This window comes from Undibacterium sp. GW821-FHT11B02 (assembly GCF_058808955.1).
In genome coordinates this window covers 112,869-217,180 of the sequence record NZ_JBXASD010000012.1, presented here as the reverse complement: position 1 = coordinate 217,180, position 104,312 = coordinate 112,869, and the positions used below count along the sequence as shown (strand labels likewise).

The following is a 104,312-nucleotide window of genomic DNA, read 5'->3' as shown; positions in this document are numbered from 1 at the left end:
GTAAGCGCACATCGTACGCAGGCGTGCAGCATGCTGCACGAAACCCCTGCTTTACCCTTGCCAGCCCACGTTATGAGACAAACGCATCTCACCCCTATTAATGAAATGAGTTCTAGAAACTGTGACGTATGCCGAAATTCAGGGCGCTGTCACCAGAACCTGCTTCAATCGCGCTACCTACCGTATAGCCAGCACCATTCTTGTTATCTATCTTTGCGTAGGCTGCGTACAGGTCAGTGCGCTTGGATAATGAATATATATAAGCCACGGCCAGTTGGCTGGCATCCTGGTTTTTCACTGTCTTGTCGTCTTTGCGGATATACGAAGCCAGCACCTTGCTGCTACCAAATGGTACGGTGACACCCAGCAGCAGATCGCTGGAATCTGTAGAAGCCGTTGGTGCAATCAGGCTGCCAAATGGGTTAGCGGTATTGCGCAGTGGTGAACTGTTCAGACCCTTGTTGACACCGTAAGCCAGATGCGCTTTGAGTACACCAAAATCATAGGTAGCGGCCAGCAGGGTGGTTTTGCCATCATCGGTATTTTTCAGTGTGGCAGTGTCATTGTTACGGTTGTGGTAGCCAAGACGAACTGCAAATGGGCCAGACGTATAGGCAATCGCAGCGCCAAGCTGACGACCGGCAGATGTGTCGCCTGCTGTCTCGCCGAAACCATATGCAAGCTCACCAGTGAGACCGTCAAATGAAGGTGTGACGTATTTCAAGGTATTGTCCATGCGGCTGGAACCCGCGCCTGAGTTAGGCATGATATTGGCGGCATCGCCAGCGAAGCCGGTGACGAAAGGATCGGCAAATGCCAGTGTCAGATATTCGGGTGTGTATTGGCGACCTGCAGTCAACGTACCAAAATCACCCTTTAAACCGACATACGCCTGGCGTCCAAACATTAGTCCACCCTGACCCAGCGAGCCAGCATCGACGTTGATGCCACTTTCCAGCAGGAAGAAGGCAGACAAGCCGCCACCCAGATCTTCAGTACCTTTAAAGCCCAGGCGCGAACCGGAACCAATACCGCTGGTCAGCTTGCTGACAGAACCAGCGCTGCCGCCATTTTCTATCGCGATACCAGTGTCCACTATACCGTAAATGGTGACGGAAGATTGTGCCGAAGCCGAGCCAGTAAAAGTGCCAATAGTGCCAAGTAAGGCAAGTGCAAGAAACGTCTTTTTCATTTGATTCTCTCAAAAATAAGTAAGGAACAATTTCGCTGTTAAAGAATCACCTGCTGCCGGGATGCCTCGTCGCATGGATGTGGCATCCATGATGCGATCTGCAAGCTATACCGGCGATATGGGCGATTACCGACTGGATTTCATGTCATTGCAGTCGGTAATTTATTATCGATGAAAAATAAGATGTTTACATATATATTATTTACAAATCGTTGATAAATAATTGATGAAACGTTGTTAAAAGGTTGAAATTGAGTTTGGAGAAGTAATTGAACGTCAGCAATGGGTGGGAATTATTTTGTCGTGCATGTTGAAAAAGAAATGGCCAGCGATCACTTCATCACTGGCCATTTCTTTTGATACATTCAATGCCAGTCACATTGCCTGCCATTGTGGCTGGCAATGTGCACAGCAGCGTACATCATGCTTTACCGTAACCACCCCCACCTGGTGTTTCAATCACAAAGATGTCGCCAGGCTGCATATCGGTACTGGCGACAAAACCCAGTTCCTCAGTCTTACCATCATTTCTGATGACGTAGTTTTTACCGCAAGCCCCATCTGCACCACCGGCAGCACCAAAAGGGGCATACACGCGATTATTCGACAGGATAGAGGCAGTCATGTTTTCCAGAAAGCGTATCTTCCTGACGCCCCCATTACCACCATGCCAGCGACCTACGCCACCTGAACCTGGCTTGATTTCATAGCTTTCCAGCCTGACCGGGTAACGCCATTCCAGAATCTCTGGATCGGTCAGACGTGAATTCGTCATATGGGTTTGCACTACGTCTGTGCCATTGAAGCCTTCCCCCGCACCAGAACCGCCAGAGATGGTTTCATAGTACTGATAATCATCATTACCAAAGGTGAAGTTATTCATGGTGCCGGGTGATGATGCGACTACACCCAGTGCACCATACAGCGCATTGGTAATGCAACTTGAGGTTTCCACGTTGCCGGACACCACTGCAGCCGGATAGCGCGGGTTCAGCATGGAGCCTTCAGGGATGATGACTTTCAGTGGCTTCAGGCAACCGGCATTGAGTGGGATATCGTCATCAATCAATGTGCGGAATACATACAGCACGGCAGCCATGCAAATCGCGCTGGGTGCATTAAAGTTATTGTTCAGTTGTGGCGAGGTACCGGTGAAGTCCACTTCAGCAGAACGCGAGGCATGATCAACCCGGATGGCAACCTTGATGATGGCACCGTTATCGAGTTTGTACTCGTAATGACTATCCTGCAAGGCCGTGATGACGCGTCTGACAGCTTCTTCTGCATTATCTTGCACATGGCTCATATAGGCCTGAACCACGTCCAGTCCATAGTGCTGCACCATTTTCAGTAATTCATCGACGCCTTTTTGATTGGCAGCAATCTGCGCCTGGAAGTCGGCCAGGTTTTGATGGATATTGCGGCAAGGATATTTGCCGGACGAGAGCAGGGCGATTGTTTCTTTCTCCAGGAACTTGCCGGCGCTGACCAGTTTGAAATTATTGATCAGCACGCCTTCTTCTTCTACTACCGTGCTGTCTGCGGGCATGGAACCAGGTGTGATGCCGCCTATGTCGGCATGGTGACCGCGCGAGCCAACATAGAAAAGTACTTCAGTTCCTTCGGCATTGAAGGCTGGGGTGATGACCGTGACATCCGGCAAGTGCGTGCCGCCGTTATACGGGTCGTTGAGCATATACACGTCGCCCGGTTTCATGCTACCTGCATTGGCGCGGATGATGGTCTTGATGCTGTCACCCATGGAGCCCAGATGTACAGGGATATGTGGTGCATTCGCAATCAGGTTGCCTTCGGCATCAAACAGCGCGCATGAAAAATCCAGTCGTTCTTTGATGTTGACCGAGAAAGCGGTATTTTGCAGGCGCAAGCCCATCTGTTCAGCAATACTCATGAACAAATTATTGAATACTTCCAGCATCACCGGGTCTGCCTTGGTACCGATAGCCTGGCGCTTCGGGCGTGCTTCCAGTCGGGTAAATACCAGGTGATCCAATGCCGTGACTTCGGCTCCCCAGCCTGGTTCGATAATATTGGTGGCATTTTTTTCGGCGATGATGGCAGGGCCCTTGATGTGATCGCCCGGGCGCATGTCTTCACGCGCATACAGGCCGGTATCGTGCCATTTGCCGCCCGAAAACAGCTGGACGATTTCTACCGGTTTCAATACCTGATTATTTTCTCTTGGTGGCAGGTATTCGACGCTTTCATTTCCTTCACCCGAATTACCTATGGCTTCTACCGAAATCGCCTCAATCACCAACTGCTTGTTCGGCATCAGGAAGGAATAACGTTTTTTATAGGCAGATTCAAATTGGTAAATCATGCCGGTGATATCCTGCATGCCAACCACAATGACGGAATCCGTTCCTTCATAGCGCAAATGCACACGCTGTTTGACGCTGAGATTTTCTATCAACACACCTTGCTCAAGCAAATCATTTTTAGCTGATGTCGACAAGCGGGCCAGATGTTTTTCCAGTGCGGGGAGGGAGGTTGGTGCCAGCGGCAACTCCATGGCTTGTTCGCGCATGGCGGTCTGGTCTGCAAGACCCATACCGTAAGCAGACAGTACACCAGAGAATGGATGGGCAAATACTTTTGTCATACCCAGTGCATCCGCCACCAGGCAGGCATGCTGACCACCCGCACCACCAAAGGTGGTCAGGGTATAGTCAGTCACGTCATGGCCGCGTTGTACCGAGATGAATTTGATGGCATTGGCCATATTGCCGACGGCAATTTCTATGAAGCCTTCAGCAACTTCTTCCGGTGACTTGCGTATGCCAGTAGCTTTTTCTATCTCTGCAGCCATGGTTGTGAATTTTTCCACCACTGCATCGCGGTCCAGCGACATGTTTGCTTTGGGACCAAACACTTTAGGGAAATAAGCTGGTTGGATTTTTCCCAGCATCACATTGCAATCGGTAACGGCCAGCTCGCCGCCGCGCCGATAGCTGGTCGGGCCAGGGTTTGCACCGGCACTGTCAGGGCCTACGCGATAGCGGGTACCATCGAAGTGCAGGATAGAGCCACCGCCAGCAGCGACCGTATGTATACTCATCATCGGTGCCCGCATCCTGACACCAGCGACCTGTGTTTCAAATTCCCGTTCAAATTCACCGGCGTAATGGGATACATCCGTCGATGTACCCCCCATGTCAAAGCCGATGATTTTATCGAAGCCTGCAGTCTGCGCTGTGCGTACCATGCCGACGATGCCGCCTGCCGGACCGGAGAGAATGGAATCCTTGCCCTGGAAGCGATGCGCATCCGTCAGGCCACCATTGCTTTGCATGAAGAACAGACGTACACCATCCATCTTGCTGGCGACCTGATCAACATAACGCCGCAGAATGGGGGACAGGTAAGCATCCACCACTGTAGTATCACCGCGTGAGATCAGCTTCATCATCGGGCTGACTTTATTGGAAATGGAAATCTGGGTAAAACCTGCTTCCGCCGCCAGTCTGCCTATGCAATCTTCATGCTGTGTATAGCGATAGCCATGCATCAGTACGATTGCCAGTGCACGGTAGCCATCCTTATATAAGGTAGCCAGCGCCGCTTTGACGGCTTCTTCATCCAGTGCCTGCAACACATTGCCCTGGGCGTCGATGCGTTCATCGACTTCCACCACCTTTTCATACAGCAGTTCTGGCAATACGATATGACGGTCAAACAGGCGTGGCCGGTTTTGGTAAGCGATACGTAAAGCATCCCGAAAACCGTTTGTGATCATCAGCGCCGTTGGATCACCCTTGCGTTCAAGCAGGGCGTTGGTGGCAACGGTAGTTCCCATTTTTACAGCAGATACCAGCACAGGTGAAATATTCTGTTCGGAGCTTAAACCCAACAGACTTTGTATACCAGCAACGGCTGCGTCTTTATATTGTTCCGGGTTTTCTGACAATAATTTATGTGTCAGCAGTTTTCCATCCGGACGGCGCGCCACGATATCGGTAAACGTACCACCACGATCTATCCAGAATTGCCAGCGTTGATCTTCAGGGAGGTCTTCGTGTGCTTGTTTCTGTTCGTTCATTTTGCAACCACCTTTCATAAAGAGATGTTGCCGTCCACCGGCAAAGTCTAATCTCGGTTTGATCCACCACCCCATCCTGTTCAGCAGTCCTTGTGTCAAAAATCAGACAGTTCCTGCATTTAACTATTGCTCGAAGGCAGCGAATGGAATGGATTTCCAGTACTAAAAAAACAAAAAACATCACTGTTCTTGTGCATCTCCGCCACAGCGTGGTGCAGTTTTTTAAAACAGATTCAGAGAAAGAAAAAAACTTTATAAACATCTTGTAGATTTTTCCTTTAATGATATTGTAGTGTTTATTGAGATTAAATATAATATATTTTATTGACGTTTTATCGATAAAACGTTTACGATATAAAACATCGAAAGGGTAAATGATGTCTGACTTAAAGCAAAATAAGCTGATCTTCTCCTCGTCATGTACCCATTTTCGAGAAGGTTTTAATAGATGTGCAGGACTGAAAGTAGTGGCGGCACTGTTGGCAGCAGCCTTGTCTGCTCCGATACAGGCGGCAGAAGTAGAGGTGCGTTTCGCTACCGCCTATGCGGCAGACAACTTTCAAACCGTGAACTTGCAACAGTTTGCCAAGGATGTTTTGGCAAGCACGGATGGGCGGGTGAAGATGAGTGTTTTTGCTGCCGGCAGCTTGTTAAAACCGGCAGAGATTTTTGCAGGTGTTATGAGTGAAAAAGCAGAGGCTGGGGAAGTCATCATGTCCAGTCTTGCAAAAGATATACCGGTATTTGGTGTGGATTCACTTCCATTTACTGTAAGAGGTTATGAAGATGCATATAACTTGTGGATGGCGTCAAAGTCTGAGGTCGAAAAAGCGCTGAACAAGCGGGGGTTGAAGTTGCTTTACTCAGTACCCTGGCCGCCACAGAATCTATACTCAAGAAAGCCTCTGAGTTCGCTGGCAGATTTCAAGGGGATGCGCATGCGCAGTTATAACCCGGCCAGTGAAAGGATCGCCGAACTGGCCCTGGCGACAGCAGTTCCGGTACAGGTAATTGATCTGGAAAAGGCGATTGCCAGTGACAAACTGGATTTGATGATTACCTCAAGCTGGACCGGGGTGGAAACCAAAGCGTGGAGCAAGATGCAGTATTACTACCGGGCGAATGCATGGATACCAAAGAATATGGTTTTCATCAGTCAAAAGATCTTTTCCAGGTTTGACCCGGATACGCAAAAGAAAATCATGGATGCAGCGCAGCATGCAGAAAAACGTGGCTGGAATATGAGCAGGGACAGCGATGCCGGTTATGAAAACCAGTTACGTAACAATAAAGTGAAAGTCGACCGGGTCGATGCACTATTAAGAAACAACCTTGACAGACTGGGTGAACAGTTCGTCCGGGAATGGTTGAAAACAGCAAGCAGTGACGAGGTATCCATATTATTGAAATACACGACTGAAAGGTCGATGAAGTAAATCTTTGACTGGCAGGTGCAGGCCAATACAGGCAAGGACAGAAGTAGCAGCATAGGAAACGGCTCTCATCAAGGCAGCAGCAGAGGGCTCACATTTAATTAAATTGGAGCGTTTAATAATGTTTACAAATACCATCAGGAAAATTGCCCGTGCCGGCGTACTGGCCAGCCTGGGTTTCGGCCTTAGCATCAGTTTTTGCTACTCTGCCTATGCACAGCAAGAGATCAAGATAGGCGTGATTTACCCCCTGTCTGGTGCAGCAGCATCGTCAGGCAGTGAAATGAAAAATGCGTTGGAACTGGCTGCCGATATCGTCAACAATGGTGCCAAAAATATCCCTAATCTGCCATTTTCTGCTGGCGGTGGTTTGCCTAACCTGAAAGGTGCCAAGATCAAGCTGGTGTTTGCTGATCATCAGGGTAATCCGCAAATTGGTGCGACCGAAACTGAAAGGCTGATTACCCAGGAAAAAGTGGTGGCCATTGTCGGTGCCTACTTCAGTAACGTGACGGCAACCTCCAGTCAGGTCGCAGAAAAATACAAGATTCCTTATGTTAATCCTGAGTCTTCTTCTTCCACGTTGACACAGCGCGGCTTCAAATGGTTCTTCCGTACTACGGCGCATGATGATTTGTTCGTCCATAATTTCTTTGATTTCTTTAAAGAACTGGAGGCAAAAAAAGGCATCAAGGTCAAGCAATTGGCGACCTTTAATGAAAACACTTTGTGGGGTAATGAAACCACCAAGCTGGAAACCAAATTGGCGGCAGAAAAAGGCTACAACCTGGTGAAGACCATCGTTTATCCAGCGAAAAGCACACAACTGACTTCTGAAGTACAGCAATTGAAATCATCCAGCCCGCAAGTGGTGATGCAGTCTTCTTATCTGGGTGACGCCATCATGTCGATGAAAACCTATAAGGAATTGGGTTTTTCACCTGACATGATCCTGGCGAATAACGCCGGATTTACCGATACTGAATTCCGTCGCACGCTGGGCAAGGATGCTGACTACGTTATCACCCGCGAAGTCTGGTCACCTGATCTGGCCAAGAATAATCCGTTGATCAAGCAAGTCAATGATTTATATAACAGTAAATACAAGGCTGATTTTACCGGTAATTCTTCCCGTACCTTTACTGGCCTGATGACGCTGGTCGACGCGATCAACCGTGCCGGTTCTACCGAACCAGAAGCGATTCGCAAAGCGCTGACTGAAACCAATATCCCTGCCAACAAACTGATCATGCCGTGGAAAGGTGTGAAGTTTGATGAACATGGTCAAAACGTTTTGGGTTCCGGCATTCTGGTACAGATCATTGACGGCAAATACAACACGGTCTGGCCTTTTGATCTGGCAACCAAAGACGTTGTTTGGCCTATGCCTAAGTGGGATCAACGCAAGTAAAACGTAAATAAGACATGAAACATACTTACCCGGCTCTGGTCGGGTAAGAAAAAAGATACTCGGTAAATTGTCTGACGAATACCTGACGTCGGTTTTACATATATAGGAAGTACGAGGAGAACTTATGTCCCTTGAAATTATTATTCAAACCCTGGCGTCAGGGATCTTGATTGGATTGATCTATGCGCTGGTCGCGATTGGTTTGACGCTGATCTTTGGCGTTATGGATATCGTCAATTTTTCTCATGGTGAATTTTTAATGTTCGGCATGTATTCCAGTTTCTGGATGTACTCGCTGTTTGCACTGGACCCCATATTTACTCTGCCATTAACAGCATTGTTTTTGTTTGCGCTTGGCGTAATTCTGTACAAGCTCATCATCAGAAAAATCACCAATGCACCCATGCTGTCGCAGATTTTTACGACCTTTGGTCTGATGATGTTGTTCCGTGGTCTGGCGCAATTTTTCTGGAAGCCAGATTTCAGAACAGTCGATCATTCTGTGGTATCTGGTGCGGTTCAGATATTCGGTATACAGGTGGGTATGCCCCAGGTGACGGCAGGCGTTGGTGCCATCCTGGTGACTATGGGGATTTACCTGTTCCTGACCAAAACCCGTGCCGGGGCAGCGCTGGAAGCTACTGCTGCTGATAAAGAAGCGGCTCAACTGATGGGTATCGATTCACAAAAAATGTTTGCCATGGCCTGGGGCATCGGGGCTGCATGTGCAGGTGTGGCAGGTGCTTTGTTATCGACCTTCTTTCCCATCTTCCCTGAAGTGGGGGCGAACTTCATCCTGATTGCTTTTGTGGTGGTCAACCTGGGTGGTTTCGGCAGCGTCATCGGGGCCTTGCTTGCAGGGATCATTGTCGGCGTCATCGAAGTCATGGGTGGTTTCCTGATTGGGCCGCAATACAAGCTGGCGCTGGTGCTTGGATTGTTTCTGGCGGTGCTGATGTTCCGCCCGCAAGGGCTGATGGGTAAGCAGTAAGGTGAAAAATAAGGCAAGAAATAAGGTGAAAATATGAACATACAAGAGAAAACCGTGACATCGGCGCATGAATTGCTGGCACCTGATTCCCATGGGAAATCCTCGGTTAAATACATACTGTTATCGCTATGTGTGATTTGTGCTTTGCTGGTACCCGTCATCGTCAAAGACCCGTCACATCAGAATCTGGCGATATTAATCCTGATGGCGGCGCAGTTGGGCGTCGCCTGGAATATCGTCGGTGGTTATGCCGGTCAGGTATCGTTAGGGCACGTCGCCTTTTATGGACTGGGCGCTTACACATCAACACTGCTGCTGACTCAATGGGGTATGAACGCATGGCTGGCGATGTTATGTGGCGGCGTACTGGCGGCACTGATTAGCCTGATCATAGGCTGGTCATGCTTTCGCCTGAACGGGCATTATTTTGGCATGGCGACCATTGCCGTTGCTGAAATTATCCAGATCATTTTCACCAACTGGGAATATGCAGGTGGTGCCGTGGGGCTGACCATACCCATGGATCAACAAGGCTGGGCCAGCATGATTTTCACTGACAAGGAACCCTATTATTACATCGCCCTTGGGCTCTTGTTGCTGACCTTGGCGGTGAATTATTGGATAGAACACAGTTATCTTGGCTACTACTTTCGTGCTATCAAGGATGAACCGGATGCGGCGCGCAGCCTGGGCATTAATCTGAGTCGATATAAACAGATTGCTTTTGCCGTCAGCAGTTTTTTTACCGCCATCGGTGGCAGCCTGTATGCGCAGAAGGAATTGTATATCGATCCGGGTTCAGTTCTGCACACCGGACTGTCAATCAAGATGGCACTGGTATCGATATTGGGCGGAGTTGGCACTTTGCTGGGACCGGTAATCGGTGCAGGCGTACTGACCTTCATTGAAGAGGGAACACGTGCCCTGTTCGGCGGCTCTGGCCGTGGTACTGATCTGGTGATTTATGCTGCATTGATCGTGGTGATTGCTGTCTACTATCCGACAGGTGTGATGGGTTGGATTAAGCAATTTTTTGCCCGTAGAAAAGCGGTCAAGGCACAACAGGTACGGGACGTACAAGACACCCAGGATGCACAAGGCAGCAAGGAGGCAGCATGAGCTTATTACGAGTAGAAAGTGTCAGCAAACGCTTCGGCGGTATTACCGCCAATCAGGATGTGTCGTTTGAAGTCGGCGCTGGCAAGATCGTTGGTCTGATAGGCCCGAACGGCGCTGGCAAGACCACCATGTTTAACTGCATCGCCGGCTATGCACCGCCGACTACCGGTGAAATCTGGATGAATGACATCAAGGTATCCGGTATGAGCCCAGAGCAATGTGCGCGAGCTGGCATAGGCAGGACCTTCCAGGTGGCGCGAACCTTCACCAGTATGACAGCGCTGGAAAACGTCATGGTTGGCGCATTCCTGATCAATAAGAATGTGGCTGACGCCAGACAAAGTGCCGCGAAACTGCTGAACTTTGTTAATCTTGGACAGTTTAAAGACAAGCCGGCTGGCAGCATGACCATCAGTGAGCAGCGGCGTCTGGCTGTGGCACGTGCACTGGCAGTCAGGCCACGCTTGTTGCTGATGGATGAAGTGATGGCGGGCCTGAACCCGACCGAAGTCAAAGAGACTGTGGATGTGGTCTTGAATATCCGTGAAGAAGGTATTTCCTGCCTGATCGTTGAACACGTGCTGGAAGGCATCATGCCGATTGCCGATGCAATAGTTGTGCTTGATTACGGCAAGAAAATAGCCGAAGGCAGTCCTGAACAAGTATCTAACGATCCCAAAGTGATCGCGGCTTATCTGGGAGATGAATGATGCTGCAAGTAAGAAATCTGAGAGTCAGTTATGACGGCGTGCTGGCCTTGTCGAAAGTCGATATCGATGTCGAGAAGGGCAAGATCGTTGCCCTGGTCGGCGGTAACGGTAATGGCAAGTCCACCACTTTGCGGGCCATCGCCGGTTTGAATGCAGCCGATGCCGGTCAAATAATTTTTGACGGCAAGCCATTGGAAAAAATACCTGCCAGCAAACGGGTAGGTCTGGGTCTGTCGCTGGTACCGGAAGGGCGGCGTATATTCGCCCGCCTGACGGTGGAAAGAAACCTGCAACTGGGAGCGTACACGCGCCGCGACGATGATGAAGTGGCCGAGTCCATAGACACTATGTACACGCTGTTTCCTATCCTGAAGGAGCGGCGCTATCAACTGGCCGGGACTATGAGCGGTGGCGAACAGCAGATGCTGGCGATTGCCCGTGGCCTGATGGCAAAGCCCAAATTGCTGTTGCTGGATGAGCCTTCCTGGGGGATCGCTCCCAAGTTCGTCACCAAGGTACTCGACACCATACAACTGATCAATGAACAGGGTATGTCGATACTGCTGGTAGAACAAAATTTGCACAAGGCACTGGCGATTGCCCATCATGGTTATGTAATACAGACAGGTCGTATCGTCATGCAGGGAACAGGGCAAGAACTGCTGAACAATGAAGATGTCAAGAAAGCCTATCTGGGCGTCTGATCGTCTGACATCGCGCAAAAAATAGCGGGCAAACCAATAGGCAAGGCTGGGCACTTGCCAGGGCCCCGCTTTGCCTGCGATTTTGGTGAAGACATGAGTTTTGTTTTTGATTACACCTTTGAGGACTCGCCATGCTGAACAAATACATCAAAAATTGGAAGATAGGTCATAGACTGGGTCTGGGTTTTGGTGTTGTAATTTTGTTGATGCTGGCACTGACGGTGACCGGATTCACGCAACTGGGGCGTGTCAACCAGGGTGTGAATCTGGTGGTCAAGGAAGTCTATCCAAAAACGGCGGTTGCTAACCACGTCAAATCTGACCTGGATCACATCGCCCGCAGTCTGAGAAGCCTTTTGCTGCTATCCACCCTGGACGAAAGAAAGCTGGAACAATCTGCCATAGACAAGGCGGCTAAACAGATTGACCTTGATCTGGAAAAGTTTGGCAAACTGGCCAATTCTGATGAAGAAAAAAAACGCTTGCAGGCAGTGCTGGCAGCAAAGCAGCGCTATCAACCTGTGCTGGAAAAATTTCTGAAACTGGTTGCCGAGAATGAAGCGGAGCAAGCCAAAGATCTGGTGTTGCCTGAAATTGCTCCCTTGCAGGATCAATATTTTTCAGCACTGGACCAACTGGTAGCCTGGCAAGCAGGATTGATGGAACGCAGTGGCAGTGATGCGGCAAGCGTATCCGGTGCAGCACAAGTGCTGATGATCATCTTGCTGGCTATTGCCGGGGTGGTGGCGATACTGATTGCCGTCGTCACCACGCGGACGATTACGTCATCACTGAATGCCGCCATCCTGGTGGCGGAATCAGTCGCTGGAGGTGATTTGCGGGCAGAAATTGAAGTCAGAACCAATGACGAAACAGGAAAACTGTTAGCGTCGCTGAATCAGATGAGCCAAAGTCTGATCAGTACAGTGGGGCAGGTCAGGCAGAGTTCAGAAAAAATCGGCTCTGCTTCGCGTGAAATAGCGAATGGCAATCTGGACCTATCCAACCGTACTGAGCAGCAGGCATCGGGCTTACAGGAAACGGCGGCCTCGATGGAACAGCTTACCGCTACCGTGGGGCAGAATGCAGAAAATGCTGCCCAGGCGCACCAGCTGGCTGACAAGGCTTTCCAGCATGCAGGCAAGGGCGGCAAGGTCATACAGCAGGTGGAGCAGACCATGGGGGCGATCAAATCCAGTTCCAACAAGATTGTTGACATTATCGGTGTGATTGATGGTATTGCATTTCAAACCAATATCCTGGCCCTGAATGCGGCAGTCGAGGCCGCCCGCGCCGGGGAAAATGGCAGGGGTTTTGCCGTGGTGGCAGCAGAAGTGCGCAATCTGTCGCAAAGATCAGCCAGTGCAGCGAAAGAAATCAAAACCCTGATCGTCGATTCGGTGGGCCAGGTGGATGCTGGCGGCAAATTGGTAAGTGAAGCCAGCGCCACTATGCAGGATATCGTAACATCTGTGCAGCATGTGGCCAATATCGTCAGCGAAATCAGCTCGGCCAGCCGTGAACAGAATACCGGCATTTTGCAGGTCAACCAGGCCATCAGCATGATGGATGAGATGACACAGCAAAACGCAGCGTTGGTGGAACAGGCCGCCGCCGCTGCCAAAAGCATGCAGGAAGAAGCCGAAATACTGGTGGATACCGTCGCAGTTTTCAAACTGGAAAAATCCCGGCAAGCCATGCCGGTGCTGACGCATAGCAGAACCAGGTTGGCTATATCCTGATTTTTGGCTGTTTCAGCAGAAAATGTGTGAGGAAAAAGATAGATTACTGATTATTTATTGATAAATTGATAGAAATTAGCTGCTAATTTTCTTAAAAAAGTTAAAATTAAAGGACGAATGTAGCCATCTTTTTATCAATTTATAACTTGAAGAATCATTATGTCCACTACAAAACCTGCAAAAAAAACCAGCCTGAGTCCACCAGCAACACCCAGAGTGCCGATTGTTTCTTCTTCTCACCTGGCGGAAGGCCGGAGTGCGGAATTGAGCGAATTTGAATTTGGCATGATCATCGCCAGCAATGCGTTCAATCGTTGGGCGGTCAGGTGTATGGCTGCTGTCGGCATGAAAGACATGACCATTACCGATGTATTGGTTCTGCACCACATCAACCACCGGGCCCGGGAAAAGAAACTGGCTGACATTGCCTTCATCCTCAATATTGAAGATACCCACATCGTCAATTATTCTCTGAAGAAATTGCAGGCGCTGTCACTGGTGCAGACAGAAAAGCGTGGTAAAGAAATACTGTATTCCACCAATGAAGCCGGTCGCGATGTTTGTCAGCGTTATTCCGCCGTGCGTGAACAGGTACTGGTATCTGCACTGACCGGTGATGGCACAGAAAGTTTTGAGCTGAGCGAGCTGGCGCGTTTTCTGCGTGTCTTGTCCGGGTTGTATGAGCAGGCTGCGAGGGCGGCCACCTCCTTATAAATCAGGGTTCTTGCTTTAGGTTAACATGCGCTATCTGTTTGGGCTGTTGTCGGTTTTTTTTCAGGCTGACAACCAGCAAGAGAATGAGCACTTTGAAGATCAGGAAGGTAATAAAGAGACTCAAAGCCAGGGGCAATATGGTCAGGGCAATGGCGACTGCCACACAGATCAGTAGCAGGTGTGGCAGTGGCAGGCCCATCAGCACTGCGAATACTTTCCGACAAAGATAAAAAAACTCATGCGCGCTTTGGCGCAAGAAAATCATCAACTGTTCGGTATTGGCAAATTTCATGGCGGCTCACTCGTCTCTGGTGTTTTTGATCGGGATTTGTTGACACCTGGCAGTGCCGATAAGTGCAGAATACATTGCCAACCTTGCCTGTGCAGCAGGTATGCGACGAAACGCCTGAATCGGGTCCTAAATGGCATTCAGTGGCAGTAAGTGGCAATGAGTGGCAATGAGTGGCAACAATTGATAAATCAAGTCAGCTGTTATTGTCCTGTCTACATGAAAAAGGGTTTCCCAAGGTACAATAAAAAATCGCCTGCATTTCGATTGCCATCATGACAGATCAAAAAAATACCGAATTTGCGTTTTTGGAAGCGTTTACTGCAGAACTGTCTGCAAAAAAACTGGTATTTCCGACTTCACTGGGTGCGACCATGAAGATTCGCAAGGCATTGAGCCAGGCGGATATCTCCACTGACATGGTGGCGCGGATTATTGGTACTGAGCCGGTCTTGTCAGCAAAAATTTTGCATATGAGCAATTCTGCCGCATTTAACCCTCAGGGTAAAAAGGTTGCCGACCTGCGGGCTGCTACCGTAATGTTAGGGTTTTCTGCTGTGCGCAATATAGCCATTTCCATTGGCATGAAGCAACTGGCTGAAAATAAGTACAACGGTAGCCTGTCAACCCAGATGGATGGCTTATGGCGACGCAGCCTGCGAGTGGCAGCCCTGTCCATGGTGATCGCCAGAACCTTTACGCGGCTAAGTGCAGACAAAGCCATGTTGGCTGGCCTGTTACATGATATAGGCAAGTTTTACATATTGAATCGCGCCAATCATTACCAGAACTTGTTCACATCCGAGCAAACGCTGTGGGAACTGATTGATCATTGGCATGCCAGCATCGGTTCGGCAATACTGGAAGATTGGGAAATTTCTGAAGATATACGCATAGCCGTCATGGATCATCGCGACCATCATCCTGGCGCTAACCATAAAGTTGGTTTGATTGATGTGGTGGCAGTGGCTGATTTTCTTGATGCCCATTTCGTCAACGAGACCATTGCTGAACTGGACTGGAACAAGGTTCCGGCTAGCTTCAAACTCTTGAATATCACTCCGGAAAATATTGATGAACTGATGCAAGCTACCCGGACGGAGCTGGCTCTGGTCTTGAAGGCCATCAACTGAAAATACGCTTTCGGCTAGCCCCGGCTTTCCAGGCAGGCCCTGATACGTTCATGCCCGGCGCGGCTGATCGGAATCTGCACCCCGGATTTGAGTATCGCTACGTGGCTGTCTTTGCTGGCACGCTCTATGTTGTTGAGCGCAGTGATATGCAATAAAAAAGAACGATGTATGCGCACGAATTTGCTGGTATCCAGTTGCGCTTCCAGTTCTGACAGGCTCTGGGTTTTCATGTATGATTTTTGCACGGCATGGATGATGATGTAATCGTCCTGCGCCTCCACATATTCTATGCTGTCCAGCGGCACATGATGTACCTGGCCACGGTCACGTATCAACAGGCGTTGCAGTTGATTACCTTGTTGTGCTACCAGTTTATCCAACTTTTCAGTGCTTTCCTGGACCAGCAATTTGCGCGCCTTTGCCAGTGCTTCGTCGAAGCGTTGCTGGGAAAAAGGTTTCAGCAAGTAATCGACAGCATGTAAATCAAAGGCTTTCAGCGCGTACTGGTCATAGGCCGTGGTGAAGATGACACCGCTGCGCCTGCCGGTCACTTCCAGCACTTCCAGGCCGGATAATTGCGGCATCTGTATGTCTAGCAGAATCAGCTCCGGGTCCAGCCTGCTGATGGCGTCCACGGCTTCCACGCCCGTTTCACATTCGCCAACGATCTCTATGTCAGTATGTGAACGCAGGTATTCGATTGACAGTCGGCGTGCCAGCTCTTCGTCATCCACGATCAATACCCGTAAGCGTTTATTCATGCCTGTCTGTCCTGTTCATATGGCAAAGCCATTTCAAGTAAAAATTCATTCTCTGTTTGCTGCCAGGTGACACGTGCCTGTTCGCCATAGATGGCGGCGAAACGCTGACGCAAATTTTGCAGACCCAGGTTATTACCTTTGCTGTTGCTGACTTCACTGCTGACCGGGTTTTTTACCGAGATATGCAGCCATTGATCACGCCTGAAAATGGTGAGAGTGATGACACCGCCTTGTGGCAGGTTGCGTATGCCATGCTTGATGGCGTTTTCCAGCAAGGGCTGTAAAATCATTGGCGGTATCAAAGCCTGTCCTGCATCGGCGCTGATCTCAAATGTGTTTCCCAGTTTTTTGCCGAAACGGATTTTTTCCACCGCCAGGAAATTTTCACACAAACGCAATTCGTCATTCAGGCTGATCTTTTCTTTTTCAGCAATCGACAGAGTCTGGCGAAAAAAATCGGCCAGTGCTATCGTCATGGTGCGGGCGCTGGCTGGATCAATCGCTGTCAGTGCACTGATGGAATTGAGGCTGTTGAAAAGAAAATGCGGGTCTATCTGCGAGCGCAGAACTTGTAGTTCGGCGTCCCTTGCCAGCAGGCGTGATGCAGCCTCACGCTGATCTGCCTCACGCATATTGTTAAAGGCGATATACAGATCGAAGGCCAACAGGGCCAGCATATACAAGGCAAATCCAGCCAGGAAAAACAGTGCCGACAGATGGGGTGTTATTTGAAGCTCAGCCCCATCTTCCAGCAGGAAGAACACTACCATGTTCCAACCATGGCTGATGCCCAGCCAACTCAATCCGGAAACCAGTGATGCGCTGCCAAATACCAGCACGGCAGTCACCATCCTTCGATGTGCAATGGGTAGAGAGCGGCAGACAAAATAGGCGGATGAAGCCAGAAAGCCGTTGATCAAGGCCAGCGGCAAGGAAAACAGCAGTGCGTAGGACATATTTGTCAGCTCCGCCACCACCAGCAACCTGGCAATACCGACACCCATCAGCAGGCAGGCGACGATATATAGCAGGAAGCGACGGAAATCTGACAATATGGGATGCATGCAAGTCTATACGCTTCAGTTTTTGATTTCGACGCCACCCATGACGGCATAGCCTTTGATATACAATTTTTTCGCATTCAGCATAGGCGGTACGGTTTTGTCGTCAAAGCCACCCAGTATCGGCGAGCCATGGCTGATGATTGTCCAGTCATTCGGCACTTTCAGTACTATGCCACCCCACATGGCGAAGACATTCAGGGTTGCTTCCGACTGTATGGACGCCTGACGCAAATCCAGCTCGACACCACCCATGACGGCATTGATTTCACCACCTTTGAAATCTTGCGAGCTGTTTTGCAACTTGTTACCACTCATGACCGCGACGATATTGCATACAGAATCCTGATTCACCTCTCCATTGCGGTAGAGATCCTTATCACCCAGTTTACCTTTGAAGATTACCATCAGGCCAGCGAAGATCAGAAAGACTGGCCACAAGTCACGCATGCGGAAGTGAATGATGCCCATGTACTGCAATGTCAGCATGCTACCCAGAACGATGAAGCCACCGCCAATAATATACCCTGCGGTACTGTCGCTTTTTGAAATTTTCAATACGCCGACGATGATGAATACCATGGGCCAGAAGTGGAAAATGTCGCGGGTGTGGAAAATATCCAGATTGTCCAGCAAGGCCAGCGTGCCAAAAATCAAGAGTATGGCACCAACCAAAATGCGTCCCTGCGCGTTATTGTTGTTCATGATGATAGTCCTTAGTTAAAATGTCTTTTTATTTGCGTGCAGCCAGCAAGCCACCAATGAAATGCTGCAATCCAAAGGCGATCAGCAGCAGTGGCCAACTGGTATAAAAACTCCAGCCCCACATATGTTCTATCGATACGTATAGCCAGAATGCGAATACCAGATTGAAGCAGCCTTTGGCAATATGCTGGGGTTTACCTGGGCTGATGACGTCAACCAGACCGCTTATGGCTATCATGGCTGGTAACAGAAACCAGTAGTCCATGGCATTGAGGATGTCCATATGATCCAGCAGGAACACACAACCGGCAACGATCAGTGTCAGTCCAAAGAAGAAATTACCTTTGCTGATATTTTGATTGTTCATTTCATTCGTCATACGACTTCCTTTCTTTAACTCGTTGCGGACCTGGCGAATGCTGTCGACCATTGTTTTGTCCGGTGAAGTCAAGATACGCAAGGGGGGCGTGTTTGTCGCGTCCAAGTCGGCGAATGGCGCAAATTGTCGGTAATTGGCGCTTGAGAGAAGGGCTTTGTTGGTTGACGAGGCGTGTTGTCAGCCTGTTTTGCCACTGCCTGGTTTTTTAGCTCAGTAACTGAATGAAATGCTCAGCAGTGCGCACGATGCGCTTGGATTCCGTACCAAACAGATCATGGGTTTCCTGCACGATATATTCATTGGAACCTTTGGTGCAGTACAGCAAACCACGAAAATTCGTACCCAGATAGACAAACGGGGCTACTTTGGTTTTGACAGGTACATCGCTGCCTATCAAAGCGCGTAATTTGCGTTCAACGTCATACAGGCTTTTTTCATCCAGGGTAACGGTGGTACCCTTGGGGGTAGGGAAGCTGCTTTGAAACGATGGATTTTGACCCATGGGATTTCTGAACGTGATTTTGATGCCCAGTTTCAAGAACTTGGATACTGCAAAGAAGTCATTTTCATCGTACATGGCGAAGTCCTGAAAAGCCGTGATGCCAACCAGGGCGACATCATCTCGTTTTTGAAGGCATGCGATTGTTGGAAGCCACATGTCTTTTGGGAAAGCTTGCCAGAATTCAGTCAGTTATACAACTTTTCTTCCATACAATTTGGTTTAAAACAACTGGCTGGCAATTGCTGTTGCTCGTTTCTGCAGCAAATATGAACGCACGGAAGGTAGATTTTGTATCTCTACATTGTCAGCCCGTAAAACCAGCACCTTTCGCCATCAGCACTGCACCCAGAATAATGACGACGACACCTGCCAATTCCAGATGCAAAACCCTGCGTATATTCTTGACCTGTGCCGGGCTTATCAGCGGTAACTGATTTTGCTTCAATGCAGGGGCCCAGCGCAGGAAGATCATGGTTGGATAGATGGATAGCAAACCGACGGCGATAAAGGCAGTCATCTTGAGCATGAAGGCATGATTGTGCAGATAATAAGCAGCACCTTTCTCAAAATAGATGACGCGCAATATGCCCATGACCAGGATGAGCATGGCACTTACGCCATAGATACCATCGAGAATACGCAGGCTTTTTGCAGATGACAGGCTTAAAGGCTGGCGTATCAACATCATTTCTGCGACCAGTGAACTGACCAGGGCGAATGCGGCGAGGTGGTGTAAAAAGGCGACTAGCAGATTCATTTGCTTGGCTCCTGGCAAGATAGATGGCAACAACTGCGAATGAAGAAAGTCTAAACTATCTGTCACCTGCTTGCCTTAAACCTAAGACCAATGCAGGTAAATTTGTCGCCAAGCCCTCATAAAACGGTGTGAAGCAGTTTTAAAGCTATTGCAGGCTTTCGCACAATGGCAGACTGACTGCCTGCAAGATGTTGCCTTGCCTGTCTTGCGCAAATGCCAGTAAGGACAGGTTTTTACGTTTGGCGCTGGCAGGTATGCCCAGTTGGGCAGCATAGCTTGCGGCCTTGCCTGCGCTTAGCTTGTAGGCTTCACCCCATTCTCTGGCAACGTAGTCATGCTGCAAGGTGGCACCTCGGTTTTCACCTGCCTGTATCTTGCTGACCAGGCCCTGTTCAACCAGACTGAAGTAAAGGCTGGCGTCCTGCATGCTATTACCTTGCAGATTGACATACAGTGTATTGTCGGCCAGTTTTTCTATACCCAGGCGCAGTTTGGCGGTCGCCGGTTTTTGATTGATGCGCTTGATGCCGTCAGTCAGACCATTGCGCCAACTGTGCACTTCCTTTCCTGCCAGAAAAATTTCCGGCGTATAGACTGAACGGCTGCCTGCCAGGTCTGCCAGACTATGTTGCCTTTCAGTGAAGAGCTGTTTGGCAAAGATATCTTTCCAGCCCAAATAATCCCAGTAATCCACATGCAGGGATACTGGTATCACCTGATCACTGTTCAGTCCCGTGCTTTGGTACAGGCGACTGATGGTTTTATCGGCAGGCGGGCAACTGTCGCAACCTTCGGAGGTATACAGTTCCAGCAGGGCGACGGTGTGACTGGGGCTGGTTTTGCTGCAGATGTCGGCGGCTAGCAAGGGGTTGCTGGTAACGCAGGCAAGCAAACTGATCAGGAATAGGGGTTTCACGGGTGCTCCTTATGACTAAGCTTCAGATTAGTCGAAAAAGCTTCGATTAACTTACAGTTGCTGCTGTGTTACCAACTTTTTCCAACCTGCATAGGTTTGGGGTACTTTGTCATCTGCCACCATGATGCTGCCGAGACTTTGTTTGAGTGCATGCAATTCTTCTTCTGGTTGCTTAAATGAGGTGCGGGGATCAAGACAGATCAGGCGCGCTGCCAGTTGCTCCAGTTGCAGAGGGGGATGTTTGTCGGCTTCCATCGGTATGGGTGTGGTATTACCCTTGACTGCAAAGACGATGAGGTTGTAGCTGTCTTCAGAGCGGCTCCACCAGACCTGGCGATTAAATACGTGGCGCAGGCGGCTCAGCATGCCGGCCAGTGCGCTGGGTTTGCCCCAGACATTGGCAACAAGGATGCCGTCGGCAGTCAACTGACGCTGGCAGGTGGCATAAAATTCTGCCGTGTTGAGCGCGACCACCAGACCGTCCTCATCATAGGCATCCAGCAGGATGACATCGGCTTTATAGGCATGTTCCTGCAAATGGCTGATGGCATCGCAGTGAATGATATGCAGGCGTTCGTCGTCTGCCGGCAACATGAACCGCTCGCGCATGGCGATCACGTCAGCATTGATTTCCAGCACAGTGATGCGGCAATCGGGCAGATGGTGATAACAGTATTTGACGAGGGAACCACCACCCAAACCTATCAGCAAAATATGCGAAGGTTTGGGATGAAACAGCAAAAATCCCATGACGGCGCGCGAATAGGCACAGACCAATTCGTCTGGTGCATCCAGTTTCATGACGCTCTGCATGCATTTGGGGTTAAGGTACATCATACGCAAATTGTCGTCATCGACATAAAAAGGTCGGCCCTGATGCGCTTGCTGCAAGGCTTCCAGGCGACGCATATGATCCAGTTCGGCCCCGGATGGCTTGTTCAAAAACAGGCTGGACAAACTTGCGCGCTTTTTTGCCATTCCCATATTTATACCCATACCCACGGTTTTGTGCGGTTGCTACTTGCTGGCTTTACTGATGATCAAGCAGCCAGTTGTTCTTTCAGGGCAGCGATCTGGCGTTGCAATTCACTATTTTCCATTTGCAGGCTCTGTACTTGCTGGCGCAGGGCACTGACTTCATCCTGGGTCTGTACCCTGGCGGTTTGATGATCTGCAGTGACGTTGGCAGCAGCGGCGGCAGCTTCGCTGACTTTGGGGGGCGCTTTGTGTTCGCGAGCCTTTTCCCTGATTTGTCTTGCTGCCTGTTGCAGTTCCTTGCGGCCACCTGCTACAGCGGCGACCTGTTCATCGCTGGGCAAAGAGGCAATGGCAGCAGCTGCGCTGATGGAAATAGTACCATCACGTACTGCCTGCACCAGTTCTGGCGCGGCTGCCCTTTGTATCTTTTCTATCTGCACCACGGCATTGCTGCTGATGCCGGCAACCCTGGCGATTTCCTGGCGGCTTTGGGTGGGCTTGATGACTGGGACTGCGACTTCGCTTTCCGGCGTATCCGGCGCTGGCTGTTCTTCCTGTGCCTTCATGCGGTTGGTGACGATTTCTTTCTTGCGCAGAGCCAACATGCCACGCTGGAAGTCAGAAACACTGCGGCGTGCCAGATGGTTGTCTATCATCCACAGTTGTACATCTTCAATATTGCTAAAATTATCATTTTGTACGGTTTTGTAGGGCAGATCATGGCGCTGGCAGATGGCGTAGCGATTATGGCCATCGATCAGGATGTCGCCCCAGCACACCAGTGCATCGCGGCAACCTTCTGTGAGGATGCTGCGCTCGAGCGCGGCGAATTCGTGCTCTGTCAGGGGATCGATATAGGCGCGCAGCGCCTCATGGATGACTATGCTCATACGTAACTCTTGTTGGATATTTCCTGAAAGGCGGCATTGTAGCCGAGATTTCACAGCTTACCGTTGTGAGCAGGCAGCACGTGTACAATACTTCTCCTTTGTGCAGACTTTATTGATGAAGCTGGAGTCGGCACAGCCCAAATACAATTGTGCCAAACGCAATGATTGTGTATTTGGCACAGCTTATGTATCTTTTTGGCTATTTTTGTACCCTTTTTTATATCCATTTGATGCGTTAACGCCAAGCACTTCATAACAGACAGGAAAAAATACGATGATGACCTATGAAGAATATCTGGATGAAGTCACCACTTTAATGACTGAACGATTTGATCTCAGCGATGATGAAGCCATCAAGCACGTGATGCGTGCCCAGGCGGCCGACTTTTTTACCCTGCATGACGATATTCCCGCCATGCGTACGCAAGAAAGGGCAGAGCTGGACGCCAAGGCAATCTACGACATGCGCAACAAGTCGCGTGGACATGCACCAGTCAAATTGGTGAAAACTGGCGGCAAGCCACGCAAGGCGTGAGCGGCCCCCAAGAATGAAAACACCAAAACGACTGCAGCCCTTGCAGGAAGAGGGCTTGCTCGATGAAGTCATGCGCCAGCTCATGAGCGGAAAAGAAGCGACCGTGTATGTAGTTCGCTGCGGCGAAGAAATTCGTTGTGCCAAGGTCTATAAAGAAGCCAGCCAGCGCAGTTTCAAGAATGCCGCTTCGTATCAGGAAGGACGCAAGGTCAAAAACAGCCGTCAGGCGCGCGCCATGGAAAAAGGTACACGCTATGGTCGCAAGATGCAGGAAGAAGTCTGGCAGAACGCCGAAGTGGATGCCCTGTACAAACTGGCAGCCGCTGGCGTCAAGGTGCCACGGCCATATATCTGTTTTGAAGGCGTGCTGCTGATGGACCTGGTCACCGATGCCGATGGCAATGCCGCACCACGTCTGAATGACATAGAACTGTCACCGGCATTGGCGCTGGATTATCACGCCCAGTTGCTGCATCAGGTCGTGCTGATGCTGTGCGCCGGCGTGATACATGGGGATTTGTCTGAATTCAATATTCTGGTCGATGCCGAAGGCCCGGTCATTATTGACTTGCCGCAGGCGATTGATGCTGCCAGCAATACCGAGGCTGCCGTCTTGCTGGAACGTGATGTACGCAATCTGGCGACTTATTTCGGTCAGTTTGCTCCTGAACTGCTGGGCACCCAATATGGCAAGGAAATCTGGAAGCTGTATGTCGCTGGCTTACTGACACCTGAAGCCGTGTTGACAGGCAAGGTTGCAATCGACAAGCGCCCGGTTGACGTGGGTGCCGTGCTGGAAGAAATCGAATCTGCCATCCTGGAAGAAAAAGAGCGGCAAAGGCGCCTGCTGGAAATGTAAGTCGCAGGAATTCTGGTGGGGAACTCTTGCCTTGATTGCATGTCCATACTTGTTCATTGGCTACCATACAGGACATTCGCATGGATGGCTTCAATCTCTTTGGATACTTGCAGAGGAGCATATGCATGATTAAAGGAAGCTGTTTTTACCTGCGCCATGTCAGAAAAGAAGATGTGGCAACACTGCTTGATTTGATGAATCATCCGGATGCCAAGGGCGATTATTTACCGCTGGATATCATGTTGCCGGGCGTCGCAGAAAAGAAATATGAGGACGAGTCGCGTTCCAAGGATATGTGCGAGACGTTTCTGATCATTGACGATGATGAGAAGATTATCGGGCGCGTCTTCCATTTCAAGACCGTACCCTATTTCAATGCCAGGGAAATCGGCTACGGCCTGTTTGTCAAAAACCTGCACGGCAAAGGTGTCATGACCGAGGCAGTGAAACTGTTGACTGATTACCTGTTCAAAACCCTGCTGATCAACCGCCTCGAAATCCACATGAGTGTGGGTAACCGCGCATCAGAAAAAGTGGCCATTAATTGCGGTTACACCAAAGAAGGCATTGCTCGCGGTGCGATTTTCTGTCGTGGCAAGCATGAAGATATTGCGATGTATGCCTTGTTGAGAAATGAGTGGGAAGTGCTTTGATACCAGCGCATCACCTTGCGAGGTGACGGCTGGTACTATTTCTTGCTCCGAAATACTTTCTGTATTGCTGCATTGATCTTCTGCATCTGTTCAGGCGGCACGTCTTTGCTACAGACGATATAGCGATTTAATCCTGCCGGCATGCCTGCCAAATCCATTTGCGTGGTCTGGTGCAGACTGTCTTCTTTATCTTTCAGGTATTCCCAGTCTTCGCGATCAATCAGCATATAGGATGCGCGGTTGGCACCCACCATACGTGCCATGATCATCGGTAAGGTGGTGCTGCGTTCTACCTTGTTTTTGCTGGATTTGATCATGGCGTCCAGTGCTGGCCCATAGGATACAGCATCCACCACGCCCAGAGTGAGGCTGCGATCAGCCATCAAGCTGGCAAGGCTGCGATGTGCAGACACTTGCTTAATGGCCGCAGGGCTGACTAACAAGGTGTGTGGTGGGTCAGTATGAAAGATGTCGGAAAACTGTACCAGCTGTTCACGTTCAGGGATCTTGTACCAACCGAATGAACAATAGTTTTTACTACCACTGGAAAAATTACTCCAGATACGTTTGGCCGGTTCTTCAACAAAGTGATGCGGGATTTGTGCTACGGTAAAAACCTGCTTGGCGCGTTCCAGCAAGATTCCTTTTTCTACTCCATTTTCAATATACTGGTGCGGCGGCTTGATACGCCATGCGACAGTAACAGTTTCATCTGCAGCCAAAACTGGGCTGAGCATCCAAAACGTCACCAGAATTGCGAGTGAAAGGAATTTCATTTTATTGTCGCAAAGTTTGATGCCTTATTTTACTGCGCAGTTGCCGGAATGTTGTCATATTTCAACGTCGATACCACCTAAATGTGGTTTTGCCGCAGGTATGTGTAAAAAGACCGCTGTTGTGCTTAAGCGCAACAGCGGTCTTTTCGTGGAATGAGTTCTGGGCTCGTTCCTATTAATGACATGAGTTCTATTGACGTACGCGCTTTTTGGCACCGGTCGCAGAACTGGATTTTGCTTTGTATGCCGGGGTTGCGGTATTCGGGAATGCGGGTGTGCCAGCTTTTGATTTTGGCACGACAGGGAAAGGAAACTTCACAGCAGATTTTTTCTCTGGTGCAGAACTGGCATCAACTGCTGCGGGAGCTGTTTCAACAGGGGCTACCGACGGTTTGGAGACGCTTTTTTTCGGGGACGCAGTGGTCGTAGCAGGTGTTGCTGCCGTGCTTGCGCTGTTTGGCAGGCTAGCTTTTTTCGAGATTTTCTTTTCAGCTGTTTTTTCTATCGCTGCTGGTTGCACCTTGGCCGCTGCTACGGGTTTGCTTATATTGATAGGAGCTGCTTTCTTGGCGCTCGCTTTTGCAACCGGCTTTATTTCTGGCTTGCCGGCAGTTTTTGCCTTGAATGCAGGCTTGGCTTCTGGTTCCGCCAGTAAAGGCAATTGTTTGATAGCAGCGATAGGTTTTGCCACAGCTGGTTTTTTGGGGGTAGTTTTTACTACCAGTGCAGCAACAGTGTTGTCAGTGCTGGTCGCAGCGGCCGGCACATGGGAACTGACAGCCTGCCACAATTCTGCCCGCGTATCGCTGGTGATGCTTGCCAGTTCGCGGCCATAGGACAGAATTTTGTCCAACTGTGGCTGACTATGCGCACGGCTAAAGGCCAGAATTTCTTGCGGCTCTTTGATGGCGAGCAGTTCATGCGTGACAGTATTTGCATTGTCGAATGACTGTTTTGCCAAATTGAAATTCAGGGCAATCAGTTTTTCCAGTCCACCAAATGCAGATTGCGAGAATGCCCGGAAAACCGCGATTTGTGTCGCAAACTGGTTCTGGGCAGCAGATGACAATTGTTCAGTAAGCAAAGACATGAAACTCTCCAGAGTGGATAAGGGTAGGTAAGTAATGCAATATACATTGCCATGTTGCATCAGATATTGACGCAATGCAGCATTTGTATATGGTCTTGCATTCTATCGCTTAAATGCTTAATTTGTAAGCACTATTTTTGCATTGCAATATCTAGATAGTTGCATCCTCTATGGAAAGAACAATTGTCAGTTGCGGTTGGGGCTTATATTAATATATGAGCATATTTTTGGGAGGGGCAAGAAGAGGTGTTTATGAGCTGTGGGTAAATTGATCGGGATTGGAAGTGGACTGGACTCATGGACGGGCATGCTTGCATCAGGATTACTGAGGAGTCGCGATTCACCCTCTACGACAGGGGGCGGTGGTGCTGGCAAAATGGGCCAATTTCTGTTCACTTTGTTCAAGTCGGGAATTGAAACGTCATTTCGCAGACCATGCGACATTTAGACGTGTCAAATTGATTATTTGTACGTACGCCCGATTCCATGTCCAACCAATATGGCGTGTCAGGCGCGATAACAAGTGCTTGCAAAACTTCCTGGATCGATGCAGGGCCAATTCCCCCGGAAAATCCGCAAAAAGGATGAGCGTGTAGAAGTTGTGGCCACATTGAGGGTTTGACTCCATTTCCAAAAGAGACGTCATATAACCAATCTACCCGGCCATCATTGGGAAATGCACCTTGAGACTGCAACGCGGGGCGTACGCCATGACGTGCTCCAAACAAATGACAGTTCTGAATTTCCTGTTCACTGCTTCCGGCGCGGCCATGGTTAATCTGTACGCGAGAATATCCTGAGAAATCAAAGCCAGGATCGCTGCCCTCTGCAATTGCCTGTGCCAGCTCACCGCAAACATGGGCAGAGAGCCGAAGACCGCTTGTTTGCATCGCCTGGCGGGTTTTTTTATCCGGAAACAGAGGAACCCCTTCCCGTGCCGGATCAATAAGTATTCCCCATTCAACTGAATATTGGCTTGAGATTGCTTGCATCTCGGGGATCAAATCTATTGTATCTGCACCTGTAAATGTCAGAAAGACGGGTTTTGAGTTGGATGAGGACATGTTGGAAAAATATTGGTTGATTTATTTAATATGGTACGTACCAATATATGAGTTGTCAAATTTTTTAAGATTTAGATTTAAAATGATTAATTTCTTATTTTAAACATTCATAAATTATTGAATACGGCTGCATAAAAATCGGCATTTTCTTTAGCGATTATTGAATAATGGTACATACCACTGTAATATTGAGTGATATAGTAAAATGTGGAGTTTCAGCATTGCTTATTGAAAAGGAAATGAGCTGCTTGCAAGTGAAGTGATGGCTGATGCGAGCAGTCGATGTTTGTGTGCAACATCACTTGTTGACTCCAGGTTGTATGGGTAACAGGCGCGGACCGGTTCTGGCAGTATGTCAATGAGCTGATGTCATTTCCAATAGCGCAGTGAATTCAGTTTAGGCAAGGAGAGTTAAATGCTGGAGAAAATGGGATTGCCGTCACCTCGTCGATGGGATATGTTGGCTTTTGGTGACCCCAATGTCGACCTGGTTTTTGCTGTTAATCATGCCCCCGGTGCTGACGAGAAGGTATTGGGCCGTCGGCTTGGACAATTTGCTGGTGGAACAGTCGCGAATGTCGCTTGTGCAGCAAGCAATCTGGGCTTGATGACGCAAGCCTATGGAAGAGTCGGTGATGACAGTGAAGGCGTGTTTTTGACACGTGAATTTTCCCGGTTCGGAGTCAGCGTTGAACAACTTAAGAAGGTTCCAGATACTGCCTCTTCACTTGCTATTATCATGGTGGAGAGCAGTGGTGAAAAAGCCCTGATTTATTCACCAATGCCAGGAACTGAGCAAATTGGAGCGCCTCTTTATCATGCCTTGACACAGAGTCGGTTGCTATATGCCATGCCCTACGACATGGAAGAATTTGTAACTGTTCAAAGCCTGGCGCGCCAGGCTGGAGTCATCGTCGCCATTGATGTAGAGGCGGCAATGATCAGTGACCGGGAGCATATGCGCAAGCTCATGGCGATGTGTGACATCGTATTCATGAATGAGGCGACTTATCTGAGTATTTTTGAAGAAGCGCCGCAGTTGAGGGCTATGCAGGATATTCTTCATACCAAGCAACAGATACTGGTCGTTACCTGTGGTTCTCGCGGGGCAATGGCGGTTAGTGGTGACCTTGCGGTTGAGGCGGCTGCATTTCATACGACCGTAATTGACAGTACTGGAGCGGGAGATTGTTTTAATGGGGCATTTCTGGTTGCCCTGTTTGACGGCTTGTCATTGGCAGCAGCTTTGCGATTTGCTTGCGCCGCTGGTAGCTTTGCGCTGGAGAAGACAGGGGCACGGTCTGCTTTGCCGACCAGAGCGCAGGTGGAAGCCAGACTTGCTTTGTGATCCAGCCCAGCTTTTTTGTGCCCCTGCTATCTCTCGCTACAGGGGAATTCGCTTAGCCATTACTCCATTTATTGATACGTGTTTTGTAGCGGTACGATGGCACATACTTCATTTCGCAATATTCAATGGGTTCACGTCTGTCCGAGAGCATGACGCGCTCACACACCAGCAGAGGAGTGCCAGGCCCGACACCTAATAGTGCGGCATCGTCTGCGGAGGCGGCAATTGCGCCGACGCTCTCAAGGCTTTCTGATGGTTCGATAGAAAACTTGTCTATCAGCAGGCGATAAAGAGAGCCGGCCCGCTCCAGCTCTTTGCGCTCCAGCCGTGCACCTTGTGGAAGATGTAAATAGGAATCTTGCAAACCTACCACCGTGTCATCCATCAAGCGCAAACGTTTGATGCGTAATAGCGGGACATGTGCCTCCACATGCAAAAGGCTGGCAATTGCCATATTGGCCGCTACGTTTTCCATGGACAGGATTTTTTGACCAGGCGTGCCACCTCGTTTGAGTGTGTCTTCCGAAAAGCTGTCTAAAAAACGGGACATTTGGCGTACTGCCGCAGGTGCCGCGAAAGTGCCTCGTCCGTGGTCACTATACAAGACACCACGTTCTTCCAAAAGGCGTATCGCCTTTCTGACGGTATCCCGGCTGACTTTAAAACTGATCGCAAGATCTCTTTCTGCGGGCAAGGGTTCATTTGGGGCAATCTTCCCGGACTCCATATGCAGTTGCAAAGTTTCAGCCAGTTGCCGATATAAGGGGGCAGACGGTTTGTCAGCCGGATTCTGGTTGGCGGGGATTGAATCGCTGCTTTGTCTCTTGGTACGCATAATCTCCTCTATTCCTTTCTATTTCTATAAAAGCGCTTCCTGATATGAACGCTTCCACTCTTGCATTTCCACGATCTCCGTTGTGGCTCTTCTTTTTAATAATTGAGGTATTGACTTGAGTTTATTGGAGTCTGGTTGCATTGGCTGTATTCAAGGTGCATACCAATTTTCACATATTTTTGCACTGATCAACATATTTTCCTTGGAATGAGCACGATTTTCGCACATTGGAGCGTACCAACTTTGAAAATCCTGCTGAAGATAAAAATGACATCCTTGAAATCTTTCTTAATATGATCATTTTTGGTGCGTAAATAAATGGTTTTATTTAAAAGGTACGTACCAATATAAAATATTTACAATGAAAATGTTAAGAGATTTCAATTGTCTATTTTTTAAAAAAATTAATATAAACCATTAAATATGCGGGTTAAAAGACAATTTATATGAAAAATGGAATATTTTTTCATTTTCTATTGATTAGTGGTACATACCAATATAAAATTAATTCAACGGTTATCCATTGTTCTTCTTTCCGTCGAAATTCAGATGCAAATTGAGTCAGCTTAAGAATCGAAAACTTTACATATTAATCGGGGGTATCATGTATCGTAGGATAGGAATGTTTGCGGCAGGTACGGTGGTGGCGTTTCAGTGGGGCGGTGCGGCCAGTGCGCAAGAAGCCGTTGCGACGCCAGCGGAGGGGGCGGTTACCGTTGTCGAGGTGACAGGAAAAGTGCTGGGCAAGGGCGAGGCCAGGGCGAATAGTGTCATTGATAAAGAAACGATTCAGCAGCAACCTGCTGGTCTTGATCCACTCAAATTGCTGACCAGGGTCCCGGGTTTGCAGGTTGGCTCAAGTGATGCATTGACCGGCAGTTTTTCAATGCGACTGTCTATGCGTGGATTCAACAAGGAGCAGATCGGTATATCGATAGACGGCATTCCCAATGGTTCAACCTTGTCGAATGGGGGAACCATGCCTAATCGCTTACTGGATACAGCGAATATCACACGGGTAGATGTTTCCCAGACCGCTGGCGATCTTGGTACGCCTTCCAATCAAGCCTTGGGTGGATATATCGATTTCAGAACGCGTGATCCAAGCAGGGAACGCGGCGGTGATGCAGAAATATCGGTCGGTAATTATGGTTATCAAAGAGAGTTTGTCCGATACGATACCGGTCGATTTGAAAATGGGATTAGTGCGTATGGTGACTTTTCGCATGAGTATGTAAGAACATGGCCAGGGGATCAGTCCGGTCGTAGCAAGCGTGATCATGCAGATATTCGCGTCTTGAAAGACCTGGGAAATGGGTCGAGTGTGCGTGCTACGGTCAGCTACAACAAGATGGCTGACAATGATTATGATGCCGTGGCTTTGCGTGCCGTCAGTGCGCCGTTCTATAAATCAAACTTCGAAACCAATTCCAGTACGGATGGGCTGACTGATCATTGGACGGGTAATCCGGCCATCGATCAAAATTACCGTGGAACACGCGGGATTGGCAGCACTGAAGTATTTTCCCACATTGACTGGATTCAAAAACTGGGCGACGCAACCAAGTTGACAGTCAAACCTTACTTCCATCATCAAGATGGTGATGGATGGTTCTATGTTCCCTATAAGCAAAGGCCTACCAATGGCGTCCTCTACAGTGCCGTGGCACCTGGTGGCTCGCCCGTGTCTACCGTGCAGGAATGTTATGCGAATCAATACCAAACCTCGGCTTCGGGTGGATTGATTCCGACATCCAGTGTGTTGCTTACAACGGATGCAAGCGCTTTACTGCTGGCTGGTGGATGTCCTGCTGCGGCTAAATATGCCATGAATCCAGCGAGCCAATGGGGTGCACGCGAGGCTACTACGCGGCGCGGTGGCTATGAGATGGATAGAAAAGGGACTTTGGTTGAATTGGCTACCAATCTGGATAGTGGTCACTCGCTCAGAGCCGGTGGTTGGTATGAGCATATCAGCCGTGCAAAGACGCGTAACTGGTACCTGGCGACAGATCCGACCGTCAGTGCAGCTTATTCTGACAGCAATTTATATTCGATTACGCAAGACCGCCACTACAATTCCAATGCAGGGATGATGTACGCGCAAGACAAGATGAACCTGCTGGATGACCGCTTGGAACTGGATGTCGGTGCGACTTACCAGCGCTTCAGCGAAACTTACAGCTCACCTGTCGAATTTAATGGTGAACGTCAGTTGACAGTTTCTTCAGGACTATTGCCAAAACTTGCTGCGTTGTACAGGATCAATGACGATTGGGAATTCTTTGTCAGTGGCTCTAAAAACTTTAGTGCGATTCCAGATAGTGTTTTCGAAGGCACTGCGGCGATTGATGCGAAAAATGGTATCAAGCCAGAAACTTCCGTTAATAAAGATGCGGGTATTCGTTGGCTGAAAGGTCCATATGGACTGGGCATGACAGTCTATGCGATTGATTATCGTGATCGGATTTCCATTCAAAATGGCAATCCCAACGGAGATATTTTTTCGCGAGATGCAAAAACAACTTTCCAAAATCTGGGTGGCATCAGCTCACGCGGTGTTGAACTGACAGCACGTGCCAGTTTTGAACATCTGGAGCTGTACGCTAATTATGCGTTCAATGACGCACACTATGTAGAAGATACGCTAGCGGAAGGTATCAAAGCCGGTGACCCAGTGCTGGGCGCTGCGCGGCATAATGCGTTCGCTGAAATTACATGGAAATCTTCTGCCGGCTGGCGTTTGACTGCCAATGCAAAGTATGTCGGACAAGCGGCAGGGACCTACAATGTTGTACCAAACACTGTGGTCAAAGGCGGTCCTGATTTTTACCCCAGAGAGTACATGCCCAATTACACGCTGATTGGTCTTTCTGGAAGTTACCGTTTGAATGGCAGTTTTTTGGGCAGTTTCACCAAGACAGAAATTGCTTTCAACATCGACAATCTGTTTAACAAACAATATCTTGCCGGTGTTGGCTCTGAGCTTACAACCTCGAATCCTTTGACGTCAGGGCGATATTTTTTGGGTAGTCCGAGAACTCTGTTTATAACGCTGCGTACTCATTTCTGATCTTCTGGTTTTTGATACTGTGTAAAGTTCTGGTAGTTTGGGGGAGGCGAAATGTCAGGTAGCCGACTGTTGATTTTATTGGCGATATGGAGTGATGTCACTGCCGGTGAAATCAACTGGTTGCATACCGATCCGCCGCCTGCAAATATAAGCAGTGCAGGTAATCTGTCCGGAGGATACATTGATGCCGTTGAGACCTTGATTCGTGGCGACATTCCAAATCTTGCGCATAAGACTGAGCTGGTTCCCCCGGCACGGATGAACATGCTGATGAAAGCAGGCGGTCCATATTGCGCGTTCACAGTGGTTGATGATGGAAAAGGGGCGGACTATATGCGTTATACGCCACCTTTGGGTTGGATACGAAGTGCTGGATTAATCATGCGTGCAGGATTTCTTCAACAGTTCAGTAAGTTGACAGACAAGTTGATAGATAAACCAGGACATCTGGATCTGATTCAATTAGCCAAAGAGTACAAGGTCCGGGTTGGGATCGTGAGGGGACGGAGCTACGGAGCCGACATTGACCGTTCTCTGCAAGCCATTGCACCCTTTAGTCAATCCGAGATGGCCGGTAGTTTTGAAGTCTTGATGCGGATGCTGGATGCAGGTAGGGTAGATATCGTTTTGGGTTATGAAGAAGAATTGATTTACTTCAAGAACTTGGGCAACTATGCTTTTATGCCGGTTACACAAGCAAGTATGTTGTTACCGGTTGTGATTGCATGTAGCAAAGCGTTGTCAGCGGATGATGCCTATGAAGCGGTCTTGTCTGCGCAGAGGAGCACAAAATTGTCGGCCGTTTTTCAGCAAGAATATGAACACTGGTTGAGTCCAGCGTATTTGATTGAATATCGGAGATCTATCCTGGATATGGCGGCGCGTCGTCAAAAGACCCCATGAAGTGTTGTTGCATGAGTACCCGATTCAAAAGTCACATGCATATTGAAGGATTTCAGCAATGCGGATAGTGAAAGAATTCTTATTTCAGGTGGCATGCTTTGCTGCAATTCTGGCATTGCTCTACCTGATACTTGCTGTGACCGGGAGTACTGATATCCGCAAGAGCGGCAATGCACAACTACGCGTTGCTCTATTCGTCAACGGAACCCTGGGTGATAAATCCTTCTTCGATTCTGCTGCGCGTGGCATGGATCAGGCCAGGAAAACATTGCCCGTATTTGCCAAAGTGATTGAAGGTGGCGTTGACCCGACTCGTTGGGAAGCTGCGTTGACGGATCTGGCAGATAGCGGTGAATATGATTTGATCGTTACCGGCACGTTTTCCATGGTGCCCTATGTACAAAAACTTGCCGGGGAATTTCCGGAAAGCCACTTCGTGGTATTTGATGCTGCAGTGGATTACCAGAAGTGTCGTTGCAAAAATGTGCACTCCATACTTTTCAGACAGAACGAAGGCGCTTATCTTGCCGGTTTTCTTGCGGAAAAGCTGATGCAGAATGGCTTGCCAGATGTCGCTGCCGGAAGCGGCCTGGGAGTGATAGGTGGCATGCAAATCTCTGTCATAGAAGATTTTTTCATCGGGTTTCGGGCAGGAGCAAAAGCCGCATCCCCGGACGCGCAGATTTTGAGCCAGTTCGCTAATTCTTTTTCTGACCCCGCCGCGGGCAAGGATATCGCCAAAGCGCAATATGCGCGGGGTGTGGGGCTTATTTTTCACGCAGCAGGTGCAACCGGGCAGGGTGTCAATGAGGCAGCTGCGGAGTCACGTCGTTATGCGATAGGTGTCGATATTGACCAATATGCCTTGTACCGGGTGTCTAACCCGCAACGGGCGGCACGGATAGTGACGTCCGTCATTAAGAACGTGGATGTCGGTATTTTACGTGCCGTACAGCAGCAACTGGCAGGTAGCCTGACATATGGACAGACTGAGTCACTCGGCCTGGCAGAAGGCGGGGTGCGTCTGGTGCGCGATTCGGACGTCATGGCGAAGGTCCCTGCCGCCGTGCTTACAAGCCTTAACGAAGCAGAACGTGCAGTCATTGAAAAACGCGTCCAGGTTCCTGGTGTTTTTACACAACTTACCTTTACCAGCAGCGATGCGACGGTAAAGCGCAAGCCCTGAGGTCGTGGAGCAGAACATGCAAGCTGATCATCCTGACAATAAGCCAACTTATATCCTGGAATTGACCGGGGTATCGAAGCGATACATCAACGGTATTCTTGCCAATGACAGGGTCAGTTTTGGTATACGGCGTGGCGATATCCATGCAATCGTCGGCGAAAATGGTGCCGGAAAATCTACTTTGATGAAGTTGATTTACGGTCTGGAACAGCCGGATGCCGGGGACATTATCTTCGAAGGGCGCCAATTGCGATTCCGTACACCACGAGATGCGATCGCTGCAGGGATCGGTCTTGTCCCGCAACACCTGAAGCTGGTGCCATCATTTTCAGTGGCGAGAAATATCGTGTTGGGCCGTGAGCCTATGCGCGGCATGCTTGTGGATGATGGTCGTGCGATTGCCGAAGTGCGTGCTGTATCGGCCAGGTTCGGGCTGGAGGTTGATCCACTAGCGATAGTGGCAGATTTGTCGCTGGGTGAACAACAGAAGGTAGAGATACTGAAAGCTTTGTATCGCGGTGCCCGCCTGTTGCTGCTGGATGAACCATCCGCAGTGCTGACACCACAGGAAGCAGATGCCTTGTTCACAGCATTACGCAAACTGGTTGAGCTCGGGCTGACGGTGGTGATCATCACCCACAAACTTTCAGAGGTACGCGATGTGTCGGATCGCTACACCATACTGCGCGGCGGAAAAGTGGCGGGGCTGGGTGACGCCAGAACTGTCAGTGAAGTTGAACTGACCGGACTGATCGTAGGCAGGGCATTGACACCGCTGCAGATTCAGCGGGCCCGGAAAGACGCACTTGCGCCACTGGTGAGCGTACGCGATCTCAGTGTGGTTCGTGATGATGGGCGATATGCATTGAAGAAAGTATCCTTCGATATCGCGCCGGGAGAAATACTGGGTATCGCCGGCATCGAAGGCAATGGACAATCCTTCCTGGCCGAGGTTTTGTGTGGATCGCGCCGGCCTTCTGAGGGGTATGCCGCCGTAGATGGGCAGATTTACACAGGGCAGGGTGTGCGCTCAGCGCGTTTGCACAGAGTCGCCAACATACCGGAAGACCGGCTGCATGATGGCGTTGCCACAGACATGAGCATTGCAGAAAATGTCATGGCCGTTGATTACTATAAACGGCCATTTTCCAGATTCGGAAGCTTGAACAGGGCGAACATCCGGGATTTTGCCAATCAACTCATTCGGTACTACGGTGTCGTTGCCGAGTCGGCAGAAACCATCATCGGTGCACTTTCAGGCGGCAATATGCAAAAGCTTGTTTTTGCCCGGGAAGTTGCCACGAAGCCGCTGTTTTTGATCGCGTGCCAGCCAACGCGTGGAGTTGATCTTGGTGCCAGTGACATGCTCAGGAAGTATCTGATTGAATTGCGGGATCAGGGCGCATCCATATTATTGATATCCGCTGAACTGGATGAAATCCTTGCGCTCTCTGATCGCATTGCAGTGCTAGCGCAAGGGCAAATCGTCGGTCAATTTACCGGGGGGCAGGTAAGCGCAAATGAATTGGGGTTATACATGACAGGTGCGAAACGTCAGTCAGCAGCCGGCACTGGTTCAGGGGTGATACAGGATGTTGAAGTTGTTGAGGGGCTGGCATGACAGACAGTCTAAAAGATAGCACCTCATCCATGCTGACTATTCGTACTGATCTGGTCTGGCGGCGGCGTCTGCGTTTGTTTTTAGCCGTGTTGTGCGCTTTGCTGATTGGATTTCTGGTAACCGTCACGGTCAGCAAGGAACCCGTTCGTGCCTACCTGACCATGCTTACTGGGCCATTACCTGAAATCCGCTGGAGCGATTTGCATGGATGGCAATTGCGGCGCATGGTGCGTTTTGGTTCTGTCATCGAAGACACCATTACGCTGACCTTTCTCGGTCTTGCCGTTGCCATTCCATTCCGGGCACGCCAGTTTTCGCTTGGTGCGGATGGACAATTGTTTTTGTCGGCGCTGGCTGCTGCTGCGGTCAGTCTGTATCTGGGGGATGGCTTTCCCTTCCTCTTACCCATTGTATTTGTGGCAGCCATTTTGACTGGCTTCATTTGGGGCCTGATGCCTGGACTATTGAAAGCTCGTTACCAGGTCAACGAGATTGTGACTACGCTCATGCTTAATCTGATCGCCGTGCAACTGTATCGCCTGATCATTTCTGAATATATGCGTGACCCCGCAGCCGGTTATCTGGTAACGCCAGTTTTGCCTTCCTCATCGGTCTTTTCAGGCTTGATTGCACATACCAATGTCAACACCATGTTGTACTTGTTGCCTTTGGTTGTGTTCACAGCCTGGTTTTTGCTGATGCGTACAACGATAGGTTACGAGATACGTACCGTTGGTTCTGCTCCGGCTTTCGCTCGCCGGGTGGGCATGCCGGTAACGCGCTCCATTGTCCTTTCCATGGCATTCGGTGGTGCGTTTGCTGCATTCGCAGGCCTGCACATCAGCAACGGCCTGTTAAAGCGGCTGCCGGTTGAATTGTCACCGGGGCTGGGCTTTGATGGGCTGGTAGTGTCCTTGTTGGCGCGCAACGATCCCAAGGCCATTCCGGTTGCCGCATTCTTCTATGCCTATCTTCGTACCGGGGCCCAGGCGATGGAACGTACGACTGATGTGTCACATGAAGTTGTGCAAGTAGTCCAGGCACTCATCATCCTGTTTGTTGTTGCTGAACACCTTATTCCAGAAAGTTTTTCTGCCAGATTGCAAAAGTTCTGGAAATCCATTCAGCAAAAATCTGCATTCTTACTACGCTTAAAGGGGCAGAAATAATGAACTTAGATGCGATTGCACTGACGACATTTGCCGCCACCCTGGTGGTAGCAATCATGCGGGCGTCGACCCCCATCGTGTTCGCCGCGCTGGGTGGATTGATTTCTGACCTGGCGGGCAGCATCAACGTGGCGCTGGAAGGTGTAATGCTGGTCGCAGCATTTTTTGGTGTCATTGCATCGTTTTATTCCCAGGTATGGTTGCCTGGATTATCACCCTGGATTTACCCCTGGACAGGTGCCGTTGCAGGCATCGTAGCAGCCTTGTTACTTACCGGGGTGCTGGCAGTGTTTCATCTTGAATTGAAAGCTGATCTGATTGTTGCAGGTATTGCCGTCAATATTCTTGCGGCAGGATTAACGGTTTTCTTGTTGGTATCGATAGTCGGCGATAAAGGCTCGACAGCCAGCCTGAACAGTCCGAGTCTGCCTCTGATCCATGTCCCTGGTTTGGCTGACTATCCGCCACTGGACGTCTTGCTCAATGGAGACGGAGGGCACGGCCACCATGTTTTGTTGTATCTGGCGTTTGTGAGTGTTGTTTTGGTGCGGCTTTTTTTTGGACGAACACGCTACGGCACCTGGCTTCGTGCAGTAGGTGAAAACCGTGACGCAGCCCTCATCGCCGGGATACCTGTGAAACGTGTCCAGTACATAGGCTTTTTTCTCAGTGGATTTCTGGCGAGCCTGGGGGGCATTTATTTAAGCATGGGTTACCTGTCACTGTTCCAGTCAGACATGGTTGCAGGTCGCGGTTTCCTGGCCTTGGCTGCGATTTTCCTGGGTGGCAGAACAGCAACTGGCACCTTCATCGCTGCTTGCGTATTCGGCGCATCGTCGGTACTGGCAACGCAATTGGGCATGTTCAAAATCCCTACACAATTGGTGTACATGATACCGCCAATTATTACGATCGTTGTACTTGTTTTTGCTGGCATGCGTCAACGAAAACTCTCTGTTTAAGTGGGCGTTATTAAAATGAAGGAGCAATTTTTGAACAAGCTTATATTCCAGGACAGGATTCTGGCTTCGCTGCTATTGGCAGGCATGGGTGATGCTTTGGGCGCGCCGACTGAACAATGGTCCATCGACGAGATTTTCAAGAAATATCGTGGCCTGGTTTTCGATTTCGACACGCCACCTGACGATACATTTGCGGGCGCAAATGCCGGCAAACGTGGCGAAGTTACTGATGATGCCAGTCAGATGTATTACCTGGCACGTGCGATGGTTGAGGCTGATGGGGCGCTGGATCAGGCAGGCTGGGTCGCGTGTCTGCTGGATTGGGCAAGTAACAGCCCCAAGGCCGGTTTCATGGGACCAAGTACCGCAGGCATAGTCAAAGCACTGCAAGAGGGAACAGATACAGCGATGGTCGGGATTATCGGAACGTCTCATCGCAAAATGACATCTGTCGGGACCACGAACGGGGCAGCAATGCGGGTTGCCCCGGCTGGCTTGATATATCCTGGGAATCTCAACGCAGCATGTCGTCAGGCCCTGATTACCTGTCTGCCATCTCATGACACGAATGTTGCTATTTCTGCCGCTTGTTCCGTGGCTGCCGCTGTATCACAGGCTCTGGTATCAAACAATCTCAATGATGTGATTAAAGGCGCGATAGAGGGCGCCTATATTGGTGAGCGACTTGCCAGTGAAAATGCACGCATGGTAGCTGGCCCGCAATATCTTGCACGACTTGAAATGGCCTTGAGTATCGCTGCGGAGGCGACTGACGATTATTCTTTTCTGACCAGGATGGAGCATATGGTGGGTAATTCTGTGCTGGCCGCAGAGTCGGTTCCAGCGGCAATTGGCGTCGTTGCTTATGCCAAAGGTGATGCAATGCGCACAATCGCATTGAGTGCATCCATCGGCAATGATACCGATTCCATTGCCACCATGGCCGGGTCTATCGTCGGTGCGCTGGTTGGTACTGAGAAGCTGCCGCAGAATCTGGTCATGGAATTCAAGCAAGCAAATAGGGCTGATTTTGATCTTGATAAGCTGGCCCGGTCTTTGGCTGTGATTGCTGATCGCCATCATAGATAGAAGCATGTTTACAAATAATAGTGAGCAGTAAGACCATGAAAAAAATTATTATCGACTGTGACCCAGGTATTGACGATGCGCTGGCACTGCTATTGGCCGCTTCCAGCGACCAGCTGGACCTGCTTGCTGTCACCACGGTCGCAGGTAATCGTCCTGTAACGATCACGGCAAGGAATGCGCGCAGGATACTTGACGCCGCTGGACAAAACCATGTGCCGGTATATGCCGGTGCGGCATTTCCGTTGGGATATGCAGAACCCCGTTGCAATCTGGTGCATGGTGAAGACGGCTTGGGTGGGGTTGAGTTTGGGGCTGACAGGTCAGTCCAGGCTGGCCACGCGGCAAACCGCCTGATTGAAATGCTGCTTGCACACGAAGAAGGAAGCATCGAACTCGTGGCGATAGGGCCACTGACCAATCTGGCGCTGGCAGAGCGTTTATCACCTGGTATTTTGAAGCGGGCAAAGCAGTTACTTATCATGGGCGGCGCACTACGATGCCCTGGTAACGTAACGCCGGCAGCGGAATTTAATTTCTATGCAGACCCGGTTGCCGCAGAAATTGTCATTACGACGGATGCCAGTATTGTACTTTTCCCTCTGGACGTGACACACCAGGTGGTGATGTCACCAGAATGGATACAGTCCTTTTCAACTATTGACACGCATTGTGGCCGTCTGACTGCTGACATGCTGGAAGCCTATGCCAAACTGGACCCGCTGCTTCACGACGCCTGTCCAGTTGCGTATTTGTTGGACAGCAGCTTGTTTGAAGGTGAAGCATGTGCTGTGACCGTAGATTGTCGGCACGGCCCTACTGAGGGTTATGCCATGTCCTGGTTTGGCTCTCAGATGGACGGGCGCAAGGTAAATGTGCAGGCAATTACGCAGGTGCATGACGACGCTCTGTTAAATCTCGTGCACTCCTCAATTCGTATGCTTGCTTGATTTTCCAGGATGAGATGTCTGCACGCCCGACGGACTTAGGAAATGATATGACTTTATTGGTAAAACTTTGTGGACGGACAACATCAATGACATCACCAACTCAAATCATCAGATTGGCAACAGTACTGTGCGTTGCGCTGCTGATGTCAGCTTGCGCTACAGGTACTGCCCTGAACAATACAGTGCAGCATGCTGTTGGCGATCTTCGATACATTGGAGAACAGCGAATTCCTTTAAAAGCTGTGTATGGTGACACTGTGGTAGGAGGACTGTCGGGGATTGACTACGATCCACGTACTGAGACATGGATATTGGAAAGTGATGACAGGTCAGAGTATAGTCCGGCACGTTTTTATACGGCCAGGCTGGATTATGATCAGGATGCTTTTAAATCAGTGACACTGACGGGAGTGAACTTTTTTAAACAAGCCAATGGAAAAAACTATCCAGATATAAACTTGTTTGCGAAAGAGGGTGGTGAAGTTCCAGACATTGAATCGATACGCTTCGACCCCTTGGACAGCACTATCTGGTATGCAAGCGAAGGTAGCCGGAAATTGGGGCTCAACCCATTTATAAAGCATGCGAATCGGGATGGCAGTTATCTTTCCACCTTACCTGTACCTGCCATGTTTAATGTGTCGCCCAATGAAGAAATTGGGTCAAGGAATAATTTAAGCTTCGAAGGCCTGAGTTTTTCGCCGGACGGAAAATACCTGTGGCTAGGTATGGAAACAGCTTTATATCAGGATGGACCGGTTTCCAGTATTGATAAAGGAGGTATCAGTCGCATCACGCGTTTTGATCGTCAGGGCAAGGTGTTTGAACAATATGCCTATCCACTTGATCCAATTCAGGCGGCGGCAGCACCTGGCAGATTCAGCGATAACGGCGTGTCTGAAATATTGGCGATCAATGAGCATCAGCTATTTGTGCTTGAACGCTCCGGTGTTCAGGATGCGGCAGGTGTTTTCAAATTTTACATCCGCCTTTATGAGTTAGACATTTTAGGGGCAACGGATATTAAGGACATTGCTTCGCTAAAGAATTCAAATTATGTGCCGGTCAGAAAAAGACTGGTCTTGAATTTGAACGAAGCCGGTTTGCCAAAGATTGACAATATAGAAGGCATCGCATGGGGACATAAATTGCCCAACGGGCATGACACCATCGTGCTCGTGTCAGATGATAATTTCGATCAGACCCAGGTTACACAACTTCTGGTTTTTGAAATACTGCCGAAATAGGGCAACGGAACACCTTATTCATGCTCTTCAAAAGTATAAGAGCCTGAATAAGTGAATCACATATTTTAACTAACGCGGTAACACCATCTGCTCAAGTACAAATGGTGCTGCCGATTTAGCACGCTTTTAGCCTGCCTGGTGTTCAGCAAAACTCAATGCGCCAGTCAGATCACCCGGAGGCAAAGCCCCCCGTTCAATAAAGGCCGCGTTACGCACTTTAATACCTTCCAACAGAGGTAAGCCGTGCAAGCGTGTAATAAAACGCAGAATCGACGTTGTATCGTAGAAGCTATGATCAACATTTCCCTTCTTCGCATACGGGGAGACGATAATGGCCGGAATGCGGGATCCAGGCCCCCAGCGATCTCCCTTTGGCGGTGCAACATGATCCCACCAACCACCATTTTCATCGAAGGCAATGACGATCAACATGTTTTTCCACTGGGGGCTTTTTTTCAAATGCTCCAACACATTGGCGACATGCTGATCTCCAGATTCGACATCGGAATAACCTGCATGCAGGTTGAGATTACCCTGTGGTTTATAGAATGTGACAGCTGGCAATTTGCCTGCAATGACATCTGCAAGAAACTTGTTGGAAATGGGACTATCACCCAAGCCACCGTCGCGTAAATGTTCCTTGCGCGCTGATGTGCCTGGTGCAAATTGCTTGAAATAATTAAAAGGTTGGTGGTGATACTGGAAATTTGGTTTTTCACCACCACCCTTATATTCCAAAGCAACTTGCCAGGCACCGCCATACCAGGCCCAACTGACACCTTTCCGTGACAGCAGATCCCCTATGGTGTCATAACTTTGTGGTGGTAATGTGCCCGGGTCTTGCGGGTCTGCCAAGGTCGGGTCGCCGCCTGGGGCAGGCTTGATGTAGCTAGGCTGATAAGGCGGTGCCATAGTGTTGACCGCATAACCGTCAGGAGTAATGGTGCCGTCGTTGACGAATTTTGGCTTGCCATCCAGCGCCGATGCGGGACTATCTTTGTCTACTGCCAGTTTTACCCCGGTTGGGCCGTCTTCAGTGACTACTATCTTTTTCTTTGCTGAGGTATTCGGTGCATCAAAATATTCGGGAGTCCTGCCAGAGATCAGGAACTGGTGATTCAGATACGAGCCACCAAATGCCGCCATGAAGAAATTATCACAAAGGGTATATTGCTGAGCGATTTTCCATAAGTCGAGATTCTTGTGTGTTTCTCCGTAATGGCCCATGGTCAGTGCACCGGAGTCTGCCCAGGCGACGAAACGATCATTTTTCCCCCCGTTGATCTGCATCTGATTTTGATAGAACAGGTGCCATAAATCCCGGGTGATGACCGATTCAGGAAGAGGCAAACCTTCCGCATCCTTCAAAGAAAATGGCGCATTTGGCAGGCCGTTGATCTTGTCTTCAGCAATCACATAATTTTTACCACCCAGGTTTTGCGCACGCGGCACCATTCCACCCCAGATTTTGGGCAAGGTGCTCAAGACAGTACCATCCCTGTCTTTTTGTGTGAAAACAGAGGCAGGAACATTCGACAACGGCTGGCTGACACCAGGGAAATTGCCAAACAGATTATTGAAGCTACGGTTTTCCAGATAAATCACGACCACATTTTTGATATGGGCCTTCAGTTTGGTGTCCAGTGAACCAGCGACGACTTTATCCGTTTTGTGTGTGGCTGCGTCTCCTATGACAGGTATGCTTCCAACAACACTAGCAACAGCTGCACCTTGTAGTAAGCGTCGACGGGATGGATCTGTTGGGAGATCCGGGTCTTCACTATGAGTAGGCGGCTGCTTATCTGACATATTGGCTCCAGAAAGGTGATGAATTAAATAATAAAGTCTTCAATTAATAGCTGTCATTTTCGCTCAAGATTATATGATAGCGCTCGTTCATTTGCTCAATTAATCTATCCCATTTTTTACTTCACGCTTGGTGGAAATTGATATGGCAGGAATTTGGGCGTAAGGTATGGACGTAAGCTACAGGGCCATGATGCATAATGGTATACAGTGCTTTTTTCAAGAGAAAATCATGTCCTCATCAACTACCAAAACAAGTACACCAGAAGATACGTCAACAGATGCCTGTAAGGCTGTCAGGGACAAGCTCCGGCAGTTCGTTGCTGATCGTGACTGGGCGCAGTTTCACACACCCAAAAACCTGGCCAGCGCCTTGACCGTTGAGGCGGCAGAGTTGCTGGAGATTTTTCAATGGCTGCCCACAGGCAAACCGGCAGAATTAAATGAGCAGGCAAGAACTGCTGTTCGCCATGAAATGGCTGATGTAATGAATTACCTCATCATGCTGGCAGACAGCCTGGATGTGGATTTGTTTGCTGCCTGCGAGGAAAAAATTGTGCTGAATGCCTTAAAGTATCCTGCTCCTTTGGTCAAAGGGGATGCCCGGAAATATACTGAATACCATGATCAGGAAAAATCCTGAATCACTTTGATTTCAACGCTGCCAGATAAAACGCTAGTGAAGCAAGGGAAAACATCAGCAGGCAGGCAAAAATCACATTTGGTGACGACGCATGTTGTACCAGGCTGGCAATGATCAGCGGGCCAGCGGCTTTGGAAAACAGCGCCGGGCCTGACATGGCGCCAGAAATCGCACCATAGTTTTCTGTGCCGAACAGGGCTTGTGGAATGGTGCCACGTACGATCGTCAGGATACCATTGCTCAAACCGTAAAAAATACAGAACAATGCGATGGCCCAGGCATGTGTGCCAAACAGTATCAGCGCTATCAGTGCTGCTGGCAAGGCGGCAAAAGTGAACTTGCCCACGGTTTGCGGCATGGCATTTTTTGCCAGGGTCATTTCGCCTATGCGGCCGGCAACCTGCATTGGGCCTATCAGCGCTGCCATGAATACTGCCAGCGCCGCTGGGTGACCGATCTGACCTAATAGAGGGATCAGGTGTACAGACATGGCAGAAAAGACGAAGCTGTTTGCAGAAAAAGCAAATGCCAGTTTCCAGAAAGTAGGATTACGCAAGGCTTCTTGCAGGCTGTGGCTACGGGTTGTTTTTTGTGCCGTTTTTGCTGTTTCCGGATCTGCGGGCGGTGCAGGCTTTTTCGCCTGCAACAGCAAATGCAGGGGCAGGCAAATAAACAACTGGGCAATACCATAGGCAAGATAGGTATCGCGCCAGCCGAGCAATCCATTCAATTTTTGGGTCAGCGGCCAGAATACGGTACTGGCAAAACCACCAAACAGGGTCAGGGTAGAAATAGCCTGCCGGCTGTGGATGGTGAAATGATGGGTGATGGTGGCAAAGGCTGCTTCATACAGTGTCATCGCCATGGCCAACCCCAGTATGCTCCAGGCCAGGAAATAAATCGGCAGCGTGTGTGCGCTGCTCAGTAATATCAGGCCCAGACCGCAAGTGACAGAACCCATGCCCATAACCAGTCTGCCACCATGACGATCCAGCAGCATACCGGAATAGGTGGCGATCATCCCGGCCACCAGCAGGCTCCAGGAAAACGCACCAAACACCAGCTCGGCCCGCCAGCCCATTTCTTTCTGGATTTCCGGAGCCAGGATGGCGATAGCATAATACAGTGATCCCCACGACAGAATTTGTGTGACAGCCAGAATGGCGATGGTTTTCAGGGCGTGCGGGGTATGTTTCATCTTGAAAATAATGGGGCTGCGTTTAGCGTACAGGCGCTTTTCTTGAGCGTGTTAATTGGTCAGCACGTACCAGTTTTAATTGCATGGCAATAGCCGAAGCCGGACATGCCCCCTGCAACTGGCTGGATGCCTTTAGACTGACAGGTAGTTTGCTGGCAGGTATGTCACGAAAGCCGAATTGTTGAAAATACTGTCCGGCATTGGTGGTAAGCAGATACAGGCGTTTTATGCCTGTGGCACGGGCTGCATCAATCAAATGCGTTACCAGTTGTTGGCCACATCCTTGCCCTTGCGCTGCTGGCTCGACGGCAAGAGAGCGTAAGAGGGCGTCTTGCCCATAGACTTCCAATCCACCACAAGCTATTAACTCGCCATTGAGCAAGTTAATCTGAAAGTGTTGGAGATGCGCATAGGCACCTTCCAAGGGCAAGCCCTGGCTGCTTAACAGCAGTCGTATTGCGGGCCAGTCTTTTCTGCTGGCAGACTGAAATGTCAATTGCTCTGGCAGAGTTAAGGTTTTGTCTGATGTTTTACAGATTGGTGGCGCTGCACCACAGCCTGATTTGGTCTCTTTTTGTAGCGCATCGAGCAACACCTGCATGGCAGTTGTGATTGCTGATTGTTGTTTAGCATCGGCGTCAAGCAATAGCTGATCTGCATGACGGTTCAAGCTTGCATCAAGAGCAATTGCGCGTTTTCTGCCTGCAGTTGTCAGGCGCAAACTGACGCTGCGCCGGTTATCTGCATTGACTGTTTTTGATAGTGTGCCGTCCGCCACCAGCGCGTCACTTGCCCGGCTGATCCAGCCTTTGTCAAGACCCAGACGCTTCACCAGCGCTTGCTGGGTAAGACCATCTTCACGCAGCAGTTCTGTCATTAGGTGACATTGCACAGTGGATGCGCCATTGCCGCAATTCGCTTTGGCTCGCTGGTCGCGAGCATAAAGCCGGACAAATTCCCTGATCAAGGCGCCGGTAGAGGTAAGTGTATTCATGAATAAATTTAGGGCGCGTTAACTTGGCTGCAGTCAGGTATTTTCTTTAAATTGTTGCGTTTGACAACGATCATACGCGCTGTTATTAATTGTTGTCAAACACAACTAATGTGCTTAATGGACATTGTGTTCGCTAACTGATAACGGTCAGGGCAAGTAATACAGCTAAGAACCTTTTGCGTATTTGGTAGATGGTTTGCGATCAGGCGGCAGGTTTGTCGCTATCTGTCTCATCCGGTCGTTTGCTGCTGCCTTCCATTTTATAGAATAGCAGGGCCATGCCCGGAGCAAAAATCAACCACAGGAACACCGTCCACATCTGCGCCTGTTTTTCGCCAGATGTAGGCAGGGCCAGATAGGCTTTACCAGGATCGGTTTTGGATACCAGCACCCGTATGGCGGCGCCGGGGACCAGTTCATTTGGTTTCATGCCTGTCATTCTCAGCACGTGATGTGCTTCACAGCGGCTGCAGACGGGTGAAATGGTGTCTGCTGTTCTTTCGATACCGTTGACGATGTAAGAGAAGGTGATCTGTATCAGTTGCTTATTAAAGCCGCCGGTCACAACGTAGCCAGGATTGTCGTCCACGTCATGCACCATCAAAACCACTGTGCCATCAATCTGCTCAAACTCGGTGTCAGGTATGCGCATGGCATTGAGTTTTTGTAAATTATCTATACCCAGATAAATGGCAATAATGGCAAAAATTACGGTGAGTGTTCTGACTATCATCTGATGCGTTCTATGAAAAATAAGCAGGTCACAAGCATATCTTGCGACAGAACCTGAACTGGAATTTTAATCCTGGCGAGTGGCAAGTGGCGATAAATTGTACAGTCGCAACCATGCCAGTGACTTTACCCCCTTATTTGGACACAGGCTTTTCTGGCGATTCATCAAGAAACTCTTTCCTGATGTGCAGGTTTTGTCCCAGATTTTCAAAGTTTGCCGCCTGTTGCAAGTGCTTCTGACTGATTTTTTCCCAATCTGTTGCGGAAGTGCACTTGCTATTGCCTATTTTTGCATTCATGGAGAAGCTGGCGTTTTTGCCCTGGCCCAGCATGATGATGCGGCAGTAAGTGCTGTCCCTGGCTGTTTCCAGTACGTAGGGATGTAGTGCGTCATCATAGAAAGCGACGTTTGCCGGTGTTGGCAGATCTTCCCATTCATTGGCTGGCATGCTGAAAGTCTGCATAAGCTTGCCATTCATGTTGAAGCGCGTGACGATGCGCTTTTTGTCTGAACTGGCATCAGTACAATCAATAAAGCTGGCATTGGCTGGTGCGTTGATGGCCAGTGATGAAGCGCAAATATCGACACCATGACTATCGTCCTCAGTCAGCAGCCTGACATGGGTATCGGCAGATATGGATTTGGAAAATTTTTCTGATCTGGCAACAGCAATGGTTTTATTGTTGATGATACTGACTTTGTCATATTCCAGGTCTTGCCAGATGGGAAAGGAAAACAACCACCATTTCTCTTGCTGGCGGATTGAATAGCTGGTTTGTTGCTTATTATTGGCGTCCGTGGTGGCACCGGGTGTTTTGCTAACTTGACGCGCTTTCAGCCATGGTGTTAATGCGATAGCCTTGTCTTCTTTTCCCTGATAACAGGCAGTCAACCCCAGCAGCGCGGCAAGTAGAGACGTAAGCAAGCCCGTGCGCAACTGAAATTTGTGCAGAAATGGAAAATGGAATGAATGTCTTTGAAATGCCTGCAAGCTGATCTTTCTCTGAAAACAACGTTGAGGATACGGCAAAGACCGATCTTGCCACAATTTGTGGTTGGTACGCTTATATTCTTACTACGGCAAATCAAGGCATAGCTGGTTTGTTGTACTCGATTCACCCATATTCGTATCCACATTCACCTTCATGGCAGCAGCAATGATGCTCATGTCGTGGCCACTGATTTCGACGATACCGAAGCGGAACTGGTAAGCCCAGTTGCGCACACCTGCAGAAAATTCCATGCTTTCGAGCAGCGGATGGATGACTGCCACCTGCGACGGTAGCCACAATACGTCGCGACGGTAGGGGTGAAATCCTTCCCCCATATCTGCCTGATAGGTTTCGCGCGGCTGGACTATGCCCAGGGCAGTAAACGCCTGTAGCCTGATTTTGCTGCCAAAAACCTGACTTGGTGAGTAATAGGCTACCCTGTCGCCAGCTTGCAGACGGCGCAAAGGGCTGGCCTTGCCATGACATACCTGCATGAAACCATCACGCTGACCACGAGCAACATGGTCAGCCGAGGCAACTGCGATCCAGTTGCGTGCCATGATCAGCTTGGCGTAAAGACGCGCAGGCGGTGGCCGTCTGCATCCAGTGCTACAAATGTGTAACCAAAATCCATCGCACATGGTGTTTGTGCAATGCTCAGCCCACGTGCTGCCCACTGTGCATGGGTGGCATCAACGGCGGCACGGTCAGCGACAGCAAAGGCCAGTTCACTGCCACCCACAGCGGTTGCTGCTGGCTCGACAGTGGCTGCAGACCATAAGCCAAACATGACACCGGATTCCAGTTTGAACAAGGCAAAGGTGTCTGAATTTTCTACCGGTGCAAAACCTAGCAATTCGCTATAGAAGGCGGCACTGGCGTGTGGGCTGGAGACATACAAAAGAATATAGCCGGGATTAAACATGAGATGACACTCCTTAAAAATTGGGAACATGCTGTTAGGCGTTGAGCTAAGTACTCAAGGCCTGGCCATGTTATGCCCGGCTAGTGTCAGTTTTTGTCAGTAGTCTTTTGCGGGTGGAATGTCTGAAGTGTGGGAGAGTGAATCAGGTAGCTGCAAGATGAAGAAAATCGACGGATCTACCAGTGTGAATCCGTCGATTTACTTGCCTGCTTATTTACTTGTACAGATGAAAGGATAATGAGTATTGTCTATCAGCGGTATGACACCAAAGAAATCATTCAATACCGATTCTGCCGTGCAGTATGCACCTTCAACCCAGGCCTGGTCATTGGAATAGGCTTCACCGACAATGAAGATATTGGTGTCTGCGCCTGGTACCAGTTGTGAAGGTTTTCGGATTTTTTGCTGTACATCGCCGATATCATAATGTGCAGCCCAGGCATGATAGCCCGCATTGAATGGTGGCAAAGACCAGTCTATGTAAGCAGCATCCAGTGGTTCTGGCACGGCATTAAAGTCGGCATTCGGGCCGAAATGAATGTTCGCCAATTGCTTGCGCACCATCTTCAGCATGCGTGGTGGTACCTTGCGCGGGCCTTTCAATGGCTCGGTGTTTTCGGATAACGGTATATGTCTTTGCTCATCCGGCCCCAGTTCCAGTTCTTGCCAGAAGGTAGTGAACATTTCGTCGTCATAGGCTGCCAGCAGGCCATAGACCGGCTCGGTAGTCTTGTCGGTGGCATTGTTACCAAAATAGACGACCATGCGTACCGGATTATCCGTGACACTGGGGCCTATGGTATTGCGTGTGGATGCTGACAATAACTGCTCTTCCTGTGGCACTGTCAGGCGTTCCTGTATGCGCTGTTCCACAACTTTCAACAGGCTCTGGGTGCTGGAATAGGGCGTGTTCATGATTTCTGCCTGTCCATCCATCGCTGGTTTGGCGATTTTCAACAAGTATCTTTCCGGGAACTGCTGTGCTTCCAATGCCAGCAAGACATCCTTGGTAACTTCGTAACTGGTCAATTGAGGTGGGTAGCTGGCCTGGGTCAGCCACCATGGATCTTTAAAGAACATGCCTATCTTGTAGGATGGTTGCATGATAGCTGCTTCCATGTACAACTGTACTTTCTGACCATTCAATACATCCAGTCCGGCATGGCTTTCGTAGCGTGTCGCCTGTGCTACCAGTTCCAGCGCATAGCGCGGCATGGCCAGCCAGGCCGCATCGGTCGTACCACTGCTGGCTTTTTTGTTAGGCTGGTCGCGCGTGGCAATGCTGTAATGGATGACGTGATCAATATCAAGTATGGAATGCAGGCGACGATTAGGTTGATAGTCGAAAACCACACCCTTGTCTTTTGCCAGTTGCTTGACGGTTTCAAACAAGGCTTTGAACATGCCAGAATAACCGGTAGTCAAAGTTTTGTACTGGTTACCGGGCGTGAATTCATTATTGGCCTGGAAGGCGACTGCGGCATTCCAGTTAATGACGTTTGATGTATAGCCGTTGCCGTCAGCTGAATAGTTATAACCTTCAGAACCCAACTGATCAAACATCAGATTCCAGTAGCCGATATCCTTGAGCTTGTCACCTTTCTGGAAGATGGATGATTCCGGCAATTCGGCAGTAATTTTTCCATGCTGATAAAACAGATCCCATTCGCGTCGTGTTTGTGGGCCAGTGGTGGCGGTGACAGCCAAGTCTTCAACTACAGAAAATCCCTGATTCGGCGACAGGCTCGCAAGGTAGTTATTGGCATTGTAGGGGGCGGGGTTACGCGAGGTCACATCTTGCAGGTAAAAATTTTCGCTGCGCAAGTAGTACAAAGGATTGTCGGATTCATTGAATGGCACGGAGTATTGATCCAGGCCCAGTTTGGAAATGACTGTTGTCACCAGTCTATGGCCGGGGGCTTTGCCGTCATTCGCATCCTTAGCCTTGCTATTCCATTCAGAATAACGCATGCCACCCAGTTCTACATAGGATTTGCTGGGGTCATTCTGATAGTGCCAGGTGCAGACGCGGGCACCGGGTGCGCGGCTACCATGGTTCTCTTTGCTGAAATCATACTTGCCCCAGTCATATAGTTCGAGCGTGTCCCCCTTGCCCAGCAGCTTGTTATGCTCATGTTCTCTGGTTTGCCCGCTTAACAGGCGCCAGGCAGTGTACAGGCCGGCTGCGCCGGCCCCGAAGATGGAATAGGTTTTGGTTTTCATGATGTCCTGTAATCGTTGTCGTAGTTGAATCGATGAGTTGAGGTTTAACCGCTCATTGCCATTGCGTAAAATATTTGTAGCCAGTTGCAAAATGCGAGATATCAAATGGGGTGTGGCCATCCAACGCCAGATCCGCCAGGATGCTTCCTAGCAGTGGTACAAACTTGCCTGCCCAGCCAGTCGCATAAATGACGATATCCTTGTGCGCCGGGACGTAGGCGGGTGCAAAATCGATCAACAATTCCTTGTTGGGGATTTTGCTTAGTGCCACCAGACAGGTAGAGGTATAGTGTGGCAACGGGTCAAGACCCGACATATGGTTTTTAACCCATTCAGCCGTGTAACCCAGCTCTTGTGGATTGGGCACCAAAGTGCGTTGCTCAGGTGAGCTGAGAGGTGTCATCACAAAGTCGGACGCAACCCGTATATAGCCGGGGTAATTCCAGCTGACTTCAGGGAACCCATAGAACTGGTTACCGTTGGTGCCCACAGGATTTTGAAACACAAACCAGGTTGGATATTGAGTCTGTGGTGAGGTTTTTTTATAAAATGCTGATGCCATATTCCAGTAGGTGGCAGCAACCTGAAACTTCAGTAATTTGAAAACGGCATTGGCATAAGGGCCAGGGACAAGCACCAGTTTTTTTGCAGTGAAATTACCTAACGGCGTCGTCACCTCAAATTGCTCGTGACGATGTTCTATTTTGGTGACCGGCGCTTCTTCCTTCAATGTCACGAGGCGGGATTCGCGGTTCCAGTTGAACAAGGTTTGCTGGGTTGCCTTCAAGTCTATGCTGGCACCCTGGGCTTGAAACAAACCAGTGTAAGTGGATGGCAGATCTCTGAAATGATATTGATTTTCAAGCTCTGCAGCAGTGACGGTGGTGTAGGGAACGTCCTGCGCTTTCAGGGCAATTTCTGCCTGCTTGATGTTGCCCTCGGTGGAGTGCACATCCGGGTCGCCAAACCATAAAGTGCCTACTTTATCCATGAGCGGAACTGGTGTCAGGCTTTGCAGTTCATCCCAGAAAGGAATGGATTGCTTGACCAGTTTGACCATGTATTCATCCGGGTAGGGAATGCGAAATTGTCTTGATACCCCGGCAGAGCTGCCCAACTGATTGAGAAAGGTAAATTGCTCAAGCACCAGAGTCTTTACCTTGCGTTTGCTTAAGTGATAGGCAGTTGACAGACCCATAGGGCCGCCACCGATGACGATCACATCAAAGTGGTTTTCATTGTTCATTTGATGTCCTCTGTGTGTTCAATGCGCGTTGCACGCATAGACTGTCTACATCGAGTCATCGTGCCGGATCAGAAAAGGTAAAGATCAGGCACGATGCAATATATATTTGCAAAAGCGGGCTTACGTTATGTCCTGATTAAGGTCGCGACGGAAATATGGGGCCAGTCGATATCCAGAAAATTCAGTATCACGGTCTGTGTGTATTGCAGTTGCAGGAATTGGCTGCCATCCGGGCGCTGTACCGTTTCTATCCAGAAAATGGCATCCATCCTGGTGGCATTGGCATTGGTGGTCACAAAGGGAATATTCACGATGCCACCCACCGGTATCGATGCTACTGATAGCACTGTATTGCTGATGATGTTCTGGCCCTGTATGGCATCGACCAGAGCTTGATTCATATTCGCAACATATTCCTGTTTCATCCCCGGTGGCAGTTTTGACAGTTTGTAAGGGTCAAGATAACCCAGTAGTTTGTGCGCCAGGCCAGGGCCTGTGGGTTTGGAACTGACTGGGGCAATTTGCGGGCCGCCTTTAGCACCAAAACCGCTGCCCTGTGCCAACAGGGAATCCCCATGTGGTATGGTGGATTGCCGGACGACGCTGGCTTTGCCTGGTGGCGCTGTGGTTGCCGGCACGTTCAGCCAGATGCCGGGTTCAATATGGATGCCTTCCAGCGTTTGTGCATCATTGACTTGTTGCAGATAAGTCAGGCCAAAGATATTGATGTCATGTTGTGCCGAACCACGATTGGGCACGGCGCCGCCGATGGCGTTGAATTGTATTCTTTCTGTGGTGGAATTCAGCATCAGGCGAAAATCAAGACCATTTTGCCTGTCAGGGACGGCAATCAGGTTAAAACCGCGGCCAGACCAGGTACCTTCCAGTTCAGACAGGAATCCAAGTGGTGACGTTGCCTGATGGCTGGGTGCTGCGGCACGCAAAGGTGAATTGGCGTTCATAGAAAACATCCTTCCGAGGTTTTACTGCATGGGTAAATATAGAAACGTCGAGCGAAATTCGGCAAGCTGGGTGAATCTGACTGCGCGCAAATAGATTGAAGGCTGATTGCCTAAAGTGCAATTGTATAGTTAATCAATAGTATAGTAAAAAAATTAACTTGTGAAGCGGGATTTTACGTAATCGTGTGAGCGGTGCAGCGGTTATTCGCTGTGTGCTTTTCACAGAAAGAGCAAGGGAATGTAACTGGAAAATGCGTGTATCTGCCAGACAGACTGGTCTCGTTGCATTTCGGATTGATGGAGGGGAACGAAAGGCGGGCTCGTCAGAGCCCGCTTTGCTGATCTAATTTGCGTTTTGTGGCTGTTGCCCTGCACTGTGATATAACGAAGGAATTTTATTCCTGCTGAGCAGCATCATGACCAGACTGGCTGCTGCCAGCATGAACCAGTTCAGTCCCGGCATCTTCATACTCTGCGCCAGGTCAAACAAGACGCCACCAGCCAGGCTGCCTACCATGGTACCCATGCTTTGATAAAACATTTGTTGTGACATCAGCCTGCCAGTATCAGCAGCCGATTTGTTGGCGAAGCGGGCCACCAGTACATCCAATGAAGGGCCATAAAACACCTGGCCGAAAGACAGCAAGATGGCAGAAGCGATGACAGCAGCAGCGCTGTGCGTAAACACCACCATCAGGGCAAAACTGAGGAACAGACAGGCATAGCCTATCTTTAAAAAACGGAAGTGATCAAGCGTGCGTACTGCGCGTTTGGAAATTGGTATCTGGAAAAAAATGATCACCAGGGCAGCCAACCAGAAGGGAGTGGATACTGGTATTTCAGGGGTGAACTTGGGGATGTGCAGGCTGAACCCTATCATTGGTTGTACAGCAAAGCACCAGAATACGGAATTCGACAGGTAAAACATCAGCGGTAGTTCTACCGGTTTGCCTGCATCAGCGACTTCAGTTACATTCGTCTCTGATGTTTCACTTGCCAGCGCCTTTTGCTCCAGGGCCAATCCTTCCTGCTCATGCTCGCTGATGGCACGCATGGCAATCAGCATGAACAGGCCATAAACGATGAAAGTAATCAAGACGATCAGGAACACCAGCTTCAACTGATCATGCGGCACAAAACTGGCTGTCAGGTAACCACCCACCAGGCCCATACGAATGGCAAAAGCCAGTTTGCTGAATAAGGAAGTCTGGTCCAGGCCCTTGAGTTTCAATAAATAATTTTTTAATCCTGGGAAAGACAGGCCACTGCCCAGGCCCGCCAGTAAGGCAAACAGGGCCAGTGCCCAAGCCTGATTCAGGTAAGCCATGAAATACAGAGCTATACCTTCCAGCAAGATATTGCCTGAAATTACCAGCGGGTGATTGGCCACGCGGGAAAACCTGGAGCCCATGTATGAGCCCAACACTCGCCCCAGGTTCAAGCCAAACAAAATCGATGCGGCCCAAAATCCCGAGAATGCTTTGCCGGTTTCAGAAACGATGATAGGTGTATATAAGGCAACGCCGCCGGATGCAATTGCGACACCAATGTAAATCAGATAGGAATTGAATACAGGATTGAATTTCTTGGTTTGCATAGGTCAGGGCGTAAGCGCTTGGGCGGCGCTATGAAAACTAAAGGCAGAAACAGCAGGAAATGCATATCAGCATGGACAAACTTCATGTTGTGATGCTGCAAAACATGAAAAGTTCATCGATATGAATAAATCAGATATCCCCTGAATTGTACGCTTAATTTGCAGAGCCTGTTGCCGGACTGCAATATGCTGAGAAATTCAGCTTGCGGCCAATCAGATTTTTCCCAGATACAGCCAGGTCCAGCCTGCCATCAGACAGACGCTAAGCAATAGCAAACCAGTCGCCCCATTTGGCCGCAAGATGCCCAGATAACCGATGGCGACCGTCGCCACCCCTTTTTTAACCTGCTTCATACTGCGCCAGCGTTGTATGAATTTCAGCATCGACAGTACAAAAGTAAACGTCGCACACGACAATAAAGTAACCCTGAACACGTTCAGTAAATTTAACTCACCCAGAGATATTTTCTTATATGCCAGACCAATGAGCGCCATCATGACGGCTGCGCCGATGGAAATGGCGACGTTGGCATACATGGTCTTACGGCTGTTGATGGCAGCGTCTTCCAGTTCACACTTAAGCAAGTCAACTTTTTCATTGATCAGTGTGGAGGTTTCATGCTTGATGGCGAGTATGCGCTGGTCTATCGCCGCGCCTATCTGTGCGGTGGAATAATCAATGAGTTCTCTGATGTCATCCTTGGTCATGCTGCGCTGGCTATGGATTTCATCAGACAGCAGGGCGATATTTCTGTCCACCTGCTCGCCGGCCTGGCGTATCACTTCAGATAATTCATTACTCACCTGGTGGATGGATCTGTCCACCAATGGCGCTACCCGTTCATCAATGACACGGTTAAGGCTCTGTTCAAAAGCAGACGATGCCTGTTTCAGATTCAATGGGTCAAACGCCATCTTTTCTCCGGTGACTTAGCTTCCTGCTCATGTATATCGCGTCGGTTGGATAAATTTCAAGACTGCTGCCTAATTTGATGACAAACATCGTGCTCAATAGTCGTTGCCAAAGTCTAGTCAGTCGATACCAATGAGTTACTAAAACAGTACTTAGGTATTTTTGATTTTATTTTTGCAAGTCTTTATATAAACTGCAACTTGTTCCCTGGGCAACAAAATGTTGTTTATGGCCGTGCGGCCATAAACCTTTGATGCTTCAGGCCTGGTTTTCTGATTCAGTTCAGATACATAAACAAATGAACAAAGGTTTCTTATGTTGATTAAAAAAATTTCCATTATCGTGTGCGCAACTGCGGGCATGCTTGCCAGTTCGTTCGCTTCTGCCCAGGTCTATTTCGGTGGCTCGGTTGGTCAGAGTGACAAAGGCAATTACTGTAGTGACAGCACAAACTGCGATTCCAAAGCTACCAGTTACAAGGTTTTTGGTGGCTATAACATAGACAAAAATTTTGCGGTGGAAAGCAGCTATTTTTCAGCTGGAAAAACATCGATCAATTCGGGTCTTGCGCTTGGGCGTAGCGAGCAAAAAAAAACCGGGTTCAGCCTGGCCGGTGTGTATAACTATGAATTCAATGAAGCTTTTTCCGGGTTTGCAAAATTGGGTTTAGCACGTTTGAAAACCGATTCCTTTTACGATACTTCTGGCCTGCCCCCAACGAGTTACGCATATACTGAAAACCATGCGTTATATGGGCTTGGATTGACTTACAAGATCAATCCGAATCTCTCAGTTCGGACCGAATTTGAGATATATAACCCCAAGACTTTTTCTAATAGGGGAACATCCGTAAGCAATCTGTCGGCTGGCTTGCAATACAATTTTTAAGTTATGGCCTGGAGTTGATAAGTACATTTCTGCTTATCAACGCCACCAGCAAAATTCTGCAGTTTCAGGCGCGACTTGTTTTAACAGGTTTCTTTGCTTTTTTTACTGGTACTGGCAGGGCGGCAGCAGTGGCACGTGCCAAGGCCGTCAAGCCATCTCTGTCTTCAAGTAACTCACTATCAATCAGATACCAGGGCTTGGCCTGGGGATAAGGTGGGGCTTCAGTGACTGTACCTAACAGTTCCCTTCCTGCTGCCGTAGGTTTGACGAATAACTGATCATCACATATCAGCGCAAACATTTTCCCGGACATATACAGCGCATACTCGCCAAACATTTTCTTGGCGATCACTTCGTCACAGGCACTTAACTGATCGAGAATAAATTCAACAAAACTTGCTTGTGATGCCATAACCTCATCCTGAAAAAATTAATCTGGACGGCGAAAGTCATCAGCAATCCACGCTCTTGCATTTTGCTGATTCAATTTGTAATTGGGCCCAACCCTGACTTTGGCCAGTTCCACATTATTGGCATCCTGGGCGCTGAGCCATGCATAGGGGTCATCTTCATCTGGCACGATATCAAGCATGATCTTGAAATCCGCTTCCACAGTTGCAACCATCAGACTCTTATGCAGTTGCGCATGCAATTGTTGTTCATGACGGCGTATGACTTCGGACGCAGTTTTTACCAGGGTGCCAAAGGCATTGGCATCCAGCGGCTTGGGATTTTTCTTGTCCCGGCCCATGGTCCAGGGACCGACCAGAGCTGGTTCGGGTTCACCATCCTTGATCATGGCAACGGCCCAGCCTTCATCATCGTCGTTTTTGATGACGCGTGCTGTCCAGCCTTTGTCGCGCCACAGACGGGCTTCACGAATGATTTGATCTTCGTCGGGCATGGCGTCATGCACCTGTTGGTTGTCGGCGTCGCTAGGCAAATGAAATTCTCACTAATGTAATTAGACAGGCTGCATCCTACACCTTATGTGGGCATGCTGTCTGAAACCGTATCAGTTTGTCTTGTTGACGGTGCAGGCAAGGGCGGCAAATCATGGCGTGCCCGGGCTTTCTGACATTTTTCATCGCCTGCCTGTACCTCGTGGCAGGGCGAGGGTCTTTGTGCATAGATAGTGCAGGTCACCGATTTACCAATGTCGCCTGATAGTGCCTGGCAGCGTGGTCGCGCCTGGTTGGTACCTGTCATGCAGGCATAGACTGGGGTAATTGCCTGTGTCAACAATTCGGGGATATGTAGGCTGTCCGCTTCTGCCCAATAAAATGAAACCCGGTAGCTGGCACAGCAGGCACCACATGTAAGGCAGGGATCATTTGTGCTGATGTCAGGGCGTGTTGGCATATGCAGTGAAGTATCGCACGGTTCCAGGTGTTGCCAGAGACCGATCCTAGTGACAGAACAGACTGATATCCCGCTCGGCTAGCATGCGATCATTCTCATCAGCCTTGGTGCCTGAAGATATTGTCCGGTGATAGGCACGACCTTCCTGAATGGCTGGCAAGAGACGACGCGCTTCTGCACAGCGCGTCGCATCTGTTTCTATCTGGTTGCTCTTATTGACTTTGGCGGCGGGATTGGTGTTGGGTCTGGAGTTGACACTTTTACGTTCGGCCTGCCGCTGCTTGAACACCAGTTCCTGCTCTTGCCAGCTTTGCGCTGATCCTGAGCCTGCCTGTGTACTGACTTTTACTTCTTCTGCTTTGGCATTGCCTGCATCCTGTTTGTTTTCAGAATAATGGGTTTGCCCATTCGCATCTTTCCACTTATAAATTTCTGCTTGTGCCATTGGGGCAAGCATGGCCAGGGTGGTCATTGACAGGCCAAGTTTGCATATAAGGTTGATTGCAAATGGGGAAGATATTTTCATTCTTATTCGTTATCTAGGCTTGCCATGGAGTGGGCACGTGAACAATGAAGTCTACGCATTGTACAAGCTCTTTCGATAAGTGAAGTATAAGAACGTTATTTACCCGTACTACTCGTCCTTCGCAACGATAAAAACAAGCCACCCGATATCAGTAGCGCACCTGCAAGCAGAGACAGGCTCATGCTTTCCCCCAATACCGAGATGGCAAGCGATACACCGACTAGTGGCATCAATGCCGTAAACATGGATGCCTTGGCACCTATCTGTTTTACTGCAAGATTAAACAGCAAAACGGATATCACGCTGACCAGCAAGCCCTGATACCCGGCCTGCAGTATGATGGCACCCAAGTCCTTCTTGAACAGAACTCCACCTTCAAACATAAAATACACAGGCACATACAGCAGGGCACCGACCTGTATCACGCTGACTACCGACAATGGGTCAGTATTCCAGCGCCGCATCAAGACAATATAAAACGACCACATCAGCGCTGCCAGCATGAACAACAGATCGCCGCACCATGCATCAGGATAAGCCTGCCCATGCACTTGCAATACACTGCCAATTTTAACTACCAGCACACCCAGCACCAGCAGGCCAAGTCCGAATAAAGGGATGCGATCCTGCTTACCCAGCATCAATCTGGCCAATATGGAAGTGAACAAGGGTGTAAACGCTGGATAAATCAGCGAGCTATGGGATGCAGGTGCCCAATGCAGGCCGCCGACCAGTACCATGTTGTATAAGGGGCCCGCCAGCAATAACAGCACCAGTGCCCTGGGCCAACCTATGCCGCAGGCATTCCAGGCACCACGTCGCAAGAACAAGGGCAACATGACCAGGCCGCTGACTGTAAAACGCAATAAGGTCAAATCCAGTATGGTCAGTGATGCGCGGTAACCAAACGTGGCCACGACCGGCTGCGCACCCCAGATGATGGCCACCACGAGGCCATAAAGTACACCCATGCAATTGCTCCTGATCTGTTAGAGCCTGTTCACGATCTTACTGCGCGGGCGCAATCAAAGACCACGCGGGGCTCATGCGCCGCTCAAAATGCTCATGTACTAAAGTACATTCCGCTTTTTGCGCTGCTCTTCACCGCCGCTGACGCCCGCTCGCTACAGATTGTTAACAGGTTCTTAGAGGATGGAGTAATCGCAATTACGCAAATCGGTCAGTAACATGTGGCCAGGGGCATGGGTAATGCAAAGAGCAGGCTTGGCTTGTGCCAGTGCTGCCTGTGGTGTTACACCGCAAGCCCAGAATACGGGCAACTCGTCTGGTAATACGTCCACCGCATCGCCATAGTCTGGCCGCGCCAGATTATGGATGCCTATCAGGGCGGGGTCGCCAATGTGTACCGGTGCACCATGCACGCCGGGGAAGCGCGACGTGATCTGTGTCGCCCGTATGGCGTCTGCGGCCTTCATCGGACGCATGCTCACTACCAGCGGCCCCTGGAAATTACCTGATGGCACCGTCGGTATGTTCGTACTATACATGGGCACGTTGCGGTTTTGTTCTATGTGACGAATGGCAATGCCATTTTCTATCAGTGAATGCTCAAACGTGAACGAACAACCAATGGCAAATGTCACCATGTCGTCGCGCCAGATGTCCTTGATGTCATTCGGTTCAGCAACCATTTCACCGTGATGGAAAACCCGGTAACGTGGCACATCGGTACGGATATCAAGATCAGTACCCAAAGCACTGATGTACGTTGTACCGACTTCAGACACGGCAATCAGTGGGCAAGGCTTGGGATTTTTCTGGCAAAAGCGATGAAATTCGCTGGCGACTGATGCTGGCAAAATCACCAGATTGACTTGCACAAAGCCGGGTGCCAATCCAGAGGTTTCCTTACGCCATTCACCACGGCGTATTGCCTGACGCAATTGGGCAGGTGACAGTGTGTTGAATTGAGCTGTTGTTTGAGTACTGACTAAAGAGGATTGCATGGCTGCTCCAGATATGGTGAGTTGGTATCGGTGTCCTTTGATGAAAGTATAGATCGCTCAGGTTGATAGAAGATAATTGAAAATACTATCAATTTTTGATAAAATATTTTTATCATGCGACCATCACTGCAGCAACTTGAAAGTTTTTACTGGATAGCCCGCCTGGGTGGTTTTCATGCGGCTGCCAGGCATCAGCATCTGACCCAGCCCACCATTTCCGCCAGAATCAATGAGCTGGAAGATATTCTTGGGGTAAAGCTGTTTGAACGTGGTGGCCATCGCGCCGTTATCACGCCGGAAGGGCATGATGTCCTGGCGCAGGCTGAAAAAATGCTGCGCCTGGCCGATGACCTGGAACAAATCGGCAAGCGGCGTAACCCCATGCGTGGCTTGTTGCGCCTGGGTGCCAATGAGTCCAGCGCCATGGCCGGCCTGATCACCCTGCTGGGGCGACTAAGGGTGCAATATCCTGAATTGCGTATAGAACTGACCGTGGATGTTGGTGCGACCCTCAGCCGCAAGCTCAATGCGCGTGAGCTGGATATTGCCATCTTGAGCGACCCCATATCTGCGCCGCATGTGGCAGATGTTGCCATTGGTCAGGTTGAACTGTTGTGGGTGGCGTCTACCCAGACCGTTCTGGCCGCGCAAGACTTGACGCCATCTGGCATGGCAGCCATGCCCGTCGTGGCCATGCCCGCACCATCGACGATTAACAATATCGTCACCGAATGGTTCCGGCAAGAAGGACATGAAGCGACCAATCTCAGCATTTGCAATTCCATGGCCATGATGGTCAAGCTGGTTGCTGCAGGCCACGCCATCGCAGTCTTGCCACGCGCCGTGGTCGCTGCAGAAATTGACAGTGGCATCATATATCCGCTGGCTGCCAAGCCAGTCTTGAACCCCTTAAATTATTACGTTTCTTATCTGCGTCAGGAGCAAGGTCTGGCGGATGGCGCCGTGGTCAGGATGGCGCGAGAGGTTTTGCGACAAAGTGGTCTATTGCTGCCACTGACCCGCTAAAACCGTTAGCTTGCTCCAGGATCATTTTAGTTTTTTTGTGAGTAGGACGCATGTTTTGTTCACGAATTTGATCCCCAAAAATTTCGTTTTCAACCTCACAAATTACACTTCTGTCTCAAGTGGCTATAAAAATAAATTCGACTACGCCATCATAGGATTGGAAGGCAGGACCTGCGGATACTGCAGCTATATTGCTTTCGATAAAAAAGCAGGCAAGGGTGTAGTAATATTGTCGAATGCAGAAGTCAGCGTCAGCGATATAGGCAACAAGATTATTAAAATTTCCTCTGACGCAGTAAGTTGAAGGCTGCAACGGAAACATGAGGGGGATGGCGTCGTCATGATCGCTATGCTATATGCCAGAACAGTGGGTACATGAATGACATCAATACAGCAAACAATGCATGGAGGTAGCCAAATCCGGATTTGGTCTTTGATTATCATCCTGGTGATGCACGCCCTGTTCTTCCTGGCTTTATCTCGCAGCAATGCTCCCCAAACAGACAAGGGCATGCCAGGAGATGCAGTGGCTTTCCTGACGACTGTGACGACGCGAACATATCCAATGCTACAAAAAACGGAGCATGAAAAAGCAGTGCATCAAGAATCGTCACCAGCTGCAAAAAAAGAGTCTGTGCATCCATCCAATACGGCAGCGAATCCTGCATCAGTCGAGAAATTGCCTGCGCCTCCGGTAACTGTAAAATCAATTCCCGATATAACAGCAGGCGCTGAAGCAGATGTGCCCACCAAATCCACAGTCGACCTTGCCCAACTTCGCTCGCAGGCAACGTTGCTGGCCAGAGAGTCTGCACAAAGCGATGCCAGTGAATCTGGCAATACGGGTATTCTTGGCGATTATTACGGTAGCTATAGCGGTGCCGATACAGGTACGTTTTATATCCATGTTGATCGCATCGGCAGCATCTTTGGTTCTGCCGATTCGGGCATAGCCCATACCAGTTTCACGATTACCGGTAAAGTATCGACCGATGGGGTCGTACAAATGACAGGGAAAGGTCTGGCAGGCTCAGCCAGTTTCGATGGCAAAATAAATCTCAAGACAGGTGCCGTGTCTGGTCACTGGAATTTGACAGGTTTTGGAAGAGGGCAATTCGCCGGTCAACGCGCCAAATCTGTCGGTGCCAGGGGATATTGATGCCACAATCTGGAGCAGTTTAAATAGTTTATGCGGTTCGCCTGATACAGATACAGGACTGAGAAAATCGAAAAAACAGTCGGGGCGGTGTAGTGAAGCTGGCGAATGCAGGCGAATACAGGTGTCCGTAATGCAGGCAACAAGATCATCAATAGCGAAATCCCTGTGCGCAGTAAGTTATTGACTACGTGCTGGTGTAATCATGCAATATCGTTCATAGCCAATAGCAATAACTCAGATTGGCATAATCAATTTTGCAGCATAGACAAGCCATGCTTTAATGGCGTGCCTGGTCGCTATAGGGGGAGCATTAAAGGCAATGCTCCTGCCTGCCCAAGCTAGCTTGCCAAAAAAAAGACAGGCTGCCCGATTGCTTTACAGTGACTTGAATAATTACCATAGCAGAGACAACATCATGAAATTTCAATTCAAAAAACCTCATGCTCCCCATGTCAGCTACCTGGCGGCACTGTTATTAACCCTGCCTTGCCTGACCTATTCTGCCAGCAAGGACAAACCCGTACTTGCTGTCAACACACCAGAATCCACCATCTGCAGCGTCAGTGCTTTAGAGCGTACCCTGCCTTTTCCGGTCGGTGACAAGGCCCTGTATTTTCTTAATCTGCGCGATGGTGACAAGGTACATTCACCGTTCAGGGTGGTGTTTTCCGTTTCTGGCATGGGGGTCGCGCCAGTCGAAGCTGGCAAGATCGAAGGCACGGGCCATCATCACATCCTGATCGACCTTGACCTGCCACAAGACATCAAAAAAGCCATCCCCTTTGACCGTGCTGATGAATACCAACACCAGCATTACAAACATTTTGGCAACGGTGAAACCGAAACCGTCCTCAACCTGCCACCCGGCAAACACAAACTACGCCTGATGTTCGCCAACCACCAGCACGTGCCTTATTACATCGCCAGCAAAGAAATTGTGATTGAAGTCTTGCCGAGCAAGGGGTGACGTTGATTGATATGAGCGCATCTTACTAAAATGCGAGCATCAGCCTTACGACTCTGATTTTGTTGTAGCGGACGCTGGTGTCGGGAGAAATCCCAAACGCTGTGCCTTATCGACGGCTTCTCTGACAGCTTGTTGCATTAATTTTTCCATTGCCGCAGTATCACGCAATTTTGTAGCAATGGGGTCGCTCAGGTCTTGCTGATGCTGTTCCATATACTGTCCTCATAAATAATAATTGTATTGTTTTCTGATTCAGCCACGATTTTTGAATGTTCGACATTTGAATTATCGAAGACACTCCATTTGTCAGCCAAAGGCAAATACAAGTCACGAAAATTTTGTATGCTACGTGCATACCGCCGTGTGATGACATCTGGTGGAATATTATGCCCGCCCATTTTCACGCGCAATGCTACCCGTTCCTGTGCCAGTGCAGCGCTGTGAAGCCAGACATAACACAGATCGATACGATACCCCTGCGCTTTCAGCTTGCCTAAAAAAACAGAAAACGTGCGACTTGACAAGGTTGATTCAAACGCAAAGCTTTTGCCAGACGCGGCCAGTTCATCCAAGCGACGCAGCATGATGCGGCCAGCTTCAAAGGCCGCACCATCAGGGTTAAACGCTGATAAACCCGCAGCGATCTGATCAGCATTGACGAAATCCGGCACCGCAAGATAGTCCCGCAACACTAGTGGCGCAATGGTGGATTTGCCTGCTCCATTGGGACCACCTATGACGATGACATGGGGCTGATGCATGGTTCATTTTCCAATAAAACTTGCTTGTCGATGGTGTTGACATAAAAAATAGTACTGAAAGGCCAGTACTATTTTTCCAGTTCAATTATTTCCCCCAACTATCCTTCAACGTCGTCACCCGATTAAACACCGGTTTCCCCATCACAGAATCCACACGATCCGCAACAAAGTAACCATGGCGTTCAAACTGCAAGCGCGTATCTGGTGTAATGGTCGCCAAGCCAGGTTCTACGTAGGCGCGTACGACCTCCAGCGCATTCGGGTTCAGCAAGGTCATGAAGTCTTTGCCGCCGGCGTCCGGGTTGGCGTCGGTGAACAGGCGGTCGTACAGGCGGACTTCAGCTTCCAGTGCGTCGGCGGCGTTGACCCAATGCAGGTTGCCTTTGACTTTGTAGTTGGCGCTGCCTTCGGTGCCGGATTTGCTGTCGGCGAAGTAATTGCAATGCACGGCGATGACATTGCCGTTTTCATCTTTGTCGCAGCCTGTGCATTCAACCACATAGCCATAACGCAGGCGTACCTTGTTGCCAGGGAAGAGGCGGAAATAACCTTTGACCGGTACTTCCATGAAGTCTTCCTGTTCTATCCACAGTTCTTTGCCTATTGTGAATTCGCGGTTGCCCAGTTCAGGGTGGTGCGGATGGATAGGCGCGGTGCAGGCGATGTTTTCGCCTTCGGGGAAGTTGTCGATGATTAGTTTCAGCGGGCGTAGTACGGCGGTGGCGCGTGGTGCTTTGGGGTCGAGGTCTTCACGCAGGCAACCTTCCAGCGTGCTGTAATCGATCCAGCCATCAGAACGGGTCACGCCTATGCGTTCGCAGAACAGTTGCAATGACTCTGGCGTGTAGCCACGGCGACGTATGCCGACGATGGTAGGCATGCGCGGGTCGTCCCAGCCGTTGACAATGTTTTGTTCTACCAGTTGGCGCAATTTGCGTTTGCTGGTGACGACATAGGTCAGGTTCAGGCGAGCAAATTCATATTGTTGTGGTACAGGCTTTTTGAAGAAGCCACCTTCGGCGGCGCGTTCTATGATCCAGTCATAGAAAGGGCGGTGATCCTGGAATTCCAGGGTACAGATCGAATGGGTGATGTTTTCTATTGCATCAGACAGTGGATGCGTGTAGTCATACATAGGGTAGATGCACCAGTTGTCACCCGTGCGGTGGTGGTGAGCATGGCGTATGCGGTAGATGGCCGGGTCGCGCAAATTCATGTTGGGTGATGCCATGTCTATCTTGGCGCGCAGGATGTGTTCACCATCCTTGAATTCACCCGCCTTCATGCAGCGCAACAGGTCCAGTGATTCTGCCGCAGGGCGATCACGGAAAGGGGAGTTCACACCAGGCTTTGAAAAATCACCACGGTTGGCAGCCATGTCGGCAGCACTTTGGCTATCGACATAGGCATGGCCTGCACCGATCAGGTATTCGGCGATGTCATACAGGCGGTCAAAATAATCACTGGCGTAATGCAGGTGTTCCACGCCCTGGTTGTTCCAGTCAAAGCCCAGCCATTTGACGCTGTCCATGATGGTGTCGACGTATTCCTGGTCTTCTTTCTCAGGATTGGTGTCATCAAAGCGCAGGTGGCAGCGGCCAGCGTAATCACGCGCCAGACCAAAGTTCAGGCAGATGGATTTAGCGTGGCCTATGTGCAGGTAACCATTCGGTTCTGGCGGAAAGCGGGTGATGACGGTTGGCATGCCATCGCGTACATACTTGCCTGCTGCCTGGTCATTGTCGATGATGGCGCGCAGAAAATTGGAAACCGGTGCTGCTGGAGTTGCATTGGCGTTATTTTTAGTGTCGTTGCTCATAGTTGTAACGTAATAAACTGTATGTATTTTTAACTTGCGCAATAGCTGTGCGGCGGCATTGCATCTTGCCGGAAAATTATTGCGCAAGTCCAGTATTTGTCATTTGCACACTATACTAATCGTTAATTGACAATTAAGTAAGGCGCAGTAAATTCGGGGTGTGCGGCCCAGGCTGACAAGTATTTTACCGTAGCGCAGCATTGCGGGCGCGAATGTTTGGCTATCTGCAGGGAATGGATAGTGGAAATGGCTGATTTTTGGCGAGAAATTGCTTAAAAGCAGGGTAAAAAAGCTATTTCATTCAAATCCCGCTCGATTCCACCCGGTTACGCCCGCATTTCTTGGCATGGTAGAGGGCGTTGTCAGCCTTGCTCATGGTTTCGTGGATGCTGTCTGGATGGCGGTAGGCCGCGACGCCAAAGCTGGCGGTTTTCTTGCCCACAATCTTGAATTCGTGATTGGCGATGGCCGCACGCAGTTTTTCTGCAGTTGCTACTGCGGCATGGATATTGGTTTCACGGAAAATCACTAAAAATTCTTCGCCACCCCAGCGGCCAACAGCATCCATGCTGCGCACATGCTCTTTAAGGATGTTGGCAATGCCGACCAGGATCTGATCACCGATCTGGTGCCCATAGCAGTCATTGACCTGCTTGAACAGGTCAATATCGACAATGGCCAGGGAAAAGAAAGTGCCATAACGCAGGCTGCGCTGGTGTTCTTCGTCCAGGATTTTTTCCAGTTTCAGGCGATTGTGCAAGCCGGTCAGGCGGTCGGTGCTGGATAGTAATTCCAGGTCATGATTGCGCATTTCCAGTTCATGGGTGCGGGCGGCGACCAGGCTTTCCAGGTTGCTGTTGACTTCCATCATGGATTTATGGCTGCCTTCGAGCTTTTCTGCCATCTGGTTGAAGCCCGTTTCCAGTTCCTGTAATTCGCCGCCAGAACTGGCAGTTATCCGGGTGTTCAGTTCGCCTTTCGCCATCAGGTGTACGCCATCCAGCAGGCGTGACAGGGGGCGGGTGATGTCACGGCTCATACGCAATGCCAGCACTGATGCACAGGCTGTGCCTATCAGCCCTATCAGTATGCTGATAGCGACAAAGGCGTTCTTGCTTTGACGGCTGGCATGGGTACTCAGCTCCAGATAAACCCGGCCCAATAATTTTGGTTTGTTGCCGGTTTTGTCGCTTGTCTTGTCACTGCTGCTGCGGTCAAACAGGTCAAAGGCGTCGCTATCGGCTTTGCCCTGGTAAATCGGGGCGGCAAATATCAGCGAGCCCTGGTCGCCTTTGAGAATCTTGCCGGTGTCGGCAGCATTGGCATGTTCTGGTCCCATTTTGCTGGGTTTGCCACTGACGGCCAATACCCTGTTGTTGGCATCGGTGATGATGACGGCTTTGGCGTCATCTTCTTTCATGACTGACTGGGTGAGTGCTTGCAAGACCTCACGGTTGCCAGAAAATGCACCGTATTCGCTGGCAGGTGCCAATTGACGGGTGATGACGGCACCGCGCGCTTTCAGGGCACCGTCAATTTCAGTGATGCCGACGATGACGGCCAGCAGCACCAGCAAGACAGAAATCACCCACACTGGTGCCAGCGCCAGGAATAATATGCGATGGGCGAGCGGCCAGCTTTTCATTGGGCACGCTCCGGTATGGCTTTTAATTTGCGCATCAGATTGCTTTCGTCGTCCACTTCCAGGCTGAGCGAATGGCTGACCTGGGAATTGACACTGACCGTGAAATAACGTGGGTATTGCGGCAGTGGCAAATAGGCATGAGCGGGCAAGCTTTGGATGATTTCCACCACTTGCTGGCTGATTTGTGTTGGTGAGCTGTATACGGCAGCCAGCGCACCGGCCTTGACATACGAAGCTGAAAACCCGAACAGCGGTATTTTTTGGCGGTAGCTGGTCAGCAAAATGCTTGGAATATTGTTGCGGTTATAGATGGCAGGGTCAGGCATTGCCAGCAGGGCGTCACTGTTGATCAATAACCTGCGCAAGGCTGGCAGCAGGCCAGAATCATCATTCACGGTTTCCATATTCAACTGAAAATCAGCTTCTTTGGCTGCTGCCTGAACACCGGTCAGCATGTCGGCTGAATCTTTGCCCAGCAATATACCTATGCGGCTGCTGTTGGGAAGGGTGCTGTGTATCAATGCCAACTGACGGTTCCACGACTGATCTACATACACCGCAGAAAAACGATGCTGGTCTTGATGGCGGCCATACTGCTTGGCGATTTTCTGAAAGATGCTGCGTGGTACCAGTACATTCAGCACAGACATGGCTGGCGGTTTTTGCGCCATGGCTGTCATTGCCGGGGTACCGACAGCGATCAGCAACTGGTTATAAGCGCTGTGCGACAACTCTTCTGTTTTCAGGGCAGGCAGGTACAGGGTTTTGACGGTGGTTTTTGCGGTGCTGCCTTGCGCAAGCTGGCTGGTCAGACTATTGGCAAATTCTGTGTAGGCAGCACCATCTTCACTTAGCAGTATAGTGACATTATCTATGGCCAGACAGGGGAGGGGCGTTAGCAAATTGAACGTCATGCTCAACACCAGACTGAACAGCAGGCATGGCAACCCCTTGCCTGCAAAAGGTGGCAAGCGGTGGCGCAGGCACTGGACATGCTGGTACAGCATGATTTACATATCCAATCTGAAATTCAGTCTGACGCGACGTCCAGGCACTTCGTTGTCATGCCGGTATTCAAAATAACGCGCATCGGCAAGGTTTTGGGCAATCAGCGAACATTCGGCCTGTTTGTCGCCCATTTTGAGTTGGTAGCTAAGCTTGGCATCCAATCTGCGGTTGGCGTCTACGTAGTAACCCCGGTTCTCATTCGGATTATAGTCAGTGGCATTGAATTTGGTTTTGGCGACCTGATAGGCTACCAGGCTACCGCTCCATTGTTCATTGAACTTATGGCTTAGCATCATGCTCTGGCTGTACTTGGGCAGAGAATCGCTGTAGATGACACCGTTCACATTATTGCTTTTGACGCTGCCACCGGACAAACCGTAGATCAGTTTAGTATTGTCGCCAAGCTGGGCTTTCAGTTGCAGTTCATAGCCGCGCATGGTGGCGGTGCCTGCGTTGAGATTACCGCTGGCTGCAGAACGGCTGTTGCGGACATCAATCAACTGGCTGTAGTCATCATAAAACAGGCGAAAATCGATATCCAGGCCGGCGTATTTGCCCATGTAACCTATGTCGGAAGATTTCACACGTTCTGTCTGCATTTCGGGCAAGCCAGGATAGAACTCGGGGCTACGCCAGTAGCTGTCATAGACTTTTTCATACACCGAAGGTGAGCGCGTGGCACGCGAATGGCTGATGCGCAAGGTGTGTCCTGGCAGCATATGCCAGTTGACAGCAAAGCGTGGCGTGGTATCGGTGCCGGTATAGGTATTGTTTTCTATCATGCCACCGACATTGAAGATCAGATCGGGTCTGGCACGCCATTCCAGATTGCCAAACAAGCGCCGCAAATGGTAAGGGAAATCGCCAAACAGATACTGGTTATCGCCGACACCAAGGTAATACGGGGCATAGGTTTGGTCGTAGCGCACGCTGCCACCCCATACCATCCTGGCATCCTTGAAGGGGACAAAGGTATGCTGTACTTCAAGATCGTAGCGGCGCAAGATGGCGTCACCGTCGCTGATGCCATCTGAATCTTTCAGGCTGGCGTAGACTCGTTCTACGGTATGAAAAAATTGTACCGACAGTTCGCCGCCTGCTTCCAGTGCGCGTCGCCAGTGCAACATTTCAAAATGGTTTTCTGCACTGCGGCTGATGGCGTATACGTTATTGTATTCACCCACCTCACGCGGGCCACCGTTATAGCCAAACTGGAATTCCAGCGCGTCGGCTGCGTTGAGCTGGTAATCGGCGCGCAGGTTCAGGTTTTGTATGGTTTTGTTATCGTATTTGTTCACAGTCCAGAAGGGGAATCGTGACGTGGCATTTTGGATGCGGCTGTCTTCCCCCATATCGTCGCGCAGGCTGCCGGTTATCCGGTAGCTGAGGTCACCATTTTTACCACCATAGCGGAATATGGCTTCCTTGCGTCCTGGGCCCACAGACAGTGACAACATTTTGCCCTGGGTTTCAGCCGGGTGACGCGTGATGATATTGATGACGCCGGAGTAAGAATTGGCCCCATAGCTGGCTGAGTCTGGTCCGCGTATGACTTCGATGCGTTCTATATCTTCCAGCACGATGGGCAGATCGCTCCAGTTGACCCCGCCAAACAGGCTGGAATACACAGACCTGCCATCGATCAGCACCTGCATGCGGTCAGAAGTGGTGGTGGTGACCATGCCATGGTAGGCCACAGTGCTGTCGGCAGAAAAATACGGGTCAGCGTGATAAGCCACATACATGCCGGGTACCAGACGGAATACCTCGGATAAATCCCAGGCACCGGAATCCTTGATCATCTGGCGATCTATGATAGTGACCGCAACCGGGGCTTCATTGATGGGCTGCGACAGGCGCGAAGCCGACAGGATGACCGGCACTTCGTCCAGGAAAATGGACTCTTCACCGCCACCAGCCAGCGCATTGGCCTGAGCAAGTAAAAACAGTAACAGTATGCTGCCAGCCTTTTTGCCCGGACAAAGAAAGGATAGAGTTAATCTGATTTCGTCAGCTGACAAGAGTGGCTCCAGCACCAGAAAAGTTGTTGATTTAGAGTAACACAGCAAAGTTCTTGCTTGTAGTTTAAATGCAAAGAAAATCAGTCGTGTACCTTTTTGGAAGTTTTTCGCAATTTCTGTGCGCAAATTAACGTTTGTACAAACATATTTATATCAAAGGGTGTTATTGCAAATAATATTGTGTATTTGTTATGTTTTGGCCAAATCCGGCTTCATGCAACTGGACATGTTTTAAAAAATACCATTTATCTAAACTCGCAATAAGGCAAAGTAAGGCAAAGCTTCTGGTCAGGGCAGCCAACGGGTTAGAATAGCGGGATGACTACAGAATTAATTATTTCCCCCGACGCTGGCAGCGAAACGGTTGCCGCAAAACCTTACGAACCCGCCTTCGTACATCTGCGCATCCATTCCGAATATTCTATTGTGGATGGCCTGGTACGTATCGATGATGTCATCAAGGCAGCAGTAAAAGATAAACAGCCAGCCATGGCGATCACCGATTTGGCGAATCTGTTCGCGATGGTGAAGTTCTATAAAGCCGCACGCGGCAAGGGCATGAAACCGATTGCGGGCTGTGATGTCTGGATCAGCAATGATGCTGAACGTGACAAGCCTTCCAGATTGCTGTTGCTGGTCAAGAATCGCCTGGGCTATCTGCAATTGTGCGAATTGCTGGCACAGGCATGGCTGACCAATCAGCACAAGGGGCGCGCAGAAATTCGTTATGAATGGTTGCAAAAACTGCATGAAGATGGTCAGGGTGGCGGACTGATTGCTCTTTCTGGTGCACATTTCGGCGATGTCGGGGTCGCCATCGACAATGGCAATCCTGATCTGGCAGAACAGCTGGCCTTGCGCTGGTCGCGGATTTTCCCGCAGCATTTTTATATAGAAATTCAGCGCGCCGGTCAGCCGAATATGGATAACCATGTGCGCGCTGCCGTGGCAATGGCCAGCAGGCTGCAGTTGCCGGTAGTAGCTACTCACCCCGTGCAATTCATCAGCAAGGATGACTACACGGCACATGAAGCGCGGGTCTGTATTGCCGAAGGCGATATGCTGGCCAATGGCCGCCGCGTACGTCGCTTCAATGAACAACAGTGTTTTAAAACCCAGGCAGAGATGGCAGAACTGTTTGCCGACATGCCAGGAGCCTTGCGCAACTCAGTAGAAATTGCCAAACGCTGCAATCTGACGCTGGAATTGGGCAAACCAAAATTACCGGATTTCCCGACGCCAGAAGGCATGACCATCAATGATTTTCTGGTGCATGAAGCCCAGCGTGGGCTGGAATTCCGTCTTCAGCATTTGTTCGCAAATGAAGAAAAACGTGAGAAAGAGCGCGCCCGCTATGAAGCGCGTTTGAAGTTTGAAACGGACACCATCATCAAGATGGGTTTCCCCGGTTACTTCCTGATCGTTGCGGACTTTATCCAGTGGGCAAAAAACAATGGCGTGCCAGTAGGGCCGGGACGTGGTTCTGGCGCAGGTTCGCTGGTTGCTTATTCGCTGCTGATTACCGATCTCGACCCATTGCAATACAACCTGCTGTTTGAACGTTTCCTGAATCCAGAGCGGGTATCCATGCCCGACTTTGATATTGACTTTTGCCAGGAAGGCCGTGACCGCGTCATTCAATATGTGAAAGACCGGTATGGCAAAGACGCCGTATCGCAGATTGCCACCTTCGGTACCATGGCAGCCAAAGGCGCGATTCGCGACGTGGGCCGGGTGTTGGATTTTGGCTATATGTTTTGCGATGGCGTATCGAAACTGATCCCGTTCAAACCGGGCAAGCAGGTGACGATTGCTGAAGCCATTGTTGAAGAGCCGCTGCTGGCAGAACGTCAGGAAAATGAAGAAGAAGTCAAAACCCTGCTCGACCTGGCACAACAGGTAGAAGGCATCACCCGCAATATAGGTATGCATGCCGGCGGTGTATTGATCGCACCAGGAAAACTGACCGATTTTTGCCCGCTGTACACACAGGGCGGCGATTCTGGCGTGGTCTCGCAGTATGATAAAGACGACGTGGAGGCTGTGGGCCTGGTCAAGTTCGACTTTTTGGGCTTGACCACGCTGACCATCCTTGACCGGGCAGTGCGCTATATCAAGATGCTGGACCCGGCCATGGCGGATTTTGACCTGGCCAAATTGCCGCTGGATGACCGGCCATCGTATGAACTGTTGACCAAGGCGAAAACCGTCGCCGTGTTCCAGCTGGAAAGCCGCGGCATGCAAGGCATGCTTAAAGATGCGCGTCCCGATCGTTTTGAAGACATTATCGCGCTGGTGGCTTTGTATCGTCCTGGTCCTATGGACCTGATCCCGGATTTTTGCAAGCGTAAGCATGGTGAGCGCTTCGATTATCCTGATCCACGTACTGAAGGCATTTTGTCTGAAACTTACGGCATCATGGTGTATCAGGAACAGGTTATGCAGATGGCGCAGGTGGTCGGTGGTTACTCACTCGGCGGTGCGGATTTGCTGCGCCGTGCCATGGGTAAGAAAAAAGCCGAAGAGATGGCCGAACATCGGCAGATTTTCCGTGATGGTGCAGCCAAGGATGGTTTGCCGCAAGAAAAGGCCGATGAAATTTTCGATTTGATGGAAAAATTCGCGGGCTATGGTTTCAATAAATCTCATGCTGCCGCGTATGCATTGCTGTCTTATCACACAGCGTATCTAAAGGCCCATCACCCCGCCGCGTTCATGGCAGCCAATATGTCGCTGGCCATGGATGATACCGACAAGGTCAAGATTCTGGTGGAAGACGCGATCGATATCTGCAAGCTGAAAATGCTGCCGCCAGATATCAATCTGTCTGATTATCGTTTCATGCCTGTTGCCGAGCCAGGTAAAAAATCCAGTCAGATACGTTATGGTATGGGGGCCGTCAAGGGCTCGGGCCAGAATGCGATTGAAAGCATCATTGCAGCCCGTATCAACGGTGGACCATTTACTGATTTGTTTGATTTCTGTAAGCGTGTAGACAAGCGTCAGGTCAATCGTCGCACCGTCGAATCGCTGATACGTGCTGGTGCCATGGATTGCCTGGGCAAAGATCGAGGCATCTTGCTGGCAACAGTTGATTTTGCTTTGGAAGCTGCCGAACAGGCTGAAGCCGCCGCAAATCAGGTCAGTCTGTTTGGTGATGATGACGACCTGATTCCGCCGCCAGATTATCTGGATGTGCCGGTTTGGACAGACAAAAAACGCCTGACCGAAGAAAAAACAGCACTGGGCTTTTACCTGTCGGGCCATCTGTTTGATTCTTACGCGCCTGAAGTGCGTCAGTTCATCAAGACCACACTGGCCAAACTGGAGCCCTCGCGCGATTTACGTTTGATCTGCGGCATCATCAGTGGTGTACGTACCCAGATGACGCAGCGTGGCAAGCTGTTGATTGTCAGCCTTGATGACGGTACCGCTGTGGTTGAGGTCACGGTCTACAGCGAAATCATGGAAGAATTCAAATCGCTGTTCAAGGAAGATGAATTCCTGGCCGTGCTGGGTAAAGTGTCAGAAGACAGGTTCTCTGGCGGTTTGCGTATTTCTGCTGAAAAGGTCATGGACATAGGCCGTGCCCGTGTCCAGTTTTCGCAAGGCTTGCGTTTGACGCTGACAGCCGGTGCCGATACCAAGAAGCTGCAGGAACTGTTGAAGCCACATCTGAATGCAGATGGCTGCCCGGTATTGATACGCTATCAAAACGCCAATGCCAGTGCCGAGCTGTATCTGTCGGATCAATGGCGGGTGAACCCGGATGACACCTTGCGTCAAAACCTGGGTGAATGGCTATCCATGAAAAACGTCAAAATTGAATACGCCTGATTCCATGGATAAAGCCCGTGTGTCGTCTGCTGACGCTGCTGTGCTGCCCAGGGATGCAGCACAAGGTTGGCGTCAGACTTTACCGCAACAGATTTTGTCGGTATTGCCGCTGACCCTGTTTTTCCCTGTAGGTGTCATGTATTTTGGCGTACTCCTGTTTTATGTGACGCTATTGGTATCGGGCGGCTTTGTCCGGAAAATACAAAGGCTGCGTCAGAGTCCCATGCTGTTGCCGATTTTTGCCCTGAGCCTGGTCAGCGTGGTGATTGCGGCCAGCCAGGGTATGCCAGACGACAATGCCAAGGAATTCTGGCCTGGTTTCTTGCATTACCAGACCTATCTGTTTCTCTTGCCTTTTTTGACTGTGGCACCGGGTGCCTGGCAGCGTCGTGCCATGCATGTTTTTTTTGCCGGGGCGGTATTGGCGGCAAGCCTGTTTGTGGCGAACGCCTTTCACCTGCTGTCCGCCAACACACTGTTTCGCAGCTATGTGGTGTATGAGGGAAATAAATCAATTTTATTAGGCATCCTGATGGCAGTCGCTGCTGCATGGATGTTGCATGAATTGCGTTTGCATCGTGATCATTTGTGGTGGCGTATCGCGATCGTTGTGTACGTCGTCGCTGCGCTTATCTTACTGGCCAAGACCCGCACAGCGAGCCTGCTATTTGTTTTGCTGTGTGTGATTTTATTGTTGCGTCAGATGGGCTGGTCCTGGCGCACCTTCGCCTTGCCTCTGGTTTTGTTGGCAGCTTTGTTTGGAGGTTGGAAATATGCCTTGAGCTTGCCACCACCACCGACCTGCGAGATACGGCTGGTACAGGCAGGTCCGTGGGAAATATTCAAATTGCGCAGCATCTGCACTATTCAGCAATTGCGTGATTTTTCTCAGGGACGCAAGGTCAATGAAGACGGCATGCGCCTGGAGATATACAGGATCACCGCTGACATCATTGCCGACGATCCTTGGGCAGGGCATGGCATTGCCAGCTGGATGCCGCTGTACCAGGAAAAAGCCAAGGGTCTCAGCAGTGCCACCATGACCACGCCGCACAATGATTATCTGCTGTACCTGACTGAACTGGGTGCCTTTGGTTTACTAGCCTTGCTAGGTATCTGGGCTACACAGTTGTGGACGGCCAGGCGCATGTCGCAACATGAACATACCAGAGTATGGGAATTGGCCATGCCCCTGCTGATGCTGACCGTGTCCATGATGTTGGGCGGCATGTTCAATGCTATTTTGCGGGATGGCGTGTTTGGTATGGCATTCATGATATTGCTGGCGATTCCGCTGGCCGGCTTGCGCAGCGAATAAATCTGCTGCTGGGCATCTGGAAATAGAAAATTTTTTGTACTGTGGTGTTGTGATATTGCACGGTGTTACCGGGCATTCATGACTCGCATGTGCATCAGGAAAAATGAAATCGGACTATGAGCTTGATCAATAAAGAAACAATGATGGTTTTCCGGCGTTTATGGGCATCCGTTACGCCCTATCGCGCGCGGGTCTGGTGGGCCTTGCTGACCATGGTGGGTACTGCCTCGACCGAGGTCATGTTCCCCAAGGTGCTCGGCTATATTCTGGACCATGGTTTCCATGGTGATGCCAGCAAGCTGGCTTTGTGGAAAGTGCCGGTGGCAATTATCGCCATCTTCCTGTTTCGTGGCATCTGCACTTTCACCACCAGTTATCTGATGACCTGGATATCGAGCAAATTGCTCAATGAACTGCGTGCCAAGGTATTTGACCGCATACTGACCGTACCCATCAGTTTTTATCAGGCTGAGTCCAGCGGGCGTATCATCAACACCATCATGTTTGAAGCGCAACAGATTGTTGAGATGCTTAAAGTGTCGATTACGACCCTGTTCCGCGATTCGATTACCGTTGCCGTGTTGCTGGCAGCACTGTTGTGGCGCAACTGGCAATTGACCATCGTCGCCCTGGTGTTGATGCCAGTCATGGCCCTGCTGGTGCGAGGCGTCAGCAAGCGCCTGCGCAAACTCAACCAGAACCAGCTGGATGTGAATAATGAGCTGACACAGGTGATAGAAGAAGCCACTCGCGCCAGTCAGGTCATACGCATTTTTGGTGGCCAAAAATATGAGCAGCAACGCTTTGATGCCAAGAACGAAAAACTGCGCGGCTATGCCATGCGCACGACAGTTGCCGTTGCTTCCACCACGCCGCTGACACAATTGGCGGCTGCCGTTGCGGTGGCGGTGGTGATCATGTTTGCGGTCTCACAGGCAGCAGCGGATGCCACCACCGCAGGACATTTCGTTGAATTTGTCAGTTTGATGATGTTGTTGCTGACTCCGCTGAAAAGACTGGCCGACCTGAATGGCCCTTTGCAACGCGGCATGGCAGCGGCAGAATCGGTATTCGCCTTGATCGACACAGCACCTGAAAATGACCATGGCAAAACTCTGACTGAACGGGCCCAAGGCAGGCTGGAATTTGTCGGCACCAATTTTTCTTATCCGGGGCAAGAGCAGGAAGCGCTCAAGGATATCAATCTGCGTATAGAACCAGGTGAAACTATCGCCCTGGTGGGTATGTCGGGCGGTGGCAAAACCTCACTGGTAAATCTGGTGCCGCGTTTTTATACCCCAACTTCAGGCGATATCCTGCTGGATGGCTGTTCTCTGCAAGCACTTTCCCTCAGCAGTCTGCGTGAACAGATTGCCATGGTCAGCCAGAACGTGGTGTTGTTTGATGACACCCTGGCAGCGAATATTTCATATGGCGATGCGCAACCTGACGCAGCACGTGTTGCTGCTGCGGTGAAGGCAGCTCATCTGACTGATGTGGTGCGCGACTTGCCGGAAGGCTTGAATACAATGATAGGTGATAACGGCATGCGTTTGTCTGGCGGCCAAAGACAACGCCTGGCAATCGCCCGCGCCATCTATAAAAATGCCCCCATCCTGATTCTGGATGAAGCCACCTCCGCACTTGATAGCGAATCAGAACGTGCGGTACAGGCGGCGCTGGATGAGTTGATGCAGGGCAGAACCACGCTGGTGATTGCGCATCGTTTATCCACCATAGAACGTGCCAGCCGCATTGCCGTATTGGTGGATGGCAGGATAGTGGAAATGGGTACACATACCCAATTGCTGGATAATAATGGTGTGTATGCCAATCTGTATCGTTTGCAATTTGCAGCTTAGTTTTGCTGTTTAGCTTGTAACTTGGTTCTGTAACTTAGTGAGAGGACGCATGATGATTACTGCCATTTCCCGTTTCCCGGTACCATCCCTGCAAGACCTGCCTGAGGACATACGCGAAAAAATTCTTGCGGTGCAAGAGAAGGCGGGTTTTGTGCCCAATGTGTTTTTGACGCTGGCGCACAGGCCGGATGAATTCCGCGCCTTTTTTGCCTACCATGATGCGCTGATGCTGAAGACCACCGGCAACCTGAACAAGGCTGAACGTGAAATGATCGTGACCGCCACCAGCGCAAAAAATAACTGTCTGTACTGTGTGGTGGCGCATGGTGCCATCCTGCGCATTTATGCCAAAAATACCCTGGTGGCTGATCAGGTTGCCGTCAATCATTTGAAAGCCGATATCACTCCCCGGCAAAGTGCGATGCTGGATTTTGCTATCAAGGTGTGCCTGGATTCGCAAAGCGTCAACGATGCTGATTATGCTCTGCTGCATGGTCATGGCTTTGATGATGAAGATATCTGGGACATCGCGGCCATCACGGCTTTCTTTGGTTTGTCCAATCGTATGGCGAATGTGATTTCGATGCGACCGAATGATGAATTCTTTCTCATGGGGCGCACGCCAAGATGACGTCAGGCATGGAAAAATCAGCATTCCGTATTCTCGTCATCGCCCCTAACTGGATAGGTGATGCCGTTATGGCGCAGCCCCTGTTGCAGTTGCTCAAGCAAGATAATCCAACGACTGCCATTGATGTGTTGGCACCGGCCTGGGTAGCGCCGGTATTGCGTGCTATGAAAGAAGTCGATACCGTGCTTGAAACACCATTCAGGCATGGAGCCTTGCAACTGCGCGAGCGCTGGCGTTATGCGCGCCAGTTGCGTCAGCGTGGCTATATAGCAGCCTACGTATTACCCAATACGCTGAAATTTGCACTGCTTCCCTGGATGGCGGGCATCAGCAAACGCGTTGGCTACAAGGGCGAAAGTCGCTATGGCCTGATCAACCTGATGCATCATGACAACCGCCATTCACCGCGTGCTATGGTGCCATTTTATGCCGCGCTGGCTTTTGCACCTGCCGATGAGGCGCCACAAAATTTGCCAAAGCCAAGGCTGGAAGTCGGTGCCGTCAAAATAGCTGCCGCCATGCAGGCCATGAACTTGTCCATGCAACATCCAGTGGTTTGTTTTGCACCAGGTGCCGAGTTTGGCAATGCCAAACGCTGGCCGGTCAGCCATTTTGCTGAACTGGCTCGCACCATCCTGAACGCACAGCCGACGACGCAAATCGTCTTGCTGGGGTCACCCAAGGATGTGGAGGTCTGCAACCAGATTCAGGCTATCTGCCCGCAAGTACATCAATTCGCCGGCAAAACCTCGCTGGACCAGGCAGTGGCATTGATTGCCCAGTCGGCCGCAATGGTATCCAATGATTCTGGTCTTTTACATATCGCTTCAGCCCTGAATCGCCCGGTGATTGCGATCTATGGGCCGACGGACCCTGGCCACGCACCACCGTTTTCTGATATTGCCTACTCTTTGTCTCTGCATCTGGCCTGCGCCCCTTGCCGCCAAAGGGAATGCCCGCTAGGCCATCATGACTGCATGCAAAAGTTGGAGGCGGGTATGGTCTGGCTACCGTTGCAAAAAATCTTGTGTCACGGCATGGGGTGAGCCATTTCTGATATCCCTGATCTGGCCTGAATGTATGAGGAAAGCTGTGCCATTACAGTGGCTGGTAAGTAAAATAGTTGGAAACGATTGCGACTGTAAAGGATTGTTTCAACTTAGATTCTGCCGGGCAAGCTGCTGTAACATTAAAAAATCCATTCACACGAACGCATTGACGACCTTATTTCTGTACAAGTAGTACCTGAAATATGTCCATTTTGGCAAAAAATGGGTTTAGGGGTTGCATATCTTGACATCTTTTAAATATTGCAAAATTTCAACACCTAGTGTCTTGATGGCCGGGCTGTAGACCTGTCAATAAGTTTGCAAGTGCATCGAATTGTTTGTCAGAAAACAGTTTTTCTTTATTGATTTGTTACTCAATCAGGAAGCAGCTTGTTGCTTCCAACCACATGAAAACTAAATTCTTCCGACATTTTCTTCTTAGCCTGGTTTGCTTGTGCATGCAGCTACTGCCCATGCTCACGCCGTCAGCGCATGCCGTTGAAAAAGTGCGGTTGCAATTGAAATGGACGCATACCTTTCAGTTTGCCGGTTACTATGCTGCTAAGGAACTTGGGTACTACCGCGAGGCAGGTCTGGATGTTGATATCGATGAAGCCCAGCCTGGCATGGATGTAGTCAATCAAGTGGTGAGCGGAAAAGCCAATTATGGTATTGGCACCAGTAGTCTGTTGTTGGCACGCAAGGATGGTCATCCGGTAGTTGTCGTCGCCGTGATTTTTCAACATTCACCTTTGATACTGATCACCAGAAAAGATGCAGAGGCACAGAATATCCAGGATCTGCCTGGAAAACGTATCATGCTGGAACCCCAGTCGCAGGAACTGCTGGCATATCTCAAGCGGGAAAATATCCCCTTCGAACAATTCAAGCAAATTGAACATAGTTTTAATGTAGATGATCTGGTCAATGGCAAGGTTGACGTCATGTCAGCTTATCTGACGAATGAACCTTTTCGACTGGGCCAGGCTGGTGTGGCCTATCATATTTATACGCCGCGCTCGGTCGGCATTGATTTTTATGGCGACAACCTGTTCACGACCGACAAAGAAATTAAAGAACATCCCGCACGTGTAAAAGCTTTCCGTGCCGCCAGCCTGCGTGGTTGGGAATATGCAATGAAACATCAGGAAGAAATCATCGATCTGATCTTGCAACGTTATGTGGGGCTGAATAATTCTTCGTACAACAAAGAGTTCTTCCATTACGAAGCAGCACAAACCAGTTACCTGCTTAGCCATGACCTGATAGCCATAGGCTATATGAATCCAGAACGTTGGAGGCATATTGCTGATACTTATGCAGAATTGGGAATGTTGCCTGCCAATTTTTCCATGGGCGATTTTTTGTATGAGCCCAATCCGGACGTAAATTTGCGCTGGTTTTATTTATGGAGTTTGTTTGCTCTCGTTTTTGTTGGTGTCGTTGGTGGTGTTGCACTATATATCTTGCGTGTGAATCGCAAGCTGGCTCATAGTCTGGATGAAATCCGGAAAAACGAACTCAGACTGCGCTTCTTGTCTTCAGCAATCGAACACAGCCCCGCGTCTGTTATCATCACGGATGCTGACAGTGTGATCGAATATGTCAATCCGCATTTCATTACTGAAACTGGTTATGCCGCAGACGAAGTGATCGGTAAAAAGCCCAGTATTTTGCAATCGGGCCAAGTAAAGCCAGAAACATACAAGGCCATGTGGCAACAGTTACTGCGTGGCGAAGAATGGACTGGTGAACTGATCAATCGCCGCAAGAATGGCGAATTGTATTGGGAGGAAGCGCATATTGCGCCCGTGAAAAATGCAGTGGGGAAAACCACGCATTATGTCGCCGTGAAGGTGGATATCAGCGAGCGCAAACTGGTCAGCGATAAGCTGGCATATTTGGCACATCACGACAGCCTGACGAATTTACCGAATCGTATTTTGTTTTTTGAACGATTTGCGCAGGGGCTGGCACTGGCGAAAAGAAACAAGACGCGAGTAGCGCTGATGTACATTGATCTGGACCGTTTTAAACCTATCAATGATACTTTTGGTCATGCCGTCGGTGATGTCTTGCTGCAGCAGGCAGCAGAACGCATGAAACATAGTTTGCGCGAGTCAGACACTGTCGGGCGTATAGGTGGCGACGAATTTGTTGCCTTGACGCTTAACGTCAGTGATCAGGAAAGCGCCAGCGCATTGGCGGAAAAAATTCGCAATGCACTGACCGAGCCTTTCGTGATTGCGGACAATACGCATTTTATTTCTGCCAGTATAGGTATCGCCATCTATCCTGATCATGGTATGACTGACATAGAACTGGCAAAAAAAGCTGATATGGCCATGTATGCCGCAAAGGCGAACGGACGCAACCGTGTGTGCCTGTACACTCCTGACATGGAGTAATCTGTCAAAAAATCAGTTGTAATTATTTTTCAAAAATATATGTCCCGGGTGCCGCCCCCAATTGTTTATCTGGTACGGGCCGAGCCTTGATTTTATCGGCACTGGAATGTGTTGCCAGCCAGGTTTGCCAGTGTAGCCACCATGAACCTTCTTCCGTAGTTGCTGCATGCAACCAGTCATCTGCCTGTTGATAGAATTCACCACGTTTATCTGATGCCAAGTGCTGATAAGTTCTGTGGGCGTGTCCTGGTTCGGAGACGATGCCGGCATTGTGTCCACCAGAAGCAAGCACGAAATCGATGGGCGCGTCACTGAGCACATGAATTTTGTATACGGAGCGCCAAGGAGATACGTGATCACGTACTGTGCCAACGACGTACATGGGAACACGAATATTGTTTAGTGCTACAGCATGGCCGTGGACTTCATAACGGCCTTCCGCCAGATCATTGTGCAGGAACAGATGTTTCAGGTATTCACTATGCATGCGATATGGCATGCGGGTAGTGTCGGCATTCCATGACATCAGATCATTTGGTGAATTACGTGTGCCCAACTGGTATTCACGCATGATTTTGGACCAGATCAGGTCGCGTGAATTCAGCAACTGAAATGAGCCTGTCATTTGTTCACCGGTCAGATAGCCTTGCTCCCACATTTGAGCGTCCAGCATGGCAATCTGGCTTTCGTCGATGAACAGGCCCAACTCTCCCGGTTCGCTAAAATCAGTTTGCGCTGCCAGCAAGTTGACGGTCTGTATCTTTGGCAAATCTGATCTGAAATCTTCAGGATGCCCGCTGGCCAGTGCAGCCGCCGCCATGGCAAGCAATGTGCCACCGAGGCAATAGCCTACAGTGTGGACAGGCTTGTGCCGCGACAGTTGACCAACTTCTGCCAGCGCACTGAGCAGGCCACTGTCAAGATAATCCTGCATGCTAAGATCGCGATCTTCCTTGCCAGGATTTTTCCACGAAATCATGAATACTGTATGACCCTGGTTGACCAGGAAACGCACCATGGAATTGTGTGGTGATAAATCAAGGATGTAATATTTCATGATCCATGACGGCACGATCAGCACTGGTTCCGCATACACTTTTGTGGTCTGCGGTGTGTACTGTATGAGTTCAATCAGGTGATTCCGAAAGATCACCTTGCCCTCGGTCACCGCCACGTCACGGCCCGGCTGATAGGCCAACTGCTCATTGTCATGCTTGCCAGTATCTACGCCTGGCAGACTGTATTCCATACCATGGTCTTGCATCCAGTGCGAGGCACCGGTGATCAGGTTTTTCCCAGCGGTGGCTTTGGTCGCAGCAATCACTTCCGGATTGAGCCAGGGCATATTCGATGGCGACATCATGTCCAGCAATTGGCGTGACATGAAGTTGACCACGTTTTCGTGATGGGCTGTAACACCACGTATGCCAGTCGTTGCTTTTTGCCAGAACTCTTGTCTTTGCAGGAAATACTGGCTGAATGCATTAAAAGGCCAGTTTAACCAGCCTGCATCTACGAAGCGTGTGTCAGATGCCGGTGGGCGAAGTGCGGGTTGAGCGGTAGTCGCTGCTGTCGCGTCTGCAGTTTTGCCCAGAATTACAGGGGCCAGCAGTTCTGGCCAACTGGCGACTTGTTTCTGCACGAGATTCAGCAACTCTAATTGTTTGCCTGGCGAAACAGCGAGATGCATCGCCCAATCCATCACCGCTAGTGTGACACTCGCCGGTGATATACCGCCGGTCAGCTTGGCAATATGGTTTTGCAGTGCCATATCCAGCGGGTGAACTTTTGCCTCATTGCCACTGAGATAGCAAATCTGCTGAGATTGCTGTGGCGCGTAGGATGCAATACCAGTGGTCTGAACTGGGGTGGTTTGACTGTAATCGGACTTCATCTGCGCTTCCTCAAAAGGATGTAGATCCATTCTTGCAAATATGACAGAGAACTGAGTTGATTCTAATCAACTGTATTGTGCAAATGCAGCAATATACTAATCTTACTCTTCTTCGATGAATTCATGATGATTCTGTTCAGCTCTTCATACCTATACAAAAGCGTTCACGTCATTGCAAGGCAATGGCTGAATAGTCATGGTCCCTGCATGATAAAACCTGCCTTGAAGAAGGAGCAAATTAAGGTTTTGATTCAAGGTTTGATCTATATCAATGTTTTGGTGATGGGGCCAGCTGTTGCTGCTGAGACTTTGGAACAAGTATGGGACATCGCTTTACAACGTGATCACGTACTTGCTGCTTCGCAGCAAAAAGAACAGGCGGCACAGCATCAACTCTCGTCCGCGCAGGCAAATTACTTGCCAAAGATAACGCTGGAAAGCGGCTATATGCGTACTGAGACTGAGCCAGCAGCCAAAGTCAATATACCAGCATTGCCGATGCTGAAAGGGACATCACTGCCATTTGCCCAGGATTCCGCTTATTTCGGTGATTTGAGTATTTCTGCACCTTTGTTCACCAGTGGAAAAATTTCCTCAGGCGTGGCTGCTGCCGAGGCACAGTCTGATGCAACACAGGCACATACCCAGCTTACCCGCAGTGATTTGAAGCTGGCAATTGCACAAAGCTATATTGCGGTACTGCGTGCAGGGCATGCGGTCAATGTTAGTAATAGCCATATCGCAGCAGTCAGCAAGCATATAGATGATGTACAGGCCCTGTTCGATAAAGGCTATGTTGCCAAACACGATTTGCTGGCTTCAGAAGTGGCGATGGCCAATGCCAGTCAATTGGGTTTGCAGGCGAATAATGCTTATGAGCTTGCCTGTGCTGCATTGAATCGCTGGCTGGGGCGCAAGTATGACAGTACGGTTCAGATACAGGATATAACCAGCACTGCCAATGAACTTGCTACAACAGATTTGCCTGCGCTATTGCAAACTGCCAATACGCAACGCAGGGAACTGCAGGAACTGGCCATGCAAAGTACGGCCTACAAAAAGCAGGCCAGCAGCGTCGCTGCGGGGCACTTGCCCCAGATAGGAGTGACAGCTGGTTATAGCAAACTGGAAAACCGCTACCTGGCCGAAGACAAAGGCTGGTATGTGGGCGTGGTCATGAAATGGGATTTGTTTGACGGCGGCCTGATACGTCACCAGGCTTCACAATTGTTTGCTACTGCACAAGCCATCACTGAAATGGAAGCAGATACGCGTGAACGTATTGCCTTGCAGGTGCGTCAGTCCTGGCTATCACAGCAGGAAGCCAGAGCCCGCATGCAACTAGTGGATAAGGCCGTCGAACAGGCTGAAGAAACTCTGTCACTGGCTCGTGAGCGCTATCGTTCCGGCCTGGCACCAAATAGTGATGTACTGGATGCCGAGGCGCGCCGTCTGCAAGCACATTCAAATCGTGACAATGCAATCTATGACCATGAGTTCGCTCGTCTGCAATTGTTGCATGCATCTGGACAGCTCTGAACAAACGACACCTTAAGGCCTGCGTTAGAAACGCATAGATCCAGGAAAAGACGATGGAAAATAAATCAAAATTACTCGGCCCGGTATTGCTTGGCATTGCCGCTGCAGTCATTGCCACAGGCTATTTTTACTATCTGGCACAAAGTCGGAAAATGCCAGAAGGCCTGATTGTTGCCAATGGTCGTATTGAGGGCGACCGGATAGTTGCTGCTGCCAAATACCCTGGCCGTATCAGCAAAGTATTTGCCAAAGAGGGCGATAGTGTAAAAGCCGGTACAGTCATCGCGCAGCTTGAAGATGAAAGCTTTCAGGCCAAGGTCGAGCAAGCCAGGCAGGCTTCCAACGCAACTGAGGCTCAGGTCCGTGCAGCCCAAGGGGCTTTGGATGTAGCGCAAAAAGAAGTTCCCCTTGGAATCAGCCTGGCTGACGCGACTGTCAGCCAGGCGCAGGCTGCCTATGCCAAAGCGTCTGCTGTCGAGCGGCAAGCGCAGCTTGATGCCAGCAGACACAAGGATTTGTTTGAACGTGGCGTCATCGAGAAGCATCGTTATGAACAGGCTGACCTCGCGTGGCAGGTTGCACAGTCTGATGTCAAGGCAGCACAGGAAGCGATTAATCGTGCCAGACAAGGGCTTTCACAGGCTCAATTGGGTAATGATAAGGTCAAGGCCCGGCAGCAGGATATTGTAGCTTTAAAAGCCCAGCATGACAGGGCAGATGCGGCAGTGGCCGAAGCCAATTCTGTACTGGCAGATTTACTCGTCAAATCACCAGGTTCTGGTGTTGTGCTGACACGTCTGCGTGAACCCGGTGAAGTTGTCATGCCAGGTGGATCAATATTGGAGATGGTGGATCTCGATCATTTATACCTGAAGGTCTACGTCGCGGAATCTAAAATAGGTCAATTGCGTCTGGGCTTGCCTGCGCGTATTTATGTCGACTCCCAGGGAGATCAATTCTATGAAGCCAGGGTTAGCTATATCGCCACCAGGGCAGAATTTACACCCAAAGAAGTACAGACCACGGACGAAAGGGTAAAGCTGGTGTATGCAGTCAAGCTCAGTATAGAAAAAAATCCTGAACACAAACTGACGCCTGGCATACCGGCAGATGCCGTTATCCGCTGGAAAGAAGATCAAGTCTGGCAAAAGCCACGTTGGAACTAAATGCCAACGATGACCAACGATGATGAGTCAAATGCAGCCAGACGAAAATAATTCCAGTCCGGTCGTGCTGGCGCGCGCACTGATGAAGTCCTATGGTAGCAGTATCGCCATGGATGGGGTTGACTTGCAGGTACAAGCGGGTGAGATATATGGCTTGATTGGCCCCGATGGTGCGGGGAAAAGTAGTTTGCTGAAAGCTGTTGCTGGCGTATTGGCACATGATGCTGGTGACTTGCAGGTATTTGGCACGCTGATCAATTCTGAAAAAAGCAGTGAGTTGATCAAAGGCCGGATAGGGCTCATGCCCCAGGGGCTGGGCCAGAATTTGTATGGCGATTTGTCGGTTGAAGAAAACATCGATTATTTCGGTGGTTTGCGCCTCTTGCGCAAAGCCGAATTGAACGAACGCAAGGAAGCCCTGTTACGGAGTACCAGGCTTGAAAGATTCCGTGACCGCCCAATGAAAAACCTTTCCGGTGGCATGAAACAAAAGCTGGGACTGGTCTGTACCCTTATTCACGAGCCACAACTGGTGATTCTGGATGAGCCGACCACGGGAGTGGACCCGGTATCTCGTCGGGAATTCTGGAGTATCCTTGCACGTCTGTTGAAAGAAAAAGGCATTACTGCGCTGGTTTCGACTGCCTATATGGATGAAGCCAGTCGCTTTCACCGTGTATCACTGATGCATGCAGGGAAGATACTGGCTTCCGGCGAGCCAGAAAAAATCAAGACACTGGCAGCAGGTTCAATTGTCAGTATGGTTTGCAATCAGACGCAGCAGCTTGCTGCTGTCGATCAACTAAGTCAGCGTTTTCCGCAGATGGAAGTATTGGGGCAAGACATTCGTGTATTCGTGGATGAAACTGATGCAGAAAAAGCCAGCGTGCAAGTGCAACAATGTGTGCCTGATGTCGTCATCAGCCATAGTGAAGTATTGGAGCCAGAGCTGGAAGATGTCTTTATTGCGCTACTACGAAAAAAACAGTTATTGACTAGCAAAGATACACAAAAAGCAGCGGATACCCATGATCTCCCGGCACAGCGCCATGCCGATCATGGCCTGGCGATAGAAGCAGAAAATCTCTCGCGCATATTTGGTGCTTTCAGGGCAGTCGATGATCTTAGTTTTCGCGTACCTCAAGGTGAAATTTTTGGTTTGCTGGGGGCGAATGGTGCGGGTAAAAGTACGGTCATCAAAATGCTGACAGGCATACTCAGCCCCAGCAACGGCAAGGGACGGGTGGCAGGTGCTGATATGCAAGTAGCTGGTCGTCAGATACGTGAACGCATAGGTTATATGTCACAGGCATTTTCGTTATACCTGGATTTGTCTGTACTGGAAAATATACGACTGTATGCGGGTATCTATGGCTTGACCAGGCAGGAAACAGCGGCACGCATGGATTGGATACTTGATATGGCAGGCTTGCGTCCCTTCGGTAGCTCGCTGGCGGCCAGCCTGCCCATGGGTTTGCGTCAGCGCCTGGCTTTGGGCTGTGCACTGATACACAGGCCGCAAGTCCTGTTTCTGGATGAGCCTACATCAGGTGTAGATCCTTTGGGGCGCCGGGCTTTTTGGGAAGTCTTGTTCAAGCTTTCACGTGAAGAAAACGTGACAATACTGGTGACCACCCACTATATGTCAGAGGCCGAACATTGTGACCATATAGCCCTCATGTATGCCGGACGCATAGTGGCAGATGCGTCACCTGATCAATTGAAAGCTGACGTGGAAGCGCAGGCAGGCAAGCTGTATGAATTGAAAACGGCGGGTGACGTTAACCAGGCGCAAGCCACGTTGGACGTTTTGCATGAAAATGGTTTTTCCACTGCAGCGTTATTTGGTTCACACATCCATGTCATGTTGCCAGATCCAGAGCAGGACTTATTGCGTTTGCGAACAGTGATTCAAGAACCTGAGTTTCAGTTCCAGCAAAAACGCTTGAGCATGGAAGATGTATTCGTTCACATCGTGACCAGGCTGGAAGCTGAAGATGCCAAAGCCAGGGGAGAGCAAGAATGAATCTGCGGCGCATCAGTGTAGTCGCTTACAAGGAATGGCGCGAAATTGTGCGCGACCGTCTGTTTTTCGCTCTGGCATTTGTTGTTCCATCTTTGTTGATGCTGCTGTTTGGCTATGGACTGTCACTGGATGTGGAAAACATCCCGCTGGCCATTGTTGATTATGACCAGTCTGTCAGCTCACGTGACTATGCGCATCACTTCAGCGACTCCCGCTATTTTTCATTCCGGGGTTATGCGCAAAGGGAGTCGGATGTAGAAAAGCTATTGGTCGATAACAGCCTGCGGGCAGTGATTATTATCCCGCCCGACTTTGGCATTCGCTTGAAGTCAGGGCAGGCAACCACGGTGCAAACCTGGATAGATGGCACTTTTCCGTTTCGTGCCCTGACGGCAAAAGGCTATGTCACAGCCATCAATGCCGCCATGAATCTCGACAATCTGTCAGCTCATTTTTCTGCATTGACAGGAATAGGGCAGGACAGCTTGCGTAACAGTATGCAGGCGGTGAAGCTGGAGACGCGTTACCTGTATAACCAGGAAGTCAAAAGTATCTGGTCAATCGCGCCCAAGCTCATCATGGTCATCCTCATGCTGTCACCACCGTTCTTGACTGCCTTGGGTGTGGTCAGGGAAAAGGAATCAGGTGCCATCTATAACGTCTATTCCTCTACCTTGTCGCGTGGCGAATACCTTATCGGTAAATTGCTGCCTTACGTCGGCATTTCCATTGTCAATGCTTGTGCGCTGACAGCGTTTGCCTTGCTATTGTTTGGCGCACCATTCAAGGGTGATCCCTTATTCTTCTTACTGTCCACCATACTGTATGTGATTTGTACAACGGGCATAGGCTTGCTGGTTTCGGTGATGGTGAATACCCAGGTGGCAGCCATGGTGGGGACGGCCATTGTTACCGTCGTGCCGGCAGTACTCTATTCGGGCATGATCATTCCCATTCCTTCATTGTCTGCAATTGCGTCTGTCATTGCGCATGTCTTGCCGGGCATGTATTACGCTGAAATTGCGATGGGTAGTTTTCTCAAGGAAGTGGGATTGGCTGCCTTGTGGCAAGACATGTTGATACTGGCGCTCTATGCTGCAGCCTTGTTTACGGCGGGTTTTCTTGGTTTTTCCAAGCGCCCCAATAATTGATGCAAATGGAGATGAGATGAGATGAGTAATCTGTTTGATCGTATCTGGTGGAGCCGCTTGCAGGCAATGACCTGGAAAGAGTTATTGCAACTCATGCGTGACCCTATCTTGCTGGTGTTTGTACTGTATGCATTTTCTGCTGATATTTATAACGCAGCGTCTGGCGTGTCATTCCAGTTAAATAATGCGGCATTAGTATTGTTTGATCTGGATCGTAGTGCGGCATCACGCGAACTGGCTGGGCGCTTCATGTCGCCAGAATTTCGCTGGGTAGGTGCGATCAGTCATGCCAGCCAAGGGCAGCAATTGCTGGATGATGGCAAGGCCATGGCGGTGCTGGACATACCGCCAGGTTTTTCTGACAGGCTGGCGCGTGGTGATACGGCTGCAGTACAGATGCAGATCGATGCGTCCAATTCGGTACAGGGTTTTTTGGCAGCAGTAGATGCGACACAAATCGTCACGCGTTATGGGCTGGAGCAGGCAGCCCAGCGGTTTGGTGTCGGGACAGGCGCGACGGGTGGGGTACTGGATGCGCCCATTATCAATAACCAGACCCGCGTTTGGTTTAACCCTAACCAGAATGATGCCTGGTTCATGGGGATATCAGAATTATTGAATGTGATTACCCTGTTTTCCATGTTACTGCCTGCCGCCGCCATGGTCAGGGAAAAGGAGCGTGGCACCATAGAACAATTGCTGGTGTCGCCCTTGTCACCATTGCAAATCATGATACCCAAGATTGTGGCGATGGTAGCGGTGATATTGAGTGGTACGGCCCTGGGTTTGTTCGGCATTCTGGTGCCGGTATTTGCAGTGCCTGTCGCGGGAAGCTTGTTATTGTTCTTTGCACTGACTACCCTGTATGTCAGTACCCTGGCAGGGATAGGGATATTGATCGCCACAGTGACACGCAATATGGCGCAGGCAGGCATGATGGTGATACTGATTATTGCACCCATGATGTTTTTGTCGGGTGCCTGGACACCACCAGAAGCCATGCCTACTGTGATGCGCATGGGCATGTATGTGTCACCGTTGTATTACTACATCAATGCCAGCTATGGCATCTTGATGAAGGGGGCAGGTATCAGTGTATTGTGGTCCATGTTCTCGGGTATTTTGCTGATCGCTGTTATGGTCAGTATGGCGACGATAGTGCGTTTTAAAAAACAGTTTGCCTGATTTATAGAAAGGGCAAAATAAGACAAACATTTGGCTTAAATTTAACCGGGATTGGTAAAAAAAATGACAGTAGCAAGCTCTTCATTTTCATTGCAAGGCAAACGTGGTCTGGTCGTTGGCCTGGCCAATGAGCGCAGCATCGCCTACGGTTGTGCTGCCATGATTCGGCAACTGGGTGCAAAAATGGTGTTGTCCTGTGTGAATGACAAGGCACGCCAATTTGTGGCACCACTGGCAAACAAGCTGGAGTCAACACTGACCGTCTGCGATGTGGAGCAGGAAGGATCATTGGAAGCACTGGTGGAAGCTGCGGTTCAGGAGTTGGGTGAATTCGATTTTGTCATTCATTCCGTCGCCTGGGCACCACTGGATGATTTGCATGGCCGTGTCATAGATAGTTCAAGTGCCGGTTTCCTGCGTGCCATGAATGTGTCTTGTCATTCATTTGCGCGTCTTGCCAAATTCTGTGAGCCACACCTAAGCAGCAATGCCAGCATCATGACCATGACCTATCTGGGCGCAGATGAAGCTGTTGCACATTATGGCATCATGGGACCAGTCAAGGCGGCACTGGAATCGCTGGTGCGTTACCTGGCGACAGAACTTGGACCGACAGGTACGCGTGTACATGCGATATCCCCAGGGCCCGTTCCTACCCGTGCTGCTTCCGGCTTGCAGGACTTTGATACACTGATGCAAAAAGCTGTTGCCCGTTCGCCATTGGGGAGACTGGTAACGCTGGAGGAAATTGGCAGACTGGCTGCGTTCCTGATCAGTGATGCCTCTTCTGGCATGACAGGGCAGACTTTGTATGTTGATGCTGGCTATCATATCGTTAATTAAGCTTAAATCAGGGATCACATGAATACCATAAGCACAAATACTAACGAGCAAGACATCATATCAAACGTCGTCTATGAAGATTTGCAGATAGGCCAGACGGCTAGTCAGGTCCGTACTTTGACGAACACGGATATTCAAGCTTTTGCCACCGTGTCTGGCGATGTCAATCCGGCGCATCTGGATGCAGAGTATGCGGAACATACACTGTTTCATGGCGTCATTGCTCATGGCATGTGGGGTGGGGCATTGATTTCCACTATCCTGGGCACACGTTTGCCAGGGCCGGGTACGATTTATCTTGAACAAAACCTGCACTTCGTCAAACCTGTACGCATAGGTGACACCCTGACTGTATCGGCGACGGTTGTGGCGAAAGATGATGAAAAAAAACACGTTACCCTTGATTGCGAAATCCTGAACCAGAAAGGTGTCAGAGTGGTCTACGGCAATGCACTGGTCATTGCCCCGACGGAAAAAGTCAGCCGCCCGCGTGCGCACCTGCCTACGATGACCATGTTCGATTTGGGGGAGCGTCAGCGTAGCTTGCTCGATAGCGTCAAAAATCTGCCAGCCATACGTTGTGCCGTAGTACATCCCTGTGATGCAGATTCTTTGCAGGGCGCAGTGGACGCGGCAAAGCAGGGCTTGATCATTCCCATATTGATTGCTCCGGCAGAAAAACTCGCAGCAGTAGCTGCCGCCGCCCATATTGATATCAGTGGCTATCAACTGATTGATGTAGTCCATAGCCATGCCGCCGCAGATAAGGCAGCGGAGATGGCTGCCAGTGGCCAGGTTGAAGCACTGATGAAGGGGAGCTTGCATACCGATGAACTCATGCATGCCGTCGTTGAATGTGTTGCCTTACGCACCAAGCGTCGCCTGTCCCATGTATATCATCTGGATGTACCCATGTATCACAAGCTTTTGCTATTGACAGATGCCGCGCTGAATATCTATCCCACATTGACAGAAAAGGCCGACATACTGCAAAACGCCATCAATCTGGCACACGCATTGAATATTCCTGAACCCAAGGTGGCCTTGTTGTCTGCAGTAGAAACGGTTAACCCCAAGATCAATTCCACCATTGATGCCGCAGCCTTATGCAAAATGGTGGAAAGAAAGCAGATCACCGGTGCAATTGTTGATGGCCCCCTGGCTTTCGACAATGCCATATCTGCCCGTGCAGCAAAGATAAAAGGCATAGTCTCCGCTGTCTCTGGTGATGTCGACATCCTCATGGTGCCTGATCTTGAGTCCGGCAATATGCTGGGCAAGCAATTTGAATATCTGGCTGGTGCTGCCACTTGCGGTGTGGTGCTTGGCGCCAAGGTGCCGATTGCCCTGACCAGTCGTGCTGACGGCCCATCTTCGCGGGTGGCCTCGGCCGCCCTGATCAAATTGTTGGCTTATGAGTACCGGAAAGCCGCACCATGAAAAGACCAGTCATCCTGTCAGTGAATTCAGGCTCGTCGAGCATTAAATTTGCCTTGTATCCCTTCACGAATGAAGGTGTAAGCAGGACAAACCTGACGGGTGTCATCGAAGGCTTGCAACCAGGTGGCATACCCCTGATCAAATTCCGCACAGGTAATGAAACTAAAAAGCTGGCATTGGATGAGGCAGCAATCAATGCTGCAGGCGGTGATCAGTTTGCTGCTGCGCTGCAAGCCTTGCACGGTCTGTTGATGGCACATAGTGCAGAGATACAGATCAAAGCCGTTGCCCATAGAATTGTCCACGGCGGTGAGCGGTTTGTTGCTTCTATCGTGATAGACGATGATGCGCTCAATTATTTGCATACCCTGGACACGCTGGCACCCTTGCATCAACCCCATAATCTGGATGGTGTAGTTGCCTTCCGGCGTGCTTATCCCGACATACCGCAGATAGCCTGTTTCGACACCGGCTTTCACGCCGATATGCCGGATTGTGAAACCACGCTGGCATTGCCACTGGCTCTGCGCGCCACAGGCATACGACGTTACGGTTTTCATGGTCTGTCATATCGTTATGTTGCCAGCCACCTGGCACAGCAATCGGCTCGCGCGTTTGACCCTGCTGCCGGACGCGTCATCATGCTGCACCTGGGAAATGGTGCCAGCGGTTGCGCCATGAAAAACGGCAAAAGTATCGCCACCTCAATGGGGTTTTCTGCACTGGATGGCTTGATGATGGGTACTCGCTGTGGCGCACTAGACCCTGGTGTTTTGCTACATTTGATGCAGCAGGGCTGGAATGAAAAAAGACTGGAAGCAACCCTGTATAAGGAATCCGGCTTGCTGGGCGTATCCGGCATTTCTGCCGACATGCGTACCTTGCGAGCCAGCAGCGATGGGCAAGCCAGCTTTGCGATTGACCTGTTCACCTATCGCGTTATACGCGAATGCGGTGCATTAAGCGCCTGCCTGAATGGTCTGGACGTGCTGGTATTTACCGGTGGCATAGGGGAGCATGACACCATACTCAGGCAGCAAGTCGCTGAAGGTCTGGCTTACCTCGGCGTGCAGGTTGACACAGCAAAGAACCACGCCGCTCGTGGTGACGGCATCATTTCCATTCATACCCCCAACAGCAGCACAGAAATGTGGGTAGTCCCCACCGATGAAGGACGCATTGCTGCCATGGATGCACAGCAATTACTGTACGTCATCAACGATGAACCCCACTGCAGCTCTTCCTTGGTACCGGCTTAATTCAGGGTTGCGTTTTTTGCGGATATTTTTTTGATGTCTTCAATCTTGGATTTCAAGGACTTCAATTCATTCAGCGATTTTGATGCTTTGGGCGACAAAGTTTCATTCTCTTTGACGATATCCAATAACACATCAATGATCAAACCCAACTGCGTGCCGTACGACGCCGCATTGAATACTTGCTCTTCTATTGCTGCATCCCCTGAAACTGGCGGAATCATGGACGTGAACCAGGTTGTTTTCGGTTCAATCTGTTGCGCGACGCTGCCACTCCAGGGGAAGTGAACTTGTGGTGACCACACCCATAGCCATGGATACATGATAGCTCCTTGTTTTGATGAAACTTACAGATAGGAAAAAGTGAAACCAGATTGCAGTGTTCTGTAACAGTGCTTGAAGTAAATTTATTGATGGTTTGATGCAAGTTTGTGATTTGCCTGCACATGTTAGTTAAAAGTTATCATTTGTCATGAGAATATGCAATCATTAACTCAAATGTTTTCTGCCAGGAGCGATTAAACTGGTATGCAGTGTAGATTTTTCCGCTTGTTTCCATTTACTACTGAGTGGCTGGATATTTGCGTCAAGATAAGGAGGAGCTTGAATGATGAAAAAACTGATGGCAGCAATCTTGCTGCTGATGACTGTTGTGGCGCATGCTGGTGGACAAGTCTTTAACGTGCCAACCCGCCCAGGCATCAACACCACACTGTTTTGGGAAGCTGTGGACGGCGCGAAGGCCACGGTATTTCTGTTTCCTGGTGGGGGCGGCGGATTTGGCAAGGTCATAGATGGCAAACCAGGCAGCGCTAACTTTCTGGTGCGTTCAGTGCCATACTTTCTGAGCAAGGGCTTCAATGTGGCAATTTTCGGGCGGCCTGACGATACGGAAGACCTGGATTATTCCGACCGCATCAGTGACAGGCATATGACGGATATTCGTGCCGTGCTGGAATATGTACAAAGGCAAAGCCCTGCACCAGTGTGGATTATTGGCACCAGTAGAGGCACGGTTTCTGCCACCGCCGCAGCTGTCAAACTACAAGATTCTGCAATCGCTGGCCTGGTATTGACGTCCAGTATTGTGAACTACAAAAAAACAGGTGCCGTACCCAAACAAGATTTGTCGGCAATCAAGATTCCAACGCTGGTACTACATCATAACAAGGACGCCTGCAGTCAATGCCAGCCGTATGAAGTGCCGGCAATTTTGCGTGGACTGACAAATACGCCGGCGAAAAAAATGCTATGGGCAGATGGCGGTTTCAATCCAAGTGGCGATGTATGCGGAGCGTTGCACTGGCATGGTTATATTGGTATGGAAAAAGAAGCCGTTGATATGATCTCTGAATGGATTATGAATCCCGTTCCGTAATGGTGAACCACAACTGATTTTTTTGATTTAGTGTCAGCTAAAGAGTACATCCGGTTTTTTTTATTGTTTACGTATCAGACTATGGCGTGAAAATCATCACATGCAAAAAATTGGCGCAATTCATTGCATATTAGTGTTTTTCTTCAACTCCACAGTGTTCGCTTTAGCAATCAATATTGTCCCCGGTTGTTTTGGATTTTTAGGCGATGTTTAGTCGATTGAATGATGTAACGTGGCCAATGAGGGTATTTGCATACGTAGTTCGGTTTCGAGATGTTGTGCCTTTTTCAGTAATATTTCCTGATCGTCACCTGTTTTATATGCATATCCGACGCTTAATGCACCGATTAATTTTCCGGTGATGTCGAACATTGGTAATTCGATTCCAAAGCGAGTTTTGTTCACGCCGTACGCGCCATAGACGGATTTTCTTGTTTCGATTACTTGGCGGTCATCGCTATCCGCCTTCTTTCCAATGCGGCCTATGCTAGAAGCGATGATTGGGTAGTCGTCACCAGATACAGTCGCAACGTGCATGGCAAGTACAAGCAGCTCTGGGTGTCGGGCCATCATTTCTTCGACCAATTTTTGTGCATAAGGACTGTCTGGAAAATTCGTTACATACGGTACCGGATCCATCAGATTGGCTACATTGATTACATGCCGACGCAATTCGTCACGTATCTGTTCCGATTGTTTGTAAAGTGTAGAGGAATCATCACCATTCTTGTATGGTAGCGTGATGACGAGTGTACCTATTGTTTCACCAGACACATCTAGTAAAGACAAGATAGTATGAAGATGATTACCATCAGAGCTAATTCTTTGTGTTAGTTGCGAATCACTCATTGAATCCAGTTCAGGGACGGGGATGGCTTGATCAACCATATTTCCAGCAGACGCAATAGCCAATTTTGTCAGACTTTTTGGTGGAGTTGCGTATATTGTCAGTGCTGCTACTTGAGTATGATGGACTAGTTCCAAATCTACCAAGTGCTGGGCATAAATTTTGGTAGTTTCCTGAGCTAAAGCTGTGCATGTCAGGACTGTCACCAGAATTAGTAATGCAAAGTGTTTCATGTGATCTCCATTAGTTTTTTTGCGGGGGGCTTGAATCAGCTTATTTGAGTTTTTCCATTTCTTTTTTCACTTCTTCAAGTGTCAATGGGAAATAACCCGAATATCGAACAGCCTCTTGGCCCTGACGGCTTAGAATGAAACGCAAAAATTCTCGGATCGGTGGTGTCATTGATTCACTCTTATTGCGGTTAAGGCGAATATACATATAACGACTCAGGGGATAGTTTCCGTTGGACACGTTTTCTGCATCTATTTCATAAAACGGCCCGTCGTTATTTATTGCAACTGCTAATGACTTGAGCCCGGGCCCTCCTTCTTCCAATCCACCGAAACCGATAGCCCCAGCTTCATGAGCCAAGGCATTTGCTGTGTCGACGATGGAACCAGTCTGCGCAGCTTTGTTCCACGCACCGCCGTGTAAGAGCGCTATCTGCATGGACATGGTATTTGGAGCGATCTGTGGTGGCATATAAATAGTGATTGGGCGCTTCTCCCATTCACCACCCACGCCAAGTTGTCCCCAATGCGTGATGGTGGGTGCGTCGCCAAGGATTGCCTTTAATTGTGCCATCGTGATGCGCGCTAATGGATTGGATTGATGTACAAAAATGGCCTGAGCTGTGGTGCGTTGAGGGGTATTGAAGCCACCGCGCGCAACGCGTATTTCAAGTGGCTCAGACTGAAGTTGCACCTGTGCATAAGCTGCGCTTTCTGCAGGCCATAATTCCCTTCCCATTGGTGCGATGTCGGCTTCCCCTGCGATCAGGGCATGAAAACCATTCAAGGTGCCCAGATGTTCCCAACGTTCTCCTTTGCGTACACCTGGTTGCAATACGCGAAACTCGCGCATCCAACGATCCATTAAGGATTTCATGCCGTCGCTTCCTACGCTGCGAATAAACCCGTGCACGTTTGCATTTGGACGATAGCTAGGTAATGTCGAGTCGAGTTGGGGGAGAAAAGCTCGCAATTTGGCTCGTTCCCGGTTGACATCTTCGACACCTAATGTTTCAAATTGTGATTGTTGCGCAACAATGTTCTGCCCTTCGTCACTAAGCACAAAATTCAGAAACTCCCTTACTTTAGGTGTGACAGGTGCGCCAGCACGTTTATTGATGGCTATGTATACTGGCTTGTCAGAGGTTCCTGCGACACGTATCAATAATGGCGATTTCATCATGTCGCCTGCGAATTGGTGAGCGTATGGAGCAATTTCTGAGGGAAGTGGTTCGCGTGAAAGCGGAGCCAGGTCGGTATTTTCGAACATCAATGCGCCGATTGAAGTGGCATCGCTCTTGTGCTCCCAACGTGAACCTTTGCGAAGGCCAGGTTGATGGCTTTGGAGTCCTGAAAACCAGGCATTCATTAACACCTGCATTTTATTGTCACCGATGCTGTCGATAGCTTCTGTCAATTTTGTCTCCATTTTGTAAGTTGGTAACGATTGACTTGTCGTTGCGAACACAATGCCTGCGGTAGTAAGCCAGACACACAGAAGGCTATGAAAAAAAATTGAAGACGGGTTCATCGAATATTCTCAGAATAGACTATAAATTAGAAAAAAATACCTGCTTCACCTGAACTGAACCTGAAGCGAATTAAGTATTGGATGTAGGCAGACAGTGGTATTTCGAAATGCTATGTGTAAATGTAATAAAAACCTGCACTAAGATAAATGGGAGCGTTTGCAAAATAATGCTTGTTATCGTTAGTTCTCGTTTTATCAAATGAACTGCAATGATGAAGTATGAAAACAAGGAATTGTGCGGTCAATTTTCATCGGGAAAGAAATTCACAAAATTGGTGTGATATTGAAAGGGAGCTGTTTTTCTCTTTCGCAAGAAAACGCAGCCAAGCTGCGCTTTCTTTGCTCCTCAAATAGAATAAATTTATTTTGCTTTTTCAAATAATGCTGCATAGCTCGGAATTTTCTTTTGCAATTCATTGCGCAATGCAGTTGAGACCGTGAAAAAATGGGCATCGTCGTAGCCACTACCTACCGGATTTTTGTAGGCTAAAACCAGCAACCCTATGTTTTCTCCTGCGGCATCACGCAATGGCAACATGGGTACAAATTTGCGAATCGGATCTTTGGTACGGTGCCAGCGTGGGTCCAGTATAGTGATACCAGTCTCGATGATCATGACATCGTCAGGATCATCTGGATTGCCTATTCTTTCTGGGTAAGAGCCAGCAAACATCGTGTATACCTTTGACAAACCAGGAGGCACACCGTGAAATGTGACACTGATCAGTTCTGGATGAGCAGCCATAATCTCGTCCGAAAGTGTTTGTGCATATATCCGGTAAGATGGCGCTGTCCAGTTTTTAGCCGGAGCACTTGGTGCAACCTGTGCGAATACCAGTGGCTGCTCACAAAGTGAAGCAGTAACGCCAAATGCGGCTATTAATGTTAATTTTGAAAATATTTTCATGATTTCCTTTTATATGCCTTGCAAGGCAGTCTCCATTACTAAAATCGAAGTCACGAATGACATGATCTGAGTCGATTTTACGTTTCGTACATCAAATGAAAATAAACTGATTGCATCAAAAATCACACCAACTCTTCGAGTAAAAATTCACGCGAATTTCAAGTGCAAGAACATAGGATGGTGATCCAAAAAATCTCTCAGCAAGTTATCTATTTTCCTCAAACGATGGTTCAAAAAAACACCATATTTTTCTTTATGTTCACCTCCCTTGATAGATATAACAATGATTTTCTGAAGCATGTTCATATCAAAAAAAAGGTTTCAGATTGCTTCATGCGTGGTGACCGGACGCCATTTAGCTATGCGATTCTCGATTGCCGTCATCAAGTAGGATGCTCCCAGGGCAACTACCATTACAATGACGATGGCCGCGTACATACCGGCTGAGTCGAATCCACCTTTAGCAATGTTAATGAGGAGTCCAATACCATAACGAGATCCAACGAATTCACCAACGATGGCACCAATGATCGCGAACCCAAAGCTTACGTGCAGGGAAGCGAAAATCCAGCTCATAGCTGATGGGACAATCACTGAACGGGTCAATTGCCATTGACTGGCACCAAGTATCAATGCATTTGCAATGAGCGAACGGTCGGCTTCGCGGACTCCCTGGAAGGCGTTTGAAAATACGACGAAGAACACCATAACGAAAGACAAGGCCACTTTTGAACCTAAGCCAAGGCCAAAAATCATAATGAAAATTGGCGCAAGCACGACACGCGGAATCGAATTGATCACTTTGATGTAGATTGAAAATATATCTGCTGCCATGTGGTTACGCCCAAGTACAACCCCCGTCAAAATGCCACCTATTGAACCGGTGAAAAAACCCAACAGTGACTCTTCCATTGTTACCCACAGGTGATACCACAACGAGACACCATCTACACCTTCTATAGTCCATTGATACAAACGTACCGAAATGGCACTTGGAGATGAATAAAAAAATTCATCTATCAGCTTGTAATCTGATGCTATTTCCCATCCTCCCAGGAAAACTAACAAAATCAGCCAACGCCAAAAAATGATCATGTTCTTGCGTTTGCGTGCGGCCTTGGCGGCAGCGGCTTCAATCTCAAGATCGGACGTGCCAACACGAAAAACAGGAGCAGTAGATGTAGTATTTGAATTGGTCATAATATCCTCGTTGCGATTAAGATGATATTTCGGCGCGAGCAGCACCCAACATGACCTCGTCTCGCAGGTCGTTCCAAATAGTCTGGGAAATATCGATGAATTTTTTTTCGTAACGGATATCTGCAGCGATTCTTGGGCGTTGAATGTCAATTTCATAGATAGATTTGACTGTCGCAGGACCAGCTGTTAATACGTAAACTTTATCAGCTAGTGATATCGCTTCCTCAAGATCATGGGTCACAAATAAAACAGAGGCTTTGGCTTCTGACCAAAGGCGTAATAATTCGTCGTGCATTAATACCCGTGTTTGAACGTCAAGCGCTGAAAATGGTTCATCCATTAGCAATATTTTCGGCTCATTGATAAAGGTTTGTGCCAATGAAACACGCTTGCGCATTCCACCAGAGAGTTGATGTGGATACTTTGATTCATGTTCACTCAGATTGACACAGGCCAGCCATTTGCGAGCTAATTCATATGCTGCTTCTTTGGGGCGGAAACGGAACATCGGTCCAACTAATACATTGTCAATCACGTTAAGCCAGGGGAACAATGCGTCTGTTTGGAATACGAAGCCAATACGTGGATCGATTCCGTTCACTGGTTCGCCGAATAAACGCACCTCTCCACTAGACGGCTTGGCCAGTCCTGTAATTAGATTTAAAGTGGTCGATTTACCACAACCAGTTGGGCCAACGATGGCGACAAACTCTCCTTGTTGAATGGTCAGATTGAAGTCGCGAATGGCAGTCATCGACTTACCATCTGGCGTCAGGAATCGTCGGCTGACATTAATCAACTCGACAGCCGGAACAGGCTTGGTTGTTGTGGCAGTCATTATTTGACCTTCTTAACAAATTCTGTAGTGAACGTTTTTGATAAATCGATTTTTTTACCTTTCAGGTTTTTTGAATAACCGGACAAAACTGCAAGTACTGTTTCTGGCCCGCCAATTGGCATCATGCCATCAGCGGTAAACATACCTTTACCGCCATCTAATGCCTTAATATAACTGTCCTTATCGCCAACATAGAACGACTTGGGCATCTTGTCGGTGATTTCTGCCGCGCTATGAGTGTTTATAAAATGTAGGGTCTTGACAAACGCGTTGACCAGCTTTTGGGTGATTTCCTTGTGGGTTTCTATGTAAGTGCCGGTCATATAAAGTGAGGCAGCTGGATAAGTGCCGCCTAGCGCTTGCTTGGTGCTTTCCATGGTGCGCAAATCAACCAGTATTCTCGCTTCACCGGTCTTTAACAAGCGAGTGATAGTTGGTTCTGTGGTCATCCCCAGTTCGATTTTGTTTTGCTGCATCGCCGCAATGAAGGTCTGACCAGCCCCAACAGGGATGGAATTGAACTGGCCTAATGGGACTCCTGCCTTCACCGCCAGGAATTGCGTTAGGAAATTGGTGGAAGAACCAAGGCCAGTAACACCCAGGTTTCTACCTTTCACATCGGCCATGGATTTAATTTGTGGATATTTGTTTGACACCAATTCAACTTCACCTGGTGCCTGCGCCAACTGGACGACCGATTGCATGTATTTCCCTTTGCTTTGCATATCGACGCAATGATCATAAAATCCGACAACACCCTGCACGGCACCCGTCAGCAATTCACCCTCAGCATCGACACCGGAACCCTCGTTGAGCAATTCCACTTCCAGCCCCTCTGCTTTAAAATAGCCAAGAGACTCTGCGAGTTTTGCCGGTAGATAAATTTGCTTTTCATAGCCACCGACCATCAGGGTAATTTTGTCGCCTGCCAGGACCGAGCCAGAGGCAATACAGACAGAAATCAGTGTGATTACGCTGCAAAATTTTCTTTTGACATTCATTCGATATCTCCCAAGTTGTAGTTTTGATGCTGCTTGAGCCAGAATGCTCCATCAAACTAAATGCAACCTGAAACGACTCTGAGAATTTTTTAATGAATGACTGCGGGAAGCTCAATCACTATGCGCAAGCCACGTCCAAAGCGACCTGGAGCGGCAAAAATTTTACCGTGATGGAGATCAATAATACTGCGACAGATTGCAAGACCCAGGCCATTTCCCTGATAGTTAGTGCTAGTTAGATTTAATCGCACAAAACGTTCAAAGATGCGTTCATGCTGATCATCAGGCACACCAGGTCCTTCATCTTCGACGCAAAGACTCCAGACGCCGTTGACAATCAAAGAGCGAAGGGTGATTGCTGCACCCGCTGACGATACTGACAGGGAATTGGTCAGCAGGTTCAGGAGTACCTGGCGCAGGCGTTTATCGTCAAATACTACTGGCACATCACCGTCGTGGACGTGGGAATAGTGAATACCATAGTGTTCGGACAGTACTCTGGCGTCATGTGCAAAGGTCTGCAGGAATTGTGTTGGATTGAGCTCTTGTAGATCCAGCGTTATCGCACGGGCTTCCGCCCGTGACAAAAAAAGAAGTTCTTCAATGATTTGATTCAGTCGGGCGAGTTCTTCTAGCTGGACGTGAACTGCTTCTTCATGTGCGGGACTTAGCCCACCATCCGCCAACATTTTTTCGGCATGCAAGCGAACCAATGATAATGGGGTTTTTAATTCATGAGACGCTTCGGCAGTAAAACGTCTAATTTGCTTGAAAGACGATTCAAGCCGGTCAAACATATGGTTTAGCATGCGTGCCAGATCGGAAACTTCATCTTGCACATCTGTAACAGGGATGCGTGCGTCAAGGTTATCAGAGCGAATATGATTGGCGGCTTCGCTAATGTTGCGCACGGGGCGCAATGCCATCCGGCTAAGCCAGAAGCCGATTGCCATGCTGGCAACAAGCATGCATCCTAGTAATGCCAGGCACACTTCGGTGTACCCCTCCATGACCACGCGTACCGCTGTCAGTGGAGTCGCAATGTTAACATCAAAATTACCTATGATGAATTCCGTGACACGTAATTCTCCTATTGTGTCAACGTACACATTAAACGAGTGCTCCCCCTTAATGTCCGGGATTAAATGGTCCTTCAAATTGTGCGAACGAAAGATCGTACCAGTTTGTGCGCTGTGAACATCCACGTAGAACAGTACTGCTGAATATTCAGTAATACTTCTGAGACGTTCTTCGATACGGTCTGGGTCAACCGTTTCATGTTCAGGATGGAGATGCGCTTTGATTTGTTCAAATTGTGACGCGTTCAACAAATCTAAGCCATGAATAAGATGGCGTTCCAGCATTTGATGGCCAGCAGCGAACAGACAAGTCAAAGTTACCGTCGCCGCCATGGCATACCAAATTGCCAGGCGCGTACTGATTGACTTCATTTGTAGTATGAAATGCTGTTTACCCACCTTTGCGGTAACGTGATTCATAGCAACTGGTAACCAACACCACGAAAAGTTTTGAACAGTGGTTGATCTGGGATTGTATCGAATTTTCCTCGCAACTTGCTCATATAAA

Annotated in this window: 92 protein-coding genes (1 of these 92 only partly in view); 42 read left to right on the top strand and 50 right to left on the bottom strand. The window is 49.5% G+C overall.

Translation table 11 applies throughout. The annotated features are described in order from the left end of the window. Positions 1–112: 112 nt before the first annotated feature. Positions 113–1,192: a porin gene (locus AC1RVX_RS23850; protein ID WP_493219079.1), complete on the bottom strand. Its 1,080-nt coding sequence runs from the start codon at positions 1,190–1,192 to the stop codon at positions 113–115. Between the two features lie 421 nt (positions 1,193–1,613). Beyond that, positions 1,614–5,255, bottom strand: coding sequence for a hydantoinase B/oxoprolinase family protein (locus tag AC1RVX_RS23845; RefSeq protein WP_493219078.1), 3,642 nt, complete (start codon positions 5,253–5,255; stop codon positions 1,614–1,616). A 467-nt stretch (positions 5,256–5,722) separates the two neighbouring features. On the opposite strand from AC1RVX_RS23845, the gene AC1RVX_RS23840 reads away from it, so the two are divergent. The 8 genes from AC1RVX_RS23840 to AC1RVX_RS23805 all read left to right on the top strand — a co-directional run bounded on the left by AC1RVX_RS23840 (position 5,723) and on the right by AC1RVX_RS23805 (position 14,079). Next, a complete protein-coding gene (locus tag AC1RVX_RS23840) occupies positions 5,723–6,691 on the top strand; it encodes a TRAP transporter substrate-binding protein (protein WP_493219077.1) in 969 nt (322 codons plus the stop codon). 118 nt (positions 6,692–6,809) lie between these two features. After that, positions 6,810–8,099, top strand: a complete 1,290-nt coding sequence (locus AC1RVX_RS23835; RefSeq protein WP_493219076.1) for an ABC transporter substrate-binding protein — start codon at positions 6,810–6,812, stop codon at positions 8,097–8,099. A 124-nt stretch (positions 8,100–8,223) separates the two neighbouring features. Next, entirely contained in the window at positions 8,224–9,090 is an 867-nt protein-coding gene (locus AC1RVX_RS23830; RefSeq protein WP_493219075.1) for a branched-chain amino acid ABC transporter permease, read from the top strand. 33 nt (positions 9,091–9,123) lie between these two features. After that, on the top strand, positions 9,124–10,209 hold the full coding sequence (locus tag AC1RVX_RS23825) for a branched-chain amino acid ABC transporter permease (protein WP_493219074.1): 1,086 nt from the start codon (positions 9,124–9,126) through the stop codon (positions 10,207–10,209). Next, positions 10,206–10,919 (top strand): ABC transporter ATP-binding protein, encoded by a 714-nt coding sequence (locus tag AC1RVX_RS23820; RefSeq protein WP_493219073.1) that lies wholly within the window; start codon positions 10,206–10,208, stop codon positions 10,917–10,919. Before AC1RVX_RS23825 ends, AC1RVX_RS23820 begins: the two co-directional genes overlap by 4 nt. Beyond that, complete coding sequence (locus AC1RVX_RS23815; RefSeq protein WP_493219086.1) at positions 10,919–11,623, top strand: ABC transporter ATP-binding protein; 705 nt, start codon at positions 10,919–10,921, stop codon at positions 11,621–11,623. Before AC1RVX_RS23820 ends, AC1RVX_RS23815 begins: the two co-directional genes overlap by 1 nt. 131 nt (positions 11,624–11,754) lie before the next feature. Further along, on the top strand, positions 11,755–13,365 hold the full coding sequence (locus AC1RVX_RS23810; RefSeq protein WP_493219072.1) for a methyl-accepting chemotaxis protein: 1,611 nt from the start codon (positions 11,755–11,757) through the stop codon (positions 13,363–13,365). A gap of 159 nt (positions 13,366–13,524) precedes the next feature. Beyond that, entirely contained in the window at positions 13,525–14,079 is a 555-nt protein-coding gene (locus AC1RVX_RS23805; protein WP_493219071.1) for a winged helix DNA-binding protein, read from the top strand. A gap of 1 nt (position 14,080) precedes the next feature. Here AC1RVX_RS23805 and AC1RVX_RS23800 read toward each other — a convergent pair whose 3' ends face one another. Continuing rightward, positions 14,081–14,371, bottom strand: coding sequence for a hypothetical protein (locus AC1RVX_RS23800; protein ID WP_493219070.1), 291 nt, complete (start codon positions 14,369–14,371; stop codon positions 14,081–14,083). Positions 14,372–14,643: 272 nt separating this feature from the next. Between AC1RVX_RS23800 and AC1RVX_RS23795 the strand changes: the two genes are divergently transcribed. Next, complete coding sequence (locus AC1RVX_RS23795; RefSeq protein ID WP_493219069.1) at positions 14,644–15,501, top strand: HDOD domain-containing protein; 858 nt, start codon at positions 14,644–14,646, stop codon at positions 15,499–15,501. Between the two features lie 14 nt (positions 15,502–15,515). Here AC1RVX_RS23795 and AC1RVX_RS23790 read toward each other — a convergent pair whose 3' ends face one another. The 9 genes from AC1RVX_RS23790 to AC1RVX_RS23750 all read right to left on the bottom strand — a co-directional run bounded on the left by AC1RVX_RS23790 (position 15,516) and on the right by AC1RVX_RS23750 (position 22,450). After that, positions 15,516–16,262 (bottom strand): LytR/AlgR family response regulator transcription factor, encoded by a 747-nt coding sequence (locus AC1RVX_RS23790; protein WP_493219068.1) that lies wholly within the window; start codon positions 16,260–16,262, stop codon positions 15,516–15,518. After that, entirely contained in the window at positions 16,259–17,326 is a 1,068-nt protein-coding gene (locus AC1RVX_RS23785) for a sensor histidine kinase (protein WP_493219067.1), read from the bottom strand. Before AC1RVX_RS23785 ends, AC1RVX_RS23790 begins: the two co-directional genes overlap by 4 nt. A 15-nt stretch (positions 17,327–17,341) precedes the next feature. Continuing rightward, positions 17,342–18,028, bottom strand: coding sequence for a LiaI-LiaF-like domain-containing protein (locus tag AC1RVX_RS23780; RefSeq protein WP_493219066.1), 687 nt, complete (start codon positions 18,026–18,028; stop codon positions 17,342–17,344). 28 nt (positions 18,029–18,056) lie between these two features. Continuing rightward, complete coding sequence (locus AC1RVX_RS23775) at positions 18,057–18,407, bottom strand: LiaF transmembrane domain-containing protein (RefSeq protein WP_493219065.1); 351 nt, start codon at positions 18,405–18,407, stop codon at positions 18,057–18,059. 205 nt (positions 18,408–18,612) lie between these two features. Beyond that, a complete protein-coding gene (locus tag AC1RVX_RS23770; RefSeq protein ID WP_493219064.1) occupies positions 18,613–18,984 on the bottom strand; it encodes a hypothetical protein in 372 nt (123 codons plus the stop codon). A gap of 229 nt (positions 18,985–19,213) precedes the next feature. Then, positions 19,214–19,666 carry a DUF2214 family protein gene (locus AC1RVX_RS23765; protein ID WP_493219063.1) on the bottom strand — a complete coding sequence of 151 codons (453 nt, stop codon included), beginning with the start codon at positions 19,664–19,666 and terminating at the stop codon, positions 19,214–19,216. A gap of 145 nt (positions 19,667–19,811) precedes the next feature. Continuing rightward, complete coding sequence (locus AC1RVX_RS23760; protein WP_493219062.1) at positions 19,812–20,582, bottom strand: DUF1223 domain-containing protein; 771 nt, start codon at positions 20,580–20,582, stop codon at positions 19,812–19,814. Between the two features lie 51 nt (positions 20,583–20,633). Next, the gene (locus tag AC1RVX_RS23755) at positions 20,634–21,566 is read right to left on the bottom strand and encodes a fused MFS/spermidine synthase (protein ID WP_493219061.1); all 933 of its coding nucleotides are present in this window, start codon (positions 21,564–21,566) and stop codon (positions 20,634–20,636) included. A 56-nt stretch (positions 21,567–21,622) separates the two neighbouring features. Beyond that, the gene (locus tag AC1RVX_RS23750) at positions 21,623–22,450 is read right to left on the bottom strand and encodes a plasmid replication/partition related protein (RefSeq protein WP_493219060.1); all 828 of its coding nucleotides are present in this window, start codon (positions 22,448–22,450) and stop codon (positions 21,623–21,625) included. A 277-nt stretch (positions 22,451–22,727) separates the two neighbouring features. On the opposite strand from AC1RVX_RS23750, the gene AC1RVX_RS23745 reads away from it, so the two are divergent. The 3 genes from AC1RVX_RS23745 to AC1RVX_RS23735 all read left to right on the top strand — a co-directional run bounded on the left by AC1RVX_RS23745 (position 22,728) and on the right by AC1RVX_RS23735 (position 24,497). Then, complete coding sequence (locus tag AC1RVX_RS23745; protein ID WP_493219085.1) at positions 22,728–22,985, top strand: hypothetical protein; 258 nt, start codon at positions 22,728–22,730, stop codon at positions 22,983–22,985. Positions 22,986–22,998: 13 nt separating this feature from the next. After that, the gene (locus AC1RVX_RS23740; protein ID WP_493219059.1) at positions 22,999–23,844 is read left to right on the top strand and encodes a PA4780 family RIO1-like protein kinase; all 846 of its coding nucleotides are present in this window, start codon (positions 22,999–23,001) and stop codon (positions 23,842–23,844) included. Between the two features lie 125 nt (positions 23,845–23,969). Beyond that, complete coding sequence (locus AC1RVX_RS23735; protein WP_493219058.1) at positions 23,970–24,497, top strand: GNAT family N-acetyltransferase; 528 nt, start codon at positions 23,970–23,972, stop codon at positions 24,495–24,497. A gap of 35 nt (positions 24,498–24,532) precedes the next feature. Here AC1RVX_RS23735 and AC1RVX_RS23730 read toward each other — a convergent pair whose 3' ends face one another. From AC1RVX_RS23730 to AC1RVX_RS23720, 3 genes are all read right to left on the bottom strand, one after another. Then, on the bottom strand, positions 24,533–25,234 hold the full coding sequence (locus AC1RVX_RS23730) for a hypothetical protein (RefSeq protein WP_493219057.1): 702 nt from the start codon (positions 25,232–25,234) through the stop codon (positions 24,533–24,535). Between the two features lie 229 nt (positions 25,235–25,463). Further along, complete coding sequence (locus AC1RVX_RS23725; protein WP_493219056.1) at positions 25,464–26,363, bottom strand: phasin family protein; 900 nt, start codon at positions 26,361–26,363, stop codon at positions 25,464–25,466. 401 nt (positions 26,364–26,764) lie between these two features. Then, positions 26,765–27,427, bottom strand: a complete 663-nt coding sequence (locus AC1RVX_RS23720) for a hypothetical protein (RefSeq protein ID WP_493219055.1) — start codon at positions 27,425–27,427, stop codon at positions 26,765–26,767. 415 nt (positions 27,428–27,842) lie between these two features. Between AC1RVX_RS23720 and AC1RVX_RS23715 the strand changes: the two genes are divergently transcribed. Then, a complete protein-coding gene (locus tag AC1RVX_RS23715) occupies positions 27,843–28,775 on the top strand; it encodes a carbohydrate kinase family protein (protein WP_493219054.1) in 933 nt (310 codons plus the stop codon). Positions 28,776–28,827: 52 nt separating this feature from the next. On the opposite strand, the gene AC1RVX_RS23710 is transcribed toward AC1RVX_RS23715, so the two are convergent. Then, entirely contained in the window at positions 28,828–29,610 is a 783-nt protein-coding gene (locus AC1RVX_RS23710) for a GntR family transcriptional regulator (RefSeq protein WP_493219053.1), read from the bottom strand. A gap of 604 nt (positions 29,611–30,214) precedes the next feature. Between AC1RVX_RS23710 and AC1RVX_RS23705 the strand changes: the two genes are divergently transcribed. The 9 genes from AC1RVX_RS23705 (at position 30,215) to AC1RVX_RS23665 (ending at position 41,807) form a co-directional block, all read left to right on the top strand. Then, a complete protein-coding gene (locus AC1RVX_RS23705; protein WP_493219052.1) occupies positions 30,215–32,683 on the top strand; it encodes a TonB-dependent receptor in 2,469 nt (822 codons plus the stop codon). A gap of 51 nt (positions 32,684–32,734) precedes the next feature. Further along, entirely contained in the window at positions 32,735–33,586 is an 852-nt protein-coding gene (locus AC1RVX_RS23700) for a hypothetical protein (protein WP_493219051.1), read from the top strand. A 67-nt stretch (positions 33,587–33,653) separates the two neighbouring features. Then, on the top strand, positions 33,654–34,772 hold the full coding sequence (locus AC1RVX_RS23695) for a BMP family lipoprotein (RefSeq protein ID WP_493219050.1): 1,119 nt from the start codon (positions 33,654–33,656) through the stop codon (positions 34,770–34,772). A gap of 16 nt (positions 34,773–34,788) precedes the next feature. Then, the gene (locus AC1RVX_RS23690) at positions 34,789–36,393 is read left to right on the top strand and encodes an ABC transporter ATP-binding protein (protein ID WP_493219049.1); all 1,605 of its coding nucleotides are present in this window, start codon (positions 34,789–34,791) and stop codon (positions 36,391–36,393) included. Beyond that, on the top strand, positions 36,390–37,562 hold the full coding sequence (locus tag AC1RVX_RS23685; RefSeq protein WP_493219048.1) for an ABC transporter permease: 1,173 nt from the start codon (positions 36,390–36,392) through the stop codon (positions 37,560–37,562). Before AC1RVX_RS23690 ends, AC1RVX_RS23685 begins: the two co-directional genes overlap by 4 nt. Continuing rightward, positions 37,562–38,524 carry an ABC transporter permease gene (locus tag AC1RVX_RS23680; protein ID WP_493219047.1) on the top strand — a complete coding sequence of 321 codons (963 nt, stop codon included), beginning with the start codon at positions 37,562–37,564 and terminating at the stop codon, positions 38,522–38,524. Before AC1RVX_RS23685 ends, AC1RVX_RS23680 begins: the two co-directional genes overlap by 1 nt. A 30-nt stretch (positions 38,525–38,554) precedes the next feature. Next, positions 38,555–39,613, top strand: a complete 1,059-nt coding sequence (locus tag AC1RVX_RS23675; protein ID WP_493219046.1) for an ADP-ribosylglycohydrolase family protein — start codon at positions 38,555–38,557, stop codon at positions 39,611–39,613. A 35-nt stretch (positions 39,614–39,648) separates the two neighbouring features. Beyond that, the gene (locus tag AC1RVX_RS23670; protein WP_493219045.1) at positions 39,649–40,560 is read left to right on the top strand and encodes a nucleoside hydrolase; all 912 of its coding nucleotides are present in this window, start codon (positions 39,649–39,651) and stop codon (positions 40,558–40,560) included. Positions 40,561–40,607: 47 nt separating this feature from the next. Next, positions 40,608–41,807, top strand: coding sequence for an esterase-like activity of phytase family protein (locus AC1RVX_RS23665; protein ID WP_493219044.1), 1,200 nt, complete (start codon positions 40,608–40,610; stop codon positions 41,805–41,807). 126 nt (positions 41,808–41,933) lie between these two features. On the opposite strand, the gene AC1RVX_RS23660 is transcribed toward AC1RVX_RS23665, so the two are convergent. After that, on the bottom strand, positions 41,934–43,616 hold the full coding sequence (locus AC1RVX_RS23660) for an acid phosphatase (RefSeq protein ID WP_493219043.1): 1,683 nt from the start codon (positions 43,614–43,616) through the stop codon (positions 41,934–41,936). A 229-nt stretch (positions 43,617–43,845) separates the two neighbouring features. Between AC1RVX_RS23660 and AC1RVX_RS23655 the strand changes: the two genes are divergently transcribed. Beyond that, a complete protein-coding gene (locus AC1RVX_RS23655; protein ID WP_493219042.1) occupies positions 43,846–44,256 on the top strand; it encodes a nucleotide pyrophosphohydrolase in 411 nt (136 codons plus the stop codon). 1 nt (position 44,257) lies between these two features. Here AC1RVX_RS23655 and AC1RVX_RS23650 read toward each other — a convergent pair whose 3' ends face one another. The 11 genes from AC1RVX_RS23650 to AC1RVX_RS23600 form a co-directional block, all read right to left on the bottom strand. After that, positions 44,258–45,454, bottom strand: a complete 1,197-nt coding sequence (locus AC1RVX_RS23650; RefSeq protein WP_493219041.1) for an MFS transporter — start codon at positions 45,452–45,454, stop codon at positions 44,258–44,260. A gap of 22 nt (positions 45,455–45,476) precedes the next feature. Beyond that, positions 45,477–46,448: an arsenic resistance N-acetyltransferase ArsN2 gene (arsN2, locus tag AC1RVX_RS23645; RefSeq protein ID WP_493219040.1), complete on the bottom strand. Its 972-nt coding sequence runs from the start codon at positions 46,446–46,448 to the stop codon at positions 45,477–45,479. Positions 46,449–46,650: 202 nt separating this feature from the next. After that, on the bottom strand, positions 46,651–47,181 hold the full coding sequence (locus AC1RVX_RS23640; RefSeq protein ID WP_493219039.1) for a hypothetical protein: 531 nt from the start codon (positions 47,179–47,181) through the stop codon (positions 46,651–46,653). Positions 47,182–47,314: 133 nt separating this feature from the next. Further along, a complete protein-coding gene (locus tag AC1RVX_RS23635; RefSeq protein WP_493219038.1) occupies positions 47,315–48,106 on the bottom strand; it encodes a hypothetical protein in 792 nt (263 codons plus the stop codon). A gap of 150 nt (positions 48,107–48,256) precedes the next feature. After that, on the bottom strand, positions 48,257–48,733 hold the full coding sequence (locus tag AC1RVX_RS23630) for an EVE domain-containing protein (RefSeq protein ID WP_493219037.1): 477 nt from the start codon (positions 48,731–48,733) through the stop codon (positions 48,257–48,259). Between the two features lie 2 nt (positions 48,734–48,735). Next, positions 48,736–49,098: a VOC family protein gene (locus tag AC1RVX_RS23625; protein ID WP_493219036.1), complete on the bottom strand. Its 363-nt coding sequence runs from the start codon at positions 49,096–49,098 to the stop codon at positions 48,736–48,738. Positions 49,099–49,308: 210 nt separating this feature from the next. Then, positions 49,309–51,321, bottom strand: coding sequence for a flavin monoamine oxidase family protein (locus AC1RVX_RS23620; RefSeq protein ID WP_493219035.1), 2,013 nt, complete (start codon positions 51,319–51,321; stop codon positions 49,309–49,311). 52 nt (positions 51,322–51,373) lie between these two features. Continuing rightward, positions 51,374–52,567, bottom strand: coding sequence for an FAD-dependent oxidoreductase (locus tag AC1RVX_RS23615; RefSeq protein ID WP_493219034.1), 1,194 nt, complete (start codon positions 52,565–52,567; stop codon positions 51,374–51,376). Positions 52,568–52,692: 125 nt separating this feature from the next. Continuing rightward, positions 52,693–53,529: a heme-binding protein gene (locus AC1RVX_RS23610; protein WP_493219033.1), complete on the bottom strand. Its 837-nt coding sequence runs from the start codon at positions 53,527–53,529 to the stop codon at positions 52,693–52,695. Positions 53,530–53,872: 343 nt separating this feature from the next. Then, positions 53,873–55,126 (bottom strand): MFS transporter, encoded by a 1,254-nt coding sequence (locus AC1RVX_RS23605; RefSeq protein ID WP_493219032.1) that lies wholly within the window; start codon positions 55,124–55,126, stop codon positions 53,873–53,875. A 213-nt stretch (positions 55,127–55,339) separates the two neighbouring features. After that, positions 55,340–56,041, bottom strand: a complete 702-nt coding sequence (locus AC1RVX_RS23600; RefSeq protein ID WP_493219031.1) for a hypothetical protein — start codon at positions 56,039–56,041, stop codon at positions 55,340–55,342. Between the two features lie 313 nt (positions 56,042–56,354). Between AC1RVX_RS23600 and AC1RVX_RS23595 the strand changes: the two genes are divergently transcribed. Continuing rightward, positions 56,355–56,927, top strand: coding sequence for an outer membrane beta-barrel protein (locus tag AC1RVX_RS23595; protein WP_493219030.1), 573 nt, complete (start codon positions 56,355–56,357; stop codon positions 56,925–56,927). 64 nt (positions 56,928–56,991) lie between these two features. On the opposite strand, the gene AC1RVX_RS23590 is transcribed toward AC1RVX_RS23595, so the two are convergent. The 6 genes from AC1RVX_RS23590 to AC1RVX_RS23565 all read right to left on the bottom strand — a co-directional run bounded on the left by AC1RVX_RS23590 (position 56,992) and on the right by AC1RVX_RS23565 (position 60,782). Next, positions 56,992–57,339, bottom strand: coding sequence for a TfoX/Sxy family protein (locus tag AC1RVX_RS23590; protein ID WP_493219029.1), 348 nt, complete (start codon positions 57,337–57,339; stop codon positions 56,992–56,994). A gap of 18 nt (positions 57,340–57,357) precedes the next feature. Continuing rightward, a complete protein-coding gene (locus AC1RVX_RS23585) occupies positions 57,358–57,831 on the bottom strand; it encodes a hypothetical protein (protein ID WP_493219084.1) in 474 nt (157 codons plus the stop codon). Between the two features lie 83 nt (positions 57,832–57,914). Beyond that, a complete protein-coding gene (locus tag AC1RVX_RS23580) occupies positions 57,915–58,289 on the bottom strand; it encodes a YkgJ family cysteine cluster protein (RefSeq protein WP_493219028.1) in 375 nt (124 codons plus the stop codon). A 46-nt stretch (positions 58,290–58,335) separates the two neighbouring features. Continuing rightward, a complete protein-coding gene (locus tag AC1RVX_RS23575) occupies positions 58,336–58,815 on the bottom strand; it encodes a DUF4124 domain-containing protein (RefSeq protein ID WP_493219027.1) in 480 nt (159 codons plus the stop codon). A 95-nt stretch (positions 58,816–58,910) separates the two neighbouring features. Beyond that, a complete protein-coding gene (locus tag AC1RVX_RS23570) occupies positions 58,911–59,786 on the bottom strand; it encodes a DMT family transporter (protein ID WP_493219026.1) in 876 nt (291 codons plus the stop codon). 174 nt (positions 59,787–59,960) lie between these two features. Next, the gene (locus tag AC1RVX_RS23565) at positions 59,961–60,782 is read right to left on the bottom strand and encodes a putative hydro-lyase (protein ID WP_493219025.1); all 822 of its coding nucleotides are present in this window, start codon (positions 60,780–60,782) and stop codon (positions 59,961–59,963) included. Positions 60,783–60,896: 114 nt separating this feature from the next. Between AC1RVX_RS23565 and AC1RVX_RS23560 the strand changes: the two genes are divergently transcribed. From AC1RVX_RS23560 to AC1RVX_RS23550, 3 genes are all read left to right on the top strand, one after another. Then, positions 60,897–61,808 carry a LysR family transcriptional regulator gene (locus tag AC1RVX_RS23560; RefSeq protein ID WP_493219024.1) on the top strand — a complete coding sequence of 304 codons (912 nt, stop codon included), beginning with the start codon at positions 60,897–60,899 and terminating at the stop codon, positions 61,806–61,808. Positions 61,809–62,241: 433 nt separating this feature from the next. After that, on the top strand, positions 62,242–62,967 hold the full coding sequence (locus AC1RVX_RS23555; RefSeq protein WP_493219023.1) for a hypothetical protein: 726 nt from the start codon (positions 62,242–62,244) through the stop codon (positions 62,965–62,967). A 415-nt stretch (positions 62,968–63,382) separates the two neighbouring features. Further along, positions 63,383–63,934: a DUF4399 domain-containing protein gene (locus AC1RVX_RS23550; protein WP_493219022.1), complete on the top strand. Its 552-nt coding sequence runs from the start codon at positions 63,383–63,385 to the stop codon at positions 63,932–63,934. A 45-nt stretch (positions 63,935–63,979) separates the two neighbouring features. Here AC1RVX_RS23550 and AC1RVX_RS23545 read toward each other — a convergent pair whose 3' ends face one another. The 6 genes from AC1RVX_RS23545 to AC1RVX_RS23520 form a co-directional block, all read right to left on the bottom strand. Continuing rightward, complete coding sequence (locus tag AC1RVX_RS23545) at positions 63,980–64,147, bottom strand: hypothetical protein (protein WP_493219021.1); 168 nt, start codon at positions 64,145–64,147, stop codon at positions 63,980–63,982. Beyond that, positions 64,123–64,695, bottom strand: coding sequence for an ATPase (locus AC1RVX_RS23540; RefSeq protein WP_493219020.1), 573 nt, complete (start codon positions 64,693–64,695; stop codon positions 64,123–64,125). Before AC1RVX_RS23540 ends, AC1RVX_RS23545 begins: the two co-directional genes overlap by 25 nt. 85 nt (positions 64,696–64,780) lie before the next feature. Beyond that, on the bottom strand, positions 64,781–66,514 hold the full coding sequence (locus AC1RVX_RS23535) for a glutamine--tRNA ligase/YqeY domain fusion protein (protein WP_493219019.1): 1,734 nt from the start codon (positions 66,512–66,514) through the stop codon (positions 64,781–64,783). A 301-nt stretch (positions 66,515–66,815) separates the two neighbouring features. Continuing rightward, positions 66,816–68,159, bottom strand: coding sequence for a GGDEF domain-containing protein (locus AC1RVX_RS23530; RefSeq protein WP_493219018.1), 1,344 nt, complete (start codon positions 68,157–68,159; stop codon positions 66,816–66,818). Then, a complete protein-coding gene (locus tag AC1RVX_RS23525) occupies positions 68,156–69,166 on the bottom strand; it encodes an ABC transporter substrate-binding protein (RefSeq protein WP_493219017.1) in 1,011 nt (336 codons plus the stop codon). The genes AC1RVX_RS23530 and AC1RVX_RS23525 overlap by 4 nt, the downstream gene beginning before the upstream one ends. Before the next feature lie 3 nt (positions 69,167–69,169). Continuing rightward, entirely contained in the window at positions 69,170–71,188 is a 2,019-nt protein-coding gene (locus tag AC1RVX_RS23520; RefSeq protein WP_493219016.1) for a TonB-dependent receptor plug domain-containing protein, read from the bottom strand. Between the two features lie 318 nt (positions 71,189–71,506). On the opposite strand from AC1RVX_RS23520, the gene dnaE reads away from it, so the two are divergent. The 6 genes from dnaE (at position 71,507) to AC1RVX_RS23490 (ending at position 82,293) form a co-directional block, all read left to right on the top strand. Beyond that, the gene (gene dnaE, locus AC1RVX_RS23515) at positions 71,507–75,025 is read left to right on the top strand and encodes a DNA polymerase III subunit alpha (protein WP_493219015.1); all 3,519 of its coding nucleotides are present in this window, start codon (positions 71,507–71,509) and stop codon (positions 75,023–75,025) included. A 4-nt stretch (positions 75,026–75,029) separates the two neighbouring features. Further along, positions 75,030–76,343, top strand: a complete 1,314-nt coding sequence (locus tag AC1RVX_RS23510) for an O-antigen ligase family protein (protein WP_493219014.1) — start codon at positions 75,030–75,032, stop codon at positions 76,341–76,343. 116 nt (positions 76,344–76,459) lie between these two features. After that, complete coding sequence (gene msbA, locus AC1RVX_RS23505) at positions 76,460–78,205, top strand: lipid A export permease/ATP-binding protein MsbA (protein WP_493219013.1); 1,746 nt, start codon at positions 76,460–76,462, stop codon at positions 78,203–78,205. A 49-nt stretch (positions 78,206–78,254) separates the two neighbouring features. Then, complete coding sequence (locus tag AC1RVX_RS23500) at positions 78,255–78,836, top strand: peroxidase-related enzyme (RefSeq protein ID WP_493219012.1); 582 nt, start codon at positions 78,255–78,257, stop codon at positions 78,834–78,836. A gap of 8 nt (positions 78,837–78,844) precedes the next feature. Beyond that, positions 78,845–79,882 carry a lipopolysaccharide heptosyltransferase II gene (gene waaF / locus AC1RVX_RS23495; protein ID WP_493219011.1) on the top strand — a complete coding sequence of 346 codons (1,038 nt, stop codon included), beginning with the start codon at positions 78,845–78,847 and terminating at the stop codon, positions 79,880–79,882. A gap of 476 nt (positions 79,883–80,358) precedes the next feature. Further along, a complete protein-coding gene (locus AC1RVX_RS23490) occupies positions 80,359–82,293 on the top strand; it encodes an ABC transporter substrate-binding protein (protein WP_493219010.1) in 1,935 nt (644 codons plus the stop codon). Between the two features lie 22 nt (positions 82,294–82,315). Here AC1RVX_RS23490 and AC1RVX_RS23485 read toward each other — a convergent pair whose 3' ends face one another. Next, the gene (locus tag AC1RVX_RS23485; RefSeq protein ID WP_493219009.1) at positions 82,316–84,187 is read right to left on the bottom strand and encodes a PHA/PHB synthase family protein; all 1,872 of its coding nucleotides are present in this window, start codon (positions 84,185–84,187) and stop codon (positions 82,316–82,318) included. A gap of 207 nt (positions 84,188–84,394) precedes the next feature. On the opposite strand from AC1RVX_RS23485, the gene AC1RVX_RS23480 reads away from it, so the two are divergent. From AC1RVX_RS23480 to AC1RVX_RS23445, 8 genes are all read left to right on the top strand, one after another. After that, positions 84,395–85,726, top strand: a complete 1,332-nt coding sequence (locus tag AC1RVX_RS23480; protein ID WP_493219008.1) for a TolC family protein — start codon at positions 84,395–84,397, stop codon at positions 85,724–85,726. 53 nt (positions 85,727–85,779) lie between these two features. Next, entirely contained in the window at positions 85,780–86,892 is a 1,113-nt protein-coding gene (locus AC1RVX_RS23475) for an HlyD family secretion protein (RefSeq protein WP_493219007.1), read from the top strand. Between the two features lie 31 nt (positions 86,893–86,923). After that, a complete protein-coding gene (locus tag AC1RVX_RS23470; protein ID WP_493219006.1) occupies positions 86,924–88,918 on the top strand; it encodes an ATP-binding cassette domain-containing protein in 1,995 nt (664 codons plus the stop codon). Continuing rightward, positions 88,915–90,069: an ABC transporter permease gene (locus AC1RVX_RS23465; protein WP_493219005.1), complete on the top strand. Its 1,155-nt coding sequence runs from the start codon at positions 88,915–88,917 to the stop codon at positions 90,067–90,069. Before AC1RVX_RS23470 ends, AC1RVX_RS23465 begins: the two co-directional genes overlap by 4 nt. 21 nt (positions 90,070–90,090) lie before the next feature. Further along, on the top strand, positions 90,091–91,254 hold the full coding sequence (locus AC1RVX_RS23460) for an ABC transporter permease (protein WP_493219004.1): 1,164 nt from the start codon (positions 90,091–90,093) through the stop codon (positions 91,252–91,254). 63 nt (positions 91,255–91,317) lie between these two features. Next, entirely contained in the window at positions 91,318–92,097 is a 780-nt protein-coding gene (gene fabI, locus AC1RVX_RS23455; RefSeq protein WP_493219003.1) for an enoyl-ACP reductase FabI, read from the top strand. Positions 92,098–92,115: 18 nt separating this feature from the next. Next, positions 92,116–93,537 (top strand): bifunctional enoyl-CoA hydratase/phosphate acetyltransferase, encoded by a 1,422-nt coding sequence (locus AC1RVX_RS23450; RefSeq protein ID WP_493219002.1) that lies wholly within the window; start codon positions 92,116–92,118, stop codon positions 93,535–93,537. Beyond that, on the top strand, positions 93,534–94,796 hold the full coding sequence (locus AC1RVX_RS23445; protein ID WP_493219001.1) for an acetate/propionate family kinase: 1,263 nt from the start codon (positions 93,534–93,536) through the stop codon (positions 94,794–94,796). The genes AC1RVX_RS23450 and AC1RVX_RS23445 overlap by 4 nt, the downstream gene beginning before the upstream one ends. Here AC1RVX_RS23445 and AC1RVX_RS23440 read toward each other — a convergent pair. Beyond that, the gene (locus AC1RVX_RS23440) at positions 94,793–95,116 is read right to left on the bottom strand and encodes a hypothetical protein (RefSeq protein WP_493219000.1); all 324 of its coding nucleotides are present in this window, start codon (positions 95,114–95,116) and stop codon (positions 94,793–94,795) included. The genes AC1RVX_RS23445 and AC1RVX_RS23440 overlap by 4 nt on opposite strands. Before the next feature lie 284 nt (positions 95,117–95,400). Here AC1RVX_RS23440 and AC1RVX_RS23435 point away from each other — a divergent pair, with 284 nt between their 5' ends. Continuing rightward, positions 95,401–96,171 carry an alpha/beta hydrolase gene (locus AC1RVX_RS23435; protein WP_493218999.1) on the top strand — a complete coding sequence of 257 codons (771 nt, stop codon included), beginning with the start codon at positions 95,401–95,403 and terminating at the stop codon, positions 96,169–96,171. A gap of 210 nt (positions 96,172–96,381) precedes the next feature. On the opposite strand, the gene AC1RVX_RS23430 is transcribed toward AC1RVX_RS23435, so the two are convergent. The 8 genes from AC1RVX_RS23430 to AC1RVX_RS23395 form a co-directional block, all read right to left on the bottom strand. Beyond that, positions 96,382–97,251, bottom strand: coding sequence for a hypothetical protein (locus tag AC1RVX_RS23430; RefSeq protein WP_493218998.1), 870 nt, complete (start codon positions 97,249–97,251; stop codon positions 96,382–96,384). Between the two features lie 40 nt (positions 97,252–97,291). Then, the gene (locus AC1RVX_RS23425) at positions 97,292–98,665 is read right to left on the bottom strand and encodes a PstS family phosphate ABC transporter substrate-binding protein (RefSeq protein WP_493218997.1); all 1,374 of its coding nucleotides are present in this window, start codon (positions 98,663–98,665) and stop codon (positions 97,292–97,294) included. 475 nt (positions 98,666–99,140) lie between these two features. Continuing rightward, entirely contained in the window at positions 99,141–99,686 is a 546-nt protein-coding gene (locus tag AC1RVX_RS23420) for a hypothetical protein (RefSeq protein ID WP_493218996.1), read from the bottom strand. 321 nt (positions 99,687–100,007) lie between these two features. After that, complete coding sequence (locus AC1RVX_RS23415; RefSeq protein WP_493218995.1) at positions 100,008–100,886, bottom strand: ABC transporter permease; 879 nt, start codon at positions 100,884–100,886, stop codon at positions 100,008–100,010. 16 nt (positions 100,887–100,902) lie between these two features. Beyond that, positions 100,903–101,724 carry an ABC transporter ATP-binding protein gene (locus AC1RVX_RS23410; RefSeq protein ID WP_493218994.1) on the bottom strand — a complete coding sequence of 274 codons (822 nt, stop codon included), beginning with the start codon at positions 101,722–101,724 and terminating at the stop codon, positions 100,903–100,905. Further along, entirely contained in the window at positions 101,724–102,725 is a 1,002-nt protein-coding gene (locus AC1RVX_RS23405) for an ABC transporter substrate-binding protein (protein WP_493218993.1), read from the bottom strand. Before AC1RVX_RS23405 ends, AC1RVX_RS23410 begins: the two co-directional genes overlap by 1 nt. An 89-nt stretch (positions 102,726–102,814) precedes the next feature. Further along, entirely contained in the window at positions 102,815–104,224 is a 1,410-nt protein-coding gene (locus AC1RVX_RS23400) for an ATP-binding protein (RefSeq protein WP_493218992.1), read from the bottom strand. Next, positions 104,221–104,312, bottom strand: partial view of a response regulator gene (locus tag AC1RVX_RS23395; protein WP_493218991.1) — the 3' end only. Its footprint extends 574 nt past the window's final position; 92 of the gene's 666 nt are visible here — the last part of the coding sequence; its start codon lies off the right edge, out of view; its stop codon occupies positions 104,221–104,223. The genes AC1RVX_RS23400 and AC1RVX_RS23395 overlap by 4 nt, the downstream gene beginning before the upstream one ends.

Coding starts and splice junctions, on each gene's coding strand:
- AC1RVX_RS23850 (WP_493219079.1), bottom strand. CDS start 1,192: ATGAAAAAGACGTTTCTTGCACTTGCCTTACTTGGCACTATTGGCACT.
- AC1RVX_RS23845 (WP_493219078.1), bottom strand. CDS start 5,255: ATGAACGAACAGAAACAAGCACACGAAGACCTCCCTGAAGATCAACGC.
- AC1RVX_RS23835 (WP_493219076.1), top strand. CDS start 6,810: ATGTTTACAAATACCATCAGGAAAATTGCCCGTGCCGGCGTACTGGCC.
- AC1RVX_RS23830 (WP_493219075.1), top strand. CDS start 8,224: ATGTCCCTTGAAATTATTATTCAAACCCTGGCGTCAGGGATCTTGATT.
- AC1RVX_RS23825 (WP_493219074.1), top strand. CDS start 9,124: ATGAACATACAAGAGAAAACCGTGACATCGGCGCATGAATTGCTGGCA.
- AC1RVX_RS23820 (WP_493219073.1), top strand. CDS start 10,206: ATGAGCTTATTACGAGTAGAAAGTGTCAGCAAACGCTTCGGCGGTATT.
- AC1RVX_RS23815 (WP_493219086.1), top strand. CDS start 10,919: ATGCTGCAAGTAAGAAATCTGAGAGTCAGTTATGACGGCGTGCTGGCC.
- AC1RVX_RS23810 (WP_493219072.1), top strand. CDS start 11,755: ATGCTGAACAAATACATCAAAAATTGGAAGATAGGTCATAGACTGGGT.
- AC1RVX_RS23805 (WP_493219071.1), top strand. CDS start 13,525: ATGTCCACTACAAAACCTGCAAAAAAAACCAGCCTGAGTCCACCAGCA.
- AC1RVX_RS23800 (WP_493219070.1), bottom strand. CDS start 14,371: ATGAAATTTGCCAATACCGAACAGTTGATGATTTTCTTGCGCCAAAGC.
- AC1RVX_RS23795 (WP_493219069.1), top strand. CDS start 14,644: ATGACAGATCAAAAAAATACCGAATTTGCGTTTTTGGAAGCGTTTACT.
- AC1RVX_RS23790 (WP_493219068.1), bottom strand. CDS start 16,262: ATGAATAAACGCTTACGGGTATTGATCGTGGATGACGAAGAGCTGGCA.
- AC1RVX_RS23785 (WP_493219067.1), bottom strand. CDS start 17,326: ATGCATCCCATATTGTCAGATTTCCGTCGCTTCCTGCTATATATCGTC.
- AC1RVX_RS23780 (WP_493219066.1), bottom strand. CDS start 18,028: ATGAACAACAATAACGCGCAGGGACGCATTTTGGTTGGTGCCATACTC.
- AC1RVX_RS23775 (WP_493219065.1), bottom strand. CDS start 18,407: ATGACGAATGAAATGAACAATCAAAATATCAGCAAAGGTAATTTCTTC.
- AC1RVX_RS23770 (WP_493219064.1), bottom strand. CDS start 18,984: ATGTACGATGAAAATGACTTCTTTGCAGTATCCAAGTTCTTGAAACTG.
- AC1RVX_RS23765 (WP_493219063.1), bottom strand. CDS start 19,666: ATGAATCTGCTAGTCGCCTTTTTACACCACCTCGCCGCATTCGCCCTG.
- AC1RVX_RS23755 (WP_493219061.1), bottom strand. CDS start 21,566: ATGGGAATGGCAAAAAAGCGCGCAAGTTTGTCCAGCCTGTTTTTGAAC.
- AC1RVX_RS23750 (WP_493219060.1), bottom strand. CDS start 22,450: ATGAGCATAGTCATCCATGAGGCGCTGCGCGCCTATATCGATCCCCTG.
- AC1RVX_RS23745 (WP_493219085.1), top strand. CDS start 22,728: ATGACCTATGAAGAATATCTGGATGAAGTCACCACTTTAATGACTGAA.
- AC1RVX_RS23740 (WP_493219059.1), top strand. CDS start 22,999: ATGAAAACACCAAAACGACTGCAGCCCTTGCAGGAAGAGGGCTTGCTC.
- AC1RVX_RS23735 (WP_493219058.1), top strand. CDS start 23,970: ATGATTAAAGGAAGCTGTTTTTACCTGCGCCATGTCAGAAAAGAAGAT.
- AC1RVX_RS23730 (WP_493219057.1), bottom strand. CDS start 25,234: ATGCTCAGCCCAGTTTTGGCTGCAGATGAAACTGTTACTGTCGCATGG.
- AC1RVX_RS23725 (WP_493219056.1), bottom strand. CDS start 26,363: ATGTCTTTGCTTACTGAACAATTGTCATCTGCTGCCCAGAACCAGTTT.
- AC1RVX_RS23720 (WP_493219055.1), bottom strand. CDS start 27,427: ATGTCCTCATCCAACTCAAAACCCGTCTTTCTGACATTTACAGGTGCA.
- AC1RVX_RS23715 (WP_493219054.1), top strand. CDS start 27,843: ATGCTGGAGAAAATGGGATTGCCGTCACCTCGTCGATGGGATATGTTG.
- AC1RVX_RS23710 (WP_493219053.1), bottom strand. CDS start 29,610: ATGCGTACCAAGAGACAAAGCAGCGATTCAATCCCCGCCAACCAGAAT.
- AC1RVX_RS23705 (WP_493219052.1), top strand. CDS start 30,215: ATGTATCGTAGGATAGGAATGTTTGCGGCAGGTACGGTGGTGGCGTTT.
- AC1RVX_RS23700 (WP_493219051.1), top strand. CDS start 32,735: ATGTCAGGTAGCCGACTGTTGATTTTATTGGCGATATGGAGTGATGTC.
- AC1RVX_RS23690 (WP_493219049.1), top strand. CDS start 34,789: ATGCAAGCTGATCATCCTGACAATAAGCCAACTTATATCCTGGAATTG.
- AC1RVX_RS23685 (WP_493219048.1), top strand. CDS start 36,390: ATGACAGACAGTCTAAAAGATAGCACCTCATCCATGCTGACTATTCGT.
- AC1RVX_RS23680 (WP_493219047.1), top strand. CDS start 37,562: ATGAACTTAGATGCGATTGCACTGACGACATTTGCCGCCACCCTGGTG.
- AC1RVX_RS23670 (WP_493219045.1), top strand. CDS start 39,649: ATGAAAAAAATTATTATCGACTGTGACCCAGGTATTGACGATGCGCTG.
- AC1RVX_RS23665 (WP_493219044.1), top strand. CDS start 40,608: ATGACTTTATTGGTAAAACTTTGTGGACGGACAACATCAATGACATCA.
- AC1RVX_RS23660 (WP_493219043.1), bottom strand. CDS start 43,616: ATGTCAGATAAGCAGCCGCCTACTCATAGTGAAGACCCGGATCTCCCA.
- AC1RVX_RS23655 (WP_493219042.1), top strand. CDS start 43,846: ATGTCCTCATCAACTACCAAAACAAGTACACCAGAAGATACGTCAACA.
- AC1RVX_RS23650 (WP_493219041.1), bottom strand. CDS start 45,454: ATGAAACATACCCCGCACGCCCTGAAAACCATCGCCATTCTGGCTGTC.
- arsN2 (WP_493219040.1), bottom strand. CDS start 46,448: ATGAATACACTTACCTCTACCGGCGCCTTGATCAGGGAATTTGTCCGG.
- AC1RVX_RS23640 (WP_493219039.1), bottom strand. CDS start 47,181: ATGATAGTCAGAACACTCACCGTAATTTTTGCCATTATTGCCATTTAT.
- AC1RVX_RS23630 (WP_493219037.1), bottom strand. CDS start 48,733: ATGGCACGCAACTGGATCGCAGTTGCCTCGGCTGACCATGTTGCTCGT.
- AC1RVX_RS23625 (WP_493219036.1), bottom strand. CDS start 49,098: ATGTTTAATCCCGGCTATATTCTTTTGTATGTCTCCAGCCCACACGCC.
- AC1RVX_RS23620 (WP_493219035.1), bottom strand. CDS start 51,321: ATGAAAACCAAAACCTATTCCATCTTCGGGGCCGGCGCAGCCGGCCTG.
- AC1RVX_RS23615 (WP_493219034.1), bottom strand. CDS start 52,567: ATGAACAATGAAAACCACTTTGATGTGATCGTCATCGGTGGCGGCCCT.
- AC1RVX_RS23610 (WP_493219033.1), bottom strand. CDS start 53,529: ATGAACGCCAATTCACCTTTGCGTGCCGCAGCACCCAGCCATCAGGCA.
- AC1RVX_RS23605 (WP_493219032.1), bottom strand. CDS start 55,126: ATGCAAACCAAGAAATTCAATCCTGTATTCAATTCCTATCTGATTTAC.
- AC1RVX_RS23600 (WP_493219031.1), bottom strand. CDS start 56,041: ATGGCGTTTGACCCATTGAATCTGAAACAGGCATCGTCTGCTTTTGAA.
- AC1RVX_RS23595 (WP_493219030.1), top strand. CDS start 56,355: ATGTTGATTAAAAAAATTTCCATTATCGTGTGCGCAACTGCGGGCATG.
- AC1RVX_RS23590 (WP_493219029.1), bottom strand. CDS start 57,339: ATGGCATCACAAGCAAGTTTTGTTGAATTTATTCTCGATCAGTTAAGT.
- AC1RVX_RS23585 (WP_493219084.1), bottom strand. CDS start 57,831: ATGCCCGACGAAGATCAAATCATTCGTGAAGCCCGTCTGTGGCGCGAC.
- AC1RVX_RS23580 (WP_493219028.1), bottom strand. CDS start 58,289: ATGCCAACACGCCCTGACATCAGCACAAATGATCCCTGCCTTACATGT.
- AC1RVX_RS23575 (WP_493219027.1), bottom strand. CDS start 58,815: ATGAAAATATCTTCCCCATTTGCAATCAACCTTATATGCAAACTTGGC.
- AC1RVX_RS23570 (WP_493219026.1), bottom strand. CDS start 59,786: ATGGGTGTACTTTATGGCCTCGTGGTGGCCATCATCTGGGGTGCGCAG.
- AC1RVX_RS23565 (WP_493219025.1), bottom strand. CDS start 60,782: ATGCAATCCTCTTTAGTCAGTACTCAAACAACAGCTCAATTCAACACA.
- AC1RVX_RS23560 (WP_493219024.1), top strand. CDS start 60,897: ATGCGACCATCACTGCAGCAACTTGAAAGTTTTTACTGGATAGCCCGC.
- AC1RVX_RS23550 (WP_493219022.1), top strand. CDS start 63,383: ATGAAATTTCAATTCAAAAAACCTCATGCTCCCCATGTCAGCTACCTG.
- AC1RVX_RS23545 (WP_493219021.1), bottom strand. CDS start 64,147: ATGGAACAGCATCAGCAAGACCTGAGCGACCCCATTGCTACAAAATTG.
- AC1RVX_RS23540 (WP_493219020.1), bottom strand. CDS start 64,695: ATGCATCAGCCCCATGTCATCGTCATAGGTGGTCCCAATGGAGCAGGC.
- AC1RVX_RS23535 (WP_493219019.1), bottom strand. CDS start 66,514: ATGAGCAACGACACTAAAAATAACGCCAATGCAACTCCAGCAGCACCG.
- AC1RVX_RS23530 (WP_493219018.1), bottom strand. CDS start 68,159: ATGAAAAGCTGGCCGCTCGCCCATCGCATATTATTCCTGGCGCTGGCA.
- AC1RVX_RS23525 (WP_493219017.1), bottom strand. CDS start 69,166: ATGCTGTACCAGCATGTCCAGTGCCTGCGCCACCGCTTGCCACCTTTT.
- dnaE (WP_493219015.1), top strand. CDS start 71,507: ATGACTACAGAATTAATTATTTCCCCCGACGCTGGCAGCGAAACGGTT.
- AC1RVX_RS23510 (WP_493219014.1), top strand. CDS start 75,030: ATGGATAAAGCCCGTGTGTCGTCTGCTGACGCTGCTGTGCTGCCCAGG.
- msbA (WP_493219013.1), top strand. CDS start 76,460: ATGAGCTTGATCAATAAAGAAACAATGATGGTTTTCCGGCGTTTATGG.
- AC1RVX_RS23500 (WP_493219012.1), top strand. CDS start 78,255: ATGATGATTACTGCCATTTCCCGTTTCCCGGTACCATCCCTGCAAGAC.
- waaF (WP_493219011.1), top strand. CDS start 78,845: ATGGAAAAATCAGCATTCCGTATTCTCGTCATCGCCCCTAACTGGATA.
- AC1RVX_RS23490 (WP_493219010.1), top strand. CDS start 80,359: ATGCTCACGCCGTCAGCGCATGCCGTTGAAAAAGTGCGGTTGCAATTG.
- AC1RVX_RS23485 (WP_493219009.1), bottom strand. CDS start 84,187: ATGAAGTCCGATTACAGTCAAACCACCCCAGTTCAGACCACTGGTATT.
- AC1RVX_RS23480 (WP_493219008.1), top strand. CDS start 84,395: ATGATAAAACCTGCCTTGAAGAAGGAGCAAATTAAGGTTTTGATTCAA.
- AC1RVX_RS23475 (WP_493219007.1), top strand. CDS start 85,780: ATGGAAAATAAATCAAAATTACTCGGCCCGGTATTGCTTGGCATTGCC.
- AC1RVX_RS23470 (WP_493219006.1), top strand. CDS start 86,924: ATGCAGCCAGACGAAAATAATTCCAGTCCGGTCGTGCTGGCGCGCGCA.
- AC1RVX_RS23465 (WP_493219005.1), top strand. CDS start 88,915: ATGAATCTGCGGCGCATCAGTGTAGTCGCTTACAAGGAATGGCGCGAA.
- AC1RVX_RS23460 (WP_493219004.1), top strand. CDS start 90,091: ATGAGTAATCTGTTTGATCGTATCTGGTGGAGCCGCTTGCAGGCAATG.
- fabI (WP_493219003.1), top strand. CDS start 91,318: ATGACAGTAGCAAGCTCTTCATTTTCATTGCAAGGCAAACGTGGTCTG.
- AC1RVX_RS23450 (WP_493219002.1), top strand. CDS start 92,116: ATGAATACCATAAGCACAAATACTAACGAGCAAGACATCATATCAAAC.
- AC1RVX_RS23445 (WP_493219001.1), top strand. CDS start 93,534: ATGAAAAGACCAGTCATCCTGTCAGTGAATTCAGGCTCGTCGAGCATT.
- AC1RVX_RS23440 (WP_493219000.1), bottom strand. CDS start 95,116: ATGTATCCATGGCTATGGGTGTGGTCACCACAAGTTCACTTCCCCTGG.
- AC1RVX_RS23435 (WP_493218999.1), top strand. CDS start 95,401: ATGATGAAAAAACTGATGGCAGCAATCTTGCTGCTGATGACTGTTGTG.
- AC1RVX_RS23430 (WP_493218998.1), bottom strand. CDS start 97,251: ATGAAACACTTTGCATTACTAATTCTGGTGACAGTCCTGACATGCACA.
- AC1RVX_RS23420 (WP_493218996.1), bottom strand. CDS start 99,686: ATGAAAATATTTTCAAAATTAACATTAATAGCCGCATTTGGCGTTACT.
- AC1RVX_RS23415 (WP_493218995.1), bottom strand. CDS start 100,886: ATGACCAATTCAAATACTACATCTACTGCTCCTGTTTTTCGTGTTGGC.
- AC1RVX_RS23410 (WP_493218994.1), bottom strand. CDS start 101,724: ATGACTGCCACAACAACCAAGCCTGTTCCGGCTGTCGAGTTGATTAAT.
- AC1RVX_RS23405 (WP_493218993.1), bottom strand. CDS start 102,725: ATGAATGTCAAAAGAAAATTTTGCAGCGTAATCACACTGATTTCTGTC.
- AC1RVX_RS23400 (WP_493218992.1), bottom strand. CDS start 104,224: ATGAATCACGTTACCGCAAAGGTGGGTAAACAGCATTTCATACTACAA.